The organism is Phocaeicola sartorii JCM 17136 = DSM 21941 (genome assembly GCF_054653615.1).
On sequence record NZ_BAAIFW010000005.1, the window covers coordinates 864696 to 980038 of the forward strand.

The window sequence follows — 115343 nt, forward strand, 5'->3', positions numbered from 1 at the left end:
TTTGCCGGCACGTGGCAAAGGCTTCTTTGTATTGTCTGTTTTGAGTAAAAAGCGTACTCACACGTATTCCCTCCTCTACCGCTTTGCTTATTTGTTTTTGTTCGGCATACTGAGTGAACTTTGCCCACTTTGCATTTAATTCTTTAATATTGACACCTGTCGGTGTAGCTGTTGTCTGTCCTTGCCCTGCAACACAACAAAAGGCAAGTGCTAATGTTAGAAGAATTTTTTTCATTATTGAAACAGGTTTTCTGCAAATATAACCCTTTTTTAACCAAAAAGTTTCGGAAAGTGCAACTTTTTTTCATCTTCTGGCGTCTAAAGTGTAAAACAATGACTTTTAAGCAGGACAGGCCATCTTGTAAACAGAAAAAATCATAAAATAAAAATGAGGAAAATAGTAATAATAGCCATACTGACAGCCAGTATGGTGCAGGGAGTTTTTGCCCAAAAAATAATGATAAAGGGTACTGTGAAAGACGCGGCAAGCAGAAAGGCCGCGGAATATGTCAATGTGGTTTTGCAAACAGCAGATTCTGTTTTTGTTGGAGGGACTACCACGGATGGAAAAGGCGGTTTCTTGCTGAATAAGGTTTATGCAGGCGATTATTTGTTGGCGATCTCCAGTGTGGGCTATCGTACGCAGTTTATTGTATTGGACGGTATTAAACAGAATGTGAACTTGGGGGAGATTCTTTTGGAAGATGATGCTGTGGCTATGGAAGGTGTCACGGTCAGTGCTTCCGCACAGGTCAGTCAGCCGGATCGTAAGCTGATCTTTCCTTCCGAGCGACAAATGAAGGTCTCGACAAATGGAGTCAACTTGTTGCAACAGATGATGCTTCCCCGTATTCAGATCAATCCGATGAATAATGAGATAGGAGTGCTGGGAGGTGGAGAACTTCAGCTCCGTATCAATGGGGCGAAAGCTGAAATAGAAGAGATTAGGGCATTACAGCCGTCAGACATTATCCGCATAGAGTATCATGACAACCCGGGACTGCGTTATGGGAACGCCGAGGTAGTGCTTGACTATATTGTCCGCCGTCCGGATACGGGTGGTAACTTTGGGATGGATTTGACTCAGGGGATGAATACCATGTGGGGAGAACATAATGTATTTGGGAAAGTGAACCATAAAAAGTCGGAGTTTGGAGTCTCGTTTTATACAGGTCCTCGCGATTTCTATGGCATGTATCGGGATAATGAAGAAGTGTTCCACCTGGCGGACGGAACGACACTGCATCGTATAGAAGAAGGTGAACCGGGGCATGGATCCATGTTTATGAATAATTTAAGTGTGAACTATAATTTGCAGCAGACCGAGAACTCTTTGTTCAGTGCTACTTTTCGTTTGAGAAGTAATAGCCAGCCACACATGGATTATCAAGGGGTATTGGTCAATGTTTCCGCACCTGATGATAAGGTGGATATGATAGACCGTACCAAAAATAGCTGGACTCGTCCTTCGTTGGATCTTTATTATCAGCAGGGATTGAAGAACAAGCAACTCTTGATATTCAATGTGGTAGGTACTTATAACCGGGAAAAATCACGCCGTTTGTATCAGGAAAGCTTGCAAGGCGAGTTGTTGACTGACATTCATAATAATGTATCAGGGGATAAATATTCTCTGATTGGGGAGGCGATTTATGAGAAGCAATTTTCTAAGGGGAATTCGTTGAGTTTCGGTTTGCGTCATACCCAGTCTTTTGCCAATAATGAATACCGTAACGGTCATTATTATGAAACGGATATGAACCAAGGAGATACATACGCTTATGGTGAATACCGCGGAAAGTTGAATAAATTGGACTACAGATTGGGTGTAGGTGTTACCCGTTCTTATTACAAACAAAGTGGTGATGATTTGTATGAGAATTATAGTTTTAACCCCCGTTTTGTGCTGCATTACACGTTGCCGGGAAATTCATTCATCCGTTGGAAGTCCGATATCAGTAATGCTTCTCCGTCATTGGGGGATTTAAGTGCGGTGGAGCAGATGGTGGATTCGTTGCAAATCAGGCGGGGCAACCCGAATTTGAAATCCTATCTGCGTTATCATACCGAGTTGACATACGAATGGCAGAAAGGCATATTCTATTCTAGTCTGTGGGGAGCGTATGATTATCAGCCGAAGGCTATTATGGATGAGAAATATCAGGATGGTGACAAAATTGTACAGACATGGGACAACCAGAAGGACTGGCAGAAATTGTCGGGGCGTCTGACTTTGCGTGTCGGTCCTGTTAAGGACATGTTGCAGTTCTCGTTTACCGGTGGGGTGAATCATTATATGAGCCATGGCAATATGTATTCTCATACTTATACAAACTGGTATTGTAATGCTATGGTATCTTTCAATTATAAGCAGTTTTCTCTTTTCTGGCAAATGAATACCAATTTTAATAAATTCTGGGGGGAAACTTTGTCTGGTGGTGAAAACATTCAAATGTTAGCGATGTATTATACGCACAAGAATTTGCGTGTAGGTTTGGGAGCTTTCAATCCGTTTACGGATAATTATAAGCAGCAGACCGAGAATTGGAATAAATATGCTTCCTATAAAAAAGCGAATTATGTGAAAGAGAGCTCGCAAATGTTCTTGGCAAGTGTTTCTTATCATTTTTCGTTTGGCCGTAAGTTTAAAGCCGGTCAGCGTAAAGTGAACAATAGTGATAATGATTCCGGAGTGATGAGTACCGGAAAATAAACAAGATAATCGTTTTAATGAACATAAGTTCCTGAATTTAACGAGACAATAGATAATTACCCTTGATAAAATAATAGATAAAAATGAAGAAATACATGATGGATTATGAGCTGCTGTGGGAGAGAATAACGGATTATGCAAAGGCTGCCGGTAGGACGACTGCCCGTCCTGTACTTTTATTGTATTATGTATTGCGAAGTCCTGAAACTCCCTCTTCGGATAAAATGCTGATTGTGGCGGCACTTTCGTATCTGGTATTGCCGGTCGATTTGATCTCGGCAAAGCGGTTGCCGGTTATCGGATGGATTGATGAGGCGGTATCTTTGGTTTATGCTTATAAGAAAGTATGCCGCTATGTGACTCCCGAAATAGAGTCGGAGGTGGATAATATACTGGAGCGCTGGTTCCCGGAAGGAAAGTACGAGTTGATAGAAGAATAAATTTTGTATTTGTCTTTTGGGAGGCAAGACTGGGTCTCGTCGGATTCCGGCGTGACCCTTTTGGGTTGATAAATACCGTTTTTTATTAATTCAGAGCTGGAACATGTTTCTTTGAGAAAAGAATTTTGGCAGGATAGTCTCTATTTTAGATCGGATAATTATTAAAACGGCTGATATAATCCATTTCTGAACAAATCTTAATTTTGAATCTTTTTTTTATAGCGTATATTTGACAATGAAATAGCGCTTGTCCTCTGGAATATCGCCAATTTTATAAAGACTGCACAAGGCTGTTTTCGACAGTACAGTGTTTTATGTATGTAGGACAAGTACTGTCGATTTTTTAATATTTAAAGAAAAAGGTGGATTTTCCATTGGTGAGTTCCTTTTTTTCTTTAAATTTGCGATTAGCAAAGATTTTTGAAAGTCTTTGCTTTTTGAAATATTGGGCTTACGAGCGTTAGTTAGCTAATATCTTGTCTCTAAAATCGCCAAATTTTAAGACTGCACAAGAAGAATGCTACAACGTTTGTTTACCTCGTATTATTATAACCTGTATAATCTATGGGCTTGCTTTTTCTATCTGTTTCTATGAAAAAGCAGGTGCTATGACCACTTCTTATAATATAACGAAGCGCAGACAAAGTTGTTCATTTGTGCAGTGGGTGTTTGGCGATACCTGGAGGCGGATGACAATCGGGTTTGCGCTTTTTCTATGCGTTTATTCCTGATTTTTAGTTTTTAGTGATTACCTTAAATTTAGAAATATGCGGTGCAAAAACTGTGGTTGGCCTAATAAGCCAAATGAAAAGGTCTGCGTAAAATGCCATGCGCCATTAGAAGCGGACAATGAGGAGGTTTATAATGAATCAGGAAGAGGCAATTCTTTTGCTGGTGAACAACAGCTGAATAAGACTGTGATGGAGCAGGAAATCTTTGGCGGTAGTTCCTATAACTCTCAAAAAGATGACAATCTTTCACATAGTGAGGAAACAAGCCAATGTCCTAAATGTGGTTATCCTGTTCGTCCGGGTACAGAGAAATGTCCCAACTGTAAGTTCTCTATCAAAGGTTCTGGAAGTGCTTCTCATTTTGAGGCTGGATACAATGGTCCTGCTTCGGGAGGAGGGGGAGAAACGGCCAGACGCCCGACACGGATGAACACAGATGACGGGAATAAAAATAAGTTTCGTGGTACAGTCAATCCATATATGATGAATATGGAGATGGATCCCACATTTGTCTTGAAACCTTTAAAAAGAGTCAACGAACGACATGATTTTGAGGAACAAGAATATGAAGGAAAAGAAGTGATTTTAAATCGTGATAATACGGAACAGAATAATTCATCTATTACATCGCGTCAGCAGGCCATTGTTACTCGGGTTGACGGACATTGGTATATTGAAGATCGAAGCGAGCAGAAAACGACTTTTGTTCAGGCTGCGAAAAAAGTGGAATTACACGATGGTGATATTATTCTTTTGGGAAACAGATTGTTTGAGTTTCATGAATAAAACCATTTAATATGCCGGTAGTTGCTCAGAGATGTAATTTTGCTATAGGGGATATCATTGATAACCGCTTCCAGGTAAGTAAAGTACTTGGAGAGGGATCTTTTGGAAAGGTGTATGCTGTAAAAGATTATAGTGGAAATTTGCAGGCTCTTAAACTCTTGAAATTGTGGGAAGTTCCTTCGGATATACGAGAATCTTTGATGACACGGTTTGATATGGAGTTTGAAACGGGGCGTATTAATAGCGATTATTTGGTTCATTCTATTTCTCATGGAGTAGTGGAAGGTAATCCTTATATAGTGATGGAGTATTGCCCTGGTGGAGATTTGTTAAGTGCGGCATCTCAGTCCCATCTTGACTTGGCTGAAGTTGCCACTCATGTGTTATGTGGTCTTAAAGCATTGCATAATTGTGGGAAGGTGCATCGTGATTTGAAACCGGAAAATGTTTTGGTGAAAAAGAATGGAGAGTTTGCCTTGACTGATTTTGGTATTTCCGGTGATCGTAACAAGCGAATGACTGAAAGGAATATTTTAGGTAAACCTAAACAGATATTTGGCACTTATGCCTATATGCCTCCTGAGCAATTGAACCCTCGTAAGGATGCTACAGTTTTACCTACAACGGATATATTTTCTTTTGGAGTGATGATGTACCAGTTGATTACCGGAGATCTTCCCTTTGGTAGATTGGATTCTGAACGTGATTTGATTCAATATCTGCGGAAAGGAAAGAATGGAGACTGGGATCGATATTTGTTGCTGGATACAGCCGAGGGCGGAGACTGGTGCAAATTAATAGAGGGATGCTTGATCCCTGATTTTCAAAACCGGTTACAGGATGCGGATGAAGTGCTAGCTTTAGTGCCACAGATGCAACGGGTGAGACCTCGTATCGTAGAAGAGCAACGTGATTTTCAGACTAGAATTATAAACGGGGTTCTTTTACGTATCATGCAAGGGGAAGATTATGGTAAAGTCTATAAACTTGATGATATGCTTAGAGGGGAAAGTGCCATTCTTAGTATGGGCAGAAAAGATGATGGCGTTTATAATGACATTGCAATCGTGGAAGAAAACAGCAGCTATATTTCAAGAAAACATTGTACGTTGGAACTGGACTATGATATTGGTTCTTGGGTTATCCGGGATGGCCAGTGGGATAGGTATGATACCGGAGGTTGGCGCAAATCTACCAATGGCACTTATGTCAATTCAAAGGAAGTATCTATAAATGGTTTACCGTTTAGTCCTGGTGATATAATTTCGATAGGAGATACTAAATTACGAGTGGAAGCATATTAAGTACATAACTTTAAATTAATAGAAAATGGCAGGTCATACAACAAAACCATATAAGAATACCCTATCAGGTTCCGTAGGAGCGGGGATGGGTTCTCTTTTTACTCCAGGGGGTAAGAAGTACTATATACTGGAACATAAAGTGAGCAGTAAATATCATAGGGCTGGAGAATCGCAAGAAATTATTGTGGACAATATTGAATTAGGTCGTGATTCACATTGTCAGGTGCGTTTCGACGAGAGTTTTAAAACCGTGTCTCGACATCATGCCGCTATTGTAAAGGATGGGGATATGTGGAAACTCGTTCAGATTTCAAAAACTAATTCCACATTTCTCAATGGCCATCCGGTCAAGACGGAATGGTATCTTCAAAATGGTGATGAAATACAACTTTCGGTAAATGGCCCTAAACTTGGATTTATTTTGCCAACGGGTAAAAAGTCCACAGTGGGTTCTATCGGACTGACTCGTAGATTGAGTTTGTTCAGACAGCAGGCTTTGAGACCCTATAAGACGGCGATAACGACATTGGCATGTTTGCTTGTTTTAATTTCCATAGGGGGGGGATATGTAATCTATCAACAAGGAAAACAACTGAATGATAATACTTTAGCTTTGGCTGATGCTAAAGAAGTGAATGCTAAAAATGAAAGATTGATTACAGAACAACGAAAGTTACTTGAGAATCAAGGAGGACTTTTAGATTCGTTAAAGAAAATAAAACCTAAAGTTATAGTTAAATATGTTGAAAACGGCAATACTTTAGGGCAAACTGGTAGTGTGGATATGTCTGTTTGTCATCCTTATGTATATCACATAACGGCAACAGTATTTTATAATGGGGAAGAAGTTTCTTCTTGGTTGGGAACAGGATTTCAACTTGAGGAGGGAAAATTTGTAACAGCACGTCATGTGTGTAGTACTTTTTACTCAAATAGTTTTTATATAGATAACGGAGTAGTGTATCCTCGTGAGGGAGTAAATCCTATTGATGTATATAAGGAATTGATGATTAATGTTCTAGCTCAACAAGGAAATATTCAGATTAAATTTAAGTGTGTTTCTCCAAATGATACATATTTATTTACGAATAATCAAATCAATGAGGTGGGAAAATATGATCAAATACATACGTTGAAAGAACCTTATAGAGTATATAAAATTATAAATGGAAAAGTAGCAAAAGATGCTAATGGAAATCCTGTGGTTTTAGCTCAGGTTCCAGCTGGAACAAATATTCGGATTGGAGCAGGTGGAGCTGTTGATTTTGCTTATGTGCAAAATAATTTAAAGAAGGGCTTGAAATCCAATAAAAGAATATCAACCGAACTTAAACAAGGTACACAGTTATATGTACTGGGATATCCACATGGATGGGGTAAAGGAAAACCTATTTTTTCAACAGCTATTTGTTCTCAAAATGGTTTGAGTGAAGAACTTGGGGGAACTATTATGGTTTCAAATAATAATACCGAAGGAGGAAATTCGGGAGGACCTATTTTTATTAAGACTCAATCAGGATGGGAGGTTGTTGCAATAGTTTCTGGTAGCAATGCTGCAAAAGGGCGTTTTGTACCTATAAGTGTTATTCCGTAAAATTTAAGATATGATGAAAAAAATAGTTGGTGTAATCGTTTCTTTATGTATATGTTTGGTGGTAGAGGCACAGATTTATATAAAATCAACCGAGCAACAATTCATAGAGGATGTGGTTAAAAGTGGATTATTTATCTCCAAACAAAGTTTTCAAATCTGCGATAGGGAAACTGGTGAATTGTTTGGATTGAATGGTAAAAAGGAATTTGGAGTACAATATTCTATTGGAGTAAAGATTCCTGATGGAATTGTGCTGACAGATAAAGCTGTTCGTCCTTGGTTATACAATAATAAGTTCGGAAAGTACAGACAGAAGTATGATCCTGTGTTTTACCAGGCAACATTTTCTGAAATGACAGATAAAGTAAAATACGATTCTCTTGATTATACGTTGGCTGAATTAGACGGGGTGGTTGATACAACTATATATAAGTTTTCTTCCGGCACATTTGACGGGAATGGATTTGCCTTGGATGGCACTATAGGGAAGAAAGAGGGTTGGATCGTTTGGATTACCGCAAAAAAAGACCATGATTTTGAGCAATCGGCAAATCTGAATTATACCATTTATCGTAAAACGATTACAATAGATGTTGACAAGCAACCTTTTGATATTAGCAAGCCGAATTTGGAGCAGAACATATTGGGAGGAATCTATGTCGTTCCTGTTTATACAAAAATCGGTGTCATTGAGTTTCGTCTTTGTGGTATTGTTTCATTGGTGGACGATGGTTGGAAAATATACTGTCCGTTTGTTGGAATGAAAGGAGAGGAGGCATCTGATGAGGCTCCGGGTGACACAGAGGTGGGGAGTGACGAACCGTCAGAGCTGACACCGGTAAAGGATATGGGTAAGGAGAAAGCGAAGGATAAGAAAAAGAAGAAAAAATGAGTACGATAAAATTCAGACTGGCGGCAAAGACCGATATGGGGCTTGTCCGCACAAATAACGAGGATAATTTTCAGGCAGCAGCTGATTTGTCATCCGGACAAATGCGCTGGGTGAATAATGAAATATGCTCGCTGGGTGAAAAAGGGGCATTACTCGTTGTTGCTGATGGGATGGGAGGAATGAATGCCGGCGAGGTAGCTTCGGAACTGGCCATAGAAACAGTGCGTGAATATTTTTCTTTGGAAAATCTGACGCCGGAAGTTACCAGGAACCGTTTCTCAATAGAGAAATATATGAAGGAGGTGATTGTTGCTGCTGATGCTCGTATTAAAGCCGAAGCGAAAGAAAGGCCGGAAACACGAGGAATGGGGACAACAATTGTGATTGGCTGGATATTGGAAGGACAACTTTATGTTTCGTGGTGTGGTGACAGCCGGGCTTATATTTATAATCCGGTTGCAGGTTTGCATCAAATAACGAAGGACCATTCGTATGTGCAGGGGCTTGTTGATAAAGGGGTCATTTCAAGAGAAGATGCTTTTGAGTATCCTGACAGTAATATTATAACTCGTTCTCTTTGTGATGGAGGGGCGAAGGCAAAGCCGGAGTCTTTGTTGAAGCCGTATGAATTGTGTGATAATGATATTGTTCTCTTATGTACCGACGGATTATGTGGTATGGTTAGAGATAATGAAATGGAACTGGTTATCCGTAATAATGAGCACAACATGGATGTGCTGGTGGATGAATTGATTCATGCGGCTTGCGAGGCTGAAGGATCTGATAATATAACGGTTTGCCTTTGCCAGATACTTCAAGGAGGGGGGCATTGCAATCCGGATGTCTTTATCGAATCGGAGAACCGTTTGAATGGCGGGATCAATAATATGATTCATACAGTAGTCAATGGAAATAAAGCGGGAGCTCATAAAGGCAAAAAAAAAATAACTGCACTCTTGATTTGTTTACTTTTGGTCATGGTGATAATTGGAGGAGGAATATGGTATTTTGTGGGGGGAGCTTCCGGAAAGAATGCTACAGACGTTGTAAAAACGGATTCTACGGATGTGAAGAAGGATAGCATTCCCGATACACTCAAGCAAAAGGATGATGCTGGAGACAATGATAAGGTTTCAGACTCTTCCGGGAAAGGTAATAAGGCAGAATCTTTGCCGGATCATGGTAGTGGAAAAAGTATTTTCCCCAATGATGCAAATCCAGGGAAAGATAAAGTAGAGGAAATGGATCCTGGTGAGGAGATAAATGGTGAGAAGGACGTATTGGTACCTGTAGGCAATATAAATGAAGATGAGGGCGATGCTCCGGAAGTAAAAGAACAAAAGACAATCCCTGATGAATATCTGATAAAAAAGGGAGAATTCACATGGAAAAAAATAACGGACGGCATAAATAAAGAGTATAAGACAGATTTTAGTGAGATAGAAGTAAAAAATGCGAATCCTAAAGTAGATCTTGGAACGATAAAAATAGGTCAAAAGATTAAAATCCCTAAAAAATAAGATGCTATGGAACAGAAAATAACGATTGGACGTAATCCGAAAAGTACAGTTCGTATTGAAGAACGCTGGGATACGGTCAGCAATGATCATGCCACGATAGAGAGAAGAGGCGATGCTTTATTGTTTTTTGACCATAGCTCTAATGGAACAATCATAAACGGACAAAAGGTGCAGAATACAAATGTTGGTATTTATCCTGGTGATAAAATACTTCTGGCCGGAGTGTTCGAATTGGATTGGAATATTATAAACCGTTATTTTCCATACCAACATCGGCCGACAGTTACAAGGAATATCCATGGAGGGGAGCAGAACACAGGGCGGAGAACTGTTCAAATGGATAATTTTTCCAGGAGGGATAATGTTCAGAGCATGGGGCGACAGACCGAACAGTTTACTCCTGGCGCTGTGAAAGATGTTTCTCAGAATTATGTAAGGCCGGACAGAAGAGAGAATTACGGACAAGCAAACGTTTATTCTCAGGCGGATATGGACAGAGCGATGGAGAAATGGAATTGGGGAGCGTTTTTCTGTTCATGGCTATGGGCGGTAGTACATAAAATGTATTGGCCTTTGGCTATTCTTATCATAGGGGGGATTCCGTATGTGGGACAAGTATGTAGCTTATGTCTGTCTGTTTATTTGGGCTTGAAAGGATCGCGGATAGCATGGGAAAGTGGTAAATATAAGGACTTCGAGGCTTATAAGAAAGCCCAGCATAATTGGGCGGTCGGAGGAGTGATCTGGTTTCTCATATCATTGGTTTCTTCGGCTTATCTTGTATATACCACTTTATCAATATTATAATAAAAAATCGTTTAGATATGGAGCTGAGTAAAGGGTGTTTATTCCACAATAGATATTTATTGGTTGGCGCTTTAGGATGTGGGGCATCGGCTGAAGTATGGAAGGCAAAAGATACCAAGGCAAATGATTTGACAGTCGCGTTGAAAATCTTCTCCGAACATGCTGACATGGATTCTTATGGGTTGCAGAATTTTGAGAGGGAGTTTACAACCGTGTATAACATGAAACATTCTAACTTGTTGCCTCCTACAGGTTATGATATATGTCAGGGCCGTCCATATCTTATTATGCAATATTGCGAGAATGGGTCGTGCAGCAGTATGATAGGACGGATGGAAGAAGAAGATCTTATAAAGTTCTTGCATGATGTTGCTGCGGGATTGGAGTATTTGCATGATCATAACATTATACATCAAGATATCAAACCGGATAATATACTGCTGGATGATAATTGTAACTTTATGGTTACAGACTTTGGTATCAGCGTAAATTCGAGTAGTGGGATAAATGATTCTAATGGTATGTCTGGGGGGACCAGGGCGTATATGGGGCCGGAGCGTTTTACCGGCATAACCAATAATGCCAGTGATATGTGGTCTCTGGGGGCCACTGCCGTGGAATTGCTTACAGGAAATCCTCCTTATGGAGAACATGGGGGGCTTCTTCAGGCGGAGGGGGAAACTTTACCGGAATTGCCGAAACTTCAGCCTGAAGTGAGGGGCTTGATTATGGGGTGCCTTGCGGAGGATCCTGCTAAAAGAATTAAGGCGAATGAGATACGACAGAAAATAGAACTTTATTGGGAAACCGGCTCTTGGGTCAAGCATTCGCAAAAACAAACAATAGCAATCGCTGTTACGGGTGTGCTCTCGGTATTGATGTGCCTTGGTATATTTTTATGGGATTATAATCGGATAAAAGTTTATTATTATAAAGATTATAGCGAATATTGGGGGATTCCTGAAGGAATAGGACGTCTTAGTGTCAATAAAAAGAATCATAAGGAGATGTGTTATAAGTTGGAATATAGCCAACGCAAACTGAGACATCTTTCTTTGGTCAATGCTATGGGAAAAGTGATAGGGCATACGGATACGGAACACATGAACAGCCGTTTTTCGGATGTGTATTATTTCTATACCGACGATGGCAAAATTGATTATAAGACTATTTATGATCCCAATGGGAGAATGTTGTTCAAAATGGATTATGATGAAAACCTTAAGACAGTGACTTTTCGTCAGAATGATGAATACGGAACGGAAATGAATCTTGAGGCCAACACGAATGTTCTTTATAAGAATGGATCGTCAACTTTTACTGAAAGGAGTCGTATATCTCGTTATTTGTTGGATTATGATGAAAATGGGCTGCTTACTGAAAGAAGGTACGTTGGCCTGCAAAATGTTCCGGCTAGTGACAAGGACAATATTTATGGGCAGCGATATAAATATGATAGCAAAGGACGTAAAATAGAAGAGTCTTTTATAGGCGTGGATGGTGGTTTGACAAGCAATAGTGATGGATTGGCTATAAAAATTTATACATACAGTGAAGATGATGATTGGACTTCTGTTTCTTATTTGAATATGGAGAGAAATGGGTCGCATGACGGAAATAATTGTGCGCTCGTAAAGTTGGATTATGACCCGTATGGCAACCGGATAAAGGAATCTTATTTTTCTATTGATGGTAAGCCTGCCATACGCACTGATTTAAATGTTTCCGGATTTCGTTATACTTACAATGAGAAAGGTTTTAGAGTTTTACAGTCCGGTTTCGGAGTGGATGGTAATTTAGCTTATTGTAATGCCGGATTTGTGACTCAGCGCGATTCCTGTAATGAGGATGGTTTTGTGGTACATCGCATTTTCTTGGATGATAACGACGTCCCTGTGCTTTATAATGCGGATGGAGATTGCTATAGTTCCATGGTTATTGTGCCTAACGCGACCGGTCTCCCTTTGGAAGTGAGCTATTTTGATGAAAATGGTAATCCGATGGAAACATCTGCCGGTATCTTTCGCATGGTGAGTGCATTTGACAGTCAGGGAAATTTAACGGAGCAGAAGTATTTTAATAAGGAAAATTCTCCCGTTGCTGTTAATGGCTTTTATTATGAGTGTAGAACGGAATATGATAAATTCAGTCACCCGATACGGGAATACTACTTGGATTCTGAAGGAAATGTGACAACGTCTGATGGCGTGGTGGCTGAATATAGATTTGAATATAACAGACAAGGTGCGGTGACGAAACTCTCTTTTTATGATGCTGAAGGCGCTCTTGTCGCGGGAATGGGCTTATTCGCGGGATACACTATTGAATATGATGAAATGGGAAATCAGAAAAATATACAATATTTCAATCCGGAAGGAAAACCTTGTGTGGGTGACGGAGGCTACTCGAAGGCTGAATATACTTATGATTTGAAGAGTAACTTCCTTGTAGAAGTGAAAAATACTGATATCAATGGAAAGGTGGTAGGTGATATTCGCTATAAATACGACACAAAGGGAAATGTCATAGAGTCCTATACTTTGGATGGTAATGGCAAACTGTCTCCGGGCACAGTGGTGGAAAGGAAGGAATTTGATGCGGATAATAGAATTATGACAGAATATTATTGTGATTTGAGTGGTAAAAAAGTTAATCTGCCTCAGAATTCATATTCTCAAGTGAAATATGAATATGATGAAAGAGGAAATCGTATCGTTACTACTTACTGGGGGGTGGACGGACAGCCTGCCCTGGATGAACAAAAATCACATAAGAGGATGTGTGAATATGATATGATGAACCGTGTCGTTTGCGAGAAAAATTTTGGGGTGGACAATAAGCCCATTTCAGGCTTGGATACTAATCCGGAAGGGTGGGTTAAATATGACCAGTGGGGGAATATGATAGAAATATCTTGCTACGATGGATTCGGCAAGCCACGTTTGTCAGCAGATGGATTCTTTATCCGTAAAACTCAATATGACAAACGTCGGAATATTGTTCATGAAGAATTTATAGGCACAGATGACAAGCTCATCTTAAATAAAAGCAATGGATATGCCCGGGCTGATTATACTTATGATAATCATGGCAATAAATTGGAAGCTAAATTCTTTGATATTTCAAAATGTATTAAGATCGAATCTTGGAAATATAATGATAAGAATAAGTTTGTAGAACAGCTGGTATGTGATGGTAATGGAAAATTGTCGGATAAATTCTATGGAGTGTCGAGAATGACGGTTGATTATGATAAAACGGGTACGATACCGGTTATACGGAAATATTATAATCAGACGGGAGGACTTCTAGGCACTCAGAAGTGGAATGAAGATAAAAGCGAGTGGGGGGAATTGAATATGACAGGCCGGTCTTCTCTGAATATGCCCTCTTCCAATTGGCAGGATGTCGTGCGTAATGACGCAAAGATGTGTCCTCAGAAGTTTGACAATAATGTTTATGTACAGTCTATCGTTTATACAAATACCTCGGTTACGGTAACAATAAAACTGGCTGGTGTCTCAAAATATGATATGGGTGAATTGGATGGAAATTCTGTAAAAGAAGTAGGTAGTACGATGAAAACTCAATTGCGGAATACATGGGGATTACCTGGCAACGTATCTTTGGCGATTGTTATTGTGGATAAGGCTGATAGAACAGTGTACACGATATAAAAAATAAGGAAAGATGAGAAGTATGAGGTTTATAGTGTTGTTTGCAGCATGCGTTATATTGCACTCGGTCGTTCAAGCGGCTGATTTGACGCCAGAGCAGGAGAAATTCCGTTCAAATATTATACAGTTTCTAAAAGAGGAAGGCTTTTCACCGACCATTGACGAGGATGATAATAGCGTTAACTTCAAGAAAGAAGGGACTCTTCATTGGATTGCCATATCGGATTCTAATCCTTTCTATCTGGAATTCCATAGAGTGGGGCTTAAATGCAATGATGCTGACAGGAAGGCTCTTCTTGCCGCTGTTAATTACGGAAATAGAAAGGTCCGTTGTGCAAAAGCGATGCTGGGCGATTCTTCTATATCTTTTGCAATAGAAATGTATTGCCACTCGGCCGAAGAATTTCGTTATGTCTTTTATAAATGCTTGAAGGAACTGAACTCCATGCATAAAACGGTTTCGGATTATTATAATGAACATCCCGACGGGGGGGAGACTGCTTCGGATCCTTTTACCGTTAGTTCGGTCTCTATCGCTAACACGGATAGTGAAAGCCATATTATTACTTCCTATGGAAGCAAAATATACAGTGGCAGAACCCAATATCTCAAACCTAAAATTTATATGAATACCACCCGGACTGGAACTTATGACATCTATGTGAAGTTTTATACACCAACAGGACTCTCCACTTCTTCAAATGCCAATAGTCCCGCTGGATATAGTTATAAAGATGCGGTGACAGTATCGGCAACAGGTTTTCAGGCTCATGAGTTGTCCGGCTGGGGAGGAAATGATCCGGGACATTGGAAGAAGGGTGAGTATCGTTTTGAATTTTACTATAAGAATAAGATGATAGCTAAAAAAGAATTTACAGTTTATTGATAAAGACAGAAAAATGGAAGGTAACAAATTATTTCATGACAGATATTTCTTGGAACGCTTGTTAGGGCGTGGTAATTTTTCGGAAGTCTGGTTGGCAAAAGATACCAAGACTGACATACAGGTCGCCTTAAAAATATATGCTCCTGCAACAGGTCTTGATGATGCCGGATTAAACGTGTTCGCACGGGAATTTTCTTTAGTCGTAAATGCAAATCATAAGAATCTGTTGAAACCGTTGTATTATGATTCTTGTGACCGCAAACCTTATTTGGTCTTGCCTTATTGCAAACAAGGCAGCATAATGAAGCAGGTGGGGAAATTTACAGAGCAGGAAGCATGGAAATTGATTCGGGATGTCGCTAGTGGGCTGGCGTGGCTGCATGGAATGAATCCTCCGGTTATTCATCAGGACATAAAACCGGATAATATAATGATTGGAGAAAAGGGGGACTTTATGATAACCGATTTTGGGGTCAGCTCACATTTAAAATCTACATTACGTAAGAGCCTCAGTTCCGCTTTCAGTTCGGCGGGAACCATTGCTTATATGGCTCCGGAGCGTTTTGGCAAAGATAATACTCCAATAATGGCGAATGATATTTATTCTCTTGGAGCGACGGCTTTTGAAATGCTGGCTGGTGATACACCATTTGGTGATGACGGAGGGCTTGTGCAGAAGAAGGGGGCTGAGGTCCCTGAGTTGCAGGGGGATTTTTCGGTGCAGTTGAAGAAAGTTATAGCAAAATGTTTGAGAACGAATCCTTGGGAACGTCCTACTGCGGAACAGTTGGAGATATATGCTTCGGCGGGGATGAGAGGGGAGACCATACGATTTATTGATGAGAAAACCTTTTTTCAAAAGCATAAGATCGTTATAATTCTTGCTGTAGTATTGGGATTTGCTTCTTTTGTCGTAGGTGGTGTCATGTTGAATAATCATCGGGAGAATGAACGTGAGCTCAGACGGGTCATGGCGGAAAAGCAATATAATGATTCTTTATCTTTTTGTATTCAGAGGTATCTTGTTACAGCTGATAGCTTGAAAAAAATAGGGGATCAACATTATGAAAACTATGAAATAGCTTATTTGGCTGCTTTTGAAAATTATAAGCGCGCGCAGGATTGTACTTTTAAGTTTATTGGTGATTCGGTATCTGTAGACGAAAAGAAATGGGAGGGGATGAAAAGTGTGGAGAACGAGTTGTATGCTGCTTATAAGACATTCAATGAAAAAGCGAATTTCTTTGCGGAAGAAAAGGAAATAGCTGATGACTTTAAAATGCGGGCTGATAAAATAAGTACAGTTATTGATATTGAAAGTGTGGGAAAAGTTTTATCGGATACGGTAAAAACAGAAAACTAGATGATAGAGTGAAAAAGATAAATAGTAAATAATAAATTGTTGTAATTATGTGTAGATTTGGATTATTGAAGAATATTTTTTTAGTGATGTTGCTTTTTATACCCTTGGCGGGACTTGCACAAAGTAGTTGTGACAAGTTGTTTGCTGATGGGGTAAAGTTACAACAAACCATGACCATAGCAGCTCAAAACAGGGCAATTGCTATGTTCGAGAAGGCAAAAGTATGTTATGATTCGAGTGAACGGAAGAATATTTGTGATCAACAGATAAAAACGAGTCTTACTATTATCAAAAATCTGAAGTCGTCTTCTAATGAAGGAAAGGAAAAGGCTAAGAAAAACACAGAGATGAATCCGGATGATTCTCTGTCAATAGAAAGTCTCCCTAAAAAGGAAGTTCGCAATGATATAAAGTTAGCTTTTAATAATAACCATTTGGTGTTTAAAGCGAAAGGTGGAGAATTTAAGAAGGTAAAAGTAGAATGTAATTATGATGATTGGAGAGTCACTGATGTTCCTGAATGGTTGACTGTATCAAGAAATGATGATGACGATCTCGTTGTTGAAACTAGTGAAAATACGATGGAGGAAGAACGGGCTGGTGTGATAAAAGTGGAATGTGGTGATAAGGAAATATCGTTGATTATAAATCAGAAGAAATATAGTAAATTGGAGAGATTGAAGATGAAGATTATAAAGTGATTTATTTTCCCTCGTTCCCTCCTTCCTTCCCGGGGTTTTATAAAAGTGCTGCCACTGCCACCACCCTTTTTGCTGAAACCACGATGGACAGGGCGTTTCAAGGGGTGGTGGCAGCACTTTTTTTTACGCGGTAAAAAGGGCTGCTGCCACCACCTTTCTTCGTTTTCTTTCCGGATGCCCGGTGCTTTCCGGCTGTTTTTTTCGGGGCTGGTGTCCGGAGCTGGTGTCCGGAGCTGGTGATGCGTACGGTCCGCCTTGTTCATCTTGAAAGCGTCAACTGATATCATAACTAAGTATTAACTCCGTCAACCATCCTTACAAGTAAGATGAAGGAGTAGTCAGCCTGAAGCGTTAAGCTACAATGAATGAGCATACGGACAAGGAGTTTCAACCGGTTCCGTCCGGCTGAAACTTTAGTTCCATCCGGTTGAAACTACAGTTCCGTCCGGCTGTAACTTCAGTTCCGTCAAGATGTAACCAGAGTTCCGCCGGATTGCAACTGTGGCTTTGTCTGTATGCAACCGTAGTTCTGTCTGTCCGTACCCGTCTCCTTTTCCCTGTGTTTGGTCCTCCTCCGCCTCCTGTATCTTCCCCCTCCAACGGTCGTTCCGGGGTAAAAAACAGGTGAAAGTGGTGGCAGCAGCCCTTTTTACCGCGTAAAAAAAGGTGGTGCCACCACCCCTTGAGAGGCCCTGTCCATCGTGGTTTCAGAGGGGTGGGTGGTAGCAGTGGCAGCAGTTTTGCAAAACTCTGTTGTAGGTGTTTTGTGAATCGTCCGGGTGTGCACGGAATTCTCCGGATATGTATGTGAAATGCCCTTTCCTCTCCGGCCCGGACGTTCTTGTCCTTTCGGAAAAGGATGAGGCCGTTCTCCAAAAAGATAACGGTCTTTAATAAAAAGATGATGGTCTTTTCTAAAAAGATGCCGGTCTTTTTAAAAAAGGTCCTGATGTTTTTTGCCGCTGCCGTAATCCGCTTCCTTTCCCATTCTTTCCCTTTTCTCCTCCCGTCTACGCACCTGTATGCGCACCCGCACGCCCGCGCGTGAATATTATAATGTGTGTCCCTTTCCCCTCCTCCGGAGTCCGTTTAAAAAACATGTCCTATAACATATCTCTGTATCAGCCTGTTACAAACTTGTTTCAAAAAAGTTCAGGAAAAACCGTAAGATATGTTTGGCTGTTAAGTTAAAACCGTCTACCTTTGCAACCGCAATCGGGAGAGATGCGGCACTGACAAAACAGTGTGACCGACTTGGTGATACAAACGTAGGAGCGTTGCTTTCCTTTATAAGGATCTGCACCCAGTATCTTACCTTAGCGTGGCTAAGGGAGCGAGAACGGATAAGACCTTTAGGAGCATACAGCCAACCGCCCGTTCAAGAAAGCCTTGAAAAAAAAAAGTTTTAAAAAACTTTCGGAAATATTTGGCGGTTAAAATTAAATCCCTTACCTTTGCATCCGCTTTCGAAACCGATAGCACAACAAGAAGAAGAGTTCTTTGAAAGATTTATAGATAAACAAACAAGTAGTACAAGCCTATACATTATATAGTATATATGGTGTTATAGAAAAAACAAGAACCGTCAATAATTGATATATTGATAGATCTGGATCCTTGAGCAGATTACAACACTAGCAATAGTGAAAAGAATATTTTTACAATGAAGAGTTTGATCCTGGCTCAGGATGAACGCTAGCTACAGGCTTAACACATGCAAGTCGAGGGGCAGCATGGTCTTAGCTTGCTAAGGCCGATGGCGACCGGCGCACGGGTGAGTAACACGTATCCAACCTGCCTTATACTCCCGGACAGCCTTCTGAAAGGAAGATTAATACGGGATGGTATCACGAGCCAGCATTTTCTCGTGATTAAAGAACTTCGGTATAAGATGGGGATGCGTTCCATTAGATAGTAGGCGGGGTAACGGCCCACCTAGTCTACGATGGATAGGGGTTCTGAGAGGAAGGTCCCCCACATTGGAACTGAGACACGGTCCAAACTCCTACGGGAGGCAGCAGTGAGGAATATTGGTCAATGGGCGCGAGCCTGAACCAGTCAAGTAGCGTGAAGGATGACTGCCCTACGGGTTGTAAACTTCTTTTATAAAGGAATAAAGTGAGGCACGTGTGCCTTTTTGTATGTACTTTATGAATAAGGATCGGCTAACTCCGTGCCAGCAGCCGCGGTAATACGGAGGATCCGAGCGTTATCCGGATTTATTGGGTTTAAAGGGAGCGTAGATGGGTTGTTAAGTCAGTTGTGAAAGTTTGCGGCTCAACCGTAAAATTGCAATTGATACTGGCAGCCTTGAGTACAGTTGAGGTAGGCGGAATTCGTGGTGTAGCGGTGAAATGCTTAGATATCACGAAGAACTCCGATTGCGAAGGCAGCTTACTAAACTGCCACTGACATTGATGCTCGAAAGTGTGGGTATCAAACAGGATTAGATACCCTGGTAGTCCACACGGTAAACGATGAATACTCGCTGTTTGCGATATACAGCAAGCGGCCAAGCGAAAGCGTTAAGTATTCCACCTGGGGAGTACGCCGGCAACGGTGAAACTCAAAGGAATTGACGGGGGCCCGCACAAGCGGAGGAACATGTGGTTTAATTCGATGATACGCGAGGAACCTTACCCGGGCTTGAATTGCACTCGGATATAGCGGAAACGTTATAGCTAGCAATAGCGAGTGTGAAGGTGCTGCATGGTTGTCGTCAGCTCGTGCCGTGAGGTGTCGGCTTAAGTGCCATAACGAGCGCAACCCTTGTCTATAGTTACTAACAGGTCATGCTGAGGACTCTATGGAGACTGCCATCGTAAGATGTGAGGAAGGTGGGGATGACGTCAAATCAGCACGGCCCTTACGTCCGGGGCCACACACGTGTTACAATGGGGGGTACAGAGGGCCGCTACCACGCAAGTGGATGCCAATCCCGAAAGCCTCTCTCAGTTCGGACTGGAGTCTGCAACCCGACTCCACGAAGCTGGATTCGCTAGTAATCGCGCATCAGCCATGGCGCGGTGAATACGTTCCCGGGCCTTGTACACACCGCCCGTCAAGCCATGGGAGCCGGGGGTACCTGAAGTGCGTAACCGCAAGGAGCGCCCTAGGGTAAAACTGGTGACTGGGGCTAAGTCGTAACAAGGTAGCCGTACCGGAAGGTGCGGCTGGAACACCTCCTTTCTGGAGAGGATGACTGATCGAAAGGTTCTTGTCCTTGTGCTGCTGGTTGTTTATTTAACATATAACTGTAGAAATACAGAGAAGAGAAAGAAGAAGCCGGGTCTAATACAGACTAGGTTGAACTTAGTCCTATAGCTCAGTTGGTTAGAGCGCTACACTGATAATGTAGAGGTCGGCAGTTCAACTCTGCCTGGGACTACGAATCTCAAGATTCGGGGGATTAGCTCAGCTGGCTAGAGCATCTGCCTTGCACGCAGAGGGTCAACGGTTCGAATCCGTTATTCTCCACAGTCTCTGAAAAGAGAAACGGTCTATGACATATTGTACAAGCAAAAAGTAATTTTAGTAGTAAAGAGCTGGAAGTATATATCATCCCGCCGACATGCAAGTGTCAGCGAATGGATAAAGAAAGTAAGCAAGGGCGCATGGCGGATGCCTTGGCTCTCGGAGGCGATGAAGGACGTGATAAGCTGCGACAAGCTTCGGGGAGGTGCAAATAACCTTTGATCCGAAGATTTCCGAATGGGACAACCCAATATCCTGAAGGGATATTATCCTACTTAGTAGGAGGCTAACGCAGGGAACTGAAACATCTTAGTACCTGCAGGAAAAGAAAATAAACAATGATTCCCCAAGTAGTGGCGAGCGAACGGGGAAGAGCCCAAACCATCCATGTTACGGCATGTGTGGGGTTGTAGGACTACGATATCGGACGAAAGCTGATGAAAAGAATGATCTGGAAAGTTCAACCATAGAGCATGAAAGTTGCGTATTTGAAGTCAGCCGAACCGTAGTAGTATCCTGAGTAGCGCGGAGCACGAGGAATTCTGCGTGAATCTGCCGGGACCATCCGGTAAGGCTAAATACTCCCGAGAGACCGATAGCGAACCAGTACCGTGAGGGAAAGGTGAAAAGCACTTCGAACAGAAGAGTGAAACAGTCCCTGAAACCGTGCGCCTACAAGCGGTCGGAGCAGCTTGAGCTGTGACGGCGTGCCTTTTGCATAATGAACCTACGAGTTGCCGTTGCCGGCAAGGTTAAGGGTGATGACACCCGAAGCCGAAGCGAAAGCGAGTCTGAATAGGGCGCCTGAGTCGGCAGTGGCAGACGCGAAACCAAGTGATCTACCCTTGACCAGGTTGAAGGCTGGGTAACACCAGCTGGAGGACCGAACCAATAAGCGTTGAAAAGCTTCTGGATGAGTTGAGGGTAGGGGTGAAAGGCTAATCAAACTTGGAGATAGCTCGTACTCCCCGAAATGCATTTAGGTGCAGCCTTGCGGGTTACTGATGTGAGGTAGAGCGACTGATAAGATGCGAGGGCTTCACCGCCTATCAAGTCTTGACAAACTCCGAATGCGCATCAGTCCTACCGCAGGAGTGAGGGCATGGGTGCTAAGGTCCGTGCCCGAGAGGAGAAGAATCCGGACCACCTGCTAAGGTCCCGAAATGACAGCTAAGTTAAACTAACGAAGTCGGACTGCCATGACAGCTAGGATGTTGGCTTGGAAGCAGCCATTCATTTAAAGAGTGCGTAACAGCTCACTAGTCGAGGAGTCCGGCGTGGATAATAATCGGGTATTAAGTTGTCTACCGAAGCAGTGGGATCATGTAAATGATCGGTAGGGGAGCATTCCACCCGGCGTCGAAGGCGTACCGTGAGGTATTCTGGAGCGTGTGGAAAAGCAAATGTAGGTATAAGTAACGATAAAGCAGGTGAGAAACCTGCTCGCCGCAAGACCAAGGTTTCCTGATCAACGCTAATCGGATCAGGGTCAGTCGGGTCCTAAGGCTCAGCCGAACGGCGAGGCCGATGGCAGAAACGGTTAATATTCCGTTACTACCTTTACGGGCGATGTGGAGACGCAGAAGTGACAGTGCCGCCATCTGACGGAATAGATGGTTGAAGGGTGTAGAAGCTGATCGTGGCAGGCAAATCCACCACGTGATTCGAACCTGAGAGTATGCCGCGTCCTCCGGGACAAGGCAATAGTGCACGTAAGCATACTGCCGAGAAAATCCGCTAAGCTATACCGTAAAGGTACCCGTACCGTAAACGGACACACGTGGTCGGGATGAATATTCTAAGGCGCTTGAGTGATTCACGGTTAAGGAACTAGGCAAACTGACCCTGTAACTTCGGGATAAAGGGTCCCTCCTCGCAAGAGAGGGCGCAGAGAATAGGTCCAGGCAACTGTTTAACAAAAACACAGGGCTGTGCGAAATCGAAAGATCCGGTATACAGCCTGACACCTGCCCGGTGCTGGAAGGTTAAGAGGAGACGTCATCGCAAGAGAAGCGTTGAATTGAAGCCCCAGTAAACGGCGGCCGTAACTATAACGGTCCTAAGGTAGCGAAATTCCTTGTCGGGTAAGTTCCGACCTGCACGAATGGTGTAATGATCTGGACGCTGTCTCAACCGTGAGCTCAGTGAAATTGTAGTATCGGTGAAGATGCCGATTACCCGCGATGGGACGAAAAGACCCCGTGAACCTTTACTATAGCTTATCATTGAATTTGGGCACGTGATGTGTAGGATAGGTCGGAGGCTTTGAAGCAGGTACGCCAGTATTTGTGGAGCCGCTGTTGAAATACGACCCTTCATTTGTTTGAGTTCTAACTCGTGATGCGAGGACACTGATTGGTGGGTAGTTTGACTGGGGTGGTCGCCTCCAAAAGTGTAACGGAGGCTTCTAAAGGTGCCCTCACGGCGATTGGTAACCGCCGGGAGAGTGTAATGGCATAAGGGCGCTTGACTGGGAGACTCACAAGTCGAGCAGGTAGGAAACTAGAGCATAGTGATCCGGTGTTTCCGTATGGAAGGGACATCGCTCAAAGGATAAAAGGTACTCCGGGGATAACAGGCTGATCCCTCCCAAGAGCTCATATCGACGGAGTGGTTTGGCACCTCGATGTCGGCTCGTCACATCCTGGGGCTGGAGAAGGTCCCAAGGGTTGGGCTGTTCGCCCATTAAAGTGGCACGCGAGCTGGGTTCAGAACGTCGTGAGACAGTTCGGTCTCTATCTATCGTGGGCGTATGAAATTTGCGTGGCTCTGACACTAGTACGAGAGGACCGTGTTGGACTGACCTCTGGTTTACCGGTTGTGCCGCCAGGTGCATCGCCGGGTATCCAAGTCGGGATCGGATAAGTGCTGAAAGCATCTAAGTACGAAGCCGGCCACAAGATTAGATTTCTCAGGGTCGTTGCAGACGACGACGTTGATAGGATGCAGGTGTAAAGATGGAGACATCAAAGCCGAGCATTACTAATTGCCCGTTCACTTTCTTTATGAAACGGATGGTGTATACCTTTAGCATTGTTGCTACGAAATGAAATTACGATAACAGCTTATCAATATGTCAACCTTATTCAGGTGGCTATAGCGTGAGGGTTCCACCTCTTCCCATTCCGAACAGAGAAGTTAAGCCTCACCACGCCGATGGTACTGCGTCACAGTGGGAGAGTAGGTAGCCGCCGTTTTTACAGAACTCCTCCGGAACAATCAGGTTCCGGAGGAGTTTTTTGTTATACCCGCCTGCGAAATATGATCTCTACTATAGTTCATCTCCTAATTATAGATGGCTTCCGTCCTCCGTAGCGGACGTAGGCACCTTTATGGCCTGATGGTATACAGCAGGATGATAAAACAAGGGGGATAGCCGGGAATTTGCATGTAGTGGAATCATTTTTAGGGATGATGTCGCATGAAGGGAAAAACTGTGCGATGAAAATCGCTGGTATGAGAACAGAGGAGCAAACACACTTCAAAAAAATCGCTAAATTGTGCGTTAAAAATAATATATGTTTAATTTATCTCTGAAAAATACGCACTTATATTATACATATTGGAATATTATTTGCATCTTTAGGGCACAAATTTAAAATCTATTTTTTATGAGAAAAGTATTTAAACCTATGTTAGCTTTAGCTTTTATTACATTAGTTAGTTATAATGTATATTCCTCATAACAGAAAACAACCATATCTGATTTAGCTTTATCCAATGTGGAAGTGTTGGCAAATGGAGAAGCTGATTGTCATAATACAAACGGTTATAAAGACTGGGAAACAGAATCGTGGTTCGGAAATAAAAAAGAATTCTATGATTGTTGTCATGTATTAAGAAGTGGCTATTCTCCATCAGGTAGCTGCCAATAAAAATTAAGTTTGCGGTGAAAAATGTTTTTATTTGTTTTCTCAGCAACAGGTAGATATGAAAAAAAAGAGTGGACATTCTATGATTGAAATATATGATATGAAAGGTCAACCACTTGCATGTATCGATCTTGATATTATTGCGCGTAGAATGTTGGTTGACGAGAAGAATAAAAAAATCATATTTACTCTCTCCATTGGATGACGATATTCATTTGGGAACTCTTCCTTGTGAGCAGGAAATACTATAAAAAAGAAAAGATGAAAGAAAAAGCCAATGCTTCGCTATATTGATAATCTCTCGTGTATGTTATATCAATTAAAAATGGAAAAGTGGAAAGTATGTTGCAAAAAGGTGAAAGAAAAAATGATGATAAAGTAGGATTGTCTTTTCTTACTGAAACAAAAAACATAGAAGATGCTAAATCCCTTTTTTAATGTAATTAGAGGATAGGGAAAGACTATGAACAACACGGAATAATGGGAATAATATCGTTGATTATTAGCATATTGCTGATTTTAATACTTTGACGGGTGGTATTTGGAGATGCCTGTTTTTAGGCATATTTTTGCAACGTATTTCTATTGCGGAGAAGCAGAGGCTTTCCGCTTTCATCATTTTATAGGGCGCAGTTTACATCGGTTTACGATGGTTGGCACAGTCGGCAAGCAGTATCATATCCTCTTTTTTTATACGGCAGTTCAGCGAAGGGGTAACTTTTGACATAAGAAGAGGATAGTACGTAAAGGCCATTCCAGATAATGTGGTGGGAAAAATAAAAATAGAATTTTTGGTGGAAGAATATTTTAAAACCACCTTGTTAGAAGCCTTTAGAGGGATAATGCTTTCTGTCATCATAAACCTGCGCTAAATTCTTATATATAGAATGATTGGGCTTTTCCTGCATCAGAATATCGAACCAATACTTGTTATGTTAATTCTTGTTGACCATGTTAAAATGGCAAGAAATAGATAGGAAAATTTTATAATATGAAAAAAAAATATTATAATTGTACAATACTTCGGTAAAAGCTTACCGATGTGTTGAATATTTGCATTTTTGTTTTTTTCTGAAATAAAATATTAACTTAAATAATTAATGCGCATGAAAAAGGTAGTTATTGTATTTTTTTGTTTGGTATCAGCTTTTACAACTTTTATTGCATATGAAAAGGAGGCAGGTGTAAGTGATTTAGTTTTTTCTGAAGTTGAGGCTTTGGCTGATGTAGAACTTCCAGGAGTTACTATTACATGTAGTAGAGATCCATACGATGCGGTGGGGAGATGTTATAAAAATATAGGCGATACTTTTACTAAGGTATGTAGGTTTAGTGGATATCAATCTGATTTTTGTACCTATTCTTACTATGTAAGATAGTAAATTATATAAATAGATGCATGCTGGCTAAAAGCTTTCGGTGTGCATCTATTATGTTTGCTGATGCATTTAAAACATTGCATAGTTTTCTTAGAGAGAAGGAATAATTAGGGGAATATATGGCATATTTTATGTGGTGATAGATCTATATATCAATAGATCTTTTTTTATTTATCCACGTGTTTGATATGAATTGGTAAATGTGTGAAATTTCTAAAAATGTTTTAAGAATAATCTATAATAATGAAACAAATTATATTTTTGCTTATATTCGTTTTGGCAGGTTGTAGTAAAAAATCCTCATTAGACGAGAATGTTCCAACGATTAAGATCAACCTTGATCAACTTTCGGATGTATCTTTAACAGAATTTACAGATAGTATTGGAGTTGTATCTTTAGAAACCAATGATTCATGTTTGATAGCTTCTGTTTTTAAGATAGTGAAACAAAATAATTTATTATATATATTGGATCAAAGACAAAATACTCTTTTTTGTTTTGATTTAAATGGCAGGTATCATTTTAAAATTAATGATTATGGAATAGGACCTGATGAATATCAAGCTATTGAAGATTTTACAGTAACGGAAACAGGGCTTATCTATCTTCTTGAACCATGGGGTAATGTTTATTGTTATGATAAAGAAGGTAAATTGACACAAAAGATTTCATTATTGGAAAAGTTAAAATCCTATAATGAAATTTTAGCAACAGATTCGGCTTTGGTGATTTTTTCATTATGGGGGCAAGTCTTATATTATCCAATGGGTAATGATAATAAGGAGAAAATTTATGATTTGAATCCCCCTATGGAAATTTTATGTCCTTTAAACCGGTCATATGTATATCATAATAAAGTAAGGACTATTAGCTTGTTTGATTCTAAAGTTTCAGAGTTGTCAGAAGAGGGGTTAATGACTTGTTGTATATGGGATTTTCAGAGGAAAAATAATGATGAAGGAAATGTTGAAAAGCTAATTCAGTTTCTTGTAAATGAAAGAACTAATTCGGGTTTTGATAAAACTATTTTGGATTATGTAGGTTCAGGTAAATTGTTAAATCAATTTGTTCATAAAATTTTTGAGAATGACAGATACATGATATTACTGATGGATTATAAAGATGATTTTATGCACGTGATTTACGATAAGAAAGAAAAGAAAAATTTAGTATTTAAACAGACAAAAGAAAATACAATTTTGCATACAAGCGTTTTTACCAATGATGCTTTTATTTATTATGAACGGCCATTTATAAAAAGTGATAGAAACTTAAATTGCTTGCCTTCTGATATTTTAAAAAAGTATGAAGAAAAGCAGGAAAGTGAGAGTAATCCTTTAATCACTATTTTTTATTTAAAGAATTAGGCTATGAAAAAAGGTTATTGGATAGCTTTGATTTTTATGTTAGTATGTAATCTTATGCTGTTTTATGTATTAATGCGAAAAAAAACGGGAACAAATGAGCATCTAAAAGTTTCGTTTAGTGCAGAGGAGAATCTTGTAACACAAGGAAGCTATGTATTGTATGAGTCTTTGGGAATCTCTTTGAAAAATATGTATGTTTTTAGAAACTCCGGTAAAGATTCCACTTTGATTGATTATTGGGCGCATGAGCCACATTTGGTATTTAGATATAATATGGAGGCGTGTACTCCATGTGTAGCAAATGTAATATCGGCAATAAAAGAAGTGTTTCCTGATTATGCGACAAATGGTAATATTATATTTTCATGTAAAGGGCTAAAGTCTGGTTTGAATGTTAATTTTAATGGGAAAATGCATTATTCGTTTGGGAAAGGCATTTTGGGAATACCAATAGAAGAATATAATATTCCATATCTATTTGTATTAGATGAGAACTTAAAGTTAGATTTTTTATTTGTTGTATATCCTAAAGGAAACAAACAAACTTTGATTGATTATTTAAATTTGGCTAAAGTCAGATTTGATCTTTAATTTATATGTAATGTCATATATCATCGATGAAGTCTTGACAGCGATAAAAAGGAGATGTGCCGTAGTTTTGACACATCTCCCACTTCTGATGTTCTGACTTTTTTTCAAATCAAGCTTTATCGGTTTCATCCGCTGCTCAACAAGATTGTTCGATTTCTCAGCTTTGCTATCAAGTATGAAGTTTCTGAGACTGTCCCATTGGTTCAATGGACACATTCGGGCATTAAGGTGGTCCTGGTCCCGTGGTGGCATAATTTGCTTCGGATAGTTACGATACAATAGTCCTTCTTTGGGAATGTTCTTCTACAGAAATGTTGGTAGATCGCTCTCTTTCTCCTATAAACTGTTACTACCCAAATAGAATAAATAAAAAACCGTAGCTTATATCAAGAAAAAACTTTCATTTTTATTTTGTGTTTAAAAAATAATCTCTACCTTTGCAACGTTTTAAATAAAATGAGAGATAAATAATGAACCAAGGATTTATACATATTTTGCTATGCGGCATTATTATTCTACTGGCAAAGTCAGCGGGAAGTGAGTGTCGTGCGTAAAAGTATGTATGAATGATGATATACGAAAGCCTTTCTCACTTCCTTGTGTGAAAGGCTTTTTTTATGAATATAATGATAGTAAAATATAAAATTGAAACCTATGAGTGACAGATTATTTATTTTTGATACCACCCTTCGTGATGGTGAGCAGGTTCCGGGATGTCAGTTGAATACAGTAGAAAAGATTCAGGTGGCCAAGCAGCTGGAAGCTTTGGGAGTAGATGTGATTGAGGCGGGATTTCCTATTTCAAGTCCGGGAGACTTCAATTCTGTAATTGAAATCTCAAAGGCCGTTACATGGCCTACTATCTGTGCGCTGACCCGTGCGGTAGAAAAGGACATTGATGTAGCTGCTGACGCGCTGAAGTTTGCCAAGCACAAACGTATCCATACCGGTATCGGAACATCCGATTCACATATCAAATATAAATTCAATTCTACCCGTGAAGAAATTATAGAGCGTGCGGTAGCTGCCGTGAAATATGCACGCCGCTATGTGGATGATGTGGAATTCTATGCGGAAGATGCGGGACGTACGGATAATGAATATCTGGCTCGTGTGGTAGAAGCCGTTATTAAGGCGGGAGCGACAGTGGTGAATATACCTGATACCACAGGTTATTGCTTGCCTGAGGAGTATGGGGCGAAAATTAAATACCTGGTAGATCATGTAGATGGGATTGACAAGGCCATTATCTCTACTCACTGCCATAATGATTTGGGTATGGCTACTGCCAATACCATCAGTGGTGTGCTGAATGGGGCGCGTCAGGTGGAAGTGACTATCAACGGCATTGGAGAACGTGCCGGTAATACTTCGTTGGAAGAGGTGGCGATGATTGTCAAATGTCATAATGATATCCATATCCAGACAAATATCAACACACAGAAGATTTATCCGACCAGTCGTATGGTATCAAGTCTGATGAATATGCCGGTTCAGCCGAATAAGGCAATCGTAGGACGCAATGCTTTTGCGCATTCTTCCGGTATTCATCAGGACGGTGTGCTGAAGAATGTACAGACTTACGAAATCATTGACCCGAAAGATGTGGGTATTGATGATAATGCTATCGTTTTAACCGCCCGTAGCGGACGTGCCGCTTTGAAACATCGTCTTCATGTTTTGGGGGTCGAACTGGAACAGGACAAACTGGATAAGGTATATGAGGACTTCTTGAAACTGGCCGATAAGAAGAAAGATATCACAGATGATGATATTCTGGTTTTGGCAGGAGCCGATAGAAGCGTCAATAACCATATCAAGCTGGATTACTTGCAGGTGACAAGTGGTGTGGGGGTCCGTTCGGTGGCAAGCTTGGGACTGAATATTGCCGGAGAGCACTTTGAAGCCGCCGCCAGTGGAAACGGACCGGTAGATGCCGCTATCAAGGCTTTGAAGAAAATCATAGACCGGCACATGGTGCTGAAGGAGTTCACGATTCAAGCTATCAGCAAAGGTAGTGATGATATGGGTAAAGTACACATGCAGGTGGAATACGACGGACAGATGTACTATGGTTTCGGAGCGAATACGGATATTATCGCTGCATCCGTAGAAGCCTATATTGATTGTATCAACAAGTTTAAAAGATAATAATACGTAAATACAAAAATGGCTAATACATTATTTGATAAGATTTGGGACGCCCACGTGATACAGAAAGTAGAGGACGGACCTACCCAGCTTTATATAGACAGGCTTTATTGCCATGAAGTGACCAGTCCGCAGGCTTTTGCCGGACTGCGTGAGCGCGGAGTGAAAGTTTTCCGTCCGGATCACGTTTATTGTATGCCGGACCATAATACTCCGACACACGATCAGGATAAACCGATTGAAGATCCGGTTTCTAAGACACAGGTGGATACATTGGCAAAGAATGCTGCGGATTTTGGTCTGGCGCATTTCGGCATGATGGACAAGAGAAATGGCATTATTCATGTGGTAGGTCCGGAAAGAGGGCTGACTTTGCCGGGGATGACAATTGTTTGCGGTGACTCGCATACCTCGACCCATGGTGCGATGGGAGCTGTAGCTTTCGGTATCGGTACCAGTGAAGTGGAGATGGTATTGGCATCGCAATGTATCTTGCAGTCCCGTCCGAAAACCATGCGCATCACTATTGACGGTGAGCTGGGAAAGGGAGTGACGGCAAAAGACATGGCTCTTTATATGATGTCTCAGATGACGACCAGTGGCGCTACCGGATACTTCGTGGAATATGCCGGTTCGGCTGTGCGCAACCTAAGTATGGAAGGCCGCCTCACTTTATGTAACCTGAGTATCGAAATGGGTGCCCGTGGGGGCATGGTGGCTCCTGACGAAGTGACTTTTGACTATATAAAAGGAAGGGAACATGCTCCGAAGGGTGCGGATTGGGAGAAAGCGGTGGCTTATTGGAAAACGTTGAAGAGTGATGAGGATGCCGTATTTGATAAAGAGGTTCGTTTTGATGCCGCAGATATCCAGCCGATGATTACATACGGAACCAATCCGGGAATGGGCATGGGAATCACTGAAAAGATTCCGGCAGATGATAAGAGCGCTTCTTTTCAAAAATCATTGGACTATATGGGATTCCAGCCGGGAGAGTCACTGCTGGGCAAGAAGATTGATTATGTATTTTTGGGGGCTTGTACCAACGGCCGTATTGAGGACTTCCGTGCCTTTGCCTCTTTGGTGAAAGGGAAACAGAAAGCGGATCATGTGATTGCATGGCTGGTGCCGGGATCATGGATGGTGGATGCGCAGATCCGTGAGGAAGGACTGGACAAGATATTGGAAGAAGCAGGATTTGCTATCCGTCAGCCGGGCTGTTCCGCTTGTCTGGCGATGAATGATGATAAGATTCCGGCCGGAAAATATTCGGTATCTACCAGTAACCGTAACTTTGAAGGACGTCAGGGGCCGGGCGCGCGTACGTTGCTTGCCAGTCCGCTGGTAGCGGCTGCGGCGGCAGTGACGGGTGTGATAACAGATCCTAGAGAACTAATGTAAAAATACGAAGACAATGAAACAGAAATTCAATATCATAACAAGCACTTGCGTGCCCCTTCCGTTGGAGAATGTGGACACAGACCAAATTATTCCGGCCCGTTTCTTAAAGGCGACCACCCGTGAAGAGAAATTCTTCGGTGATAATCTGTTCCGTGACTGGCGCTATAATCCGGATGGCTCTCTGAACAAGGATTTTGTATTGAATAATCCTACTTATGGCGGACAAATCCTGGTGGCGGGAAAGAATTTCGGTTCCGGCTCCAGCCGTGAACATGCCGCATGGGCTATCGCAGGATATGGTTTCCGGGTAGTGGTGTCCAGTTTCTTTGCGGATATTCATAAGAATAATGAATTGAATAACTTTGTGCTTCCGGTGGTGGTGAGTGAAGGGTTCTTGAAGGAACTTTTCGATTCGATCCACGCAGATCCGAAAATGGAAGTGGAAGTAAATCTGCCCGAACAGACGATCACTAACAAGGCGACAGGCAAAAGCGAGCATTTTGAAATCAATGCGTACAAGAAACATTGCCTGATGAACGGACTGGACGATATCGACTTTTTGCTGACCAACAAAGACAAGATAGAAGCATGGGAAAAAGCGTCAAGATAGAAATCATGGACACCACGCTCCGCGACGGCGAACAAACCAGCGGAGTGTCTTTTGTGCCTCATGAGAAATTGATGATTGCCCGACTGCTATTGGAAGATTTAAAGGTGGACAGGGTGGAGGTTGCCTCGGCCCGTGTATCGGACGGTGAGTTTGAAGCCGTTAAAATGATATGTGACTGGGCCGCACGCCGGAACTTGCTTCACAAGGTGGAGGTGCTCGGGTTTGTGGATGGCCATACCTCTGTAGACTGGATACAACGTACGGGATGCCGGGTGATAAACTTGTTGTGTAAGGGTTCGTTGAAGCATTGTACACAGCAGTTGAAGAAAACCCCCGAGGAACATATTGAAGACATTGTGAATGTGGTGCGTTATGCCGATGAGCTGGATATTGCCGTCAATGTGTATCTGGAGGATTGGAGCAACGGTATGAAAGACTCTTCCGACTATGTATTCCAGCTGATGGACGGACTGAAAGATACTAGTATCAAACGGTATATGCTGCCCGATACGTTAGGTGTCTTGAATCCCCTGCAAGTGATCGAGTTCATGCGGAAAATGAAGAAGCGTTATCCTCATGTCCATTTTGATTTCCATGCGCATAATGATTATGACCTGGCTGTGAGCAATGTGCTTGCTGCCGTGCTGAGTGGGGTCAAAGGGCTTCATACGACTATCAACGGCTTGGGTGAACGTGCCGGAAATGCACCCCTTGCCAGTGTCCAGGCTATTCTGAAGGATCATTTTAATGCGTTGACCAATATTGACGAAAGCCGGTTGAATGATGTGAGCCGGGTGGTGGAATCCTATTCGGGTATTGTCATTCCCGCCAACAAGCCGATTGTGGGTGAGAATGTGTTTACGCAAGTGGCCGGTGTTCATGCCGATGGTGACAACAAGAACAATCTTTATTGCAATGATTTGCTGCCGGAGCGTTTCGGACGTAAGCGTGAGTATGCGCTGGGCAAGACCAGTGGCAAAGCCAATATCCGTAAAAATCTGGAAGATCTGGGGCTAGACCTGGATGAAGAATCCATGCGTAAGGTGACGGAACGCATTATCGAACTGGGTGACAAGAAGGAACTGGTTACCCGGGAGGATTTGCCCTATATTGTCTCTGATGTACTGAAGCATGGGGTGGTAAGCGAAAGTGTAAAACTGAAAAGCTATATTGTGACACTGGCGCACGGGCTGAAACCGATGGCTACCGTGAAAATAGAAATTAATGGAAAAGAGTTTGAGGAGAATTCCAGCGGTGATGGTCAGTATGATGCTTTTGTGCGTGCATTGCGTAAAATTTATAAGGTGACGTTGGGGCGTAAATTCCCCATGCTGACCAACTATGCGGTAAGTATTCCCCCGGGTGGGCGTACAGATGCATTTGTGCAAACAGTCATTACATGGAGTTTTGAAGAAAAAGTTTTCCGTACTCGCGGACTGGATGCCGACCAAACGGAAGCTGCTATCAAGGCAACCATGAAAATGCTGAATATAATAGAAAATGAATATGAATAATAAGGGTTGGTGATGAATGTTAGTGGTTAATGAATTGTGTCGTCAGACTTCATTAACCGCTAACTGTTCAGTACTGACCGCTAACCATTAATCACTAAAAAAATGGATTTTAAGATTGCAGTTTTAGCCGGTGACGGTATCGGACCGGAGATTTCAGTGCAAGGCGTTGATGTAATGAACGCGATTTGTGAGAAGTTTGGCCACAAAGTAAGTTATGAATATGCTATCTGTGGCGCGGATGCGATTGATAAAGTGGGCGATCCGTTTCCTGAAATGACTTTTCAGGCTTGTAAGCATGCGGATGCAGTGTTGTTCTCGGCGGTAGGTGATCCTAAATTTGATAATGACCCTACAGCAAAAGTACGTCCGGAACAAGGTTTGCTGGCTATGCGTAAAAAGTTGGGCTTGTTTGCCAATATCCGTCCTGTACAGACATTCAAGTGCTTGCTTCATAAGTCTCCGTTGCGGGCGGAACTGGTGGAGAATGCCGATTTTATCTGTATCCGTGAACTGACCGGAGGAATGTACTTCGGCGAAAAATATCAGGATAACGACAAGGCATACGATACCAATATGTACACCCGTCCGGAAATTGAGCGCATTTTGAAAGTGGCTTTTGAATACGCCATGAAGCGCCGCAAACACCTGACCGTAGTCGATAAGGCTAACGTGCTGGCGTCTTCACGTCTGTGGAGACAGATTGCCCAAGAGATGGCCCCCCAGTATCCGGAAGTGACTACAGACTATATGTTTGTGGATAATGCCGCCATGAAGATGCTTCAGGACCCTTGTTTCTTTGATGTGATGGTGACCGAGAATACCTTCGGTGATATCCTGACAGACGAAGGTTCTGTCATCAGCGGATCTATGGGACTGCTTCCTTCTGCTTCCACAGGTGAAAGCACTCCGGTATTCGAACCGATTCACGGCTCATGGCCGCAGGCTAAGGGATTGAACATAGCCAACCCATTGGCTCAAATTCTTTCGGTAGCCATGCTTTTTGAGTATTTTGACCTTAAGGAAGAAGGCGCTTTGATTCGGAAGGCCGTAGATGCTTCTCTGGATGAAAATGTGCGTACTCCGGAAATTCAGGTTGAAGGCGGAGCCAAGTATGGCACCAAGGAAGTAGGCGCCTGGATAGTGGATTATATCAAGAAGGCATAAAAGATTGATAGGTCTTTTACAGGAGGTGTGTCAAAAGTCGTTATTTGGCACACCTCTGTTATTTTATCTAGAATTTCTTTACGCGTATATGGCAGTAAGGTTCTCCTCCCGTCTTGTCATAATAATGCTGGTGATAGTCTTCTGCTTCCCAGAACTTCTCGGCAGGACGTAATTGGGTATTGACTGTATAACCTTTCGAGCGAAGCAGTCCGATGACCTCTTCTGTTTCAGATTTCTGTTTTTCATCCAGGTAGAAAATCATGCTTCGGTATTGCGGCCCGAGGTCGGGGCCTATTCCATCGGTTTGTGCAGGATCATGTATTTCAAAAAATAGTTTGCATAAATCGATATATGAGACCCTGTCGGCGTCATAATCTACAAGAATGGCTTCTACATGGTGTGTCTGGTGGGCTTTTACCTGAGTATATGCAGGGTTGGCTTCCGGGCCGCCTGTGTAACCGACAGTGGTGTTTAATACTCCCGGAATACGTTCGAACTGATGCTGTACGCCCCAGAAGCATCCGGCGGCGAATATCGCTTTTTCTGCTTTCATGTTCTTTATTCTTTTAAAATTGTATGCCAAATATACGGAATACCCTTTAAAACGAGAAACTTACCTTATGCTTTTTTTAATTAAACTAAAGGAATATCGTTAAAGATTCCTCTACCTTTGCAACCGGAATTAATTAGTATGGAAAATCGGATGAAACAGATAGTATGTTATCTTATGTTGTTATGTGCATGTATGCAGTTGCAGGCGCAAACTTATGATGAGTTGATAACCAGTGCGTTGGACGCAGCAAAAAAAGACAGTTTGAGGAAATCAGAGACATTGTTCAAACAGGCATTGAAGATGGATCCTGCCAATATGCGCAATGCTTTATTGTTTACTAATTTAGGAACGGTCCAGCGGAGATTGGGGAAAATAGACGATGCTATTGATTCGTACACGTTATCTTTGAATATCACTCCATATTCTGTTGTGACATTGCTTAATCGTGCTTCGTTGTATTTGGAGAAAAATTTGTTTGACAGGGCTTATGTAGATTATTGTAATGTGATTGATATAGACAAGACAAATAAGGAAGCGTTACTTTTCCGGGCTTATATTTATATGCAACGCAGGGATTATAAAGGAGCGAGAATCGATTATAACACCTTGTTACAGGAGGAGCCGGGAAATAATACGGCACGTTTGGGCAGGGCGATTTTAAATCAGAAGGAGTTGAGATATCGTGAATCGTTGGAAGATTTCAACAGATTGGTTTCCGATAATCCCAAGGATGTCTCTTATTTGAAAGCCCGCGCTACATTGGCTGTGGAAATGAATACGCCTGATCTGGCTTTATTGGATTTGGAGGAGGCCGCCAAACTGGCACCCGACGATGCGGAGATTTATGTGATGTGTGGTGAGATCTATTTAAGTCAGAAGAAAAAAAGAGAAGCGTATGTCGCTTTTGAAAAAGCAATAGAATTGGGAGTGCCCCGACCGGAATTGCAGGATAAACTGAAGGCGAGTAAGTAAAAATACGGATAGGGCTATTGCCGGACTGTCATCGTGCTTTTCATTCCTTCAATACCTTTTTTATCAACTCTATAAATTCTTTTCCGTATTTCTCTTTCTTATATTCGCCGATACCATTGATATTGCCGAATGCTTCTATGGTTGTAGGTTGTTGGGTGGCGATCAGATGCAAAGTCTTGTCGGATAAAACAATATAGGCAGGTATGGCTTGCTGGTCCGCCAGTTTTTTACGCAGTGTGCGTAATTCCTCGAACAAGTCCTTGTTTTCATTACCAAAAGTAACCGGAGTGGGAAAGAGTACCTCTTCCTTGGCTTTCTTTTTGCGCTTTTCTTTAGTTGGTACAAATTCTTCCCGTTTGATGACTACCAGCATGGCGGGTTCTTTGCCGAACAATACTTTTTGCCCGCTTTCAGTTATTTTGAGGTGATTGTTCTCATTATAGGCTATTTCGAAATATCCTAAATTCAGCATTTGCAGCAGATAATCTTGCCAGTCGCGTGCGGGAATATCTCTTCCGGCAGCGTATGTTTTCAGTTTGTCATAACCTTTGTCAATCACTTCTTGGTTGGCCGACCCTTTCAATATGTCTATTAACATGCGGGTGCCTATTTGCTGGCCGGTCCGGGCAATGGCACTCAAAGCCTTTTGTACAATGATTGTTCCGTCAAAACGTTCGGGAGGATTACGGCACACATCACAGTTGCCGCAGTCATGATCCATTGTTTCTCCAAAATAGTTCAGCAGAATACGCCTCCGGCAGATATCCGATTCGGCATATTGCTGCATCCGGTGTAGTTTTTCCAGATTAATTTCCTGCTGGTTGCTTTCTGTGGCGAATTTGGAAAGCATAACCAAGTCTCCCAATGAATAGAACAGCAACGTGTCGCTTTCCATGCCATCACGTCCGGCGCGTCCTATTTCCTGATAGAAACTTTCGATGCTTTTAGGCAGGTTATAATGAATGATCCAACGTACATTGGATTTATCAATTCCCATTCCGAAGGCAATAGTGGCACACACCACCTGTACACGGTCATTTATGAAATCATTTTGTGCCTTGTCGCGCATTTCGCTGCTTAATCCTGCATGATAAACGGTTGCGCGGATGCCTTGTTTCATCAACATTGCGGCCACACTTTCGGTCTTGCTGCGGCTCATGCAATAAATGATTCCGCATTCGTTTTTGTGCTTTTCTATAAATTCAAGGATCGTCCGTGTCTTGTCTTTTTGTTGATAACCTCTTTTTACTTCCAGACTCAGATTGGGGCGGTCGAAAGAAGAAATGAATATTTTAGGATCCTTCAAGTCCAGTTGTTGTACAATGTCTTTTCGGGTTATCTTATCGGCTGTGGCAGTCAATGCTACAATCGGTACTTCGGGAAACTGATTACGTAATACTTTTAACTGAGTATATTCAGGACGGAAATCATGTCCCCATTGTGAGATGCAATGAGCTTCGTCAATGGCAAATAAAGATATCTGGATATCTCTCAGCAGAAAATTTGTTTCTATAAGCAGCCGTTCCGGTGAAATATAAAGCAGTTTGATTTTTCCTTGAAGACATTCGCGACGTAGATTTATATTTTCAGTTTCATTATTGCTGCTGTTCAGTGCCCGTGCTGCGATTCCGTTTGCTTGTAAGCTTTCCACTTGATCTTTCATTAAAGAAATAAGCGGTGAAACAACAATGGCCGTACCTTCCATCAGTAAAGCCGGTAATTGGTAACAGATGGATTTTCCTCCTCCTGTAGGCATTAATACTAAAGTGTCCTTTTTAGCTAATATATTCTGGATAATATCTTGTTGCAAAGGACGGAAACTAGCGTATCCGAAGTAATTTTTTAGGGTTTGGAACATGTCTGTTTGTTATTTTAAAACGTAATGAACCACAAAGGTAGTAAAATCTTTAGATTTGGCCGGAATCTCTTCCCGATAATAATAGATAGGATATACTTTTATTCGTAACTCACTTGGTTTGAAATTACTACTTGAAAGTGGGTCAGGTTATTGTAGATAGCACAAATAAACTTTTTTTGCTGCATAAAAAACAAAGTGTTGTGATTATTTAAGAAATAAATTAAGTGGAAAAAGTTGCACATGAAAAAAACTTTTCCCACATTTGTCCAAAATTACATATTTGCATTTATATAACTAACCAAACAACGAAAAATTAAAAGAAAAAATTAACTGATGAGCGACGTGGAAAAAAAATCAGAAACCCAGGAAGCGGCTCCTAAGAAACAGCCCTATAACCTGAGAGAGAAGAAAGAGAAAAAGGCTGCTTACAGATCCTTGATTAGAGCAGAACTTGCCGATGAATTGTATGATAAGATCTTGAACATCGTAGTAGTTCAGAAAAAGTACAAAGACCCCAATTATTCAGCGAAGGACTTGGCGAAAGAGTTAAAGACGAATACCCGTTATTTGTCAGCAGTGGTGAATTCTCGCTTCGGCATGAATTATTCTTGTCTGCTGAATGAGTATCGTATTAAAGACGCTTTGCATCTTTTGGTTGATAAACGTTACATGGACAAGAATGTGGAGGAGATTAGTGCAATGGTAGGTTTTGCTAATCGTCAATCTTTTTATGCTGCATTTTATAAAAATGTGGGTGAAACTCCTAATGGCTATCGCAAGAAAAACCAGGAAAAAAAGTAAGAGCGTAGATTGCTACATTATAATTTTGAAAAAGGAAAACAATAGTTTTCCTTTTTTTGTTTCGGCTCACGAATTATGTATCTGTGAGAAAAACATTGATTGTAGAAATGAGACCGACAGGTTGCAATGAAGTAGATAAGAGTATGAATAAAATGAAGGAATTTAATTACACGGTTGAACAATTTGCAGACTTACAGTTGCTTCGATATAAAGTGCATGGATTTGAATCTTTGAGCTTGAGACAGAAAGAGTTGGTTTACTACTTGTCACAAGCAGCTTTGCAAGGCCGCGATATATTATTTGATCAGAATGGTAAATACAATTTGCTTATTCGTAAAATGTTGGAAACCGTATATACGGATTATCAAGGGGACCGTACAAACGTGAATTTCGTCAATTTGGAAACTTATCTGAAACGTGTATGGTTTTCTAACGGAATTCATCATCATTATGCTTCGGACAAGTTTGTGCCTGGTTTCACTCCGGAATTTTTCAAAGATGCATTAAGGCATGTGGATGCGTTAAAGTTGCCTTTGAGGGAGGGGGAAACAGTGGAAGAACTTTGTGCGGAGGTTTTTCCGGTAGTTTTCGATCCTGAAACAATGCCTAAACGTGTAAATCAGGCGGATGGGGAAGATCTGGTCCTGACTTCTGCAGCGAATTATTACGAAGGGGTAACCCAGAAAGAAGCGGAAGATTTTTATAATAATCAGAAGAATCCGAATGATATGATGCCGGTCATGTTTGGCATGAACAGCCGTTTGGTAAAAGAAGACGGAAAAGTACAAGAGAAGGTATGGAAATCGGGAGGGTTATATGGACAGGCCATTGATAAGATCGTTTATTGGCTGGACAAGGCTCTTGATGTGGCGGAAGATGCGCAACAGAAAATTGTTATCGAGAAATTAATCCGGTTTTACAAGAATGGTGATTTGAAAGATTTTGATGAATATTCTATAGCATGGGTGAAAGATCTGGATTCACGTGTGGATTTTGTCAATGGCTTTATTGAGAGCTACGGAGATCCGTTGGGAATGAAGGCTAGTTGGGAATCCATTGTGAATTTTAAAGATCTGGAAGCAACCAAGCGTACGGAAATCATCAGCGCTAATGCCCAATGGTTTGAAGACCACTCGCCTGTGGATCATCGGTTCAAGAAAAAGGAAGTGAAAGGTGTGTCGGCCAAGGTGATTACAGCCGCCATGCTAGGCGGTGATTTGTATCCTGCCACGGCTATCGGGATCAATCTTCCTAACTCCAACTGGATTCGTAGTGTGCATGGTTCCAAGTCAGTAACCATTGGAAACTTGACGGATGCCTACTATAAAGCGGCTCATGGTAATGGATTTACGGATGAATTTGTTTATGGTGCCGACGAAAAGGGATGGATAGAGAAATATGCAGATCTTACGGGAAATTTGCATACTGATTTGCATGAATGTCTGGGCCATGGTTCAGGACAGTTGTTACCCGGAGTGGATCAGGATGCCTTGAAAGCATACGGATCTACCATTGAGGAAGCACGTGCCGATTTGTTTGGCTTGTATTATCTGCCGGATGCCAAAATGATTGAACTGGGGCTTACACCGGATGGGGATGCTTTTAAAGCGGAATATTATACTTATATGATGAACGGTCTGATGACCCAGCTGGTCCGTATCGAATTAGGTAATAGGGTGGAAGAGGCGCACATGCGCAACCGCCAGCTTATTGCGCGGTGGGCGTTTGAGAAAGGTGCGTCGGATAAAGTGGTTGAGCTGGTTAAGAAGGACGGAAAAACGTATGTGAGGATAAATGATTATCAAAAACTTCGTACTCTTTTCGGATTGTTGCTGTCTGAAATACAGCGTATTAAAAGTGAAGGCGATTTTGAGGCTGCCCGTAAATTGGTTGAGAAGTATGCGGTGAAAATTGATCCGGTTTTGCATGCTGAGGTATTGGCACGTTATGAAAAACTGCATCTGGCTCCTTATAAAGGCTTTATAAATCCTGTATATGAGGCTGTGACAGATAAGGATGGAAAGATTATAGATGTAAAAATATCTTATAATGAAGGCTATGCGGAGCAGATGTTGCGTTATAGTAAAGAATTTGCAAATCTTCCTTATAGGAATGAATAAAAATAAATATGGATGTACACGAGACAATAAAAGACATTAAGGGACAATTCCGTTTGTTTATGAATGGGGTGGTTTCCCAAAGCATGCGCGAGAAAGGATTGGACTATAAGCTGAATTTTGGTATCGAACTTCCTCGTTTGAAAGAAATAGCCTCCCGTTATGAAAAAAATCATGAGGTGGCACAGGCTTTATGGAAAGAGAATATCCGTGAATGTAAAATCCTGGCAGGGATGTTGCAGCCAGTAGAAACATTTTATCCGGAAATAGCGGATATATGGGTAGAGGACATGCGCTACCCGGAAATAGCGGAACTGACTTGCATGAGCCTGTTTCAGCATTTGCCCTACGCTTCGGAGAAGGCCTTTGAATGGATGGCCGATGACCGTGAATACTTCCAGTTATGCGGTTTTATGCTGATGGCAAGGCTGCTGATGAACGGAAACCAACTGACAGAGCGTTCAGAGGCTGAATTTCTGGATCAGGCAATGGCAACTTTGCAAAGTGAAGGGGTGCTGACCCGGAAAGCGGCTGCTACTGCCTTGAAGAAGTTTGCTGTCCAAAGCAAAGAAAATGGGAAAAAGGCGAACCGATTACTGGCTCCATTGACAAAATCAGATAAAGTGGAACTCGCTTCTTTGGCTGGAGAGATAAAATTAGAAACAGAATATTGGCATTAAACTTTCATGTTATCATAAAAAGGTTTAACTTTGACGGCAGAACTGAAATCTGTGATGGAAGAGAATGTGAAAGATAAGGTAAAGCAGATCCTGACAGAATATCTGCAGGTTAACGGGCATCGAAAGACACCTGAACGATATGCTATACTCGATACTATTTATTCCATTAAAGGCCATTTTGATATCGATACTCTTTATAATTATATGGCGAATGAGGGGAAATTCCGCGTAAGCCGGGCTACTCTTTATAATACCATCATTCTTTTTATCGATGCAAAATTGGTTATTAAGCATCAGTTCGGCAATTCTTCCCAGTACGAACGCGCGTACAATAATGAAACCCATCATCACATGATATGTATGGAATGCGGTAAAGTGACGGAATTCCAGGATGAGAATCTGAAACAAGCCATTGCCGACACGAAGCTGAAGAAATTTCATGCTTCGCACTATTCCTTATATATATATGGCGTATGTAGCAAATGTACCTGGGCCAAGCGTAGAAAGAAAAAAGATAAGTAACATAAAACGAAGAAACATGAAAGTAGATGTCTTGTTAGGTTTGCAATGGGGTGATGAAGGCAAAGGAAAGGTTGTTGATGTGCTGACTCCCCGTTATGATGTAGTAGCTCGTTTCCAGGGAGGTCCGAATGCGGGTCATACACTGGAATTCGAAGGTCAGAAATATGTGCTCCGTTCCATTCCTTCCGGAATATTTCAAGGAAACAAGGTAAATATTATTGGTAATGGTGTGGTATTGGATCCGGCTTTGTTCAAGGCGGAAGCTGAGGCTTTGGAGGCTAGCGGGCACCCGCTGAAAGAACGTTTACACATCTCAAAGAAAGCTCATTTGATTTTACCTACTCACCGCATTCTGGATGCGGCATACGAAGCTGCCAAGGGCGATGCCAAAGTGGGAACTACCGGAAAAGGTATCGGTCCTACTTATACGGATAAAGTCAGCCGTAACGGTGTGCGTGTAGGTGATATCCTTCATAATTTTGAAGAGGTGTATGCAAAGGCGAAGGCACGTCATGAAGAGATCTTGAAGAGTCTGAACTATGAATACGATATAACCGAATTGGAAAAACAATGGCTGGAAGGCATTGAATACTTGAAACAGTTCCATTTGGTGGACAGTGAACATGAAATCAACGGTTTATTGAAGTCTGGCAAGAGTGTGCTTTGCGAAGGCGCGCAAGGAACGATGCTTGATGTTGATTTTGGTTCTTATCCTTTTGTCACTTCTTCAAATACCATTTGTGCAGGCGCTTGTACCGGTTTGGGTATTGGCCCGAACAAAATCGGCAATGTATATGGTATTATGAAAGCATACTGTACCCGCGTGGGATCAGGACCTTTCCCTACTGAGTTGTTTGACGAAACGGGTAAGAAAATCCGTGATCTGGGGCATGAATATGGCGCGGTGACAGGTCGTGAACGTCGTTGTGGATGGATTGACCTTGTAGCCTTGAAGTATTCTATTATGGTGAATGGGGTGACTCAGCTGATTATGATGAAGAGCGATGTGCTGGATGATTTCGAAACCATCAAAGCATGTGTGGCTTATAAAGTAAAGGGTGAGGAAATTGATTACTTCCCATACGACATTAGCGAAGGGCTGGAACCTGTGTATGCGGAGCTTCCGGGATGGAAGACTGATATGACCAAGATGACCAGCGAGGATGAGTTCCCGGAAGAGTTTAATGCGTATCTTTCTTTCCTGGAAGAACAATTGGAAACTCCGATTAAGATTGTTTCAGTGGGTCCTGACCGTGATCAGACTATTGAACGATATACAGAAGAATAAGAAGAGGCCATTTTATAAGATAAAGAAGAGATGCTGTCTTCCTTTGGAGTCAGTGTCTCTTTTTTTATGCCTGTTCCCGTATTGGAAGGGGGGAGAGTTGAAGGCATAAAAAAAGGCTATCTATCCCAGACAGCCAATCTTTTGTTAACCTTAAATCTAATACTATGAAAAACACAGTGCAAAGATACGGACTTAATTTGTAATTGCAAGTTTTAGCACTGTATCTGGCCATGTTATAACATGCTTTATGGATATGCGGGAGTTTGTTAACAAATCAGAGTGGAAAAGTAAAGTTGTGTTTACTTGTAATTGAAGATTGGCAGGGGGATGCCAGACTTTTTCTTCTTATTCCAATGATGTAGATTGCTTCCGATTATGCTTGAAAGGAGTAGGAAATAATCGTGTGGAGACCGGTAGATGAAAATAAATGTTGGTAACGGTGGTTTTCTAGTTCTTATTTATTAATTTTGAAGTTGTCTAATGAACGATTTAATATAAACAGCTATTTATGAAAAACAAACATTTTATTGTATTTGCTCTTTTATTGTTGTGTCCGTTGTGGTTATGCGGGCAGGAAGTGTCTTCGGATGGAAAAGAATCATGTAAGAAAGGTTGTGTTCAGCATCCGTGGTATGGGAAAAGGGTGGGTTATATAGGTGATTCAATAACTGACCCTAATTGTTATGGAGACAACATAAAGAAATATTGGGACTTTTTGAAGGAATGGCTGGATATGACTCCTTATGTATATGGAGTGAGTGGCCGCCAATGGAATGATGTGTCCCGTCAGGCAGAGCAATTGAAAAAGGAGCATGGGGAGGAAGTTGATGCTATTGTTGTCTTGATGGGAACCAATGATTTTAATAGTAGTGTACCTGTTGGAGTTTGGTTTACGGAGAAAGAAGAACAGGTGATGGCTGCCCGTGGCGAAGTTAAAAAAATGGAAACCCGTAAAAGACGTACTCCTGTGATGACGAATGATACGTATAAAGGGCGCATTAATCTTGGCTTGAGCCATTTGAAAAAACTATTTCCGGACAAACAGATTGTCTTGTTGACTCCTTTGCATCGTTCTTTGGCGGAGTTTGGCGAAAAGAATGTACAACCGGATGAAAGTTATCAGAATAAGTGTGGAGAATATGTGGATGCTTATGTACAGGCTGTTAAAGAAGCAGGTAATTTGTGGGGTGTTCCGGTGGTCGATTTTAATTCGGTTACCGGTATGAATCCGATGATTGAAGAACAGCTTATTTATTTCTATGATCCGGGGTATGACCGGCTGCATCCTAATACCAATGGTCAGGAACGCATGGCACGTACACTGATGTACCAATTGCTTTCTTTGCCTGCGACGTTTTAAAGTAAGTGATCATTTACTGGATTTGTTATTTTGTCTTTTAGTGAGGGTGAAGAATCTGTATTCATTTATGTTGTGCTACAGATTCTTCACAAAGTTTAGAGTGAGAATTATACGATAATATGGCTGATCCTTGGTTTTTCGCTAATTTCACAAACGGCTAGCTGGCGGAATAACTGAATCTAATAATTTTTGATAGTTGCATATACTCCGTAGGATTGATTGTCTATATCATATAATGGGCGGAGTTGATAGTTTTTGTTATTATTAGTTAGTTGGAAAGTAGCCTTTTTGAGATCTGAAACAGAAAGATTTTTTAGAATCTCTTTTGTTTCGCCTTTTAATATTACTTCCGATTTGGATTCAAATGCCAGTAACATCGGACCATAATAAATTGCGAATGTGTTAGGATTGTCAGGCATTGGTTTTAAGTGAAAATCATAGTGGAACACTAATCTGATATTATCTTGGTCACGCCAGATTCTGTTTAATTCAAGATATGATGCGGCTGAAGCCGTATTGATATGTTGTTTTTTTTCATTGACGTATACGTCAACTCCTTTGCTCCACGAAGGAAGTAATAATTTTAAAATGAATTGGGATTTTCGTTTGGTTGAGACTGTGAAATTGATTGTGGAATCTTTAGGAAAATAACTGTTCTGCTCTAACTGTATGTCCTTTTGTCTCCATTTCACAATTGAAGGGATATAAAGGTTCACATAAAGTATAGAATCGTTATGATAATAGATATTTGAGTTAAGTTGCGTGTAGGCTTCGGCACACGAACCACTACAACACGCAAAATCATTATCCTTCAGATATTTTTTGTTGCGTGGTGAGCCTAATGGTAAATGATATATATAGGAACCACTGTGGCTGCTTTGTGCTGGAAGAACAGCATTATAGAATGTATTCATATATGAATCTGCATATTGAGGATTGGCGGTCCATGTGAAAATATAGGAACATAGCTTCTGGGTGTTATGTGACACGCAACTTTCTGCGATTTCTTTAGTTAAAGTATTGCAGAGATGATCTGGTTCCCCCCAATGTTCTGCCGTCACAGAAGTTTTAGTTGTTGCATTAGGACGAGGCCCGCTGCTGGTGCCATTGGCATAAATATGGTGATTGGTTAGGATATTCCAAAAATTAATGACTGCATCATGATATTTTTTCTCTTTTGTAATGGCATAACGTTGGGCAAATCCATTTACAAGTACCAAATGGGTATTGGAATGTAACCCTGATAGAATATCTTCATTTTTGTATAAAGGATCAGCAAACCAGTCAGGATCAAATAATTTAGCTAGTGCCAAATGTTTAGGTGCTTTTGAAATTTGATAAAGCTTGTACAATACCTCGTTCATTGCTCCCATTTCATTTTGTGGATTGGCTTCTACGGTATATATCATCCTTTCTATTGTCTTGTTGCTTAGTTTGGACATACGGTTAATTACGTAGTCGGTCATACCTGACAATATATCATAAGCTTTTTTGTTATTTGTATGGATGTATACGTCTAACATTCCTTGCATAATTTTATGATAAGTATAATAGGGTGCCCATACTCCAGAGAATTTTGTTTCTAATATTTCAAAATCCTTGTCGGGGAAAGCACTTAAATATCCATTTTTTGAAACCTGTTGGCATTTATATAATTCATCTATCATATAATTCAGATGTTTGGTAAGAAGAGGGTCTTTATATTTTTCTACTAAGTTGGAAACAGCGGAGAGATAATGACCGACAAAATGACCTCTTAAACCGATTTTCGGAGATTCCCATCCTTCTAAAGGGATTGCGTCGGATGGTAATTTTGCGGTAATTCTAAAGTTGTGCAATAATCTGTCGGGATCTAAGGATTTTAGGAAGGTAATATTGAGTTCTTCTCGTTGTTTTAACCAAGAATTTTTTAATGTGACATCTGTATTATGGAATGGGAATACTTTTCTGACATCCATATTGTCTGTGGGGTGTTGTCCCCAAAAATAGAGAGGGGAAAGAATCATCATGAATATTAAAATGTTTTTTCGCATACGGCCTTATTTTATTGATTTATATTTTTTCAACTGATTGCGAATTTATGAATTAAAGTGATGATCTGTTTAATTTTAGGAGATTAATAAACACTCAGATTGAAAAATGACGAAAAATTATATGTTGTTGTCGAAAAAACAACTCATTGTAAATGATAAAACTGAAAAAGACAATATTGAAATTGGGTAAAGGAAATAGTAATGGAAAGATCGGGTATGTGCATTGAGACTATTTCGGTAGAGAGAGATGTTAGTAATTGTTCTGCAATGATGATGAATGAAATGATAGTTTTTAAACGATAGATGAAAAATGGAATCATTTTCTGTGTTATTTTTTTATTGTTAAAAGATGATTTTGAACAAATTTCTATATTCTTGTATCATTTTTTATGGTTCCTTTTCTTGTTCTTGTTTACTTTTGCCTAAGTTTTTTAACTTATAAAATGTATATGAAAAACATGAAATTAAAAGTGTCGTTTGCCTTATGTGCTTTACTCCTGTTATCGGCTTTTATTGTTGAGAGAAAAGACCCCATTACTATTTTTATGATTGGTGATTCCACCATGGCGAATAAAAGTCTAAAGAATGGTAATATAGAGCGTGGCTGGGGACAAATGCTTCCCGGATATTTTACGGAAGAGGTTGTGGTGGATAATCACGCTATGAATGGACGAAGTTCACTCAGTTTTATCAATGAAGGACGTTGGGATGTGGTGCTTTCTAAAATACATAAAGGTGATTATGTATTTATTCAATTCGGGCATAATGACGAGAAACCTAGAGCCACATTACATACAGAACCCGGAAGTACCTTTGATGTAATTTAAGACGTTTTGTGAATGAAACACGTGCTAAGGGAGGAAATCCTGTACTGTTCAATTCTATAGTCCGTCGTAATTTCCCTCCTGAAGGTGTGACGGAGATAAAGGGCAGTTATGAAAAAGAAGGTCCGGCATTGGTTGATACCCATGGGGAATATCTGGAATCTCCCCGTCGGGTGGCCAAAGAAATGAATGTACCTTTTATTGATTTGAATAAACTGACTCATGATCTGGTTATCGGTATGGGAGTCGAGAACTCAAGAAAACTGTTTATGTGGATTCCGGCAGGACAATATGAATTTTGTCCGAAAGGGAAAATTGATAATACTCACCTGAATATATACGGGGGACGTATAGTTGCCGGATTGGCAGCCGATGCTCTGATAGAAGAGGTGCCGGCTTTGGCAAAATATGTGCGGCGTTATGATTATGTGGTGGCGAAAGATAGAAGTGGGGATTTCTTTACAGTTCAGGAAGCTGTGAATGCGGCAGTTGGTGGTGGCAAAAAAACAATATCTATACTTGTCCGTCCGGGAGTATATGAAGAGCATGTTTCTATGCCGAAATCATCGCCTCGAATAGAATTGGTGAAACAGACAGGGGCTGAGATCTGGTAGATGATAAAAAACTTTTTCTAAAGAAGCTGATAAGGTTCTTTTCGATTTCAATTCTTATGAAGCAGTAGCATTTTAGCAGGGCTTTCATCCGTAAGTCGTAAGGAATGAGCAAAAGATTTTGGCGTCAGATTCGTCCTTAAAGGATCTTATTCGTATCCCTACCCCTTTCCTGTCCTATGGTTATTGCTTTAAAAATCTTTGTCTCATGGATTTTGTGGTAGCGGAAAGATTAAGCTCCTTTCGCACGCAGTATGTGTGTATATTCTGCTGCCCCATCTTTTTTCCGGGAAGTACAGACATAAAAAAAGGAGCAACGCCTTGCTCCAACCTTTGTTAACCTTAAATCTAATACTATGAAAAACACATTGCAAAGGTACGGACTTTAGTGAAATCTGCAAATAAAACAACTAAAAAAGTATGTTTTCTAACATGTTTTAAGACTTTTATCCTGTTTGTTAAGGGTAAGAGTCTTTTTTATCTACCCGTATTTCATCTTTTTGCATATAAAACCGTATATTTGCTGCCACTTTTGCAAAAGGATAAAAACGAATGGTTTCAGTAGATAATTTAAAAGTAGAGTTTGGAGTAACACCTCTGTTCGAGGATGTGTCATACGTCATTAATAAGAGAGACCGCATTGCGCTGGTTGGAAAGAACGGGGCTGGTAAATCTACCATGCTTAAAATATTGGCAGGGATACAGGCTCCTACCTCGGGTGTCGTCTCTGTTCCGCGTGATGTGACCATTGGCTATCTGCCTCAAGTCATGATCCTGAGTGACAAGCATACCGTGATGGAAGAGGCTGAGATGGCTTTTGAACATATCTTTGACTTGCAGGCCGGTATTGAGAGAATGAATCAGGAATTGGCGAATAGAACGGATTATGATTCAGACAGCTATCATAAACTGATTGAGAAGTTCACCCATGACAATGAACGTTTTCTGATGATGGGAGGAACCAATTATACGGCTGAGATAGAACGCACATTGATGGGATTAGGATTTAACCGGGAAGATTTTAACCGTCCTACGTCCGAGTTCAGCGGTGGTTGGCGTATGCGTATAGAGTTGGCCAAGTTGTTGTTGCGACGGCCCGATGTGTTGCTGTTGGACGAGCCTACCAATCACTTGGACATAGAAAGTATCCAATGGCTTGAAAACTTTTTGAAGACAAGTGCGGGGGCTGTTGTATTGGTGAGCCACGACCGCGCATTTATTAATAATGTGACTACTCGTACAATTGAAATATCTTGCGGGCATATCTATGATTATAAAGTGGCTTACGATGAGTTTGTGGTATTGCGCAAAGAGCGTCGTGAGCAGCAATTGCGTGCATACGAGAACCAGCAGAAGCAAATTCAGGATACGGAAGATTTCATAGAGCGTTTCCGTTACAAGGCTACCAAGGCTGTACAGGTGCAGAGCCGTATCAAGCAATTGGAAAAAATAGTTCCTATTGAAATTGATGATGAAGACAATTCAGCTTTGCGGTTGAAGTTCCCGCCTGCCATGCGTTCCGGCAATTATCCGGTTATTTGTGACGGAGTGAAGAAAGCATACGGCAGCCATGTCGTTTTCCACGATGTGACTTTGACTATCAATAGAGGTGAGAAGGTGGCTTTTGTCGGAAAGAACGGAGAAGGTAAGTCCACTTTAGTGAAATGTATAATGGACGAAATTCCATACGAAGGTAAACTGACCATCGGACACAACGTACAGATTGGTTATTTTGCTCAGAATCAGGCTCAGATGCTGGATGAAAATCTGAGTGTCTTTGATACGATTGACTATGTGGCAAAAGGGGATATCCGTTTGAAGATTCGTGATATTCTGGGGGCGTTCATGTTTGGAGGCGAGGCTTCAGATAAGAAAGTAAAGGTGCTGTCGGGCGGAGAGCGGAGTCGTCTTGCCATGATAAAACTCTTGTTGGAACCGGTGAATTTCCTGATTCTGGACGAACCTACCAACCATTTGGATATGCGTTCGAAAGATGTATTGAAAGAGGCTATCAAGGAGTTTGACGGAACGGTGATTGTCGTTTCTCATGACCGTGAGTTTCTGGACGGATTGGTGACTAAAGTCTATGAATTCGGAGGAGGGGTGGTAAAAGAACACATCGGCGGTATCTATGATTTCTTGCAGAAAAAGAAAATAGAAAATCTGAACGAGTTGCAGCTCTCGGCTTCTCCTACTGTGTCTGTCGCTAAAAAGGAAGAACCTGAAACGGTCAGTGAGAACAAATTATCCTATGAGGCGCAAAAAGAATTGAATAAGAAGATTCGCAAACTGGAGAAACAAGTTGCGGATTGTGAACAGAAAATAGAAAAGCTGGAAACTGAGATTGGCGGGGTGGAAGCCGATATGGCTACTCCCGAAGGTGCATCGGATATGGCTTTGTATGAAAAGCATCAGAAACTGAAAAAGGAACTGGATCAGACGGTGGAAGAATGGGAGGCCGTTTCTATGGAATTAGAAGAGGTGCAGGGAAATTAAAGTATGTATCATATATATAGAACAAATGAAAGCAAAACATTATTTACCAATGGCTGTATTGGCTCTGGCAGCAGCTGCCGGATGTGACAGTAAAAAGGAAGCCGTCATGACTTCAGGTATAGATTTGACCAATTTGGACACTACGGCTGTTCAAGGAACTGATTTTTATCAGTATGCTTGTGGCGGATGGATGAAGAAACACCCCTTGACCAATGAATATTCCCGTTTCGGCTCATTTGATATGCTTGCCGAGAATAACCGGGAGCAACTGAAAGGACTGATCGTAGAAATTGCTGCCGGACAGAATGCGCAAGGTACAATAGGCCAGAAAATAGGGGATATTTATAATCTGGCCATGGACAGTGTGAAACTGAATGCTGACGGAGTAACTCCTATTCAAGCTGATTTAGAGAAAATTGCTTCCGTGAAGGAGAAATCGGAAATAGTTCCTTTGATGGCGGAACTGGCTCATAGTGGTGTTTTTCCTTACTTCAGTTTCTATGTGGGTGCCGATATCATGGACAGCAAGAGCAATTTGTTCCAACTGTATCAAGGTGGTATCAGTCTGGGTGAAAAGGAATATTATCTGGACAACGATGATGCAACTGTCAATATCCGTAATAAGTATAAGGAACATATTGTAAAGATGTTCCAATTGGCAGGTTTTGATGAGGCTGCCGCCACAAAGAAAATGGAGGCTGTGATGGATATCGAGACTCGTATTGCGAAGGCTTCTTTCAGTGCGGTGGAACAGCGTAACCCTGCGGCCAATTATCATAAAATGTCTTTGGATGAATTGAAGAAGGATATTCCGGGTATTGATTGGGATGCTTTCTTGAATGGCATCGGTGTGAAAGAGGTGGCCGAACTGAGTGTTTCTCAAGTGGAGCCAGTTAAAGAGGTTGAGAAGATTATCAACAGTGTGCCGGTTGAAAATCAGATAGCCTATATGCAATGGAATCTGATAGACAGGGCTGCCGGTTACCTGAGCGATGATTTGGTGGCACAGAACTTTGATTTCTATGGAAAGACATTATCCGGCAAGCAGGCCAACCAGCCTCGATGGAAGCGTGCGGTAAGTACGGTGAATGGAGTACTGGGTGAAGCGGTAGGTCAGATGTATGTGGAAAAATATTTCCCGGCAGCTGCAAAGGAACGTATGGTGCAGTTGGTGAAGAATTTACAGACTGCATTAGGAGAACGTATCCAGAATCTGGAATGGATGGGTGACAGTACGAAGATGAAAGCCATTGAGAAGTTGAACTCATTCTATGTGAAGGTGGGCTATCCTGATAAGTGGAGGGATTATACAGGCTTGAATATTGAAAAAGATTCTTATTGGGCCAATGTGAAGCGTGCTACAGAATTCGAGCTGGACTATATGTTGTCCAAGGCAGGCAAGCCGGTTGACAGAGATGAATGGGGAATGACTCCGCAGACAGTCAATGCCTATTATAATCCGACCACGAACGAGATTTGTTTCCCGGCAGGTATTCTTCAATATCCATTCTTTGACATGAATGCCGATGACGCATTCAATTATGGAGCTATCGGCGTGGTTATCGGTCATGAAATGACTCATGGATTCGATGATCAGGGACGTCAGTTCGACAAAGAGGGTAATTTGAAGGACTGGTGGACAGCTGAAGATGCCAAACATTTTGAAGAACGTGCCCAGGTGATGGTGAATTTCTTTGATAGCATTCAGGTTTTACCAGGGCTCAACGCCAACGGCTCTTTGACTTTGGGGGAGAATATAGCCGATCATGGTGGTTTGCAGGTTTCTTTCCAAGCGTTCAAGAATGCGACAAAAGATGCTCCGCTGGCGGTAGAAGACGGATTTACTCCGGAACAACGCTTCTTCCTGTCTTACGCCGGAGTGTGGGCGGGCAATGTCCGCGATGAGCAGATTCGCTTGCAAACGAAGTCTGACCCGCATTCATTGGGCAGATGGCGTGTGAACGGAGCGCTCCCTCATATAGGTGCATGGTATGATGCTTTTGGTATCAAAGAAGGGGATGCAATGTATCTGGCTCCGGAAAAACGTGTTTCTATCTGGTAAACTCTGTACGTAAAAGATCATAAAAAAGCATGGTAATTGCTGATATCTCGGCATTTACCATGCTTTCTTTTTGGAATTTACATGATAAAAAACTATTTTTGTGCCCGATGAAACGGAGACGATACATAGCGTGGGTATTGATGTGGGTCAGCATTATCATGTTGACAGCATCCGTTTTGCCTCATCATCATCATCGGGAAATTCTTTGCTTGCAGCATGATATGACTATGTGCGACTGTCAATGTCCCTCGCAACATCATCAGCACGATCATTCCGATGAGAGCCATACATGTAACGCCGGGTGCGTGACCAAGTTTAAAAGTGTAACTCCGGACCGGGCTCAAGATAGTGTTTCTCCTGATTATTCGTTTTGTTTGCTGCTATATACGGTGACGGATGTGCTGGTGCTCTCACTACGGTTGACAGAGCACAAAGCATTACCTTGTAATTACTATTTAGAAAAACTGCATTCTACGTGTCTCCCCCACGTAAAGGGCTTGCGCGCCCCTCCTTGTAATGTTCTTGCTTGACAGATAGAAAGCGTCTTTCTATCCGCAGTTTTGTTGTATTTTCTATCCGCTAATTTTGTATTTAATTTAAAAAGTAAGAACAAATTATATCATCATGAAGAAACTTATCTTTATGGGAGTCATGGGATTATTCCTATTAGGCTCTTGCAACAGTAAATCGGGTCATGACCACGAAGGGCATGACCATGGAACGGAAGAATCGCATGACCACGATCATGAAGGTCATGACCACGAGAGTGAAGGTCACGAAGGACATAATCACGGAACGGAAACTGCAGCAGCCGGTCACTCTGATGAAATTATCCTGGCTCCCGAAAAAGCGAAAGCAGCCGGAGTAGAATCGGAAATAATCCAGCTTAAGGCATTTCGTCAGGTGATAACGACCAGCGGACAGGTGCAGGCAGCACAAGGCGATGAAAGCGTAGTCGTTGCCAATGTAGCCGGTGTGGTTTCTTTCCGCCATCCGGTAACGGACGGTATGAGCGTGAGCAAGGGTGCTTCCATCTTGAATATCTCTGCCGAGAACATGCCGGACGGAGACCCTGTAAAACGTGCCCGCATTGCATACGAAACGGCAAAGAAAGAATACGAACGTGCCGCCAAATTGGTAGAAAGCCAGATTATATCGCAGAAGGACTTCAATACCATCAAGGAGAGTTATGAAAACGCGCAATTGGCATACGGGGCTATTTCAAAGAACCAGACCAAGACAGGAGTGTCGGTAACGGCTCCTTTGGGGGGCTATATCAAGAATTGTCTGGTGCAGGAAGGTGACTATGTATCGGTAGGCCAGCCTTTGGTGAGTATCACTCAGAACCGTCGTCTGTTCCTTCGTGCAGATGTTTCCGAGAAATATTATGGTTATCTGCATAGCATCCAGTCGGCAAATTTCAAGACTCCATACGATAATAAGGTATATGAGTTGGGTGAGTTGAAAGGGCGTCTGCTTTCATACGGTAAAGCATCCGGTGGTACTTCTTTCTATGTACCTGTTACTTTCGAATTTGACAATCGGGGAGATGTGATTCCCGGTTCGTATGTGGAGGTGTATCTGCTCTCGTCGGAAATGCCCGATGTGCTGGCCTTGCCTGTTACGGCACTGACCGAAGAACAAGGCTTGTACTTTGTTTATCTGCAACTGGATGAGGAAGGATATAAGAAACAGGAGGTAACTTTGGGAGCGAGCAACGGAAAGGAAGTGCAGATTCTGACCGGTTTGAAAGCCGGTGACCGTGTGGTAACAAAGGGAGCCTATCAGGTGAAATTAGCATCGGCCAGCAATGCGATTCCGGCTCATAGTCATGAACATTAATCAGCCGTCCTATGCTAAATAAGATTATACATTTTTCCCTTCAGAACCGTATATTGGTTCTGGTGGCATCGGTTTTGCTGCTTATCGGCGGTACTTACACGGCTTTTCATACGGAAGTCGATGTGTTCCCCGATTTGAATGCACCGACTGTAGTGATTATGACCGAAGCGAATGGTATGGCTGCCGAGGAGGTGGAACAATTGGTGACCTTCCCTGTAGAAACTGCCGTGAACGGTGCGACTCATGTGCGCCGGGTGCGTTCATCTTCCACCAATGGTTTTTCCGTGGTGTGGGTGGAATTTGAATGGGATACCGATATCTATCTGGCTCGTCAGATTGTCAGTGAGAAATTGTCCTTGGTCAGCGAGGAGCTGCCCGAGAATGTAGGTAAACCTACCATGGGACCTCAGTCCTCTATTTTAGGTGAGTTGCTGATTATCGGTCTGACTTCGGATACTACTTCCATGCTCGATCTTCGTACACTGGCAGACTGGACTATCCGTCCGCGCCTGCTTTCTACGGGAGGTGTGGCACAGGTTGCCGTGCTGGGAGGTGATATCAAGGAATATCAGGTATTGCTTGACCCTGCCCGCATGAAACATTACAATGTTACGTTGGCAGAGGTGATGAACGTTACCCGTAACATGAACCAGAATGCCAATGGCGGAGTGATTTATGAATATGGAAACGAATATATTGTCCGCGGGGTGCTTTCCAGCCACGATGTGGCTCAGTTGTCACGTTCCGTCATCAAGAAGGTGGAAGGAGTGCCCGTTACATTGGAGGATATTGCCGATGTGAGGATTGGTTCGCAGGAACCCAGACTGGGTACTGCTTCGGAGAGGGGAAAACCTGCCGTACTGCTGACCGTTACCAAACAACCCAAGACCGGGACTATTGAACTGACAGAGCAATTGGAGGCTGCATTGAAGGATTTGCAGAAGAATCTTCCGGCTGATGTACACGTTTCTACAGATATTTTCCGTCAGAGCCGTTTTATTGAAAGTTCTATCGGCAATGTGAAGGATTCGTTGTACGAAGGTGCTATTTTCGTGGTGATTGTCCTCTTCTTGTTCCTTGCCAATGTACGTACCACGGTTATTTCATTGGTAACCCTTCCGTTGTCATTGATTGTTTCTATATTGACTCTTCACTATATGGGACTCACCATCAATACCATGAGTTTGGGTGGTATGGCCATTGCCATTGGTTCGTTGGTGGATGATGCTATTGTGGATGTGGAAAATGTATGGAAGCACCTGCGCGAGAACCGCTTGTTGCCCGAAGGGGAACGTAAGAGCGTGATTGAAGTGGTGTTCAATGCTTCGAAGGAAGTGCGTATGCCTATATTGAACTCTACCTTGATTATTGTAGTCAGCTTTGTTCCTTTGTTTTTCCTGACAGGAATGGAAGGGCGTATGTTGGTTCCGTTGGGCATTGCCTTTATTGTGGCGTTGTTTGCTTCTACGGTGGTGGCTTTGACACTCACTCCGGTACTGTGCAGCTATCTGTTGGGCAACAATAAAAGTAAGGCATTGCCGAAAGAGGCATTTATTGCCGTATGGATGAAAAAGCATTATCGCAATGCCTTGTTATGGTCCTTGAATCATAAATCCGCAGTATTGGGCTTTACGGGTGGACTGTTTGCGGTGGCATTGGTTATGTTTTTTACATTAGGACGTAGTTTCCTGCCATCTTTCAATGAAGGTTCGTTCACCATTAATATCAGTTCATTGCCGGGAATCTCTTTGGCAGAATCGGACAAGATGGGACACCGTGCGGAAGAGTTGCTGATGTCTATTCCCGAAATACAGACCGTAGCCCGTAAAACGGGACGTGCCGAACTGGATGAGCATGCATTAGGGGTTAACGTGAGTGAAATTGAGGCCCCGTTTGAATTGAAAGACCGTTCCCGCCAGGAACTGGTAGCCGATGTGCGTGCCAAGTTATCTACCATTACCGGTGCGAATATCGAAATAGGCCAGCCTATCAGCCACCGCATCGATGCCATGCTTTCGGGTACCAAGGCCAACATTGCCATCAAACTGTTTGGTAACGATTTGAACAAGATGTTTGCCATCGGCAATCAGATAAAGGATGCCATCAGCAGTGTGGAGGGTATTGCCGACTTGAATGTGGAACAACAAATCGAACGTCCGCAGCTCAAGATTGTTCCTAAACGCGAGATGCTTGCCAAATTCGGTATTTCCTTACCGGACTTTGCCGAGTTTGTATCAGTAAACATGGCGGGTGAAGTCGTTTCGCAGGTATATGAAGAAGGCAAGGCGTTTAATCTTATTGTCCGTACCAAGGACGAGGTGCGTGATGAGATGGAGAAAGTGCGCAACCTGATGATTGATACCGGTGACGGTCAGAAAATACCTGTCAACTATGTAGCCGATGTGGTTTCTGCCATGGGACCGAATACCATCAGCCGTGAGAACGTGAAGCGTAAGATTGTGATTTCCGCCAATACCAGCGGTCGTGATTTGCGCAGCGTGGTGAATGATATACAGGAACGGATTGATGCGCAAATCAAACTGCCCGAAGGGTATCATGTGGAATATGGCGGTCAGTTTGAAAGTGAGCAGGCGGCCAGCCGTACGCTGATGCTTACTTCCTTTATGAGTATCGTGGTTATCTTTCTGTTGCTTTATACCCAGTTTAAGAATGCGGCCCAAAGTGGAGTCATTCTGTTGAATCTACCTTTGGCGTTGATTGGTGGGGTATTTGCATTGATGATGACAACGGGCGAGATAAGCATTCCGGCTATCATCGGTTTTATCTCGTTGTTTGGTATTGCTACCCGTAATGGTATGTTGTTGATAAGTCATTACAATACGTTGCGCGAAGAAGGCATGGAGTTGAAAGAAAGCATTCTCCACGGTTCGTTGGACCGTTTGAACCCTATCCTGATGACTGCCTTGTCTTCCGCGCTGGCTTTGATACCTTTGGCGTTCCGTGGCGATTTGCCGGGTAATGAGATACAAAGTCCGATGGCGAAAGTTATTCTGGGAGGTCTTCTGACATCGACTTTCCTGAACGCTTTCATCATCCCGATTGTTTATGAACTGATGAACCGAAAGAAGAAATAATAGAAATAATATGAAACGAATCTTAGTTATAATAGCCCTCTGCTCCCCCTTGCTGATGCAGGCCCAAAGCATTGATCACATCTTGAAAAGTATCGAGCAGAACAATAAAGAACTCAAGGCGCAGAAACATGCCGCCGATGCGACCAAGATGGAAAACCGGACAAACAACAACTTGCCTGACCCTACGGTGAGTTACAGTTCTTTCTACAGCAATGCTGCCGAAGGTGGTCACGGTACGGAATTCGTCGCTTCGCAAGGTTTTGATTTCCCTACCCAGTACATCACCCGCAACCGGCAGGCTACATTGCAGAACGAAGCGGTGGACAAGCAACAACAGGCTGCTCGTCGGGATATTCTGCTGAATGCGAAGAATCTCTGTCTGGACCTTATTCTGTTGAATCAGGAAAAGACCTTGATGGATATCCGTATGAAGAACGCCGATGAGTTGCAGGCACTTTATGAAAAACGCCTGAACAACGGTGACGCGAACATACTGGAAGTCAACAAAATCAAGATGGAACGCATGAACGTGCAGACGGAAGTTGCCCAAAACAGCGCAGCCCACCGCACAGCCTTACAGTCTTTGCTTGCCATGAACGGCAATATGCCTTTGGAGTTTGCGGAAACCACCTATCCTTCCATACAGGAAATCAACGATTACAACGTCATGCGGGATGAAGTGATGGCATCGGACCTTGACCTGCAGACCACCGCTGCCGTTGCCCGTGCCGCCGAGAAGCAGGTGTCGGTAGACCGTCAAGGTTGGTTGCCGAAACTGGAAGTCGGTTTCCGCCGTAACACGGATGATGTGGCTTCGATGAATGGCTTTGTGGTAGGCGGCTCCCTGCCTTTGTTTCAAAACCGCAAAAAGGTAAAGATAGCCAAGGCGCAGGCTATCAGCGCACAACTGATGCAGGAAAGTGCCAAGGAGCAGGTTGAGGCTTCTCTGATGTCACTCTTCAATGAGATGCAGCAGTTGAAGGATGCCCTGAATGCATATGATGTCCCTTTGATGTACCGTTCGTTGGACTTGTTGAAGCAGGCATTGACCGAAGGACAGATTTCATTGATTGAATATTTTGTGGAAACGGAAAGTATTTATAAGAACCTCCAGGCGTATATGCAGATAGAGAACCAATACCAGAAGGTGATGGCGAATATCTACAAGAACGGTCTGTAGGAGAGAATGAAAGTGGAATTTTTCAAGGCGGTGACCGGGTGTACTTTATGGTTATTCCGGTCATTGTGAAGAATCTTGGTGAAACGCAGATTGACGCAGGTTGAATGGAGCTTTTGCGTAAATCTGCGTTTCTTTATATGTCATTCCTTTTTTGTCTCCATGGTCGTATAGATGACGTGCGACATCTTTCTGTCTCTTTCTATTTTTCTTTTCATTGAACTTTATTTATCCTTTATAGAAGATACGACACAAGGAATCCATACATAGAAAGTCGATCCTTTTCCAAATTCGGATTCCACCCAAATCCTGCCTCCCATTTGTTCTGCTATCGACTTGCAGATAGGAAGTCCCAGTCCGGTGCCTTGAATGAAAGGGTTCAGCTTTTTGAAACGGTTGAATATGCTCTCCAGATTTTTGGCTTTAATGCCCAAGCCAGTATCTTTCACATATATTTCCAGTCCGTTGTCTTTGCATGCGTATCCCATCTGGATGGTTCCTTTTGAGGTGAACTTAGCGGCATTTGTCACCAGGTTTCCGATAATTTGGATGATACGTTCCCGGTCTGTCCTTACCAAAATGGACGGGAGTGATGGGGTGGTAGTGAATGTGACTTCCGGGCGGAATACTTTTTCTTTCATCTGTGTGTACAAGTCTCTGAAAGCATCGGCGAAGTCGAACTCAGTATTATTGAATTTCACGTTGCCCGAGTTTAGCTCGGAAAGATTCAGCACATCTTCTATGAGGGTCAGTAACAGGTTATTGTTCTGTGTCACAATGCGGTGGTATTCCTTCTGCTCCTCTTTATCCTCTGTTTCGGCAATCAGTTGGGAGAAGCCGATGATGGCGTTCAGCGGTGTTCTTATCTCATGGCTCATGTTCGTGATAAATTGCGATTTCAGTCTGTCTGCCTGCTCGGCTTTTTCCAGCGCCTCTTTTATTTGTTCCATCATCTGGTGTTGCAGGGTGATGTCAACTCCTACGCATATCAGCAGACTTTTGCCTTTGAAACTGAAAGAGAATTTGAACGTTTGCAGATGGGTGTTCACGTCACGGTCAGGTGAAGTGACTATTTCCTGAATAACCATCGGGTCGCTTTCGGTATATAGGGAGGCTTCTATATCGTCTTTTCTGTATTTGTCGGCTTCGCTTTTAGGGAAAACATCGTAATCCGTCTTGCCTATTAATATTTCTTTGGACATATTGCACATCTGTTCGAATTTTTTATTGACAATATAGAAACGGTAATTGTCTTCTATATCCTTTATAAGGATGGCCGATGGAAGCTTGTGGAAGATGGCTTTCATCATCTGATGCGCTGCCTGTTCTATCTCGATGGCATTTTTCAGCCTTGTTTCTTTTTCGACGCTTTGGGTTACATCGTGCGAGATGCATACCAAAAACTTGTTTCCATTGGATGCACTTACATAAGATTTGGTGGTTTTCAGAATGATTTTGTTTTGTCCGGGAAGGTTCACCTCTTCTTGAAAAGAGTAGCTTGTTTTTCCGTAAACGGCTTTCTCGTCATCTTCACGGTACTTCCGGGCGTCATCCGGAGGGAAGATTTCGTAATCGTTCTTTCCGATGATTTCTGCCCTGGAAAGATGTTGTACTTTGCAAAAGTTTTCATTGACCATAAAGTACCGGAAGTCGTTGCCTGCATCTTTGATAAAGATGATAGCGTCCATCTGGTCTATCAGGAACTGCGGAAGACAGCCCGAGGATTGCGGGAATTTTAGTAATTCATTTTCTTTCCTGAGCTGCTCTATCTCTTCTCTCAAACGCTTGTTCTCTTCTGTTAACAGGTCTTGTTTAGTGTTGTACATGGCTTTACTGGATGCTTGATGAGGATGTAAATGTAGCAAATAAAAGTGAGAAATGGAAAGGTTATTAAAAAAAAATGCGTAGCCGTCCTTGTGCAGGTACAAGCTACGCATTTTTATGCGATATACTTTCTTTTTGGAAGGGTTAGCCCTTGCTGTCTTTTATTTAGCCTCAGCCCATTCTTTGGCTCCTTGCTCTTTCAGTTTGGCGGTAAACGCTTTTGCCTTTTCCATGCTTTCTTTTTCGGCCTCGGCACTGGCGTAAGCGTGCTTGTATCCTTTTATCACGTTCCATTCGCCACGGGTAAAATCAGGGAAGGCTACGGCTGCGCAGCCGTTGTCCATGGATATCTGGCCCAATTCAGCCAGACAGCACCATTCCGCCAAGTCATAAACGTCCATATCCAGAGGCAGCCCGTTTTGCAGGCAATATACCAGACGGCTGTCCATGATAAAGTCCATACCACCGTGTCCGCCTACTTCTTTGGCTATCTCACCGTATTTCTTCAAGATGGGGTGCTGGTATTTTTCCACCAGTGCGTCCATTTCCGCTTTAGGAAGGAATCCGTGTGCGTTCAAGTTGTCTATTTTGGGTTGAACACCTGAAGCATTCAGCTGCTTGGCGTCCAAGGCGTATCCTTCTACTGGATATTTGTTGGCGAAACCTTTGCTTCCTGTCAGTTGGTACAAGCGGTTGTAAGGTTGCGGAGTCATGACGTTATGTTGTATTTCAATGACCTTGCCGTTGGCTGTGCGCAGCAAGGTGGTGGTGTGGTCTCCATTACGGAAGTCGTTACACTCTTTGCCGGTTTTTTGTTCAACCAGTTCCTTGCCGATTACCGATTTGGTATCCATGGCAACCAGTGTAGTCACGCGGTCGCCGCGGTGAATATCCATAGCTTGTGCCACCGGGCCGAGGCCGTGAGTAGCATATACGTCACCGCGATGTTTCATGTTATACTCCAGACGCCATCCCAGTTTGTCGTTTTCTCCGTTTTTCCAGTAATGTTCCCAGAACGGGCTTAAATCATGGATATAAGCGCCTTGTGCACGGATTATTTCACCGAAGACTCCTTGTTGCGCCATATTCAACGTATTCATTTCATACCAGTCATAGCAGCAGTTTTCCAAAATCATGCAATGCTTGCGTGTCTTCTCACTGAGGTTTACCAAATCCCAGCATTCCTGGAGGGTCATTGCAGAAGGCACTTCAATGGCTACGTTCTTGCCGTTCTCCATGGCGCATCGGGCTATGGGAAAATGATGCAGCCAGTCTGCCGCGATATATACCAAGTCGATATCATCGCGTTTGCAAAGCTCTTCATACCCTGTCTCACCTGAGTAGATGGCTGCTTTCGGCATGGAGGCTTTCTTTAATATTTCCTGGCAATTCTCTGCGCGTGACGCTTCATAGTCGCATAACGCCACTATTTGTGTGCCGGGAATGTGTGTAAAGCGTGATACGGCGCCGGGACCTCGCATGCCCAGGCCGACAAATCCTACGCGTACTACTTCCATTTTCGGAGTGGTGAGTCCTAAAACACTTTTTTGTCCTGCAGGACGTTCCGGAGTGTCAATGACGATGGTTCCTTTTTCCCATTTCCATGCATCCCCTGCAGTGGTAATCTGATTGTTGGCTTCTGTGTTCGCTGTTTGTGGTGAACATGCACATAAAGTAGTGCCCATACACACACTGATCAGCAGTGATTTAAAAATTTTCATACTTGGTGATTTAAAAGTTATAATTAAAATAATGGTTGTCTGCCTACTGCGGGGAAATAGCGGGAATATGTATTTTCCGACAGTGAAAAAATAGTTTTTATCATAGGCGTTTTTATGGGTTTTTATCTTTAATATATTGGCTTTATTAAGAATTTTATCTTAACTAGCGCCCAAAGGTACGATTTTTTTTGAAAATATCCGTTTGTTTTTAAAGTAAAACCGAAAAATGAATGTGATGAGTGGTTTCTGGGATAAGCCGGAAAAAGAGAATTTGCATTTTATTTGTTCCAAATGATGACCAAGTAAGGAGAATTGGCGGGATTTTTTTTAATTTTGCACCTGCAACTAATTAATAGATAAGAAAATGCCGTTAAATTTACCCGATAAATTACCTGCCATTGAATTGCTGAAGGAAGAAAATATCTTCGTCATAGACAATTCGCGTGCCAGTACACAGGATATCCGTCCGTTAAAAATAGTGATATTGAATTTGATGCCGTTGAAGATAACAACAGAGACGGATCTGGTGCGTTTGCTTTCCAACACCCCCTTGCAGTTGGAAATATCATTTATGAAGTTGAAAAGCCATACATCGAAAAATACACCGGTAGAACACATGAAAGCATTCTACCGTGACTTCGACTTGATGCGTGACGAGAAATATGACGGAATGATTATTACGGGGGCTCCGGTAGAACAGATGCCATACGAAGATGTGAATTATTGGGATGAGATTACGACTATTTTTGATTGGGCGCGTACTCATGTTACCTCGACTCTTTATATTTGTTGGGCGGCCCAGGCCGGACTTTATCATTTCTATGGAGTTCCCAAATATCCGCTGGAACAAAAAATGTTTGGTATTTTTCGTCATCATATCAATGTGCAGGGCTTGCCTATATTCCGTGGATTTGATGATGAATTCTTTGTGCCGCACAGTCGTCACACCGAGATACGTCGTGAGGACATTTTGAAAGTGAAGGACTTGAGCTTGATAGCCGAATCTGATGAGTCCGGCGTTTATATGGCTATGGCGCGTAACGGGCGTGAGTTCTTTATTACCGGACATTCGGAGTATTCACCCTATACGCTTGATACGGAATATAAGCGGGATTTGGGAAAAGGATTGCCTATTCAGAAGCCTGTAAATTATTATAAGGATGATAATCCGGATAATGCTCCGGTGGTGCGCTGGCGCGGACATGCCAACTTGTTGTTTTCCAACTGGCTGAATTATTATGTATATCAAGAAACCCCGTTTGATATAAACGAAATACGATGATCAGACAACGAAAAATAGAATTATTGGCTCCCGCCAGAAATCTGGAGTGCGGCATCGCAGCTGTTGACCACGGTGCCGATGCCGTTTATATGGGTGCGCCCCGTTTTGGCGCACGCGCGGCTGCGGGAAATTCATTGGAGGATATTGCTGAGCTGGTGCGGTACGCCCATGTATATAATGTCCGTATCTATGTGACGGTGAACACTATTCTGAAGGATGAGGAACTGAAAGAGACGGAAGAAATGATCTGGGATTTATACCGTGTCGGAGTGGATGCCTTGATAGTACAGGATATGGGATTGTTGGAATTGAATCTGCCTCCTATACCGTTACACGCCAGCACGCAGATGGATAATCGTACTCCTCAAAAAGTGAAATTTCTGGCTGAGGCGGGTTTCCGTCAGGTGGTATTGGCTCGTGAACTCTCTCTTGTTGAAATAGGAAACATCCATCATGTTTGTCCTGAAGTACCCTTGGAGATATTTGTACATGGTGCTTTGTGTGTAAGCTATAGCGGACAGTGTTATGTCAGTCAGGCTTGTTTCGGGCGTAGCGCCAACCGGGGGGAGTGTGCCCAGTTCTGCCGTCTTGCTTTCGATATGGAAGATGCGGGTGGTAAATCCATAGTAAGGAATAAGCATTTGTTGTCTCTGAAAGATTTGAACCAGAGTGAGGAGTTGGAACAATTGTTGGATGCCGGAGTTTCTTCTCTGAAAATAGAGGGGCGTTTGAAGGATGTGTCTTACGTTAAAAATGTAACAGCTTATTATCGTCAGAAGCTGGATGCTGTTTTTAAACGCCGTAAGGAGTATATTCGTGCATCATCCGGAAAAGTGAGATTGGAGTTCAAACCTCAGTTGGACAAGAGTTTCAGCCGTGGCTTTACTCATTATTTTCTCTTTGACCGGAATAAGGATATTTTTTCTTTCGATACTCCCAAGTCTTTGGGGGAGGAGATGGGGACGGTGAAGGAAATTCGTGGCAATTATCTGACTGTAGCCGGAGTCAAGTCCTTTAATAATGGAGATGGTGTCTGTTTTTTGGATGAGACCGGTAAGTTGCAAGGATTTCGCATAAACCGGGTGGAGAATAATAAATTATTTCCTCAGGAGATGCCTCGGATAAAGCCTCGTACACTACTTTATCGTAATTTTGATCAGGAATTTGAGAGATTGATGTCGCGTAAATCCGCCGAAAGGAAAATTGCGGTCGTCTTAAAATTGGCTGAGAATAATTTCGGCTTTACCCTGACCCTGTCCGATGAAGATGCCAACAGTGTCAGTGTGGTGCTGGAAAGGGAGAAGGAACGTGCCCGTACTCCGCAGGAAGACAATCTGCGCACACAACTTGGCAAGTTGGGAAATACCCCTTTTGAGGCTTTGGACATAGTGATTGACTGGTCGGACAATTGGTTTATTCCGGCCTCTATGCTTGCCGAACTTCGTCGTAAGGGAATAGAGAAGCTGTTGGAAGTGCGGCGCATTAACTATCGGCGGGAGATTTGCAAGTTGCCCCAAACGCATCATGCTTATCCTGTGAATGAATTGACTTATCTGGGAAATGTGATGAATGCCGATGCTGTTTCATTCTATAGGAATCATGGCGTGCAGCGTATTGCTCCGGCTTATGAAAAAGCTCCGGTAGAAGATGCAGTACTGATGTTCTGCAAGCATTGTCTGCGTTATAGCATGGGATGGTGTCCCACTTGGCATAAAGTGCGTTCTCCTTATAAGGAACCTTATTATCTGGTCGGTTCGGATGGCAGACGTTTTCGTTTAGGATTTGATTGTAAAAATTGTCAGATGAAAGTATATGCTGAAAAGTAAGTACATCGGGTTGCTGTTTTTTGTATTGGCTGTTTTGATGGCTTGCCAATATCCTTCGCTTGTTACTTCGGGCGAGGATATGCCACCAAAGACAAAGGATTCTGTCAATTGTTTGATGGAGCGGCATTATACATTAAACAGTAATTTTGAAGTTACTTCTGATTCGCTAATGCTACAGCAACTGCCATTGGTGGATGTGCTTCCTGTTTTTAAGGGAGAAAGACTGGTGGTGGCGGAATTTATGGTACAGCCGGCTGACAGTGTGGACTCCGTATGGGTGAAGGTGGCACGGGACCAGGAAACCATGGGATGGGTGCATGAAAAGGAATTATTGAAAAAAGTAGTTCCTGTGGATCCGGTGTCACAATTCATTCATTTTTTCAGTAATTCCCATACCATAGCTTTTTTGATGATATTAGGGCTTTTCGGCATTTGGTATATCCATAGGGCTGTTCGTCGTCAGAAACTGCAACTTATCTGGTTGAATGATATTGATAGTATTTTTCCTACTATTCTTTTGTGGCTGGTAGCTACCGCAGCTACACTTTATGCCAGTATCCAGCATTTTGTTCCGGGGACTTGGGAGCAATTTTATTATAATCCTTCTTTGAATCCTTTTAGTATGCCCTTTATTCTTTCTCTTTTCATGCTCAATGTCTGGGGGATTATTCTTGTAGGGCTGGCTACTTTAGATGATTTGTTTCATCAGACACATGCTGAGACAGCGCTTTTTTATTTGTTGGGATTGATGTCCTGCTGTATCTTTTTATACTTATTCTTCACATTTACAACATATTACTATTTGGGATATCCATGCTTGCTGGTATATGCCGTATGGTCATTTAATCGTATAAAGCACGCTTCGCTATATAAATTCAGTTGTGGAAATTGCGGAGCGAAGATGAAGAATAAAGGGGTATGTTCTCACTGCGGTGCTGTCAATGAATAGTCCTGTTGTTTGATTCTTTTAACAAAATTCCACGCAGTTTCCTTTTGTAAACTGCATTTCCCCTATGTGTATACATTAAAAACGAGTTGCTCTGTTTCAGGAGTTATAAGCTCCATTGGGAGTGATAATAAAGTGCTTGTGTAGCAAGATAAAGAATAAATCTGGTTTGGTAAATGTGGAAACAGGAAGGGGCTGTCGTTTTGGGAACAGTCCCTTTTTTTGTTGTGCCTGTTTGCGAAATATGATCTCTACTATTGCTCATTTGCTAATTATAGATTACTTTTGCCCATAACCTAAAAATAATACTTCAATGGATACATTATTACCATTTGCATTACTATGCTTTACCTCTTTTTTCACATTAACCAACCCATTGGGCACCATGCCTGTATTTTTAACCATGACTAAAGGTATGGATGATGAAGAACGGCGTCATATTGTGAAACGGGCTACGATCATCTCTTTTGTAACACTTTTGGCTTTTACGTTCTCCGGGCAATTCTTATTCAAATTCTTTGGAATATCGACCAATGGTTTTCGTATTGCTGCCGGTTTTATTATTTTGAAAATTGGTTATGATATGCTGCAGGCACGTTTTACCAATACGAAGTTGAAAGACGAAGAAATTAAAACGTATGCCAATGATATTTCGATTACCCCGTTATCTATTCCTATGCTTTGCGGTCCCGGTGCCATTGCTAACGGAATTATGCTGATGGATGATGCCAATACTTGGACCATGAAGGGAATTTTGATTGGAATGATTGGTTTGATTTATTTTATCACTTATCTTATATTGCGGGCTTCTACCCGGCTGGTTTCTATTCTTGGCGAGACTGGAAATAATGTAATGATGCGCTTGATGGGACTTATTTTGATGGTAATAGCCGTAGAGTGTTTCGTTAGCGGGCTCCGTCCGATATTGATTGACATTATCCAATCGAGCAGGATTTAATCAAAAAAGAGAATGTGCTCAAGGTGGAAATATGATTATTTAATTCACTTTGAGCACATTGGGGGAATTGGTATGGATTTTGTCAGTCAAACTCGACTAATATGCGGAATACCTTTCCGGGAGCTGCCGCCCATTCTTCCATAGCCTGTCGTGCAGTCTCGGGTTTGGTTACTTTGCTGATCAATTCATCCTTTGGGCAAGTTCCCTGTTCCATGTAGCGGATAACTGCTCTGAAATCTGCGGGCAGTGCATTACGCGATCCGCGGATATCAAGTTCTTTTTGGACAAAATATTTAGTTTGAAAAGAAACTTCTGATTTTGCATAACCTATACATACGACTCTTCCGGTAAATCCGACCTCATTGACGGCCATGACATAGGTTGCAGGACTGCCTACTGCTTCAATGACTACATCTGGGCCGAATCCTTCCGTAATCTTAGTCAAGCGTTCGTGCACATTTTCTGTCATGGAATTGATGGTGTGGTGTGCGCCTACCCGTTTGGCAAGTTCCAATTTCTCGTCATCCAGATCTACGGCGATAACGGTAGCTCCGCGAAGAGCTGAACGTACAATAGCTCCCATACCGATCATTCCACAACCAATGACCATCACTATGTCAATATCTGTAACCTGTGCTCGGGAAACAGCATGAAAGCCTACGCTCATCGGTTCGATCAGCGTGCAGTCACGAGGAGGAATTTGACTGGCCGGGATTATTTTGCTCCAAGGCAATGCGATATATTCACACATGGCACCATTGCGTTGAACCCCCAATGTTTCGTTATGTTCGCATGCATTCACTTTACTGTTACGGCATGAAGCGCATTTTCCGCAATTGGTATAAGGGTTGACAGTGACGCTCATGCCGGGTTTTAATGATTCCGGAACATCCTCACCTATAGCTTCAATAACGCCTCCCACTTCGTGCCCCGGAATAACCGGCAGATTAACCATCGGATTACGTCCTAAAAATGTATTCAAGTCCGATCCGCAAAAGCCGACATACTTAATTTTTACTAGAACTTCTCCCGGTTTCAATTCCGGTTTTTCAATGTCTACTACCTTCATTTCGGAAGGAGCGGTAATTTGAATTGCTTTCATTTTCTATTTGTTTTTAAGTGATAAGTGTCAGTTGGTTATTCTGACATATTTTTAATATAAGGAAGAGATACGAGATTTTTGAAACCATAAAATCTTTCAGCGTTTTTACCTAAAAAAAGAGCTTTCTCCTCTTGTGTCATTTCTGTCGTTTTAAGGATGAAATCGTAAGACATCTTGTAAGTAATGGCCGTAATGGTCCGCGGGTAATCCGATCCCCACATTAGTTTGTCTATACCTACCAGATCTGTTGCTTCTTTGATAGCCTTCACCGCTCCGGCAAATGGGTAGAATTCACTGTTGAACAACCAAGTGATACCTCCCGATTCTATCATGACATGGGTATGCCGGGCCAATTTAATTTGTTCCTGCCAATGAGGGGTTGTGACCATACCGAAATGTCCGATAGCGATTTTTAGTTGCGGACATTCCTGGATAATTTCTTTCATCTCCTGCACTTGCGTGTCTCCATCGGCCAGATCAATGGAAAGGATAATGCCTTTATCTTCCATGTAATGGAACATTTCCATCATTTCGTCACAGTTCAGCATGATTCTTCCTTCTTTTAGGAAAAGGCGGTGTGCCGGGATTTTTATTGCTTTGAAACCAGAATTTATCAATTCCTTGGCCTGTTGCAGATAACCGGGCTTACGAAACTCGCACATTCCGCATACAAAGAAACGGTCCGGGTACTTATTGATCACTTCTGTGAGGTATTCATTCTGGATGCCATCAATAAATTCTTGAGTGACTACGGCAGCCGATACTTGTGCATAGTCCATGTTTGAGAGAAAAACCTCAGCGCTATTCCGTCCGTCAATCATAAAAGGCGGAACCATCTGACGTTCTTCTCCCATGAATAACGATCGTCCGTTGGTTAATGTGCGGATAGGCAAGTCATTGACCTCCGTGTCTTGCCGTAACCAAAGATGGGAATGTGCGTCTATTATGTTAAAATCCATCATTATTCTCCTTTTTGTTATGAATTAGCCCAACTGACACGCATTTGTTCTCCGATAATTTCTTGCACTTCCTTTACCAGATTCCAGTCGATGGGTTCTTCGGCGTATGCTATATTTTTCAATACATTATCCGGATTGGCCGAACTGAACAATGTAGTGGCGATGCGTGGATTGCTGACAGAATATTGAATGGCCAGTTTCTCTATCGGGTAGTTTTTAGACTGACAATGTTGAACGGCTTTCCGGCAAGCTTCTACCAATGCTTGGGGAGCCGGATGCCACGCAGGAACTCCACGCAGGGAAAGCAATCCCATTGAAAGGGGGGAAGCATTGATGATACCGATATTCTTTGATTCAAAGTAATCCAGATAATCAGCCAGTTTCTCGTCATTCAGACAATAATGGCAGAAGTTGAGTACACTTTCCACTGTTCCGGACTCCGAGTGGTCAATGACCCATTTCAAGTTTTCCAACTGCAAATCTGTGATACCTACATGTCCCACAACACCTTTCTTCTTAAGTTCTGCCAGTGCAGGTAAAGTCTCGTTGACTACTTGATTCATGTCTGAAAACTCCACATCGTGTACATTAATCAGATCGATGTATTCAATGTGGAGTCTTTCCAAACTTTCATAAACGCTTTCCGTAGCACGTTTTCCGGAATAATCCCATGTGTTGACTCCATCTTTTCCATAGCGTCCCACTTTAGTAGAGAGGTAATATTTGTCACGTGGTATTTCTTTCAAAGCTTTTCCCAATACGGTTTCTGCCTTATAGTGTCCGTAGTAGGGAGATACATCAATAAAATTCATTCCATGCTCTACTGCTGTGTAAACAGCTTTGATACCCTCTGCTTCGCGGATATCATGAAAGACTCCTCCTAATGAAGATGCGCCGAAACTAAGATTGGAAACCCGCATACCGGTTTTCCCGATTTCATTGTAATTCATTGCTCTATTTATTTTTAGATTTATTTCCGGCATCAAAAATAGAGGAATAACCTTTAGAAATGTGGTGGCAAGGAGTGAAAAAAGTACGTAAACCTTTGCGTAAAGGTGTGCACGCTTTTGGCAGATACCCGTGGCACAAAAATTTCAATGTGTCTAACTGATGTAAGTTTCGAGTGGGTTCTAAAAATGGGAATCACATAGCTTAAGGAAAGGGTTTCATTGCAAGTTGGATTCAGAAGGAAACCTACGGCAAATATCCGGTCTGACGAACAGAAACTTTATAATAAGGCATTTGATCGTGGATAAAACCGCAACACAAATCGAAGTCCTATAGCTAATTGGAACAATTGGTATAAATGAAGCTGGCATAAGATGTAAAGACAATGTCCTTTCCAAGTATTTGTGTAGGAGGCTGTAATGCCGGGGAAATATACATCTTTCTGCCGGTTTTTTATGTAAAGTTAACACATTTAGGTGGCTGCAGAAACATCTTTCCCCCGTTTTGAACCATTCTACCTCCTGTTTTTTTCGGTTTAGGGATAATTTTGCAGACAGGAAGCAGATAGTGCTTTCATTTATTAATCTGATACCAATTTTTAGTTTATGAAGAAATTTTTCATCATGCTGGTCATGTTGTTTGCCATGTGTTTTACTCCGGCAACGTATGCTCAGCAGCTGGGAACTTTTGAGGCGGGAAAGGGCTCTTTCCTGCTCAATGGACGGCCTTTTGTAGTGAAAGCTGCCGAGTTGCATTATCCGCGTATTCCTCGCCCCTATTGGGACCACCGCATCAAGCTCTGCAAGGCATTGGGCATGAATACCGTTTGCTTGTACGTGTTCTGGAATGCGCATGAGCCACAGCCCGGGCAGTTCGATTTTGAAGGCCAGAACGACTTGGCTGCCTTCTGCCGCCTTTGCCAGGACAACGGTATGTACGTCATTCTGCGTCCGGGCCCTTATGTGTGTGCCGAGTGGGAGATGGGTGGTCTGCCTTGGTGGTTGTTGAAGAAGAAGAATATCCGCCTGCGTGAGTCAGATCCCTACTTTCTGGAGCGTGTACGCCTCTTTGAGGAGACCGTGGCTCGCCAGGTGGGCGATCTTATCATCCGGAAGGGAGGTCCCATTATCATGGTACAGGTGGAAAATGAATACGGTTCTTATGGCGAGAGCAAGGAGTATGTGGCTAAGATACGCGACATGGTGCGTGCTGCCTATGGCGATGTGACTCTGTTTCAGTGTGACTGGGCTTCCAACTTCACCAAGAATGGATTGGATGATTTGGTGTGGACTATGAATTTCGGAACAGGAGCCGACATTGACCAGCAGTTTGCCCGACTCAAAGAACTCCGTCCGGACAGTCCGCTGATGTGTTCCGAATTCTGGAGTGGCTGGTTCGACAAGTGGGGGCCAATCACGAGACCCGTCCTGCCACTGACATGATAGCTGGTATTACGAAATGCTTTCCAAAGGCATTTCCTTTAGTCTGTATATGACGCACGGAGGCACTAACTGGGGGCACTGGGCCGGCGCCAACTCACCCGGTTTTGCTCCCGACGTTACGTCTTACGACTATGATGCTCCTATCAGCGAGTCCGAACAGACCACTCCTAAATATTGGGAACTACGCAAGACGCTGGCTAAATACATGGGCGAACAGAAACAGGCCAAGGTACCTGCATTAATCAAACCTATTCGCATCAGATCCTTTCAATTTACCGAAGTGGCTCCCTTGTTCAGCAATCTGCCTGCAGCCAAGTGCGATGAGCATATCCGCACCATGGAAGACTACGACCAAGGTTTTGGCAGCATACTTTATCGCACTGCGCTTCCTGCCGTTCCGGATGGTGCTTTGCTCACCGTGAACGAGGCTCACGACTATGCACAAGTGTTTGTAGACGGACGCTATATCGGCAAACTAGACCGCTGCAACGGAGAGAAGCAGATCACTTTGCCGTCTTGTCATCAGGGGACCCGTCTGGATATTCTGGTGGAAGCCATGGGGCGTATCAATTTCGGACGTTCCATTAAAGATTACAAAGGTATTACCGACCGTGTGGAACTGACTGTGCAGATGGGTGACCATCCCTTTGTATGCAATCTCAAAAACTGGGAAGTGTTCAATCTGGCAGATACCTACGACTTCTATAAAGATATGGAATTTAAGCCTATACGCTCGCTTACTGACGAACATGGACAGCGTATTCCAGGTTGCTATCGTGCCACTTTCGAAGTGAAGAAGCCGGGTGATACTTTTGTGAACTTCGAGACTTGGGGAAAGGGGCTGGTATATGTCAACGGACGCGGATTAGGACGTATCTGGGAAATAGGACCTCAACAAACGCTCTATGTGCCCGGATGCTGGCTGGAAAAAGGGATTAATGAGGTGCTGGTGTTCGACATTGTGGGGCCCAGAGAAACTCGGTCTGAGGGACTGGACCGTCCGTTGCTGGAGCAGTTGCAGATGAGCAAGCCACTGATGCACCGTAACGAGAATGAGAACCTGCAACTTGCCACCGAGAAGCCAGTACTTGCAGGCAGCTTCTGTTCCGGAAACGGTTGGCAGGAAGTGAAGTTCGACTCTCCGGTGAACGGACGCTATTTCTGCCTGGAAGCCCTCAATGCCCACGACGGAAGCCGACTGGCCTGCATTGCAGAGATGTATGCGCTTGACGGACAAGGCAACCGCTTGTCTAGAGAACTGTGGACAGTGAAGTATGCTGACAGCGAAGACGTGGCTTACGTGAACCGCTCTGCCGACAAGTTTTTCGACCTTCAAGAATCTACCTATTGGAGTACCCGGTCCGAAGATGCATATCCACATACTGTAGTTATCGACCTAGGAACCGAATGCACTTTAGGAGGGATACAATACCTGCCCCGTATGGAGAGCGAAATTCCTGGAGGTATCAAATTTTTCAAAGTATATGTGCGGAAAGACAATTTCCGTTATTGAAAATTTTCAGGTGTATAGGGCATAGCAAGGTCCGAGGATACGTTTATCTGTGGAATATATAACAGGAATATTTGCTGTGTTATCCATAAAATTATATTTTTGCAATATAAAATTTAAATTTCTGCTATGAGACAACGCATCAACATATATCTGCTCACAATGACACTTGTGAAAAGATTCTTTTGTGGGCTTCTATTTTTATCAATCTTCACTGTACAGTCTGCTTGGACGGCAGATTTTCATTTCAAGAGTTTTCCAGAACTGGACAACCTTCCTAGCAAGGATGTCCAGTCCGTTTACCAGGATTGCGATGGTTACATCTGGGTGGCTACACGCAACGGGCTATTCTGCTTCGATGGCTATAACGTCGTCACCTACAAGTCGAACGTGTTTCACCCCTCATTGCTGACAGATAATAATGTATATTGTATGGCCGAAGACCATTCACACCGTCTGTGGATAGGCACCAGCAGTGGTCTGAATATGCTTGACAAACGCACCGGGAGCATCCGTAAATATGGTACCGATCTCCTTAACAGCGGTGGGGTGTCTACTTTGCTGGTTACGAGTGTCGGACGCATATTGATAGGCACAGAGCGAGGTTTGTACGAATATCGTGAAGAAGACGATGACTTCACTTCGTTGGACTATGACGCTACCGGAGGGAAACTCGGAGTGTCGGGCATCAAGTCACTGATGGAAGATGACCGTGGCGACGTGTGGATAGGCACTTGGAGCAGCGGACTGGTGCGTCAGGAGTACAAAACGGGACGTTTTATCGGCTATCCGCGCATGAATCCGAACAATTCGGCCCACGTGCTCTTTCAAGACAGCGCGGGGCGCATCTGGGTAGGTACTTGGGGGGCAGGACTGCAGTTGCTAAACCACCCTTATGAACCCGAACGCACCACTTGGACTACGTTCAGTAACAATTCCGAAGACAAAAGTTCGCTGTCGGACAATTTGGTATATGCTCTGTCCGAAGACGTGCAGACCCATACGCTGTGGGTAGGTACACGCTGCGGACTGAGTGTGCTGTCTTTACAGCAGGAGCTCACAGCCGATGTACCGTTCAGCCATTGCTACGCCGACGAGTCGGAAGATGCCATAGCTGGCAGCGAGGTAGCTTCCTTAACCTGCGACCGTCAGGGACTGATGTGGGTGGGCATGATAGGCGGTGGTGTCAATATAGTGAATACCCGTAAACCATTGTTTGAATGTAAATTATTGACTGAAGTAAAACATTGCCTGCACAACACCACCGTGAAGAGGTTGATGCTGGATACTGATAACAACCTGTGGATGGGAATAGGTTCGGCAGGCTTTGGAATTCTTTCGCTGCCAGCCGGAAAGTTTACTCATTTCACCGACATACCTGAGTTTGCTGTCTATCCATGGATTTCCACCTCGGTATCGTGCCTCCAGATGAGTCCTTCAACAGGGAACATTTGGATAGGCATTTATAATGCTGGATTGTTTGAATATATTCCCGATGCACCGGTGGGACACCGGGTGAAATACTATGCCGGCACGGGAGGTGAAGCTTGGATCTGCGGCAGTTGTATTTACGATGTGTACGAGGATAGCTCCGACCGGACTTGGGTGGCTACCCGTACCGGAATATCTATGCGCACGATCGACGGGTGTGCGGTAAGGCTGGATTCTCTGGAGGTCGACAACACACGGTTGAATGAGATTATTTTTCTGCAAATACAGGAAGGCGAAAAAGGCGAGATATGGGCGGCCAGCGAGCGTAATGGTATATTCCGGATACAGGGAACCGGTACCGATTGGCGTAATTACCGAGTGTTCCGATACTCCACTCGTAACGGCAAGCTGAATCACGACCATGTCAATTGCATCTTCAAGGACAGTTGCGGACGCATCTGGGTCGGATCCGGAGGCAGCGGACTGAATCTTTATGATGCCATCCGCGATTGTTTTTTGCCTGTGCACACTTGGTGGAATCTGCCTGGTGATGCCGTGGTAAGTATACTGCAAGATCGGTCGGGCAACTTGTGGCTGGGTAGCAATGTAGGACTGTTACGCCTTTCCGTAGCCGATGATGCCACTACGGCAACTTTTCGTCTGTACACCACAGCTGACGGTTTGCAGGATAATGTGTTCAACAGTTCTTCTGCCTTCCAAGCTTCCGATGGTAAACTGTTTTTCGGTGGTCTGCGCGGCTACAACAGCTTCTATCCCGAAGAACTGGAAGAAGAAAGCTTCACTTCGCGCCCCGAACTGACTGAACTGAAAATATTCGGTCAGCCTTGGAGCGCGCTGCCTTATGAAACTCGGAAAAGGATTACAGACCTTACTCCGCAGTTTGCCGACCACATCACGCTGGATTACCAGCAGAATAATTTTACCCTAGAGTTCTCGGCTCTGGAATATACCAATCCGCAACGCAACCTGTATGCCTACCGGCTCGAAGGGTTCGACAAGAAGTGGCACTATACCGATGCCACCAACCGTTTTGCATCCTATAATAACCTTCAGCCTGGTACCTATGCCTTCAGTATGTATTCATCCAACTCCAACGGTCTGTGGAACAAGACTCCCCGACAGCTTAAAGTAACTATACTACCGCCCCCTTGGAAAACCTGGTGGGCTTACACCCTGTACATGCTGCTCGTAGCCGGTAGCATTGGTTATTTCTATAGGATGGCCCGCAACCGCATGCGCCTGCAAAACGCCCTTCATCTGCGTGAGATGGAGAAGGAAAAGGCCGAGGAACTGAACCATGCCAAACTGCAGTTCTTCACCAACATTACGCACGAACTGCTTACTCCGCTGACCATCCTTTCGGCTTCGGTGGACGAGATGAAGCAGACGGCACCGACCTACAAAGAACAGTACCAAGTGATGACCAACAACATAAACCGTCTCATCCGCCTGTTACAGCAAATACTAGAATTTAGGAAGGCTGAAAGTGGCAACCTTAAGCTGAAAGTCTCCCTAGACGACCTAGCCCGGTTCATCCGCCGTGAATTGGACAGCTTCCGCCCGTTGATGCAACAGAAGAACATCCGCTTTGCTTTGGACTACGACGGTGAGCCCTTTGTGACGTGGTTTGATGCCGACAAGATGGACAAGATACTTTACAATCTGCTTTCCAATGCCGCCAAATACAGCCGCCCCGACGAAACGGTGCGGGTACAATTGGTCACAGAAGGCGATGGAATGCTGAGACTGACCGTGAAGGACAACGGTCCCGGCATACCAAAAGAACATCAGGAAGATCTCTTCAAACGTTTCTATGAAGGAAGCTACCGCAAGTTCAACACCATAGGTACCGGCATAGGGCTTTCGCTGGTACACGACTTAGTGGCATTACACCACGGCACCATCGAAGTGGAAAGTGAGGAAGGACATGGCACGACCTTCTACATCCGTCTGCCTATGACCGAAACGGCCTATGCACCAGAAGAACGGGACGCTTCCGGACAGGTAGTTGCTGCCCCCGTACCTGTCTATGAAGAGCCGGATGAAGAAACCATACTCCGGAAAAGCGCTTCAGACCCTACTGCATCTCCGGACGAAGAGCGCACAGCACTGCTTCTGGTGGAAGACAATGTGGAACTGCTGGAACTAATGACAAAACTACTGAACCGTGAATACCTTATCTATACAGCGGTAAATGGCAAGATAGCCATCGAAACGCTGGAACAGCACGAAGTGGGACTGATAGTGTCTGATGTCATGATGCCCGAAATGGATGGCATAGCGCTGTGCCGATACGTGAAGAGTCACTTGGAAATAAGCCATATCCCCCTTATACTGCTTACGGCTAAAAATCAGGAAGAAGACCGTGTAGAGGCTTATGAGAGCGGAGCCGATGCTTTCATCACCAAGCCCTTCAGTCTGAGTGTACTTCATGCACGCATAGGCAATTTGCTGCGTGCATGCCAGCAAAAGCGAAAAGAGTTCAAAAATCAACTGGTGTTCGAGGCCAAGGAACTGGAATATACCAGCATCGACGAGGAATTCCTGAAACAGGCCGTGGATTGCGTAAACCGTTACCTAGATGACCCAGATTTTGACCTTTCCCGTTTCCTTGACGAGATGCACACTACCAAATCTACCTGTTTTCGCAAGCTAAAGTCGCTTACCGGTCTCACTTTTGTATCGTTTCTGCGCAATATCCGCATGAAAGCAGCCTGTCGCATCATGGAGGAGAAAAAGCGCATCCGCATAGCAGAACTAGCCTTTGCCGTGGGCTACAACGATCCCCGTTACTTCAGTAGCAGTTTCAAGAAAGAAATGGGTATGCATCCGTCGGAATACATGGAAAAGTTCACGCAAAACGGTAACTTGGAAGAATAGTTCTCGATGATGGCGGCAGAAAGGTGTCGCAATCGTTTCATTTTAGGTGGAAGAATGGTCCGTGCACCATTCCTCCACCTGTTTGGTATGTATTAGCAGGATGTCTTCAGTCTAATGCTCTATTTTTGTCCCGGATACTTGAAGGGATATCGGTGATGTCGTTTCGAGGCCAGAGTTTAATTATCAATGTTTAATCTTAAAATATTTACTAATGGAAATGCAAGACAAAAGTTTGGAGCACATCGCTTCCAAACTGCGACGGTTACTTCCTGCTGCCATACTGCTATGTCTGTTTCTGTACATTCCCGTTCATGGGTATGGGGCGGAAGCGTCCGTGGTGCAGACTGCACAGCAGCAATCGGTCAAGGTAACAGGTACAGTAATAGATTCGAGTGGAGAATCGGTTATCGGTGCCAATGTAACGGTGGAGGGAACCACTCTGGGATGTATCACTGATTTGGACGGTCATTTTACCCTCAATGTTCCCATAGGTTCAAAGTTAAAAATTAGTTTTATCGGTTACAAGGACAAAATTGTAATCATCAAGAAAGGTGTTAGTTTAAATATAGAATTGGAGAACGACTCCCAGATGCTGGGCGAAGTTCAGGTAGTGGCCTATGGTGTACAGAAAAAGGTGTCGGTAACGGGCGCTATCTCTTCCATGAAAGGAGACGACCTGCTGAAGACACCGGTTGCCTCGGTGAAAAACATGCTTTCCGGTCAGGTTACAGGTGTGTCGTCCGTACAGTATTCTGGCGAGCCGGGTGCCGATGTGGCCGACATCTACGTGCGGGGTATCGCTACATATACCGGTTCTTCGGCTCCGCTCATTCAAGTGGACGGCGTGGAGCGAGACATGTCGCAAATAGACCCCAATGAAGTAGAAAGCATCACGGTGCTGAAGGATGCCTCGGCTACTGCCGTATTCGGTGTACGCGGTGCCAACGGTGTAATCTTGATTACCACTAAGCGCGGTGCCGAGGGCAAGGCTAAGATTTCTTTTACCACTTCGCTGGGTGTAAATGTGCGCACTAAGGACTTGGAATTTGCCAATTCCTACCAGTACGCCGACTATTACAACATGCTAATGGTAAACGACGGTGGTAAGCCTACTTTCTCTAATGAACAACTGGTCTCTTTCCGCGACCATACCAATCCCTTGCTCTATCCCGATATTAACTGGATAGACTACTGCATGAACAAGGCAGCCATGCAGTCGCAGCACAATGTGAATATCTCGGGGGGTACCGACCGTATGCGTTACTTCGTGTCGGCCGGCTTCTATTCGCAGAACGGTATGTTCAAGCAATTCGGTGCAGCCGATGATTTCAACTTCGACTACAAGCGGTATAATTACCGCGCTAATTTGGATTTTGATGTCACCAAGTCTACCCTGTTATCGGTGAACATAGGCGGATTTGTGGATATTAAACAGACCCCTATAGCCGATGAAGACCATGCTCAGTTTTTTCGCAAACTATATTGGGCTGTTCCTTTTGCTAGTCCGGGCATTGTGAACGGGAAGTATGTAAAGTCGAATTCGGACTATCTGCCTTTTACCGGCCGAGATGGCTTGGGCTTCTATTATGGCCGCGGAGCACGCATCAAGACTTATAATGCGCTTAATGTGGATTTGGCTTTGGAACAGAAACTGGATTTCATAACAAAGGGACTTTCTTTAAAGCTCAAGGGCGCTTATAATTCCTCTTATTCCAACGAAAAACAAGCTTCGGCTTCTGTGGCTTCGTACACCCCGGTAGTGGGTGACGACGGTTCCATCTCGTTCAAGAAGCAGGGGGCTGACAGCCAGTTAAGTTATAGCGACGGCAACTTCGGCAAAGGCAGAGACTGGTATATGGAAATGGCCTTGAACTATGTACGCAGATTTGGCAACCATCACGTGTCGGCCTTAGCGCTCTACAACCAGTCCAAGAGGTATTATCCGGGTGGTAACTATAGCTACATCCCTTCCAGATATGTAGGCTTGGTGGGACGTGTGACTTATGACTGGAACTCTCGTTACATGGCTGAGTTCAATGTAGGTTACAATGGCTCGGAAAACTTTGCCAAGGATAACAGATACGGACTCTTCCCTGCAGGTTCGCTGGGATGGGTGGTCAGTGAAGAGGCTTTCTTCAAACCGATAAAGAAAATGATTGGCTATCTAAAGCTGCGCGCTTCGGTGGGGCTGGTAGGTAACGACAGGAACGGGTCTGACCGTTTTATCTATCTGCCGGGCAAATACAGCTATTCAGGTGATGGAGGCTACCACTTTGGACAAAATGTAGGCAACAGCAAACCGGGGGCATGGGAGGCTTCACAATCCAATCCTTATTCCAAATGGGAGACTTCTCTGAAGCAGAACTACGGTATTGACTTCAGCCTGCTGAATGATCGCCTGAGTATATCGGCAGACTGGTTCAAGGAGCGCAGAAAGGATATCCTGACCACCCCAGACTATCTGCCCAGTGTACTGGGCATGGTACTGCCTTCTATGAACATCGGTGAAGTAGAAAACAAGGGATATGAGTTACAAGTAAAATGGAATGACCAGTGTAACGACAACTTCCGTTACTGGACTACTTTCAACCTATCTCATAGCGAAAATAAGATTGTGTATATGAATGAGGTAAAACAGAACGAATCCTGGATGTACAAGACGGGACGCAAAATTAATTCACGCTTAATGTACGATTTTTGGGGATTTTATGACGAGACAGCCGATGCCCGTTATCAGGAAGAGTTTGATATGCCTATTGCTGATCACGGCATCACACTGGTGCCCGGTGATGCCATATATAAAGATCTGAACAAGGACGGCAAGCTAGACGGTAATGACGCTACCCGTGACATAGGCTATACGGATGTCCCCGAATATACTGCAGGTCTGTCTTTCGGATTCAATTGGGGTAAATTTGACTTCTCTATGCAGTGGACTGGTGCTTGGAATGTAGATCGTATGCTGAGTGAGTTTCGCCGTCCGCTGGGCGATACCAATGACAAGGGATTACTGCTTTATCAATATGACCATACCTGGCGTTCATCAGCAGACACATTTACGGCAGAGTTTCCCCGGGCCTCCAGTAGCCATGCCAGTAATAACTATTGTGAGTCAGACCTCTGTCTGAAGAATTCCAGCTATTTACGTTTGAAGAGTGTGGAACTGGGCTACAATATGGACTTCCCGTTCTTGGAAAAAATCAAAGTGAAGGACTGCCGTTTGTATTTAAACGGATATAACCTGCTGACATTTACGGATTATATGTGGGGAGACCCGGAGTCACGTTCGAGTGACAGACCCAATTACCCCCTGACCCGTGTGTTCAACATCGGTCTTAAAGTGGGATTCTAATATCATTTATTAATAAGAAGATTCAAAATATGAGAAAACTGACAAAATGGTTTATGATGATATCGCTGGGAGCGATGATAGGCCTCTCATCTTGTGTGGACCAGATAAAGTTCGGTGACAGCTTTTTGGAGAAAGCACCGGATACGGGTGACATGACACAAGATACAATCTTTGGCAAGGCTGAATACGCCCGTGCCTTCCTATGGAAAACATATACTTATTTGTATTACGGATTGCCCTTTCAATGGAACGACTTAGATGCAAAGATGAATACAGGCATGTTTGAAGTTTTGTCCGATTGCTGGCACAGCCATAATTCGTGGGACGGGGTGAACCGCAAGTATTATTCCGGTTCCTATAAAGCTAGTGATGAGAACAATGATAATGACACACGTTTCAACTTTAAGAAAGAGAACTGCTGGGAGGGCATACGAGCGGCTTTGCTGTTCATAGAAAATGTGGGGCGTGTACCCGATATGTCCGACAAGGAAAAAGAACGCTTGGCTGCCGAGGCTAAGGTAATCATAGCTTCGCGCTATTTCGACTTGTTCCGGCATTTTGGAGGGCTGCCTTTAGTGGAACGATCATATGGAGTAGAAGATATCTATGAAATTCCACGCGCTACGGCAGAAGCCACGGTGAAGTTCATGGTCGGATTGCTCGATGAGGCCGCTTCCGTGCTTCCTTGGGATTTGGGCAGTGATGATATAAACTGGCAGGGACGTTTCACCAAGGCTGCTGCCATGGGATTGAAGTGCAAGGTGCTGCTCTTTGCTGCCAGCCCGTTGTTCAATGACAATGAGCCGTATTGTCTGGAAAATCCGCAACTGGCCATAGAGAACCGTCAGGCCTGGTACGGCGGTTACAGCGGTGAATGGTGGAATCTTTGCCTGCAAGCTTGCCAGAACTTCTTCACTGAATTGGAGAAAGAAGGTTATTACGGACTGATCCAGGCGGATTCCAAAACTCCGGAAGCCTATCGGGAAGCTTTCAACAAGGCTTACTTTATCCGTGAAGAAAATACGGAATTGCTTATATCAACACGAGTTATGGGCAAGTATAACTGGGACTGGTGGTATCATTGGGCTGATTGGGTGAAGGACGAAGGCGGATACACACCGACACTAGAATTTATGGAAATGTTCCCTATGAGCGACGGAAGTCCTTTTACCAAACAATTAATGGTGAATGGCGCGCAGCCATTCTTTGAAAACAATGACTACAATAAGCCTATCCGTGACCCACGTCTGTATGAAACGATTCTAGTGAATGGAGCTAAGTTTGGCGACCATGCTGCAGAACTTTGGGTAGGCGGACGTGACAATATTGATGGGTCTAGGTTGGAAGATGGTGCCACCGCTACAGGGTTCAGCCTCTACAAGTTTTATAAAGAGGGAAAGGAAAGCCTAGTAGGACATTACTTGGAATGGCCGTACTTGCGTCTGGCTGAAGTTTATCTGATTTATGCGGAAGCTCTGCTTCAGACCGGCGACTTGCCCGGTGCCATAAAACAGGTGAACAAAGTACGTGCCCGTGTAGGACTGGGAGACCTAAATGTGTGCAACCCCAGCAAGCAACTGACGATCGATAAGGATATGCTACTCGAAGAGATCCTGCGTGAACGCGCCTGCGAGTTAGGGTTGGAAGATGTGCGTTTTTTCGACATGATTCGCTACAAGCGTGATGACTTGTTCAGGAAAGAGCTACACGGATTACGCATATACCGCAATGATGGTGGTGGTGACAAACCTTGGAGCGGAACCAGCGGCAATAAAGACGAATTTCCAAACAATCCGTTAGCCTTCCGTTATGAAGTGTTTACATTGAGCAACAGTGCACGCTCTTGGTGGAATAATTTCAGTCCGAAATGGTATCTGTCAGCCTTTCCTCCCTCTGAAGTGAACAAGGATTACGGACTGACACAGAATCCGGGTTGGTATTGATCGCTTGTAGGAATAATTCAACGAATAAATATGAACAATATGAAAAAATATAAGATAACAGTTCTGGCAATGATGACTTGCATGGCGACAAGCGCCTTTGGGCAGGACTGTAATGTAAAAGGTAAAGTAATAGACCTGAAGGGGAATCCGGTTGAAGGTGCCTTGGTGTTAGTGGTGGACAACCCACAGGTGCAGGTGGCTACAGATAGAAACGGTATGTTTGATATAGCTGCTACAGAAGGTCGCGATATCAAAGTGCTGACGTGGAACGACGCTGTAAAGGTGGTGCCTGCCGAGGGTAAGAAATTGATGACGGTGGTGATGGATTTCGCATCGGAGAATGTGGATTATGGGTTCGGATTGAAGCATACACGCATGGAGTCTGTCGGAGCGGTGTCTACGGTGTATGCCGAGGACATAGATACTCGTTCGGCCATGAATCTGGGAAACTCATTGTATGGTAATGTAACGGGACTGACCACGATGCAGAAAACAGGCAATGTACAAGACCGGAATGTTTCGATGAGCATCCGTGGCTTGCAAACACTGAACGGCAACAACGGCGTTCTGTTGGTGATTGATGGGCTGGAAAGGGACAACAACTGGAATGCCGTAAACTTTATTTCACCCGAAGAGGTAGAATCGGTATCGGTATTGCGCGATGCGGCAGCCGTGGCACTTTATGGCTATAGAGGCATTAACGGAGTGGTGAATGTGGTGACTAAACGAGGCAAATACCGCACCCGTGAAATAAATTTCACTTACGACCACTCATTCAATGCACAGACACGCATACCTGAAATGGCTGACTCTTATACCTATGCCAGGTCGGTGAACGAAGCACTGGTCAATGACGGGCGGATGGCACGTTATACCAAAGACGAACTGAATGCTTTCAAAAGTGGGCAATACCCTTATCTGTACCCTAACGTAAACTGGGCCGATGAGGTGTTCCGCGAAAGAGGTTCTTCGGACATAGCCACCCTGACTTTCCGCGGAGGTTCAACGAAGCTGCGCTATTTCACCTTGCTGAACTTACAGAACGACAAGGGCTTCATCAGGAACGCCAATGTCAATGAAGGATATTCTACTCAGGACAAGTATTCCAAGGCTAACTTCCGTTCCAACCTAGATATTGACCTGACTTCAACCACCCGCATGCAAGCCAATCTTATGGGTATGCTCAATGAATTCAGTCGTCCTTCGTCCGATAGTGACAAACTGATCGAAAAAGTGTTCAGTGTGCCTTCTGCCGCATTCCCTATCCGTACTGAAAACGGTCTTTGGGGAGGTAACTCTACTTGGAAGGGTGACATGAATCCGGTTTACTTATCGCAGGGACATGGGTATACCAAGGGGCATACCCGCGCCTTGTATGCCGACATGGTCCTCCGTCAGAACTTGTCTTCACTGACCAAGGGACTGAATGCTTCAATCCGTATCGGTTATGACAATATAGCTTCTTATTTGGAAGATTACCGGAAGACGGAAAAATACGGCATGCAGTCCGTTACCCAATGGGAAAATGGTGTCCCCGTGGAATATTCCAATTTTGAAGGCGGTACGGTGGGCAACGTGTCGGGTGATAACTCTTGGCTGAACTGGCAGCACCGCTCTTTCAACTTTCAAGGCAATGTGGACTGGAAACGTAGCTGGGGCAAGCATGACCTCTATACCATGCTGCTGTACACATACAAGTATGACAACATGAATGGGGTAAACAATACGCTATACACACAAAGTGCTTCCTGGTACACGCACTACGGTTACAACAACCGTTACTTCGCTGATTTCACCTTGACAACCTCGGCTTCAAACAAACTGGATCCCGACAGCCGTTGGGGAATAGCCCCTACCGTAGGTGTGGCTTGGCTCATCTCTAACGAGCCGTTCATGAAAGACCAACACATCATTGACTTTATGAAACTGCGTGCTTCGTTCGGAATTATCCAAACGGACAACATCCCCTCGCAGGGATATTGGAACACATCAGTAAGCGGTGGCGATGGTTATCCTATTCAGGAGAACTTCGGTAGTGACGGTGGATGGACTGAAGGCCGGCTGGCTTCGCTGGACGGCACTACGGAAAAAGCCTATAAGTATAACCTAGGATTAGACGTATCTATGCTGAAAGGATTAACCCTCTCGGTAGATGGCTTCTATGAGAGACGCTCGGACATTTGGGTTAGTGCAGCTGGACAGAACTCAGCTGTGTTGGGAGTGAAGAGTCCTTATGTGAATGTCGGGGTGGTGGACAGCCACGGTGTGGAAATAGGCTCGGACTACAGTAAGCAGTGGGGCGACTTCAAACTGAATTTGGGAGGAAACTTCTCTTTCAGCCGTAGCAAAATCAAGGAAATGCTGGAGGAACCCAGGGCGTATGATTATTTATACAAAACCGGTCATTCCGTAGGGCAGATTTTCGGTCTGCAAGCCATAGGCTACTTTGTTGATGAAGCCGACATAGCCAACAGCCTGCCCCAGCAGTTTGGCCCTGTAAAGCCCGGCGATATCAAGTACAAGGATATGAACGGTGACAAGATCATCAATGAAAACGACATGGTGCCTATGGGGTATAATTCCAGTTGTCCGGAAATATATTACGGATTCAATGTGGGACTGGAATGGAAAGGACTTGGATTCTATGCCCAATTCCAGGGTACAGGCAATTATACGGCTTATCTGGATTCCTACTTGTATCGTCCGTTGGTGGACAATATCTCCATTTCACGCTATGCAGCGGACAATCACTGGACACCGAATAACCCGACTGCCCGTTTTCCCCGATTAAGCACGGAAACGGTGGATAACAATACGCAGTACAACAGCTCCGTGTGGATGGCCGACCGCTCATTCCTAAAGTTGCGCAATTGCGAGGTATATTACAAACTGCCTTCCACGTGGCTGGATAAAATCAGAATGAAGCAGGCTAAAGTCTATGTCAGAGGTGTGGATTTGTTTAGTATAGACAACATTGACCTGACCGACCCTGAATCCATGGGCAATGGTGTGTGGCCAGCCACACGTTCTATTCATGTGGGTTTGTCTGTAGGCATCTAACAGCATTCTTTTAATATTGAACCATTAATTTGAAATAACTTATGAATTTTAAGCATATATGTCTGTCCTTGGCTTGTATGGCAGTATTCTCTAGCTGCAGTGACAAAATGGATTACCATGAATTTACTAATTACGGCAAGGATTATGTGTTCAGTGATTTTGGACGTACAGCAGGATTTGTGAACAACATCTATTCATACCTAGAGCAGGACCTTCCTAGCACCACTTCGCTTGCTTCGGCCTGCGATGAGGCTGAAATGGCAGTCTCTTGGTCTTCTGTATTAGACTATACCAACGGCAACTGGTCGGCTCTTAATTCCAAATCACAGTGGAATCTTTACTCGGGTATCCGTGCAGCCAATTATTTCCTGCAAGAAGCTAAAGGTTTGGATTTCTATGACCTGCGCTTCACTGAAGATTATCAGGCTCAGATGAACCGATTCAACCGTTATCAGTACGAAGTACGTCTGCTGCGTGCCTACTATTACTTTTGTCTGGTGCGAGCTTATGGGGATGTACCTTTCACTACAGAAGTGTTAACAGAGGAAGAAGCTAACTCCATCAGCCGTACACGAGCCGATGAGGTGTTCGACTTTATCATCAGTGAATGTGATGCCGTAGCTTATGAGCTCCCCGTATCTTACAAGGATTTGGAAGAGGATGCCGCTGGCGGTTCCAATCCGGAAACAGGCCGCGTGACTCGCGGTACAGCATTGGCTTTAAAAGCCCGTGCTGCACTGTATCATGCCAGTAAATTGTTCAATGAGTCGGGAGACGAGGAATTATGGAAGAATGCCGCATTGGCCAGTTTGAACGTTATAGATTACTGTGACGAGAATGGCATCAGTCTGGGAGCATATACCGATCTTTGGGGGACTGATAACTACAAGGCTTCTGAAGTAATCTTTGCTCGTAGGGTGGGCGATACGGCTACGCCCGAGTATGACAATTTCCCCATTGGCATGGAAAATGCCCGTTCAGGCAATTGTCCCACACAGACTCTGGTTGATGCCTATGAAATGCAGGACGGCGGTGAACCCAGTATTACTGCCCCCTATGCAGGGCGTGATCCTCGCTTTAAAATGACGATAGCCTGCAATGGCGACAAGTGGCCCGACAGCAACCCCGAGCCGTTGGAAACCTATGTGGGCGGCAAGAATGGTGCGCCTATCTCTTATGCTACTCCTACAGGTTATTATCTGAAGAAGTACTTGGACGGAAGCATTGACATCAGTGCCGGCAACAGCACAGGCGGCAAGCGTCATAGTTGGATAGCATTCCGTTTAGGCGAATTTCTACTGAACTATGCTGAGGCTACCTTCCGGTATTTGGGTTCGGCGGATGGTATATGTGACATTCTGCCTATGTCTGCCCGTGAAGCGGTAAACAAGGTGCGTGCCCGTGGAGGTGTGGATATGCCGGGATTTTCTGAAGGTATGAGCAACGGTGACTTCTGGAATCGTTATAAGCGTGAACGTATGGTAGAACTGGCTTTCGAAGGTCATCGTTTTTGGGATGTACGCCGTTGGAAGGAAGGCGGATTTACTGGCATTACTCGGATGCGGATTAACAAGATTTCGGAGGATCGTTTCTCCTATAACCGAATGGAGAAGGCGCTGGTTTGGAATGACAAAATGTATTTCTTCCCAATTCCCGATGCCGAAATACGCAAAAATGGTAATCTGAAGCAGAATCCGGGTTGGTAAATGAAACAATAGTTAAACCGATAAAAAAGAAAATTATGAGATATTGTTTGAAATATATGTTTGCCGCAGCTTGCCTTTCCTTGGGACTGGCAGCTTGCGACAGCCAGTTGGAAACTTTCGAAATGGTGGATGCAGCGACAGGGGCACCCGAAGCGTTTGATGTTTCTACAGTGAATGCAGAATCGTTGCCCGGCAGCATCAAGCTGACTTGGACAAATGCGCAATCTGACTTTGCCTATATGCAAATTCGTTATCAAGACCCACTACAAAAAGAGGAGATATGCAAAATTGTGTCTGAAAAAACTTCAGAATTATTGATAGAAGACACACGGGCACGTTTCGGTGACTATACTTTCCGATTCCAGACATTCAATGCCCGTCATGAAGGTAGCGGTGTGACGGAAATGACAGCCAAATCAGGTCCGGCTCCGGCTGTACTAACCGAAAAGAAGCGTATTAAGGTGGCTCTTGCCAATGAGCAACTGAGTACCGACAATCAGGAACCTACGGAGGGAGAGATAGCCAATTTGCTGGATGGAAATGTCGGCACTTTCTTCCATACCCGTTGGAGTTCACCGCAGAAGCCAATGCCTCAATACATTCAGGTCGATTTCAAGGAAGAGCACGAGATATTTTCCTTTAAGTACACTACGCGTGATTCGGGCAATCAGGACGGTTTCCCTACAGCAGCTCAGTTGCAAATCAGCAGCGATGGCGAAGAGTGGGAAACGGTAGCTTCTTTGTCCGGGCTTCCAGTTTCCAGTGCTACAGAGTATACGTCTGACTTTGTGAACCCCCAAAAACCTTTCAAGTATTTTCGCTTTCTGGTGACTTCCGCTTCAACAAACAGCAACTACTTCCATCTGTCGGAATTTTCGTTCTATGATGTGGAAGTAGAAGTATATGACCCGGAAACAGTTCCTTTGGATTAACATTTAATAAACAAAAACATGAAACGTAATATAAAATGGATATCTGTGCTGGTTGCCACAGCTCTTTTCTTTGGTTTTACCGGCTGCGACAACGAGTATTTAGACTTGAAATATAAAGGTGACATTGACTTCAACCAGTTGGTACTCAAGCAGGCACGCAACGTATGGAATGGTGCGGAATGCAATACAACGTATGAATTTAAATTCGATGAGGAAAAACCAGTCAAGAATAAGGAGTGCAAGCTGAACCTGGCACTTTATCAAGACAGGGTTTCCGCACAAGATGTAACAGTAGATCTGACAGTGAACAAGGACTCTCTGCAAACAGCTATTGCCCGTGCCGATGAAGGAGGGCTGTATACCAAATATGCTGACGTGGAACTTCTGCCTGAAGAATACTATACGTTACAGAACGGAAAACTGAAGTTGACGGCCAACAGCAAGTTGTCGGATGACGTGTCTCTGACCTTGTATGCCCCCATGCTGATAGAACATATACAGAATGAGGTGAAAGCTGATAAGACTTATGTTTTGCCATTGACTATCTCGAATGCTACGGCGTATGCCATTAACGAAAAGGTACACACCTGGATGTGCTTTGTCAAAGTGGCGTATGTGGAGAAGAAAGAACAGAAATCTGCTGAATAAGACTATTTATACCATGAACAGAAAATATATATTGGCAGTCATGTTTATGATGGTTACAGCACTCTCATTGCCTGTTTCCGCACAAGACCAATGGAAGGATACGGATGGCAATTACATCAATGCACATGGTGGATGTGTACTGCAGCATGAAGGTACTTACTACTGGTTTGGGGAGCATCGACCGGCTGAGGGATTTTCTACTCAGGCAGGAGTAAACTGCTACGCTTCTGCCAATCTGAAGGAATGGAAGCATCTGGGCATTGCCTTGCAAGTGTCGGAAGAAGCAGGATCGGACATAGAACGAGGCTGTATTATGGAACGTCCCAAAGTAATCTATAATAGCAAAACTCGTAAGTTTGTCATGTGGTTTCATTTGGAACTGAAAGGACAAGGTTACGGTCCCGCACGTACTGCAGTAGCTGTGAGCGAACGTCCCGAAGGTCCATACCATTTTATACGTTCGGGCAGAGTGAATCCGGGAAAATGGCCGCTAAACTTGCCAAAGGACGCCCGAAAGAAGAACTGGGAGGACAAGAAATACCAAGAATGGTGGACTCCGGACTGGCACAATGCGGTGGAGCAGGGTATGCTGATACAGCGTGATAGAAAAGGCGGACAGATGTCAAGAGACATGACACTCTTTGTGGACGATGACGGCAATGCCTATCACATCTATTCTTCCGAGGAAAACCTTACCCTTCATATTGCAGAGTTGTCAGCTGACTACTTATCGCACAGTGGACGGTATATCTGTATCTTTCCGGGTGGACACAATGAGGCACCGGCTCTATTCAAGAAGGGGGAGACCTATTGGATGATTACTTCGGGTTGCACCGGCTGGAATCCCAATGCGGCACGTATGTTTTCGGCACCCTCCATTTGGGGACCATGGGAGCAGCATCCCAACCCTTGTCGTGGCGAAGGAGCCGAAAAGACATTCGGTGGACAAAGCACCTATGTGCTGGAACTGCCCGGAGAACACTTCATCTTTATGGCTGATATATGGAAGCCGGCCAGTCTGATGTATTCAGGTTATCTATGGCTGCCTATACGTTTTGATGAAGCCGGCCTGCCGGTGTTGGAACAGGACAGGCGATGTACGAAGTGTGTAAACGGGACTTGTCCAAAAAATAAACAATGGATGATATTCCGTTAGTCAATAATTCAAAGTAGAAATCTAAAATAAAAAACAATTAATGATGATGATTTGTATAAAAAAAGTTTTTGCATTTATTCTGTTGGGCTGTCTTTTCTCCTTGATCTCTTGTGAAAGTCAGGAGAAAGATAAAGAGGCAGTGGTTGACTTCTTGGACCTCCGTTTCGGAATGTTTATCCATTATAACATGGGTACCTATCATCAAGAGCAATGGGCCTACCCTTTTCATGACCCCAAATCTTTCAAACCCACTCAGATAGACTGTGCACAATGGGCGGCGGCAGCAAAGTCGGCAGGAATGAAATATGCTGTATTTACTACCAAACATCATGACGGTTTCAGCCTGTGGAATACCAGTGTTTCGGGATACGATATAGCAAGTTCGGACTATAAAGAAGACATCGTCCGCAAATATGTGGATGCCTTCCGGGCGGAAGGCCTGAAGGTAGGTCTCTATTATTCTGTGATGGACTGGCATCATGGCATAGACAGGGGAAATATCAATTCAGAAAATATTAACTTTATGAAGAAGCAACTGACGGAACTTCTGACAAACTATGGTGAGATTATCTGCATTGTTATTGATGGTTGGGGGTCAAAATGGGGAGGCCCTTCGTTTGAAGAACTGCCTTATGCTACGTTGGCAGACCACATTCATTCTATTCAGCCTAATTGTCTGGTAATCAACCATAGCTGCAATACTTCTTTGGATCAGACACAAATTGTACAATATGAAGCAACACACGGACAGCATTGTCCATTTGATAATGTAATTCCTTCTCAGCAAGGCCCTACACTTCAAAGAACTTGGTTCTGGGAGCCAGGATATGAAAACGACTCACTGAAATCTGTGAATGACGTTATTAAGGAACTGAATTTCGTGAACAAGCGTTATACTAATTATCTGCTCAATGTTGCACCCAATGACAAAGGACTGTTGGATGATAATGTTATCCGCCGCCTGAAAGAAATAGGTGAAGTGGTAAAATTACCGACAGAGAAGATAACAGAACTCCCTCCGTTTCAGCATGTTCACGCACAGGTAACCGTAAAGGCTTCAAGTGAGGAAAGCGAAACCTTTAAAGCTTCTAATGTAATTGATGCTAATCTGTTTACCAGATGGAAATTTGCTGAAACAGATTCTGAAAGATGGATTGAATTGGATTTCGGAAAGCCGGAAACCTTTAATAAGGTAGTATGTGGAGAGTTGTATCAAGACGTTAAGTCATTTAAAATTGAAGCGTTGATTAATGGTAAATGGCTTGAACTGGCCAAGAATGAATGCATGGGCATAAACTTTCATGCCTCTTTTCCTGATGTGACGGCTCAAAAGTATAGACTGACAGTTGTAGATTATAAGAATGTACCTGTATTGGCTGAGGTGACTTTTGTAAGGTATTAAGCCCAAAAATCACTGAATCTTTACTGAGGGTTCATCTGAATGCGTTTGACAGACATTGGATTTAGGGATCGTCAAACGCATTCAAAAGTTACCAATTTGGGGTATTCTGTTTTGCAGCAAAAGAAAAACCCTCGAAATTGTCCGATTTCGAGGGTTTTTGTCTGTTTCTATATGGAATGTTGTGCGCGTGATAGGACTCGAACCTACACGTCTCACGACACCAGATCCTAAGTCTGGCGCGGCTACCAATTACGCCACACGCGCAACATTGCTTTGGTAAGCGGGTGCAAAGATAAGGAATATTTCTTAAGTACCAAAGAATTTCAGAAAATTATTCCTTGTGGTTATGTAAATACTCACGTGCAGTCTCGATAATCGTATCCACATTGCGTTGCATATCCTCTGAAGTCATATTGACTTTGATGTCCGGATCTATACCGAATTCCAGATGCTCCATATCCGCATCGTACATCGGACTGGCCGAGAAGCGGACAGACCAGCCGTTAGGCAGTTCGGAGGAGAAGGGCAGACCGGAACCGCCACCTGTTTTGTCACCGATGATGGTTACTTTAGGTAGTATTTTCATTCTGTTCACAAAGTCATTGGTGGCGCTGAAAGAGCGGCGGTTTGTCAGTACTACCGCCTGTTTTTGCCAGCGTACGCGGTCTAGTGACGGTTCCAGCCAAACAGCTTTGGGGGTCGAGAAATCATTGTGTCCCGGGCCGGTTTTATGGGACATATAACCTACCAACACTTTTTCATTCGTGAAACGTGCGGCTAATTTCTCGGCTGTGGTAAGATTACCACCCGAATTGTTCCGTACATCAATAATCAAACCGTCGCAGATAGCCAGTTTGTTTAGAATCTCGTCCAGATTTCCTTCGCCGATGCCCGATTGGAAACTACCACAGTAAATATAGGCTATGTTGTCTTCGAAAATCTGATATTTCATGCCCGAGGACAGCGCATAATCCTTACCCAGATAGACACGTTGGATGCTGTCGCTGAAATTGGCCGGATAGCTGTCAAACCATTCACGATATTGGGAGTACTCCAGTTTGGAGGACAGATTTACGTGTCCGTCACGCAATTCGTTCAGCATATCTGCCAGAACTTCGAATAGCTGTTCATTATTCATGCCTTTTGATATTCTCTGTTTGTACTGGCTGTATATCTCATTCCAGTCCAGTCCGTATTCCTGCTTTTTATAGTCAAGGAAACAATACTGGCGGTCGATAGTCTGCCATAACGCTTCGAAGTTGCCTTCGGGAGAGTTGTCGTATTCGTCTTCCGTGATGCACGAAGTGCATAATACAACAGAGACTAGCAGACTGATAAAAAAATAACTATTTCTTTTCATCCTTTATATTAATAAGGGCTGACCCGGCCGGGCATCGCCACTTTGTTCTTACCTTTTAATAAATAGAAGTTTTTCACGAAACCTATCATAAAGGCGTGTGACCATATATGGCTTTTCAGATTATTGACTTTCGCCTGCTGAATGTCACATAGATAGCCGAAACGCATATTGACCGACCGGATAGGAAAATCCAATGTGACCAGCTGACGCAAGGAAGGTTGGTTATGCAGGGAAGTGAACAATACATTCTTGCCGCCATTCTTTAAACTGAATATCTCATAATAAGATTGTCCGTATTCCGGGGAAAACATAACCCCCATAACAGGCAAATTGGCTTGATAACGGGCTATCAGCGGATAGTTGCCGATATGGAACCGGTAGATGACCATGCCCGATGCCGCCAGATTGACATACGCTTTGGCTTGGGCGGGATTATTGGAATTTCGCATGTTATAGATGAATCCGCCGTTCAAGTCCAGCATGGGACCCGCCAGTATCTTCAAGTTTTCTGTCAGTCGGAACTGGTAATGCAGCGCATAGTTCCAATTGACCATACCTGCCATTTCGTTACTTGTTTCCGCTTTATTCTCTGTCAGGGACAGATGGGCCTGGAACAGACTTTGAACAGATACGTTACCATTCATCAGTTTGGTCATACGCATACTTTCACGCAGGATACGGATCTCGGGTCCGGTATATTCCATCGGTGAAAGATAGGTGTCCAATATATTGGTAAAGCCGGCGCCGTAAAGAGTAGCCCTCATGACGTAGCGGTTTGCTTGTAAACTGTCTTCCTGCGCCTGCGAAAGCAAACTGAGAGGCAAGAACAGTAATAATAGGAGAATTTTCTTCATTCTTTAAAATAGTTTCATCTGGCCGGTGATTTCATCAATGATATCTGTTTCACTCTTGCCATGATCCGGGTCTTCAATTTCGGCAGTCTCTTCGTTTTCATCGGCACCCTCTTCCGTACCGTTCTCTTCTTTTTGAGAGTCGGGGAAGCGTAAAGGCTCCAGTTCGTTTATTTGTTCAATGTTATAAGTACTGATTCGTTTTCCTTTCGCTTTGAAACTCTTGACTCCGATGAACTGGTCCACGTCAATTTCCAACGGATCACGGAAACTGTCATGTCCTCCGAATACGACTTGTATGCGTGGATAAGCCACACAAGTAAGCAATATGGAACGGCTCTCCTTGTTCTCGCCCAAATAATTGAGACGACGTGAGGTAGATTCGAAAGTGAATCGTTTCAAATAAGGGTAACCTTGGTCGGCATCAAATAAAGCGGCGGACCATACCTTGTTGGCATCGAACTTCTCGATGATGCGGATCCCCGGATCATAATGATTGTTCAAATCGAAGTTGCTGGTATAGAACTCGCCGTTTTCATGGACTACTAAAATCAATTCGTCACTTTGGAATTCTCCCAGATATTCACCGCGTCCGTCATAGTTCAAGCGGAGCACATCCCGGTCGAACCATACTTTTCTTCCGCCCAAAGTAGAGCCGCCACGTTGTTTCAAGGCTATCTTATGCACTTCGTATTTAGACAGGATATTGCCCATGGACTGGCGTCCCTTGATATTGATGTCACTGAAATCTTTTTCATATATGATTTTCTTGATACGCGGATTCGGTTTCAAGGTAATCTTGATAACTTCCGCTTCCCCGTTAGGGTTGGCTGTAAAGTAAACAATACGTGAGCCGGGTGTACCTTGTGTTACATCATATTCACGGTCGCGGGTAATGGAAGTGATGTTGAACCGTTTGATATAGTGGAATCCTTCTTTTCCATCCCGATAGACCACATTATATATGGTACGTTTGTCATTCTTCTTGAAGATATCGACATAAAGGACATTTTTGCCGACAAACATTTTATCTGCCACACGGACCACCTTGTACTTGCCGTCTTTATAGAAGATGATCACATCGTCAATGTCTGAGCAGTTGGCTATAAATTCATCTTTTTTCAAGGCGGTGCCGATAAAGCCTTCCTCTCGGTTGATATAAAGTTTTTCGTTAGCTTCCACTACCTTCGCCGCCTCAATGGTATCGAAGTTGCGCAGTTCTGTACGGCGGGGGTATTGTTTGCCATATTTGTCTTTCAGCATCTGATACCAGTCGATGGTATATTCCACGATATGTGCCAGATGATTGTTTATTTCTTCAATCTGTTCCTTGATGCGGGCTATGTTCTCGTCCGCTTTGTCCTTGTTGAACTTCAGAATCCGTGCCATCTTGATATCCAGCAACTTCAGAATATCCTCCTGGGTCACCTCACGGATAAATTGCGGATAGAAAGGAGTCAGCTGTTCGTCAATGAACTCGCAGGCGGCGTCTGTATTTTCGGACTGCTCGAACTTCACTTCCTTATAAATCCGTTCTTCAATAAAGATTTTCTCCAAAGATGCGAAATGAAGGCTTTCAAGCAATTCTCCCTTGTGTATTTCCAGTTCCTGGCGGAGCAGGGACAAAGTGTTGTCCGTGGCTTTTTTAAGGACGGCGCTGACTGTAAGGAAGTGGGGCTTCTTCGCATCAATGACACAGCAATTGGGAGATATGCTTACTTCGCAATCGGTAAATGCATAGAGCGCATCCAAGGTTTTGTCCGAGGATACTCCCGGAGCAAGGTGCACCAGGATCTCTACTTTTTCGGAAGTAAGATCCTCTACTTTCCGGATCTTGATTTTTCCCTTTTCGCTGGCCTTCACAATAGAGTCGCATACCCCGGGGACGGTCTTTCCGAAAGGCACTTCGGCTATGGACAATGTCTTGTTGTCTATTTTATTGATTTTGGCACGTACCTTCACCACTCCACCGCGTTCTCCATCGTTGTAACGGGATACATCGATAGAGCCTCCCGTCTGGAAATCAGGATAGAGTTTGAATTCCTCGCCACGCAGATAAGCAATGGAGGCGTCACACAGTTCATTAAAGTTGTGCGGCAGGATTTTGGAAGAAAGCCCCACAGCGATACCCTCTACTCCTTGAGCGAGCAGGAGCGGGAATTTGACAGGTAGGGTGACCGGCTCTTTGTTTCGTCCGTCGTATGAAGCCTGCCACTCGGTGGTTTTGGGATTGAAAACCACGTCCAATGCGAATTTGGACAGACGTGCTTCGATGTAACGGGGGGCGGCGGCACCATCGCCTGTCAGTATGTTGCCCCAGTTTCCCTGACAGTCTATCAACAGATCCTTTTGGCCTAGCTGCACCAGTGCGTCGCCTATGGAAGCGTCGCCGTGCGGGTGGAACTGCATGGTATGCCCCACGATGTTCGCCACTTTGTTGTACCGGCCGTCATCCAGTCTTTTCATAGAGTGGAGGATACGTCTCTGGACAGGTTTTAAACCGTCATTGAGGTGCGGTACGGCACGTTCCAGAATTACGTAAGAAGCATAGTCCAGAAACCAGTTCTGATACATTCCGCTCAGCTGGTGTTTTACCCCTGTGTTTTTGGTATCTGCAGGTTTATAGTCCGAGTGTTCGTTCTCCGGCGTGGGAGTATTTTCTTCGTTCTGTTCCTCTTTATCAATAAAATCGTCGCTCATATATATTTAAATTCCTTAATGTTCTGATGATATGCACGCAAAAATACGACTTTTATTGAAAAAAATCATTTACTTTGCACATTATTTCGCCCTTATTAAAGGTTGAAAACAGGAAAAAACAACAAAAGTGTAAGAATAAACAGATAAGAAAATGGCACAAGAAGATGTTTTTAAGAAATTAGTATCGCACTGTAAAGAGTATGGTTTTGTATTTCCGTCCAGTGATATTTATGACGGATTGGGCGCTGTATATGATTACGGTCAGATGGGAGTGGAGTTGAAGAATAATATCAAGCAATATTGGTGGCAGAGTATGGTGCTGTTGCACGAGAACATCGTAGGTATTGACTCGGCTATTTTTATGCACCCTACTATCTGGAAGGCTTCCGGACACGTGGATGCGTTCAATGATCCTCTGATTGACAACCGCGATTCTAAAAAACGTTACCGTGCCGATGTACTGATTGAAGACCAGCTTGCCAAATATGATGAGAAAATAAACAAAGAAGTGGCGAAGGCTGCCAAAAGATTCGGGGATGCTTTTGATGAGGCTCAGTTCCGTAGCACCAACGGCCGTGTGCTGGAACATCAGGCCAAGCGCGACGCTTTGCACGAGCGCTTTGCAAAAGCATTGAACGACAATGATTTGGACGAGCTTCGCCAGATTATCATTGACGAGGAGATTGTTTGTCCTATTTCGGGAACTAAAAACTGGACCGAAGTACGTCAGTTCAACTTGATGTTCTCTACCGAGATGGGTTCTACTGCCGATGGTGCTATGAAGATTTATCTTCGTCCGGAGACAGCGCAGGGTATTTTTGTCAATTACTTGAATGTGCAGAAGACTGGCCGTATGAAGATTCCTTTCGGTATCGCTCAGATTGGCAAGGCTTTCCGTAACGAGATTGTAGCCCGTCAGTTCATTTTCCGTATGCGTGAGTTTGAACAGATGGAGATGCAGTTCTTTGTAAAACCGGGTACTGAGCTGGAGTGGTTCCCCAAATGGAAAGAGACTCGTTTGAAATGGCATAAGGCATTAGGTTTCGGTGATGATCATTACCGTTTCCATGACCACGACAAGCTGGCGCATTATGCCAACGCCGCTACGGACATTGAATTCCTGATGCCGTTCGGATTCAAGGAAGTGGAAGGTATTCACAGCCGTACGAACTTTGACTTGAGCCAGCACGAGAAGTTCAGTGGCAAGAGTATCAAGTATTTCGATCCGGAATTGAACGAAAGCTATACTCCGTATGTGATTGAAACATCTATCGGTGTGGATCGTATGTTCCTCAGCATCATGAGTGCCGCTTATACAGAAGAGACATTGGAGAGTGGTGAGACTCGTGTCGTATTGAAATTGCCTGCTGCTCTGGCTCCGGTGAAACTGGCCGTGATGCCGTTGGTGAAGAAAGACGGTCTGCCCGAGAAGGCGCGTGAGATTATGAATGACTTGAAGTTTCATTTTCACTGCCAGTATGATGAGAAAGACAGCATCGGCAAGCGTTACCGTCGTCAGGATGCCATCGGTACTCCGTATTGTATCACGGTTGACCATCAGACATTGGAAGACAATTGCGTGACTTTGCGTAATCGTGATACCATGCAGCAGGAGCGTGTGGCTATTTCGGAACTGAATAACATCATTGCCGATAAAGTAAGTATAACAAGTCTGTTGAAGACTTTGCAATAATAAACAGGAATTTATGAATAAAAGTATTCTTTGGCTGATTGGCTTGCTGTTTGTTACTTCTCTGTCCGTCGTTTCATGTAGTGAGACGGATGGGGTGGAAGATCCGTATGCAAACTGGGAGGAACGTAATCAGCGGTATATTGACTCCATTGCTACAGTGGCGGAAGCCAATCAAGGCAATGAGGTAGGACAATGGAAAATTATCCGTTCTTATAAACTTCCACCTTTGGGGCTGGATGAAAAAGGAAAGGTGAACGATAATGTGTATTGTGAGATTCTTGAAGTTGGTGATGGAACAGTCTCTCCATTGTTCACGGATTCTGTTGATGTGCATTATAGAGGGCAGCTTATTCCTTTGAATGATGGACAAATCGTAACCTTTGATCAAAGTTACCAAGGTGAGCTGGATTTGAATGCTGCTACTTCTGTGGGGTATAAACCTAGTGGTGTGGTAACAGGATGGACATCTGCTTTGCAAGAAATGAAAGCCGGAGATCGGTGGAAACTTTATATACCTTATAATTTAGGATATGGAGAATCTGGATATAGCTCCATACCGGGATATTCGATATTGATTTTTGATTTATATTTGGAAAAGGTTATTCCATTGAGAGGGTCAGGAAAAGCAGTAGATGCCCGGGGCGCTGATGCTGAATAGGTAATCGTATATGAATAAATATGAAGAAGAGTATTGCAGTTTTTCTGTGATACTCTTTTTTTTGAGGGATATGCCATCTGATAATTAGATTTGTTGCTGATGATGTACTGGATTTAATTGGCATCAGGAGGCGTCCGTTTACACATACGTACGTGTAGGCCTTCACTTACGTTATGCGTATACTCTTGTTTCATCACTGGTTCTCGCGTAGGAGAAAGATGTAGCTAACTATTGAGCGTTAGCGTTTTGCTCTTTTAAACGGTACAAAGCTTGTTTTTACAATTACATTGAAAGTTGGTACAAATAAATGGTTTGCTTAGCAAAGAATTATAAGTGTGCCCAGTGCCCGAACCGGCAAATTAAGGGGCTGGAGTATGATGATATTTACAAGCATCTTCTAAGATACCTTGCTCTATCGAACGAGTTTTGTTGAAAACATCACGATCTTTTGCAGGTAAGCCAATGTGCTGTGAGTATAGCTGCTGAGAGAAGTACAACTATAAAAAAATAATCTTTATCTTGGTCAATTCATTACAATTATGATTGACGCAAAGATAAAGATTATAAAAAAAGAATTGTTTAACAATTTATTTCACATTTCCTACTTTGATTAAGTATTCGGCAATCTGAACAGCGTTCAGTGCCGCACCTTTCTTGATCTGATCGCCTACGATCCAGAAAGTCAGTCCGTTTTCGTTTGCCAGATCTTTGCGGATACGGCCTACGTAAACAGGATCCTTGCCTGCCAGGAACAACGGCATAGGATATTCTTTCTTTTCAGGGTTGTCCATCAATACCAGTCCTTCTCCTTTGGCAAAGGCCTCACGGGCTTCTTCAGGAGAGATAGGACGTTCCGTTTCTACCCAGATACTTTCCGAGTGAGAGCGAAGAGCGGGAACACGTACACACATGGCACTTACCTGAATGTCAGAGTGCATGATCTTGCGTGTCTCGTTGAACATCTTCATTTCTTCTTTGGTATATCCATTATCGGTAAACACATCAATCTGGGGAATCAGGTTGAATGCCAGCTGATAAGCGAATTTCTCTACTGTCACGGGCTCGTTGGCCAATACCTGACGATATTGTTCGTACAATTCGTCCATAGCCGCTGCACCTGCACCGCTGGCAGCTTGATAAGTAGCCACATGCACACGTTTTATGTGTGAAAGATTTTCGATGGCTTTCAGCGCAACTACCATCTGGATAGTTGTACAGTTGGGGTTAGCTATCACGTTGCGGGGACGGTTCAATGCGTCTTCCGGATTCACCTCGGGCACTACCAAAGGCACGTCGGCATCCATACGGTAAGCGCTGGAGTTGTCAATCAGTACGGCGCCATGTTTGGTGATGGTTTCACAAAATTCTTTTGTGGTACCTGCGCCGGCTGATGTGAAAGCGATATCTACACCTTTAAAGTCATCGTTGTGCTGAAGGAGTTTCACTTCAATCTGTTTACCGCGGAATGTGTATTTTCGTCCTGCACTGCGTGAAGAACCGAATAACACTAACTCATCCAACGGGAAGTTCCTTTCATCGAGCACACGCAGGAACTCTTGTCCTACAGCTCCGCTCGCACCAACAATTGCTACTTTCATTTTGTTTTTTGTTTTATAAGATAAAATTTAGTAATACTTTAGAACTATCACTCAGCACGTGAGGAGGTTCTGACTGCAAAATTAGAACATTTTGGAATATAAATCGGTAAAAAAGAAACTTTTTTCGTAAATTTGTCGATATTATGGTATAAAACTCAAAAAAACATGGAACTATTCGACCTTAACATACATTTTCCAGTCACCGATCCTACTTGGATATTCTTCCTGGTACTTATCATCATCTTGTTCGCTCCCATGATTTTGGGGCGTCTGCGTATCCCGCACATCATTGGTATGATACTTGCCGGGGTTGTAGTGGGAAAGTATGGCTTCAATATTCTGGAACGCGACAGTAGTTTTGAGTTGTTCGGAAAAGTGGGACTCTATTACATCATGTTCCTGGCAGGCCTTGAGATGGATATGGATGATTTCAAGAAGAACCGGACAAAGGGGCTGGTTTTTGGTATGTTCACTTTCCTTATTCCGATGGGGCTGGGTATATGGAGCAGTATGGGGATGCTGGGTTATGGGTTTCTTACCTCTGTGCTGCTGGCCAGTATGTATGCCAGCCACACTTTGATAGCTTATCCCATAATCAGCCGTTATGGGTTGTCCCGGCAGCGGACGGTCAGTATCACTATTGGGGGGACGGCGGTGACTGTGGTGCTGGCTTTGATGGTGCTGGCTGTTATTGGCGGTATGTATAAAGGTGAGGAGGTAGGCGGGCTGTTTTGGGCGCTGCTGGTTGCCAAGGTGGTCTTGCTGTTCGGACTGATTATATTTTTGATGCCTCGTATCAGCCGGTGGTTTTTCCGTACGTATGAGGATGCGGTGATGCAGTTTGTCTTTGTGCTGGCTATGGTGTTCTTGGGCGGAGGCTTGATGGAGCTGGTGGGGATGGAAGGCATTTTGGGTGCGTTCCTTGCCGGGCTGGTGCTGAACCGCTTTGTTCCTCACGTTTCTCCTTTGATGAACCGGCTGGAGTTTGTGGGCAATGCCCTGTTTATTCCCTATTTCTTGATTGGGGTGGGGATGATTATTGATGTACGCTGCCTCTTTACGGAGGGTGAAGCGCTGAAAGTGGCGCTTGTGATGACCGTGGTGGCGACATTCAGCAAGTGGCTGGCTGCGTGGATCACCCAGAAGATATATGGCATGAAAAGGGTGGAGCGCAGTTTGATATTCGGATTAAGTAACGCGCAGGCTGCCGCTACCCTGGCTGCTGTCTTGATAGGCCATGGCATTATTATGGAGAACGGAGAACGGTTGCTGAATGATGATGTCCTGAATGGTACGGTGGTCATGATTCTCTTTACTTGTATTATCAGTTCTGTCGTGACGGAACGTGCCGCACGTAAAATGGTGACTCAGGAGAATCTGACGGAGGGCGGCGAAGGGAAGGAACAGGAACGTATTTTGATTCCGGTGGCTAATCCTGAAACCATAGAAGGATTGGTAGGGATGGCTCTGATGATGAGGCATCCCAAACAGAAAGAATCTTTGGTGGCGCTGAGTGTGATCAATGACAATAATACTTCTGAAACCAAGGAACTGATAGGCAAGCGCAACCTGGAGCGTACGGCTATGGTTGCCGCCGCTGCCGATGCGTCCGTAAAGACCGTGTTGCGTTATGATTTGAACATTGCGCAAGGTATTATCCATACACAGAAAGAACATGCGGTAACGGATATCGTGATAGGTCTGCACCGGAAGACGAATCTGATGGATTCTTTCTTTGGAACCATGACGGAGAATCTGCTGAAAGGGACGAACCGACAGATTATGATCGCAAAGTTACTGATGCCTGTCAATACGTTACGCCGGATTGTGGTGGCTGTTCCCGATAAGGCGGAATATGAAAAAGGTTTCTTGAAATGGATGACGCAACTTTGCCGGATGGGGAAACAATTGGGATGCCGCGTGCATTTCTTTGCAACGGAAGATACATTGAAGCATTTGCGTGCCTTGACAGAGAAGCAGGAGGCGAACACTTTTACGGAGTTTTCTTTGCTGGAAGAGTGGGATGATCTGCTTTTATTGACCGGACAAGTGAATTATGATCATCTGTTTGTGGTGGTGTCCTCGCGTAAGGGGTCTATCTCCTATCAGACTTCTTTTGAACGTCTGCCGTCACAAATCAGCAAGTATTTTGCCAATAACAGTTTACTGATTGTATATCCGGACCAGTTGGGAGACGACCCGCAGGAGATTGTTTCTTTCTCTGACCCTCGCGGACAGTCGGAGACACGAGTATATGATAATGTAGGAAAATGGTTCTACAAATGGTTTAAGAAAGGTGATGAACGAAATTAATATGGAATGGCAGCAGCGTACGGAACTGCTGCTGGGAAAAGATAAGATGGAACGCCTGCGCCGTGCTCATGTGCTGGTGGTGGGCTTGGGTGGAGTAGGGGCGTATGCTGCTGAAATGATTTGCCGTGCAGGGGTAGGCCGTATGACCATTGTGGATGCGGATACTGTGCAGCCCAGTAATATGAATCGTCAGCTTCCGGCTCTTCACTCTACTATGGGACGTCCTAAAGCGGAGATATTGGCGGAACGCTTCCGTGATATCAATCCTGATTTGGAACTGACTGTATTGGCGGAGTATCTGAAAGATGACCGTATTCCGGAGCTGCTGGACAGTGCGGATTTCGATTTCGTGGTGGATGCCATTGATACGGTGGCTCCTAAATGTTACCTCATATATCATGCGCTTCAGCGCCGTCTGCCCATTGTGAGCAGCATGGGGGCCGGTGCCAAACGAGATATTACCCAGATCCGTTTTGCCGATTTATGGGATACTTACCATTGCGGATTGAGCAAGGCCGTGCGAAAGCGTTTGCAGAAAATGGGGATGAAACGGAAACTTCCGGTTGTATTTAGTACGGAGCAGGCCGATCAGGATGCGGTGATACTGGTTGATGATGAGAGAAACAAGAAATCCACCGCCGGAACCGTGAGTTATATGCCGGCGGTCTTTGGTTGCTATCTGGCGGAGTATGTGATAAGAAAAATTTGATTATGATAGAATTACAGGGAATAACGAAGAGTTTCGGCACGCTGCAGGTGCTGAAAGGTATTGATCTGATGATAGAAAAAGGAGAGGTGGTAAGCATTGTGGGTCCCAGCGGTGCGGGGAAAACCACGTTGTTGCAGATTATGGGAACGCTGGATAAGGCGGACGCGGGTACTATCTTGCTGAATGGCACCGAAGTGAGCCGCTTGAAGGAAAAGGAATTGTCGGCTTTCCGCAACCGGCAGATCGGCTTTGTGTTTCAGTTTCACCAGCTGCTTCCCGAATTCACCGCTTTAGAGAATGTGATGATTCCTGCATTGATAGCGGGCACTTCCTCGTCCGAAGCCATGCAGAAGGCTAAGGAAACGTTGACGTTCTTGGGCTTGTCCGGACGTGCTTCACACAAACCGGCCGAATTGTCGGGAGGAGAGAAACAGCGTGTGGCGGTGGCGCGTGCGTTAATAAACAACCCGGCGGTTATCCTTGCGGATGAACCGTCGGGCAGTCTGGATACCCGCAACAAAGAGGAACTTCATCAGTTGTTCTTTGATCTGCGTGATAAATTAGGTCAGACTTTTGTTATTGTGACTCACGATGAGAGTCTGGCCCGTCTGACAGACCGGACGATTCACATGGTGGATGGCAGAATTTCTTCGGAAGTCTGACAAGGGGAACGGTTGACAGTCGTTTTATCCCCGGTGTCTATACTTTCTCAGGAAAACTGGCTTTCAGAATTTCAAATGCACGGGCATAATCTTTTTCGAAAACTAATACTTTTATGTCCATTCCCGGAATATAAGCCAGTACTTGGGCAGTATATTCTCCTTGCAACATGGATTCTATGCCTTCGTTTTTCAGAAGATCTTGTAGCATGTGCGCGCGGACATCGCTTTTGAAAGAAGTAAAAATGACTGTTTTCATATTCGTTCCTCCTGTATGGGGTGATTCTTTTTTCGATTTGCAGTTTTGCAGAATCTGGCGTACCACTTCTCCGGTGACATCGCCGTCCTCGCCGTATGCGGCGTTTCGTTCATTAAACCGGCGTACTATTTCCTCGATGGTGTCATCACCGATTCCTGCTTCATCCAGACGGGTTTTAAGTCCGAGTTTCTTGAAAAAGTCTTCGGTTTTTTCAATAGTCAGCGATATGCGTACGCTGGGGACTCCTGAGGTGACTCCCCAGATCCGTTCGCCATATTGCAATATCTTGTCGCGCTTCTTGTCGGCAAGGGTGCGCAAGGTTCCCGGGAATACGATAGCCAATGTCTGACCATGTGTCATGCCATGTAGTGCGGTCAGTTCGTGACCTATCATGTGGGTGGCCCAGTCTTCGGAGACTCCCATTGCGATGAAGCCGTTTAATGCCATTGTGGCGGATATCATGAATTCACTCATCAAGTGATAATCCTGCTTGTTCTCTTTGATTTGCGGGGCGATTTGTACCAGTGTACGGAGAATGCTTTCGCTCCAGCGGTCCATCAGGGAAGATTCGTTCGTCTTGGTCAGGTATTGCTCCATGACGTGCACGAAGGTGTCTGCCAGTCCGCAGGCTATCTGATAATCGGGTAGTGAGAAAGTCACTGTCGGGTCCAGAATGGAGAAGACGGGATGATGGGAGAAGAACGGATACTTTTCGTGTGTCTCACGGCATGAAATCACGGCTCCGTTATTCATTTCAGATCCTGTGGCGGGGATGGTCAGCACAGTTCCCAGAGGAATGGTGTATTGTGCATTTCCTTTTTTTACCAGTTCCCATGCATCTCCGTCGTATAGGATACCTGCCGCAATCAGCTTGGTGCCGTCTATGACCGAGCCGCCACCTACTGCCAGCAGGAAGTCGATGTTCTTTTCTTTGCCCAGCTCTATCGCTTTTTTCAAGGTGGATATATCAGGATTTGATTCTATTCCCCAAAATTCCGTGTAATCACGTCCTTCGAGGGCTTGGGTAACTTGTTCGTAGACTCCGTTTGTCTTTACACTGCCGCCACCGAAAGTGATCATAATCCGCTTGTCGGCCGGTATCTCTTGGGACAGCCGGGCAATCATGTCTTTCCCGAAGATGAGGCGTGTAGGATTGTAAAAGATAAAATTATCCATAATAAATTGGGGTTTTTCTTTGTTAATAGCGAGTAAAGATAACGCTTTTTATTTATCTTTGAGAAAAAATTTAGCTAATGAACGTAAAACTGGGAAAATACAACCAACTGGAGGTTGTAAAAGAAGTGGATTTTGGTGTTTACTTGGATGGAGGCGATGACGGAGAGATTTTGTTGCCTGCGCGTTATGTGCCCGAAGGTTGTAAGCCCGGCGATGTGCTGAATGTCTTTCTTTATCTTGATAATGAGGAGAGGCTGATAGCTACCACTTTGCAACCATGGGTGCAGGTGGGCGAATTTGCCTGTCTGGAGGTGGCATGGATCAATGAATTTGGCGCGTTTTTGAACTGGGGATTGATGAAAGACCTTTTTGTTCCTTTCCGCGAGCAGAAGATGAAGATGCAGAAAGGACGGAAATATATAGTGCACGCGCATGTGGACGAGGACAGTTACCGCATCATGGCTTCTGCCAAGGTGGAACGCTATCTTTCTAAGGACCGTCCCGATTATCGGCCGGGGCAGGAAGTGGATATCCTGATATGGCAGAAAACCGATTTGGGGTTCAAAGCCATTGTGGAAAATAAGTTCAGTGGTTTGCTTTACGATAATGAAATATTCCAACCTCTGGAAACCGGCATGCGACTGACGGCTTATGTGAAGCAGGTGCGTGAGGATGGCAAGATAGATCTGGTTCTGCAAAAACTGGGCGCGAAGAAGGTGGATGATTTCTCGGAGGTGTTATTGCAGTATATTAAAGATCATGACGGTTTCACTCCGTTGAATGATAAAAGTGATGCCGGGGATATCTATGATACTTTCGGTGTCAGTAAGAAAACATTCAAGAAAGCGGTGGGCGATTTATATAAAAAGCGTCTGATTGTTTTGGAAACTGAGGGAATACGCCTTGCCTAGTGAGGCTTTTCCCTACCGGATATAGGAAAAACCCTATGAACTTATGGGGAAAATCAATTGCGGGGGAAAGTGATTTCCCCTATTTTTGTGCCATAGAACTAACAAACTAAAAACGTAACAGCTATGAAAAGATGGACTACATTATTGATAGTGATTTGTATGTTGGGCATAACCATTCCCGCAATGGGGGCCATGAGCATCAGCAAAATGAGGCAGAATACCCGTTTTCTCACAGACCGTATGGCATACGAACTGAAACTCAGTCCGCAGCAATACAATGATGTGTACGAGGTGAATTATGACTTTGTCAACAATGTCCGCTACTTGATGGACGATGTGGTGAGAGGGTATGATTATGCGTTGGAGCGTTATTATGATTTTCTGGATGTACGCAATGATGATCTCCGTTGGATACTCTCCAGTGCGCAGTATCGCCGCTTTATGGGAGCCGAGCATTTCTACCGTCCCATTTACGCGCATGAGAATAAATGGCAGTTCCGCATTTATCTGGTATATAATAATGTGAACTTCTTCTATTATGGAAAACCGCATCATTACACCAGCTATTGCGGAGGGCATTATCGTACTCATTTTAACAATGTCAGCTATTATAAGACTCATTATCGTGACCGTTACCGCCATGATGTGTACGACGGACATTATCGCATCCGCCATGACCGGGTGACTTATGATACACATCGCCGCCGTGATTTCAATGTGGCTGTCCGGCCTTCCCGAAAGGATCATCATCGTCCTGCTGCCCCTCACCAGTCTCGTCCCGACAGACCACAAGTCCGCCCTGACAGACCGTCGGGTGAGCATCATCGCCCGTCTGCTCCACAGGCAAGACCGGACAGACCGAAGAAGGATCATGACAACAAGCATGACGGACGCCCTTCACAGCGTGAACAGAACTCACGGGTTGATAAAGACCGTCGTGAAAACAAGCGTACGGCTCCGTCCGGAAGAGAGGTGAGAAGAGAGAATAAGAAGAAGGAAAAGGATTCAAACCGGTCAAGAGAAAGAAATAAGAGTCATTCCGGTGAAAGAAGTGCTGCCCGTATGCGTACGGTATAGCTTTTGATAGGGATTGATCATTCATGAACTGTATGAGAACGCGTCTGACGCGCTCTCATACAGTTCTTTTATTTTTCCGAAAGAATAGAGTGATGGCTTTGAATATTTCCGTACTTTTGGAAATTAGAGCACGGACAACCGTGTGCTGATTGTGTGATGCGATAGTTTGTCTGGTATTTTTAGATGCCGCAGGGTGTGGGGGCTTTATTTTTACAGGAAAGTTACCGACAAATCATTTTTTTAGCTATAACATTCGACCCAGGCTGTTTTCTGACGTATCATAGTATAAACCAACGATCGCATGATGAATCAAGAACAAATACAGGAACTTGTTGACCGGAGCAAACGGAATGATACGATTGCTTTTGCACAATTGGTGTCGGAATTCCAGGCAATGGTGTTCAGACTTGCTTTTCGTTTGCTTTGTGACGAAGATGAGGCAAAGGATATGGTACAGGACGTTTTTGTGAAAATATGGATCTCGATAGATAAATATGACGGCTCGTGCCGGTTCTCAACTTGGATGTATAAAATAACCTGTAATGCCTGCTATGACCGGCTTCGGGCATTGCGGCGTACTCCCCCGGCTTATTCATCAGAAACCATATCCGTGGAACATGATATCGGGTCCGGAGAAAATATAGAGGAAGCGCTGTCCCATAAAGAATTGAAAGATTTAATTCTACGCTTCACCGAAGAGCTGACCCCCAAGCAAAGGTTAGTATTTACACTTCGTGATATTGAAGAACTGGATGTAGCCGAAGTCGTGATTATCACCGGCCTGTCGCCCGAGAAGATAAAGCATAACCTCTATCAGGCGCGAAAACAAATCAGAAATAAAATGCATCAAATAGACCCTGGCTTATGAAACGAGAAGAACAACGATATGAAGAATGGCTGGAAAAGGTGAGAAAGAATCTGCCTTTAGTAGAGAATCCTGAGGAATTGTCCGAGGATATCATGAAAAAAATAGTCCGTATTCCGCGCAAGCCTCAGAAACCGGTGAATGTGCTCAGGTGGCTTTCTGCCATAGCCGCCCTGTTCTTGTTGGGTGCTATGATGTATGAGGTTCTTTTTTATGCTGAGGCTCCGCCTCTTGAGAGAGGGACAGTTACTCTTAACTGCTGTCCTCCTACGCGAATCATTCAGTCAGTACCTTTAGAGAGGATGTCTGAAATGACGGTGCGGGAAAAGACTGTCTTTTTATTCCGGATATGGCAAGAACAGCGCGAGGTACAGTGCAGAAGAGAAAACCTCATCAATAAATTGAAAGATCGTAATCATTAAAAAGAAAAGTGTTATGAAAAGAGTGATTGTTAAAATAAATGTATCGGTTCTGTTGCTGGTACTGGCATCTTGTTCCACCAATTATCGGATGACCACGTGTGTGTATAAAGACGGCAGGATAAGCAGGGAAGTATATGCCAAAGCCGATTCCGCTTTTCTGGCAGGTAATAGAAGCGGTAATCCTTTTTTATTCCAGCTGGGAGATCGTTGGATGGTGGAAAACTTGGATTCCTGTGTGAAAGTTGATTTTTTTGGAGAGGAAGGCGAGCTTAATGTAAAGGTGGAGCGGACATGGAAGGCGGAAGGTACGTTTTCATTCTTTTCCGCCAACGAGAAGTGGATGAAGCCTTTGGCCGAACCGCAAGAAAAACTGGAAAAACACTTCCGTTGGTTTTATACCTATTATACGTATACATGTGATTTCCGGGAAATAGAAGACAAAGGTCCCATACCCATGGACAAGTATCTGGACAAGCCGGAACAGGCCTTGTTGTTTCAAGGGGATATGAGCGGTTATCAGGGAATGAACGGAGTGGAACTGAAGTCAGTGTTGGAAGATGCGGAGGAAAAGTTTATGAAATGGCTCTATCATACACAATTCGAGTTGAGTTATGAAGTGGTGGAATATTTCCTGCAAAGGGGAGGAGAGGCTGCCTATGCTGCAAAACTGAAAACTGAAAAGGAAGAAATCTTTCTAGGAGATAAAAATCGGAAAGAGGAAAATGAATGCTCACCCGAATATGTCTGCACCTTGTTGGATAAACGGTACGATACGCTCGTTTTCACGGATCTGTATAAGGCCAATCAAAAGGAGATACAAAAAATGTATGATAAAAAGTGTGTCACTATGGAATTGTTTGACAATCAGATTAAGTTTGAATTGGCCATGCCCGGCGAGTTGCTTTCTGCAAATACCTTGCTGAAAGAAGGGGATAGATTAGTGTGGAAGGTGGATGCTTATCGGTTGTTGGGAGGAAGTTATGTGTTAGAAGCTGAATCGCGTGCAATGAATACTTGGGCATTTTGTGTGACGGGCCTTTTGATTGTATTGGCCGGATATGGAATCATAAGAAAGAGATAGTCCCGGAAGATGGAATGTTTGGTGCTTTTAGTACTAAAAAAGATTAAGGAAAGAAATAACAGGAAAGAAAAAAGAGTAATATTACTCTGTAAAACGACAAAACACAATAAGTTATGAAAAACATTATTCTTATGGCTCTGCTTTGCACGGGCTTCTTTTCAGCATAAGCTCAAAATGAATTTACCATTCAGGGAAAAGTCAAAGGACTGAAAGACGGTACGGTGGTTACGCTGTTTCGTGCGGAAGGCTTTCCCCCTATGGGATTGGACTTATGGGCTGCTCCGGGAGTAAAAATCATGACTATTTGGGGAGGCTATGGTGAAGGCTGTTTGAAGGCTGAAATGAAAGAATTGCTGGGGGAGTGAAGTCGTATCCCGGTATTATATAGTCAAACAGAATTGATTTGCGAAAAATAGGGTGGATGGATCTCCGGTAGCTTCAAAAAGTAACTTAAGTGCATCGGGCAAGTAACTTAACTTACTTGGCACTTTAACTTAACTTACTTGGCTCATGAAGTTAAGTTACTTTTTTACTCTATTTCGCAAATCAATTCTGTTTGGCTATAATTATTCTTCTTGATAGATATCTGAAGCCATTTGCACGCTATCTGACTTTACTTCCGGTACTGTAATCATTTTTAATGCCTCTCCTTTCAACTCAATCTCCGGACGGACAGCAGCGGCCTGTTCGTCCGTCAACAGTTCTTTGGCTTGCAGACGTTCCGCTATTTTCTGAAAATAATACTTGTTATTTTCTATTTTGAGACTTCCGTCAGGATTAAAGGAAGAATGGAAATGTTTCGGCTTCGGAATAATGGAAGCCAGGAAGATAGCTTCCTTCGTAGTGAGTCGTGACGGTTCTTTATCAAAATAAAACCGGGATGCTTCGCGGGCACCGTAAATGAAAGGCCCCCATTCCACAATGTTCAGATAAACCTCATACATACGCTGTTTACTGGTGATATGCTGCTGCTCGATGAGCCAGACTATGAGAGAGCGGTTCCGGTAAGAATAAGTAGGGCTGATAAAATAAATGCAGCCCTTTTAATCCATTGGTTCATAAGAAACTATGATTAATTCGGGCTGCAATGTTAATTGATTTTTATGAAGATTCACTACAGAATCTTGAAAATCATTCCAAAGCAAGAGGAATCCCTTTGTAGAAATCCAGAATCTTGGTACGGAACAGATAGTCATATTTTGACTGAAGCATGTCCGAAACGGCTTTCATCCAGTTGGTACGGGCTTCATTATATTCGGTAGCGTTGGCTTTGCCGTTGGCATATTTCTCGCTCATCAGACGGAAAGAAGCTTCGGAAGCCTCTGTAGCTGTGGTGCTGCTTTTGTATTTGCTTTCGGCGGCTACTGCATTATAGTATGCTTGCTGTATTTCTTTGAAAAGCATTTTCTTGCTCTCTTCCAGTTTCCAGGATAAAGCTGTGCGCTGAATGCGGGCACTCTTTACTCTGTTTCGTGTCTCAAGGCGGTTGAACAACGGGATGCTGAGTGAGAATTGCAGATACTTGTTAAAGTTCTGATGCCACTGGCTGCTGAATGAGGCATTCTCCACTCCCGAAAGATTATAGTAGTTTGTACCTACTCCGGCACCGAAGTTTAACTGCGGATACCAGGCGCTTTGTGCGATACGGATACTTTTAGTGGCTCCTTCCAGGCGGAACTGGGCGGCCTTGATACCCGGTTTGTTCAGTACGGCTTGGGTATAAATATCTTCGGGAGGTGAAAGCAGTGTGAAATTGTCTTCTACACGGGGAGATACTACACCAAATCCGTCGGGAGTGGGAAGTTCCAGCAGCTGGCTCAGTTCCAGCAATGCCAATTGATAATTGTTGTCGGCTTGTACGGCAGACATTTCGTCTTGGGCAACCCGTGCACGGGCTTCATACACTTCGGCTTCCGAAGCTTTTCCGTTGTTGAAATAAGCTTCTTTCGATTTCAGTTGCTCACGGCTCAATTCTACCTGGCTATGTGCTACTTTGGCCAGCTCCTCATTAAAAAGAATCTGTAGATAAGCGGAGGTGACCGAAATGCTGATATCTTCTTTGGCCTTGTTCAAGTCCTCTATGGCTGCTTTCAGGTTCAGTTTGCTGAGAGCGATGTTGTTCGGTATCCGCAATCCTGTAAACAAGGGGATGCTGGTGCTGAGTGAGAAGTTGGTGTTCTTGGTGTTACGGTCGCCGTATGTATTATCGGCTTGTAAGGCACGGCCGAAGTTGAATGATTGTCCTACATTTCCGTTCAGATTAGGCAGACGGCTGTATTTGGCGGTGTTCAAGGTGACTGCATCCTGATCGCGCGCGGCTTCCTGTTGCTTGATGCTCAAATTGTGCTCGATGGCGTAGTCAATGCATTGGCGCAAGTCCCATTTTTCCTGGGCGGCAACCGGCAATGCCGCAAGGAGAGCCATGGCTATAATGATTTGTTTCTTCATAATGTTGTTTCTATTATTTCTTTTCTGCTCCACGTATTTTCTCATTGGCGTTCAAACCGTTCTTCACTTCAATCTTGATGCCGTCGCTCATACCTGTAGTAATGGTACGGCGGCTGAATTTTTGTGAAGGGACACTGTCGGTCAAGACATATACAAAGGTAGAGTCGTTTTTAAACTCAACGGTACTTTCGGGCACTGCCAATACTTTGCTGGCACGTGCCAGGACGATTTCCGCATTTGCGCTATATCCCGAACGGATGGTAATCGTGTCGGGCACTGTGATGGCGGCTTTGATCTCAAATTGGTTGGCACCGTTTTCTTCCACGCCTTTAGGGGATATATACTCCAGTTGTGCATCAAACTCCATGTTTTGCAAGGCTCCTAGAGTTATTTTTACCGGCATGCCTTGGTGTATGCGCCCTACTTCCGTTTCATCAATATTGCCGCGGAAAATCAGATCATTCATGTTGGCTACGGTGGCGATAGTGGTTCCGTCATTGAAGGTGTTGCTCATGATGACAGAGTTACCGGCTTTTACAGGTACATCCAGAATCAGTCCGTCGATGGTAGACCGGATAAGGGTGCTGCTGAATGAAGCTTTGTTTTTAGTGATACCTTCTTTGACTATTTCCAGATTGTCTTTGGCTGTCTGTAATTCTTCACGTGCCTGTTTTACAGCTACCTCACTCTTTTCGTATTCTTCACTGCTGATCAGTTTGCTTTCGAACAGTTTTTTCATGCGGGTGAAATCAGTCTCTCCTTGTCTGGCATTGATCTCAGCCAGTCTTACGCGGCTTTCTGCCGAGTTCAGTTGTCCCAGTTCGGGGATCACCTTTACTTTGGCTATCACTTCGCCTTTCTTTATTTTTTGTCCGGCTTCCTTATATACCTCGTCTATGATGCCTGAAATCTGCGGTTTGATCAGAATCTCGTCACGCGGTTCTATTTTACCGGTAGCTACGGTAGTCTTTTTCAGATCGGTGATTTCTGCGTTTAATACAGTATATACGCTGGCTTTGGGTTGTGATTTTTGATAAAGAAATACAAATGTCCCGATGAATATCAGTGCAACGATGACTAATAATGCAATTTTTACATACTTTTTCATATCTGTTTGTTTTATTATTTTTTTACTCTTGTTTGTTGCTGCATGGAAATCTTCTCCGTTTGTCAGCTGGTTTTATTCGTCTCTTATAGCTTCAATGGGTTTGATGGCCATGGCACGATAGGCCGGCGCCAATCCTGCCAGCATACCCAGAACCATCAATAAAATGCAGGCCCCGACAGCCATCCAGAAACTGATTTGGAAATGCGCCTCTGTGCCCGAAGCTGCTGTTCCTATTTCCAGCCCTTGTAAAACCAAGACTCCGAAACAGATTCCCAGCAATCCGGCAAAAGTTGTCAAGACCATGCTTTCAGAAAGAATCTGGTTCAATATATCTTTGGGGCGTGCGCCGATGGCCCGGCGGATACCGATTTCGGTCGTACGCTCTTTTACTGTTACCATCATGATATTGCTTACTCCGATAGCTCCTGCCAGCAATGTCCCCAAACCGACCATCCATGCCAGAATATTGATACCGGTGAACAGATTGTCAATCATGCTGAACATTGCCTCGGCATTGACCATGATCACTGCTTGCTTGTCGTCCGGGTGAATGTAGTGTGCTTTCTTGATAACTTGTTCTATTTTGTCGGCTATGCTGGTAACAGTCACTCCCGGTTTCACCGTAATACAGACTAAATCAATTCGTTTCCCGAAATTATATGCTTTCTGCATGGTAGTAAACGGAAGGGTTACACTGTCCTCTGTTCCGGCGTTGATGTTCATGTTGCTGGTTGATAAGCTGACTCCTACAATCTGATAATAAATGCCGTCCACACGCAAATATTGTCCGCAGGGATTCCCCCCTTGGGGAAACAGTTCATCGTACACGCGTTTTCCTATGGTGCAGACTTTCCGGTTTTCCAATATGTCTACGTCATTGATAAAGCGCCCCATTGTAATATTCTGGGCTTCTATCTTCTCGTAATCAGGCTGTAATCCTCTGACAGCACAGGAACTTTTCTTGTCTCCGAAAATAGCGGTAGAACCCCACCGGCTGATGTTGGGAGTAATCACTTCTACTTCCGGTACGACTTGGCGGATACGTTCCACATCGTTAATTTCCATATCCCAATAACGTCCTTTTCTGAATCCTTTATAGGCTTCACTGGTTTTATTACTTCCGAAAAATACGGAGTTGGTAGCGAATCCTTTAAAGTTTGCCGACATCATATCTTGT

Annotated in this window: 76 protein-coding genes, 3 tRNA genes, 3 rRNA genes and 2 pseudogenes (2 of these 84 cut by a window edge); 65 read left to right on the plus strand and 19 right to left on the minus strand. The window is 43.7% G+C overall.

Annotation, left to right across the window (positions count from 1 at the left end; genetic code table 11):
• On the minus strand, positions 1-235 hold the 5' end (the start) of the coding sequence (locus tag ACYQ0C_RS03755) for a sensor histidine kinase (RefSeq protein ID WP_016278329.1). It extends 1262 nt beyond the left edge of the window; 235 of the gene's 1497 nt are visible here — the first part of the coding sequence; its start codon is at positions 233-235; its stop codon lies beyond the left edge, outside the window.
• Between the two features lie 153 nt (positions 236-388).
• On the opposite strand from ACYQ0C_RS03755, the gene ACYQ0C_RS03760 reads away from it, so the two are divergent.
• From ACYQ0C_RS03760 to leuB, 26 genes are all read left to right on the plus strand, one after another.
• Positions 389-2713 carry a carboxypeptidase-like regulatory domain-containing protein gene (locus tag ACYQ0C_RS03760; protein ID WP_016278330.1) on the plus strand — a complete coding sequence of 775 codons (2325 nt, stop codon included), beginning with the start codon at positions 389-391 and terminating at the stop codon, positions 2711-2713.
• Positions 2714-2790: 77 nt separating this feature from the next.
• Positions 2791-3153, plus strand: coding sequence for a YkvA family protein (locus ACYQ0C_RS03765; protein WP_025018167.1), 363 nt, complete (start codon positions 2791-2793; stop codon positions 3151-3153).
• 767 nt (positions 3154-3920) lie between these two features.
• Positions 3921-4670, plus strand: a complete 750-nt coding sequence (locus ACYQ0C_RS03770) for a double zinc ribbon domain-containing protein (protein WP_016278332.1) — start codon at positions 3921-3923, stop codon at positions 4668-4670.
• 11 nt (positions 4671-4681) lie between these two features.
• Positions 4682-5974 carry an FHA domain-containing serine/threonine-protein kinase gene (locus ACYQ0C_RS03775; protein ID WP_016278333.1) on the plus strand — a complete coding sequence of 431 codons (1293 nt, stop codon included), beginning with the start codon at positions 4682-4684 and terminating at the stop codon, positions 5972-5974.
• A 25-nt stretch (positions 5975-5999) separates the two neighbouring features.
• Entirely contained in the window at positions 6000-7568 is a 1569-nt protein-coding gene (locus tag ACYQ0C_RS03780) for an FHA domain-containing protein (RefSeq protein WP_016278334.1), read from the plus strand.
• Positions 7569-7578: 10 nt separating this feature from the next.
• Positions 7579-8460, plus strand: a complete 882-nt coding sequence (locus tag ACYQ0C_RS03785) for a hypothetical protein (RefSeq protein WP_128811914.1) — start codon at positions 7579-7581, stop codon at positions 8458-8460.
• Positions 8457-9980 carry a protein phosphatase 2C domain-containing protein gene (locus ACYQ0C_RS03790; protein ID WP_016278336.1) on the plus strand — a complete coding sequence of 508 codons (1524 nt, stop codon included), beginning with the start codon at positions 8457-8459 and terminating at the stop codon, positions 9978-9980. The genes ACYQ0C_RS03785 and ACYQ0C_RS03790 overlap by 4 nt, the downstream gene beginning before the upstream one ends.
• Positions 9981-9986: 6 nt before the next feature.
• Complete coding sequence (locus ACYQ0C_RS03795) at positions 9987-10787, plus strand: FHA domain-containing protein (protein ID WP_016278337.1); 801 nt, start codon at positions 9987-9989, stop codon at positions 10785-10787.
• Between the two features lie 17 nt (positions 10788-10804).
• Positions 10805-14464: a serine/threonine-protein kinase gene (locus tag ACYQ0C_RS03800; RefSeq protein ID WP_257464091.1), complete on the plus strand. Its 3660-nt coding sequence runs from the start codon at positions 10805-10807 to the stop codon at positions 14462-14464.
• A 13-nt stretch (positions 14465-14477) separates the two neighbouring features.
• Positions 14478-15350 carry a hypothetical protein gene (locus tag ACYQ0C_RS03805; RefSeq protein ID WP_016278339.1) on the plus strand — a complete coding sequence of 291 codons (873 nt, stop codon included), beginning with the start codon at positions 14478-14480 and terminating at the stop codon, positions 15348-15350.
• A gap of 13 nt (positions 15351-15363) precedes the next feature.
• A complete protein-coding gene (locus ACYQ0C_RS03810) occupies positions 15364-16713 on the plus strand; it encodes a serine/threonine protein kinase (RefSeq protein ID WP_016278340.1) in 1350 nt (449 codons plus the stop codon).
• Positions 16714-16760: 47 nt separating this feature from the next.
• Positions 16761-17414, plus strand: coding sequence for a BACON domain-containing protein (locus ACYQ0C_RS03815; RefSeq protein WP_016278341.1), 654 nt, complete (start codon positions 16761-16763; stop codon positions 17412-17414).
• A 1660-nt stretch (positions 17415-19074) separates the two neighbouring features.
• A 16S ribosomal RNA gene (locus ACYQ0C_RS03820) occupies positions 19075-20603 on the plus strand.
• 125 nt (positions 20604-20728) lie between these two features.
• Positions 20729-20802, plus strand: a tRNA-Ile gene (locus ACYQ0C_RS03825).
• 15 nt (positions 20803-20817) lie between these two features.
• Positions 20818-20891: transfer RNA gene (locus ACYQ0C_RS03830), tRNA-Ala, on the plus strand.
• A gap of 117 nt (positions 20892-21008) precedes the next feature.
• Positions 21009-23894: ribosomal RNA gene (locus tag ACYQ0C_RS03835) — 23S ribosomal RNA — on the plus strand.
• Positions 23895-23974: 80 nt separating this feature from the next.
• A 5S ribosomal RNA gene (rrf, locus tag ACYQ0C_RS03840) occupies positions 23975-24085 on the plus strand.
• Together the 16S, 23S and 5S rRNA genes with 2 tRNA genes alongside form the textbook arrangement of a ribosomal RNA operon.
• A gap of 733 nt (positions 24086-24818) precedes the next feature.
• Positions 24819-24965: a hypothetical protein gene (locus tag ACYQ0C_RS03845; protein ID WP_159106248.1), complete on the plus strand. Its 147-nt coding sequence runs from the start codon at positions 24819-24821 to the stop codon at positions 24963-24965.
• A gap of 901 nt (positions 24966-25866) precedes the next feature.
• Positions 25867-26139, plus strand: a complete 273-nt coding sequence (locus ACYQ0C_RS03850; RefSeq protein ID WP_016277010.1) for an NVEALA domain-containing protein — start codon at positions 25867-25869, stop codon at positions 26137-26139.
• 243 nt (positions 26140-26382) lie between these two features.
• Positions 26383-27507 (plus strand): DUF4934 domain-containing protein, encoded by a 1125-nt coding sequence (locus ACYQ0C_RS03855; RefSeq protein ID WP_016277011.1) that lies wholly within the window; start codon positions 26383-26385, stop codon positions 27505-27507.
• 3 nt (positions 27508-27510) lie between these two features.
• Complete coding sequence (locus ACYQ0C_RS03860) at positions 27511-28098, plus strand: hypothetical protein (protein WP_016277012.1); 588 nt, start codon at positions 27511-27513, stop codon at positions 28096-28098.
• Positions 28099-28752: 654 nt separating this feature from the next.
• On the plus strand, positions 28753-30249 hold the full coding sequence (locus ACYQ0C_RS03865; protein ID WP_016277014.1) for a 2-isopropylmalate synthase: 1497 nt from the start codon (positions 28753-28755) through the stop codon (positions 30247-30249).
• A gap of 18 nt (positions 30250-30267) precedes the next feature.
• The gene (gene leuC, locus ACYQ0C_RS03870; RefSeq protein WP_016277015.1) at positions 30268-31650 is read left to right on the plus strand and encodes a 3-isopropylmalate dehydratase large subunit; all 1383 of its coding nucleotides are present in this window, start codon (positions 30268-30270) and stop codon (positions 31648-31650) included.
• 13 nt (positions 31651-31663) lie between these two features.
• Positions 31664-32260: a 3-isopropylmalate dehydratase small subunit gene (leuD, locus tag ACYQ0C_RS03875; protein WP_016277016.1), complete on the plus strand. Its 597-nt coding sequence runs from the start codon at positions 31664-31666 to the stop codon at positions 32258-32260.
• Positions 32239-33774, plus strand: coding sequence for an alpha-isopropylmalate synthase regulatory domain-containing protein (locus ACYQ0C_RS03880; RefSeq protein ID WP_016277017.1), 1536 nt, complete (start codon positions 32239-32241; stop codon positions 33772-33774). Before leuD ends, ACYQ0C_RS03880 begins: the two co-directional genes overlap by 22 nt.
• Before the next feature lie 102 nt (positions 33775-33876).
• On the plus strand, positions 33877-34938 hold the full coding sequence (gene leuB / locus ACYQ0C_RS03885) for a 3-isopropylmalate dehydrogenase (protein WP_016277018.1): 1062 nt from the start codon (positions 33877-33879) through the stop codon (positions 34936-34938).
• A gap of 67 nt (positions 34939-35005) precedes the next feature.
• Here leuB and msrA read toward each other — a convergent pair whose 3' ends face one another.
• Positions 35006-35491 (minus strand): peptide-methionine (S)-S-oxide reductase MsrA, encoded by a 486-nt coding sequence (gene msrA, locus ACYQ0C_RS03890; protein WP_016277019.1) that lies wholly within the window; start codon positions 35489-35491, stop codon positions 35006-35008.
• A 117-nt stretch (positions 35492-35608) separates the two neighbouring features.
• Here msrA and ACYQ0C_RS03895 point away from each other — a divergent pair, with 117 nt between their 5' ends.
• Positions 35609-36463: a tetratricopeptide repeat protein gene (locus ACYQ0C_RS03895; RefSeq protein ID WP_016277020.1), complete on the plus strand. Its 855-nt coding sequence runs from the start codon at positions 35609-35611 to the stop codon at positions 36461-36463.
• 40 nt (positions 36464-36503) lie between these two features.
• Here ACYQ0C_RS03895 and recQ read toward each other — a convergent pair whose 3' ends face one another.
• Positions 36504-38321, minus strand: a complete 1818-nt coding sequence (gene recQ / locus ACYQ0C_RS03900) for a DNA helicase RecQ (protein WP_016277021.1) — start codon at positions 38319-38321, stop codon at positions 36504-36506.
• A 333-nt stretch (positions 38322-38654) separates the two neighbouring features.
• Here recQ and ACYQ0C_RS03905 point away from each other — a divergent pair, with 333 nt between their 5' ends.
• From ACYQ0C_RS03905 to ACYQ0C_RS03930, 6 genes are all read left to right on the plus strand, one after another.
• Positions 38655-39122, plus strand: coding sequence for a helix-turn-helix domain-containing protein (locus tag ACYQ0C_RS03905; RefSeq protein WP_016277022.1), 468 nt, complete (start codon positions 38655-38657; stop codon positions 39120-39122).
• 107 nt (positions 39123-39229) lie between these two features.
• Positions 39230-41242: a dipeptidyl-peptidase 3 family protein gene (locus ACYQ0C_RS03910; RefSeq protein WP_025076750.1), complete on the plus strand. Its 2013-nt coding sequence runs from the start codon at positions 39230-39232 to the stop codon at positions 41240-41242.
• 8 nt (positions 41243-41250) lie between these two features.
• Positions 41251-41919: a DNA alkylation repair protein gene (locus ACYQ0C_RS03915; protein WP_016277024.1), complete on the plus strand. Its 669-nt coding sequence runs from the start codon at positions 41251-41253 to the stop codon at positions 41917-41919.
• 30 nt (positions 41920-41949) lie between these two features.
• Positions 41950-42441, plus strand: coding sequence for a Fur family transcriptional regulator (locus ACYQ0C_RS03920; RefSeq protein WP_016277025.1), 492 nt, complete (start codon positions 41950-41952; stop codon positions 42439-42441).
• A gap of 16 nt (positions 42442-42457) precedes the next feature.
• Complete coding sequence (locus tag ACYQ0C_RS03925) at positions 42458-43729, plus strand: adenylosuccinate synthase (protein WP_016277026.1); 1272 nt, start codon at positions 42458-42460, stop codon at positions 43727-43729.
• A gap of 508 nt (positions 43730-44237) precedes the next feature.
• Positions 44238-45089 (plus strand): SGNH/GDSL hydrolase family protein, encoded by an 852-nt coding sequence (locus tag ACYQ0C_RS03930; RefSeq protein WP_016277028.1) that lies wholly within the window; start codon positions 44238-44240, stop codon positions 45087-45089.
• Between the two features lie 179 nt (positions 45090-45268).
• On the opposite strand, the gene ACYQ0C_RS03935 is transcribed toward ACYQ0C_RS03930, so the two are convergent.
• Entirely contained in the window at positions 45269-47122 is a 1854-nt protein-coding gene (locus tag ACYQ0C_RS03935) for a beta-L-arabinofuranosidase domain-containing protein (protein ID WP_016277029.1), read from the minus strand.
• 458 nt (positions 47123-47580) lie between these two features.
• Here ACYQ0C_RS03935 and ACYQ0C_RS03940 point away from each other — a divergent pair.
• The 7 genes and pseudogenes from ACYQ0C_RS03940 to ACYQ0C_RS03970 all read left to right on the plus strand — a co-directional run.
• Positions 47581-48554, plus strand: a pseudogene (locus ACYQ0C_RS03940) (rhamnogalacturonan acetylesterase); the annotation flags it as partial.
• A 555-nt stretch (positions 48555-49109) separates the two neighbouring features.
• Positions 49110-51053: an ABC-F family ATP-binding cassette domain-containing protein gene (locus ACYQ0C_RS03945; protein ID WP_016277033.1), complete on the plus strand. Its 1944-nt coding sequence runs from the start codon at positions 49110-49112 to the stop codon at positions 51051-51053.
• A 25-nt stretch (positions 51054-51078) separates the two neighbouring features.
• Positions 51079-53115, plus strand: a complete 2037-nt coding sequence (locus ACYQ0C_RS03950) for a M13 family metallopeptidase (protein ID WP_025018678.1) — start codon at positions 51079-51081, stop codon at positions 53113-53115.
• 29 nt (positions 53116-53144) lie between these two features.
• Positions 53145-53645: a DUF6769 family protein gene (locus ACYQ0C_RS03955; protein ID WP_016277035.1), complete on the plus strand. Its 501-nt coding sequence runs from the start codon at positions 53145-53147 to the stop codon at positions 53643-53645.
• Between the two features lie 94 nt (positions 53646-53739).
• Positions 53740-54957: an efflux RND transporter periplasmic adaptor subunit gene (locus ACYQ0C_RS03960; protein ID WP_016277036.1), complete on the plus strand. Its 1218-nt coding sequence runs from the start codon at positions 53740-53742 to the stop codon at positions 54955-54957.
• Between the two features lie 11 nt (positions 54958-54968).
• Positions 54969-58052 carry an efflux RND transporter permease subunit gene (locus ACYQ0C_RS03965; protein ID WP_016277037.1) on the plus strand — a complete coding sequence of 1028 codons (3084 nt, stop codon included), beginning with the start codon at positions 54969-54971 and terminating at the stop codon, positions 58050-58052.
• Between the two features lie 10 nt (positions 58053-58062).
• The gene (locus tag ACYQ0C_RS03970) at positions 58063-59232 is read left to right on the plus strand and encodes a TolC family protein (protein WP_016277038.1); all 1170 of its coding nucleotides are present in this window, start codon (positions 58063-58065) and stop codon (positions 59230-59232) included.
• Between the two features lie 221 nt (positions 59233-59453).
• On the opposite strand, the gene ACYQ0C_RS03975 is transcribed toward ACYQ0C_RS03970, so the two are convergent.
• A complete protein-coding gene (locus ACYQ0C_RS03975) occupies positions 59454-61055 on the minus strand; it encodes an ATP-binding protein (RefSeq protein ID WP_025076751.1) in 1602 nt (533 codons plus the stop codon).
• Positions 61056-61214: 159 nt separating this feature from the next.
• The gene (locus ACYQ0C_RS03980) at positions 61215-62774 is read right to left on the minus strand and encodes a Gfo/Idh/MocA family protein (protein ID WP_025076752.1); all 1560 of its coding nucleotides are present in this window, start codon (positions 62772-62774) and stop codon (positions 61215-61217) included.
• A 364-nt stretch (positions 62775-63138) separates the two neighbouring features.
• Between ACYQ0C_RS03980 and metA the strand changes: the two genes are divergently transcribed.
• The 4 genes from metA to ACYQ0C_RS04000 all read left to right on the plus strand — a co-directional run bounded on the left by metA (position 63139) and on the right by ACYQ0C_RS04000 (position 67786).
• Positions 63139-64056, plus strand: coding sequence for a homoserine O-acetyltransferase MetA (gene metA, locus ACYQ0C_RS03985; protein ID WP_016277041.1), 918 nt, complete (start codon positions 63139-63141; stop codon positions 64054-64056).
• Positions 64053-65882: a peptidase U32 family protein gene (locus ACYQ0C_RS03990; protein WP_016277042.1), complete on the plus strand. Its 1830-nt coding sequence runs from the start codon at positions 64053-64055 to the stop codon at positions 65880-65882. The genes metA and ACYQ0C_RS03990 overlap by 4 nt, the downstream gene beginning before the upstream one ends.
• On the plus strand, positions 65869-66831 hold the full coding sequence (locus ACYQ0C_RS03995) for a hypothetical protein (protein WP_016277043.1): 963 nt from the start codon (positions 65869-65871) through the stop codon (positions 66829-66831). The genes ACYQ0C_RS03990 and ACYQ0C_RS03995 overlap by 14 nt, the downstream gene beginning before the upstream one ends.
• Positions 66832-67141: 310 nt before the next feature.
• On the plus strand, positions 67142-67786 hold the full coding sequence (locus ACYQ0C_RS04000) for a MarC family protein (RefSeq protein WP_016277044.1): 645 nt from the start codon (positions 67142-67144) through the stop codon (positions 67784-67786).
• A gap of 82 nt (positions 67787-67868) precedes the next feature.
• Here ACYQ0C_RS04000 and ACYQ0C_RS04005 read toward each other — a convergent pair whose 3' ends face one another.
• The 3 genes from ACYQ0C_RS04005 to ACYQ0C_RS04015 are packed head-to-tail and all read right to left on the minus strand — an operon-like array spanning position 67869 to position 70797.
• Complete coding sequence (locus ACYQ0C_RS04005; protein ID WP_016277045.1) at positions 67869-68888, minus strand: zinc-binding alcohol dehydrogenase family protein; 1020 nt, start codon at positions 68886-68888, stop codon at positions 67869-67871.
• Positions 68889-68923: 35 nt separating this feature from the next.
• Complete coding sequence (locus ACYQ0C_RS04010) at positions 68924-69847, minus strand: amidohydrolase family protein (protein WP_016277046.1); 924 nt, start codon at positions 69845-69847, stop codon at positions 68924-68926.
• A gap of 17 nt (positions 69848-69864) precedes the next feature.
• Positions 69865-70797: an aldo/keto reductase gene (locus tag ACYQ0C_RS04015; protein WP_016277047.1), complete on the minus strand. Its 933-nt coding sequence runs from the start codon at positions 70795-70797 to the stop codon at positions 69865-69867.
• Between the two features lie 603 nt (positions 70798-71400).
• On the opposite strand from ACYQ0C_RS04015, the pseudogene ACYQ0C_RS04020 reads away from it, so the two are divergent.
• The 10 genes and pseudogenes from ACYQ0C_RS04020 to ACYQ0C_RS04065 all read left to right on the plus strand — a co-directional run bounded on the left by ACYQ0C_RS04020 (position 71401) and on the right by ACYQ0C_RS04065 (position 92278).
• Positions 71401-73750 (plus strand): annotated as a pseudogene (locus ACYQ0C_RS04020) (beta-galactosidase).
• A 126-nt stretch (positions 73751-73876) separates the two neighbouring features.
• Positions 73877-78079: a hybrid sensor histidine kinase/response regulator transcription factor gene (locus tag ACYQ0C_RS04025; RefSeq protein ID WP_016277050.1), complete on the plus strand. Its 4203-nt coding sequence runs from the start codon at positions 73877-73879 to the stop codon at positions 78077-78079.
• A 211-nt stretch (positions 78080-78290) separates the two neighbouring features.
• Entirely contained in the window at positions 78291-81431 is a 3141-nt protein-coding gene (locus ACYQ0C_RS04030; RefSeq protein WP_016277051.1) for a SusC/RagA family TonB-linked outer membrane protein, read from the plus strand.
• Between the two features lie 29 nt (positions 81432-81460).
• Positions 81461-83374 carry a RagB/SusD family nutrient uptake outer membrane protein gene (locus ACYQ0C_RS04035; RefSeq protein WP_016277052.1) on the plus strand — a complete coding sequence of 638 codons (1914 nt, stop codon included), beginning with the start codon at positions 81461-81463 and terminating at the stop codon, positions 83372-83374.
• A 39-nt stretch (positions 83375-83413) separates the two neighbouring features.
• Positions 83414-86434 (plus strand): SusC/RagA family TonB-linked outer membrane protein, encoded by a 3021-nt coding sequence (locus tag ACYQ0C_RS04040; RefSeq protein ID WP_016277053.1) that lies wholly within the window; start codon positions 83414-83416, stop codon positions 86432-86434.
• Between the two features lie 41 nt (positions 86435-86475).
• Positions 86476-88140: a RagB/SusD family nutrient uptake outer membrane protein gene (locus ACYQ0C_RS04045; protein WP_016277054.1), complete on the plus strand. Its 1665-nt coding sequence runs from the start codon at positions 86476-86478 to the stop codon at positions 88138-88140.
• Between the two features lie 35 nt (positions 88141-88175).
• The gene (locus tag ACYQ0C_RS04050) at positions 88176-89072 is read left to right on the plus strand and encodes a discoidin domain-containing protein (RefSeq protein ID WP_016277055.1); all 897 of its coding nucleotides are present in this window, start codon (positions 88176-88178) and stop codon (positions 89070-89072) included.
• A gap of 18 nt (positions 89073-89090) precedes the next feature.
• Positions 89091-89720 (plus strand): DUF1735 domain-containing protein, encoded by a 630-nt coding sequence (locus ACYQ0C_RS04055; RefSeq protein ID WP_016277056.1) that lies wholly within the window; start codon positions 89091-89093, stop codon positions 89718-89720.
• Between the two features lie 40 nt (positions 89721-89760).
• On the plus strand, positions 89761-90876 hold the full coding sequence (locus tag ACYQ0C_RS04060) for a glycoside hydrolase family 43 protein (RefSeq protein WP_458692804.1): 1116 nt from the start codon (positions 89761-89763) through the stop codon (positions 90874-90876).
• 40 nt (positions 90877-90916) lie between these two features.
• A complete protein-coding gene (locus tag ACYQ0C_RS04065) occupies positions 90917-92278 on the plus strand; it encodes an alpha-L-fucosidase (protein WP_016277058.1) in 1362 nt (453 codons plus the stop codon).
• Between the two features lie 182 nt (positions 92279-92460).
• Here the strand turns inward: ACYQ0C_RS04065 and ACYQ0C_RS04070 are convergent.
• The 4 genes from ACYQ0C_RS04070 to ACYQ0C_RS04085 form a co-directional block, all read right to left on the minus strand.
• A tRNA-Leu gene (locus ACYQ0C_RS04070) sits at positions 92461-92542 on the minus strand.
• Between the two features lie 67 nt (positions 92543-92609).
• On the minus strand, positions 92610-93638 hold the full coding sequence (locus ACYQ0C_RS04075; protein WP_016277059.1) for a S41 family peptidase: 1029 nt from the start codon (positions 93636-93638) through the stop codon (positions 92610-92612).
• Between the two features lie 8 nt (positions 93639-93646).
• Positions 93647-94492 carry a DUF3316 domain-containing protein gene (locus tag ACYQ0C_RS04080; RefSeq protein ID WP_016277060.1) on the minus strand — a complete coding sequence of 282 codons (846 nt, stop codon included), beginning with the start codon at positions 94490-94492 and terminating at the stop codon, positions 93647-93649.
• A gap of 3 nt (positions 94493-94495) precedes the next feature.
• Entirely contained in the window at positions 94496-97189 is a 2694-nt protein-coding gene (locus tag ACYQ0C_RS04085) for a DNA gyrase/topoisomerase IV subunit A (protein ID WP_016277061.1), read from the minus strand.
• A 151-nt stretch (positions 97190-97340) separates the two neighbouring features.
• Between ACYQ0C_RS04085 and ACYQ0C_RS04090 the strand changes: the two genes are divergently transcribed.
• Together ACYQ0C_RS04090 and bamJ are read left to right on the plus strand one after the other, a co-directional pair.
• Positions 97341-98882 (plus strand): glycine--tRNA ligase, encoded by a 1542-nt coding sequence (locus tag ACYQ0C_RS04090; protein ID WP_016277062.1) that lies wholly within the window; start codon positions 97341-97343, stop codon positions 98880-98882.
• A 13-nt stretch (positions 98883-98895) separates the two neighbouring features.
• Entirely contained in the window at positions 98896-99540 is a 645-nt protein-coding gene (gene bamJ / locus ACYQ0C_RS04095; RefSeq protein ID WP_016277063.1) for a BamJ family beta-barrel-assembly machinery protein, read from the plus strand.
• A 587-nt stretch (positions 99541-100127) separates the two neighbouring features.
• Here bamJ and ACYQ0C_RS04100 read toward each other — a convergent pair.
• The gene (locus tag ACYQ0C_RS04100) at positions 100128-101138 is read right to left on the minus strand and encodes an aspartate-semialdehyde dehydrogenase (protein ID WP_005853694.1); all 1011 of its coding nucleotides are present in this window, start codon (positions 101136-101138) and stop codon (positions 100128-100130) included.
• A 165-nt stretch (positions 101139-101303) separates the two neighbouring features.
• Here ACYQ0C_RS04100 and ACYQ0C_RS04105 point away from each other — a divergent pair, with 165 nt between their 5' ends.
• Genes ACYQ0C_RS04105 through ACYQ0C_RS04115 form a run of 3 tightly spaced genes read left to right on the plus strand, consistent with a single transcriptional unit; the run spans position 101304 to position 104822 of the window.
• Positions 101304-103451, plus strand: coding sequence for a cation:proton antiporter (locus tag ACYQ0C_RS04105; protein ID WP_016277064.1), 2148 nt, complete (start codon positions 101304-101306; stop codon positions 103449-103451).
• The gene (locus tag ACYQ0C_RS04110) at positions 103438-104160 is read left to right on the plus strand and encodes a tRNA threonylcarbamoyladenosine dehydratase (RefSeq protein WP_016277065.1); all 723 of its coding nucleotides are present in this window, start codon (positions 103438-103440) and stop codon (positions 104158-104160) included. Before ACYQ0C_RS04105 ends, ACYQ0C_RS04110 begins: the two co-directional genes overlap by 14 nt.
• Positions 104161-104162: 2 nt before the next feature.
• Positions 104163-104822, plus strand: coding sequence for an ABC transporter ATP-binding protein (locus ACYQ0C_RS04115; RefSeq protein ID WP_016277066.1), 660 nt, complete (start codon positions 104163-104165; stop codon positions 104820-104822).
• Positions 104823-104859: 37 nt separating this feature from the next.
• Here the strand turns inward: ACYQ0C_RS04115 and ACYQ0C_RS04120 are convergent, their stop codons facing one another.
• Positions 104860-106254, minus strand: a complete 1395-nt coding sequence (locus tag ACYQ0C_RS04120) for an iron-containing alcohol dehydrogenase (protein ID WP_025076758.1) — start codon at positions 106252-106254, stop codon at positions 104860-104862.
• 77 nt (positions 106255-106331) lie between these two features.
• Between ACYQ0C_RS04120 and ACYQ0C_RS04125 the strand changes: the two genes are divergently transcribed.
• The 6 genes from ACYQ0C_RS04125 (at position 106332) to ACYQ0C_RS04150 (ending at position 110975) form a co-directional block, all read left to right on the plus strand.
• Positions 106332-107165, plus strand: coding sequence for a CvfB family protein (locus tag ACYQ0C_RS04125; RefSeq protein ID WP_016277068.1), 834 nt, complete (start codon positions 106332-106334; stop codon positions 107163-107165).
• A 123-nt stretch (positions 107166-107288) separates the two neighbouring features.
• On the plus strand, positions 107289-108242 hold the full coding sequence (locus tag ACYQ0C_RS04130; RefSeq protein WP_016277069.1) for a hypothetical protein: 954 nt from the start codon (positions 107289-107291) through the stop codon (positions 108240-108242).
• 301 nt (positions 108243-108543) lie between these two features.
• The gene (locus ACYQ0C_RS04135) at positions 108544-109110 is read left to right on the plus strand and encodes an RNA polymerase sigma factor (protein ID WP_016277070.1); all 567 of its coding nucleotides are present in this window, start codon (positions 108544-108546) and stop codon (positions 109108-109110) included.
• Entirely contained in the window at positions 109107-109529 is a 423-nt protein-coding gene (locus ACYQ0C_RS04140; protein WP_016277071.1) for a hypothetical protein, read from the plus strand. The genes ACYQ0C_RS04135 and ACYQ0C_RS04140 overlap by 4 nt, the downstream gene beginning before the upstream one ends.
• Positions 109530-109542: 13 nt before the next feature.
• Positions 109543-110610: a YgdI/YgdR family lipoprotein gene (locus ACYQ0C_RS04145; protein WP_016277072.1), complete on the plus strand. Its 1068-nt coding sequence runs from the start codon at positions 109543-109545 to the stop codon at positions 110608-110610.
• Between the two features lie 221 nt (positions 110611-110831).
• Positions 110832-110975, plus strand: a complete 144-nt coding sequence (locus tag ACYQ0C_RS04150) for a hypothetical protein (protein WP_159106249.1) — start codon at positions 110832-110834, stop codon at positions 110973-110975.
• Between the two features lie 201 nt (positions 110976-111176).
• Here ACYQ0C_RS04150 and ACYQ0C_RS04155 read toward each other — a convergent pair whose 3' ends face one another.
• The 4 genes from ACYQ0C_RS04155 to ACYQ0C_RS04170 all read right to left on the minus strand — a co-directional run.
• A complete protein-coding gene (locus ACYQ0C_RS04155; protein WP_371327430.1) occupies positions 111177-111644 on the minus strand; it encodes a transglycosylase domain-containing protein in 468 nt (155 codons plus the stop codon).
• Between the two features lie 97 nt (positions 111645-111741).
• Complete coding sequence (locus ACYQ0C_RS04160) at positions 111742-113058, minus strand: TolC family protein (protein ID WP_016277074.1); 1317 nt, start codon at positions 113056-113058, stop codon at positions 111742-111744.
• A 13-nt stretch (positions 113059-113071) separates the two neighbouring features.
• Complete coding sequence (locus ACYQ0C_RS04165; RefSeq protein ID WP_016277075.1) at positions 113072-114166, minus strand: efflux RND transporter periplasmic adaptor subunit; 1095 nt, start codon at positions 114164-114166, stop codon at positions 113072-113074.
• Positions 114167-114238: 72 nt separating this feature from the next.
• Positions 114239-115343, minus strand: partial view of an ABC transporter permease gene (locus ACYQ0C_RS04170; RefSeq protein WP_016277076.1) — the 3' portion only. Its footprint extends 137 nt past the window's final position; the window shows 1105 of its 1242 coding nt (coding positions 138-1242); the start codon falls outside the window, past its right edge; the stop codon is at positions 114239-114241.

Bases quoted from the DNA above. Each gene is read 5' to 3' on its own strand.
- ACYQ0C_RS03760 (WP_016278330.1), top strand. From the start codon at position 389: ATGAGGAAAATAGTAATAATAGCCATACTGACAGCCAGTATGGTGCAG.
- ACYQ0C_RS03770 (WP_016278332.1), top strand. From the start codon at position 3,921: ATGCGGTGCAAAAACTGTGGTTGGCCTAATAAGCCAAATGAAAAGGTC.
- ACYQ0C_RS03775 (WP_016278333.1), top strand. From the start codon at position 4,682: ATGCCGGTAGTTGCTCAGAGATGTAATTTTGCTATAGGGGATATCATT.
- ACYQ0C_RS03780 (WP_016278334.1), top strand. From the start codon at position 6,000: ATGGCAGGTCATACAACAAAACCATATAAGAATACCCTATCAGGTTCC.
- ACYQ0C_RS03785 (WP_128811914.1), top strand. From the start codon at position 7,579: ATGATGAAAAAAATAGTTGGTGTAATCGTTTCTTTATGTATATGTTTG.
- ACYQ0C_RS03790 (WP_016278336.1), top strand. From the start codon at position 8,457: ATGAGTACGATAAAATTCAGACTGGCGGCAAAGACCGATATGGGGCTT.
- ACYQ0C_RS03795 (WP_016278337.1), top strand. From the start codon at position 9,987: ATGGAACAGAAAATAACGATTGGACGTAATCCGAAAAGTACAGTTCGT.
- ACYQ0C_RS03800 (WP_257464091.1), top strand. From the start codon at position 10,805: ATGGAGCTGAGTAAAGGGTGTTTATTCCACAATAGATATTTATTGGTT.
- ACYQ0C_RS03805 (WP_016278339.1), top strand. From the start codon at position 14,478: ATGAGAAGTATGAGGTTTATAGTGTTGTTTGCAGCATGCGTTATATTG.
- ACYQ0C_RS03810 (WP_016278340.1), top strand. From the start codon at position 15,364: ATGGAAGGTAACAAATTATTTCATGACAGATATTTCTTGGAACGCTTG.
- ACYQ0C_RS03815 (WP_016278341.1), top strand. From the start codon at position 16,761: ATGTGTAGATTTGGATTATTGAAGAATATTTTTTTAGTGATGTTGCTT.
- ACYQ0C_RS03845 (WP_159106248.1), top strand. From the start codon at position 24,819: ATGAAAAAAAAGAGTGGACATTCTATGATTGAAATATATGATATGAAA.
- ACYQ0C_RS03850 (WP_016277010.1), top strand. From the start codon at position 25,867: ATGAAAAAGGTAGTTATTGTATTTTTTTGTTTGGTATCAGCTTTTACA.
- ACYQ0C_RS03855 (WP_016277011.1), top strand. From the start codon at position 26,383: ATGAAACAAATTATATTTTTGCTTATATTCGTTTTGGCAGGTTGTAGT.
- ACYQ0C_RS03860 (WP_016277012.1), top strand. From the start codon at position 27,511: ATGAAAAAAGGTTATTGGATAGCTTTGATTTTTATGTTAGTATGTAAT.
- ACYQ0C_RS03865 (WP_016277014.1), top strand. From the start codon at position 28,753: ATGAGTGACAGATTATTTATTTTTGATACCACCCTTCGTGATGGTGAG.
- leuC (WP_016277015.1), top strand. From the start codon at position 30,268: ATGGCTAATACATTATTTGATAAGATTTGGGACGCCCACGTGATACAG.
- leuD (WP_016277016.1), top strand. From the start codon at position 31,664: ATGAAACAGAAATTCAATATCATAACAAGCACTTGCGTGCCCCTTCCG.
- ACYQ0C_RS03880 (WP_016277017.1), top strand. From the start codon at position 32,239: ATGGGAAAAAGCGTCAAGATAGAAATCATGGACACCACGCTCCGCGAC.
- leuB (WP_016277018.1), top strand. From the start codon at position 33,877: ATGGATTTTAAGATTGCAGTTTTAGCCGGTGACGGTATCGGACCGGAG.
- msrA (WP_016277019.1), bottom strand. From the start codon at position 35,491: ATGAAAGCAGAAAAAGCGATATTCGCCGCCGGATGCTTCTGGGGCGTA.
- recQ (WP_016277021.1), bottom strand. From the start codon at position 38,321: ATGTTCCAAACCCTAAAAAATTACTTCGGATACGCTAGTTTCCGTCCT.
- ACYQ0C_RS03905 (WP_016277022.1), top strand. From the start codon at position 38,655: ATGAGCGACGTGGAAAAAAAATCAGAAACCCAGGAAGCGGCTCCTAAG.
- ACYQ0C_RS03910 (WP_025076750.1), top strand. From the start codon at position 39,230: ATGAGACCGACAGGTTGCAATGAAGTAGATAAGAGTATGAATAAAATG.
- ACYQ0C_RS03915 (WP_016277024.1), top strand. From the start codon at position 41,251: ATGGATGTACACGAGACAATAAAAGACATTAAGGGACAATTCCGTTTG.
- ACYQ0C_RS03925 (WP_016277026.1), top strand. From the start codon at position 42,458: ATGAAAGTAGATGTCTTGTTAGGTTTGCAATGGGGTGATGAAGGCAAA.
- ACYQ0C_RS03930 (WP_016277028.1), top strand. From the start codon at position 44,238: ATGAAAAACAAACATTTTATTGTATTTGCTCTTTTATTGTTGTGTCCG.
- ACYQ0C_RS03935 (WP_016277029.1), bottom strand. From the start codon at position 47,122: ATGCGAAAAAACATTTTAATATTCATGATGATTCTTTCCCCTCTCTAT.
- ACYQ0C_RS03945 (WP_016277033.1), top strand. From the start codon at position 49,110: ATGGTTTCAGTAGATAATTTAAAAGTAGAGTTTGGAGTAACACCTCTG.
- ACYQ0C_RS03950 (WP_025018678.1), top strand. From the start codon at position 51,079: ATGAAAGCAAAACATTATTTACCAATGGCTGTATTGGCTCTGGCAGCA.
- ACYQ0C_RS03955 (WP_016277035.1), top strand. From the start codon at position 53,145: ATGGTAATTGCTGATATCTCGGCATTTACCATGCTTTCTTTTTGGAAT.
- ACYQ0C_RS03960 (WP_016277036.1), top strand. From the start codon at position 53,740: ATGAAGAAACTTATCTTTATGGGAGTCATGGGATTATTCCTATTAGGC.
- ACYQ0C_RS03965 (WP_016277037.1), top strand. From the start codon at position 54,969: ATGCTAAATAAGATTATACATTTTTCCCTTCAGAACCGTATATTGGTT.
- ACYQ0C_RS03970 (WP_016277038.1), top strand. From the start codon at position 58,063: ATGAAACGAATCTTAGTTATAATAGCCCTCTGCTCCCCCTTGCTGATG.
- ACYQ0C_RS03975 (WP_025076751.1), bottom strand. From the start codon at position 61,055: ATGTACAACACTAAACAAGACCTGTTAACAGAAGAGAACAAGCGTTTG.
- ACYQ0C_RS03980 (WP_025076752.1), bottom strand. From the start codon at position 62,774: ATGAAAATTTTTAAATCACTGCTGATCAGTGTGTGTATGGGCACTACT.
- metA (WP_016277041.1), top strand. From the start codon at position 63,139: ATGCCGTTAAATTTACCCGATAAATTACCTGCCATTGAATTGCTGAAG.
- ACYQ0C_RS03990 (WP_016277042.1), top strand. From the start codon at position 64,053: ATGATCAGACAACGAAAAATAGAATTATTGGCTCCCGCCAGAAATCTG.
- ACYQ0C_RS03995 (WP_016277043.1), top strand. From the start codon at position 65,869: ATGCTGAAAAGTAAGTACATCGGGTTGCTGTTTTTTGTATTGGCTGTT.
- ACYQ0C_RS04000 (WP_016277044.1), top strand. From the start codon at position 67,142: ATGGATACATTATTACCATTTGCATTACTATGCTTTACCTCTTTTTTC.
- ACYQ0C_RS04005 (WP_016277045.1), bottom strand. From the start codon at position 68,888: ATGAAAGCAATTCAAATTACCGCTCCTTCCGAAATGAAGGTAGTAGAC.
- ACYQ0C_RS04010 (WP_016277046.1), bottom strand. From the start codon at position 69,847: ATGGATTTTAACATAATAGACGCACATTCCCATCTTTGGTTACGGCAA.
- ACYQ0C_RS04015 (WP_016277047.1), bottom strand. From the start codon at position 70,797: ATGAATTACAATGAAATCGGGAAAACCGGTATGCGGGTTTCCAATCTT.
- ACYQ0C_RS04025 (WP_016277050.1), top strand. From the start codon at position 73,877: ATGAGACAACGCATCAACATATATCTGCTCACAATGACACTTGTGAAA.
- ACYQ0C_RS04030 (WP_016277051.1), top strand. From the start codon at position 78,291: ATGGAAATGCAAGACAAAAGTTTGGAGCACATCGCTTCCAAACTGCGA.
- ACYQ0C_RS04035 (WP_016277052.1), top strand. From the start codon at position 81,461: ATGAGAAAACTGACAAAATGGTTTATGATGATATCGCTGGGAGCGATG.
- ACYQ0C_RS04040 (WP_016277053.1), top strand. From the start codon at position 83,414: ATGAAAAAATATAAGATAACAGTTCTGGCAATGATGACTTGCATGGCG.
- ACYQ0C_RS04045 (WP_016277054.1), top strand. From the start codon at position 86,476: ATGAATTTTAAGCATATATGTCTGTCCTTGGCTTGTATGGCAGTATTC.
- ACYQ0C_RS04050 (WP_016277055.1), top strand. From the start codon at position 88,176: ATGAGATATTGTTTGAAATATATGTTTGCCGCAGCTTGCCTTTCCTTG.
- ACYQ0C_RS04055 (WP_016277056.1), top strand. From the start codon at position 89,091: ATGAAACGTAATATAAAATGGATATCTGTGCTGGTTGCCACAGCTCTT.
- ACYQ0C_RS04060 (WP_458692804.1), top strand. From the start codon at position 89,761: ATGTTTATGATGGTTACAGCACTCTCATTGCCTGTTTCCGCACAAGAC.
- ACYQ0C_RS04065 (WP_016277058.1), top strand. From the start codon at position 90,917: ATGATGATGATTTGTATAAAAAAAGTTTTTGCATTTATTCTGTTGGGC.
- ACYQ0C_RS04075 (WP_016277059.1), bottom strand. From the start codon at position 93,638: ATGAAAAGAAATAGTTATTTTTTTATCAGTCTGCTAGTCTCTGTTGTA.
- ACYQ0C_RS04080 (WP_016277060.1), bottom strand. From the start codon at position 94,492: ATGAAGAAAATTCTCCTATTATTACTGTTCTTGCCTCTCAGTTTGCTT.
- ACYQ0C_RS04085 (WP_016277061.1), bottom strand. From the start codon at position 97,189: ATGAGCGACGATTTTATTGATAAAGAGGAACAGAACGAAGAAAATACT.
- ACYQ0C_RS04090 (WP_016277062.1), top strand. From the start codon at position 97,341: ATGGCACAAGAAGATGTTTTTAAGAAATTAGTATCGCACTGTAAAGAG.
- bamJ (WP_016277063.1), top strand. From the start codon at position 98,896: ATGAATAAAAGTATTCTTTGGCTGATTGGCTTGCTGTTTGTTACTTCT.
- ACYQ0C_RS04100 (WP_005853694.1), bottom strand. From the start codon at position 101,138: ATGAAAGTAGCAATTGTTGGTGCGAGCGGAGCTGTAGGACAAGAGTTC.
- ACYQ0C_RS04105 (WP_016277064.1), top strand. From the start codon at position 101,304: ATGGAACTATTCGACCTTAACATACATTTTCCAGTCACCGATCCTACT.
- ACYQ0C_RS04110 (WP_016277065.1), top strand. From the start codon at position 103,438: ATGAACGAAATTAATATGGAATGGCAGCAGCGTACGGAACTGCTGCTG.
- ACYQ0C_RS04115 (WP_016277066.1), top strand. From the start codon at position 104,163: ATGATAGAATTACAGGGAATAACGAAGAGTTTCGGCACGCTGCAGGTG.
- ACYQ0C_RS04120 (WP_025076758.1), bottom strand. From the start codon at position 106,254: ATGGATAATTTTATCTTTTACAATCCTACACGCCTCATCTTCGGGAAA.
- ACYQ0C_RS04125 (WP_016277068.1), top strand. From the start codon at position 106,332: ATGAACGTAAAACTGGGAAAATACAACCAACTGGAGGTTGTAAAAGAA.
- ACYQ0C_RS04130 (WP_016277069.1), top strand. From the start codon at position 107,289: ATGAAAAGATGGACTACATTATTGATAGTGATTTGTATGTTGGGCATA.
- ACYQ0C_RS04135 (WP_016277070.1), top strand. From the start codon at position 108,544: ATGATGAATCAAGAACAAATACAGGAACTTGTTGACCGGAGCAAACGG.
- ACYQ0C_RS04140 (WP_016277071.1), top strand. From the start codon at position 109,107: ATGAAACGAGAAGAACAACGATATGAAGAATGGCTGGAAAAGGTGAGA.
- ACYQ0C_RS04145 (WP_016277072.1), top strand. From the start codon at position 109,543: ATGAAAAGAGTGATTGTTAAAATAAATGTATCGGTTCTGTTGCTGGTA.
- ACYQ0C_RS04160 (WP_016277074.1), bottom strand. From the start codon at position 113,058: ATGAAGAAACAAATCATTATAGCCATGGCTCTCCTTGCGGCATTGCCG.
- ACYQ0C_RS04165 (WP_016277075.1), bottom strand. From the start codon at position 114,166: ATGAAAAAGTATGTAAAAATTGCATTATTAGTCATCGTTGCACTGATA.